Source organism: Mycobacterium gastri, from assembly GCF_002102175.1.
GTDB classification, from domain to species: Bacteria; Actinomycetota; Actinomycetes; order Mycobacteriales; family Mycobacteriaceae; genus Mycobacterium; species Mycobacterium gastri.
The window spans coordinates 57672-151764 of the sequence record NZ_LQOX01000116.1; the positions used below are offsets into that span (position 1 = coordinate 57672).

The following is a 94093-nucleotide window of genomic DNA, read 5'->3' on the forward strand; positions in this document are numbered from 1 at the left end:
TCTTGTCGCGCAGGTCGACGTACTGGTCGTTGGGGGCCACGGGGAAGTACCCGCCCTTGGGGCGGACCTTGTAGCCGCGGTTGGGGCTGCCGTCAGCCTCGGTCGCGTTGCCCGTGTTCCACCAGCCCGAGATCGCGTCCACCTCGTAGAACGCGCCGTTGACGCGGGAGTCGAAGCTGACGGAGTCGAAGATGTAGAACTCGGCCTCGGCGCCGAAGTATGCGGTGTCGGCGATGCCGGTGCTGGCCAGGTAGCTCTCGGCCTTGCGGGCGATGTTGCGCGGGTCGCGCGAGTACGGCTCAAGGGTGAACGGGTCGTGCACGAAGAAGTTGAGGTTGAGCGTCTTGGCCTCGCGGAATGGGTCGATGCGCGCGGTGTCCGGATCGGGCAGCAGGAGCATGTCGGACTCGTGGATGGCCTGGAAGCCGCGAATCGACGAGCCGTCAAAGGCCACGCCGTTCTCGAACAGGCTCTCGTCGAATGCCGAAGCCGGAATCGTGAAATGCTGCATTACTCCGGGGAGGTCGCAGAACCGGACGTCGACGTATTCGACCTTCTCGTCCTTGACAAGTTTGAAGACGTCGTCGGGCGTCTTATCCGTCACAGAGTGCTCCTTTACTAGGTGATTCGCGGCCGACGGTATGGAGGTGTTGTTGCCCGCCAGTCAACCCCGTGTTGCGCAGACGTTACGTGACCATACGCCCGCCAACAGCCCGCGGTTGGTGGCCGGGTCCTATTGTGGGGCCATGGCCCGCAAGATCGTAACCGGTCAGCCGATAGGGTTGTCCGGGCCGTCCTGCGGGCGGCCCAGCGGGATGCGGAGCCAGCCGATCGGACCGGGCCGATGACGGCGGAATCTACCGGATATCCCGGCAAGACGCTCGGTTTTCCGCGGACGGGTCCGGGTTCGCTGGCGCCGATGGGGCGCCGCCTGGCCGCGCTGTGCATCGACTGGCTGGTGGCTTACGGACTGGCACTGCTGGGCCTGGGCGTCGGCGCCTGGTCCCAGACCATGCTGTCGTCGATGGTGCTGGTCATCTGGCTGCTGCTGGGCGTCATTGCGGTGCGCCTCTTCGGGTTCACCCCGGGCCAATTGCTGCTGGGCCTGGTGGTAGTAACGGTGGATGGCCGGCTGCCCGTGGGGGTCGGCCGGTTGGTGGCGCGGGGCCTGTTGATCGCGCTGGTGATCCCACCGCTGTTCACCGACTCTGACGGGCGCGGGTTACACGACCGGCTGACCGGCACCGCGGTGGTGCGGCGCTGACACTTGATGTGCGCGGTTGTTTCTCGTGCGGCTGCGCGCCGCAGGCATCGTCGCGACGCTGAGAGCGCCCAGCTGTTTGCGGTTATTTGCGACGCACGGTGCGCTGGACGCCGCGCATCTTGCCGGCGTTGGGTAACGGTCCCTTCGGCAGGGCGCCGGCACCGGCGCGCGAACTCAGCGCGGCCAGACGCGATTCCAGGGTGTCCATCTGCTTGACGGTGATGTTGGCCGGAAGTTTGGTGAGGTGGCGTTCCAACTTGGCCAGCGGCACCTCGCCGTCGCCGTTGCCGATGACGATGTCGTAGATCGGCACGTCGCCGACCAGGCGAGCGGTGCGTTTCTTCTCTTGGGCCAGCAATGGTTTGACCCGGCCCGCCGATCCTTCGCCGACCAGGATGACACCCGGCCGGCCGATCACCCGATGCACGGCGTCGAAGTGCCCGGTGGTGGCTACGCCCGGGGTGACCCGCCACTTGCCTCGCAGGTTGTCCAGCACCCACGCCGCGGCGCCGGTTTGACCTTCGGCTTGCCGGTAGATGTTGCGCTGGGCGCGGCGGCCGAAGATGATGAACGCCACCAGAGCGCCCAGCAGCACGCCGAAGATGATCAGCGTGATCATGGTCAAGCCGCCGGCCCACACCCCGACCCCCACCGACACACCGACGATCAGCACGAACGCGCCGATCATGTACGGCAGCAGGCGCTTGTCCTCTTTGCGCTGAATGTTGAACGCCTGCCACAGCTGAGCGCGGCGCTGCCGGGCGGCGGCCTTGCGGGCAGCACCTGCCGCGGCTTTGGCGGCCTTGTTCTGCGCGGCGTTTCGGGGTTTTGCCATAGTCCTCAAGAATACGTACGCGGCGGCTAACCGGAGTCCGAGGCTGCCGAGCTGCGGGCCTGCCGGTAGAGCCGGCCCGCCCGGTAGGACGAACGCACCAACGGCCCGGCCAGTACCCCGGCGAAGCCCAGCCCCTCGGCGTAGTGCGCGTACTCGACGAATTCCTCGGGCCTGACCCACCGCTCGACCGGGTGGTGGCGCGCCGACGGTCGCAGATATTGGGTGATGGTGACGATGTCGCAGCCGGCGCCATGCAGATCGGCCAGGGCGGTACGCACCTCGTCGGGGGTTTCACCCAGACCGAGGATGAGGTTGCTCTTGGTGACCAGGCCGGCGTCGCGGGCCGCGGTGAGCACATCCAGACTGCGCCGATAGGTGAACGCGGGCCGGATCCGTTTGAAGATGCGGGGCACCGTTTCGACGTTGTGCGCCAACACCTCCGGGCGGGACGCGAACACCTCCGCAAGCCGGCCGGGTTCGCCGTTGAAGTCGGGGATCAACAGTTCGACGCCGGTGTGCGGATTGAGCTCCTTGATGGCCCGCACGGTTTGCGCATACAGCCAGGCGCCGCCGTCGGGCAGGTCGTCGCGGGCCACTCCGGTGACGGTGGCGTAGCGCAATCCCATGGTGTGCACGCTCTCGGCGACCCGTCGCGGCTCGTCACGATCCAGGGTGGCGGGCTTACCGGTGTCGATCTGGCAGAAGTCGCAGCGGCGGGTGCACTGGTCGCCGCCGATCAGGAAAGTCGCTTCCCGGTCCTCCCAGCATTCGAATATGTTCGGGCAGCCGGCCTCCTCGCAGACGGTGTGCAGGCCCTCGCGCCGGACCAGGCTTTTCAGTTCGGTGTATTCCGGGCCCATGCGGGCCCGGATGCGGATCCACGGCGGTTTGCGCTCGATCGGGGTTTGCGCGTTGCGCACCTCCAGGCGCAGTAGGCGCCGGCCCTCGGGTGCGACAGTCACATCGCTGATGCTACGCGTGCGACGGGATGTTCACGGACGGGCAGGACACCGTCCAGAGCGTCGCACACGGCCTCGGCGACGGCCGATCGGACATCGTCAACGGTTACCGGGCGTCCGAGCTCGGCGGACAGCGACGTCACGCCGGCGTCGGTGATGCCGCACGGCACGATGGCGGTGAACGCCCCTAAATCGCAGTCACAGTTGAGCGCGAACCCGTGCAGGGTCGTCGCACGCGAAACCCGTACTCCGATGGCGGCGACCTTTCGCGCCGGGCGCCCGGCGTCGGCCGCCAGCCACGCCCCCGACCGGCCGTCGACCCGGCCGGCCTCAAGACCCAGGTCGGCGCACACCTTGATCAGCGATTCCTCAAGTCGCCGAACGTAATTGACCACATCGAGCGGTTCGGCCAGCCCGATGATCGGGTAGCCGACCAGCTGTCCGGGGCCGTGCCAGGTGATCTTGCCGCCGCGGTCGGTGTCGACAACGGGGGTGCCGTCCACCGGCCGTTCGCGCGGTTCGGTGCGCCGTCCGGCGGTGTAGACGGCCGGGTGTTCCAGCAGCAGCAGCGTGTCCGGTCCGCCTGCGACCCGGGCAGCAGCAAGGTCTCGCTGCAGCTGCCAGGCGTCGTGGTAGCCGACGATGGCCAGCTGGCGTACTTCGATGTCGGCCCTGCTCGACCGAATGGAACCAGCCACGATGACGAGGCTACTCGTGACCGCCACAGCGGGGTTCGTGGTCGCGCTGAGGCGACGCGCGCGGAACCGCCGTTTTGATGCCGGGAAAAAGCGCTGTGCCGAGATAGTGTGCCTGCAATGAGCTTCATCGAAACCGTTGTCCGCGTGGGCATGGCGATCGACGGCCTGGGCGTCGCGGTGATCATCATCGGCGCTGTGGGCGCCATCGTGCTGTTCCTGTGCCGAGCGCCGCGCAACGCCGCCCAGGCATACCGAGAGTTTCGCGTACAGCTGGGGCGCTCCATCCTGGTCGGCTTGGAGCTTCTGGTGGCCGGTGACATCATCAAGACGATTGCCCTGAAACCCAACGCACAAAGTGTCGCCGCCCTGGCCGGCATCGTTGCGATTCGGACCTTCTTGAGCTTCTCGCTCACTGTGGAGATGACCGGACGGTGGCCCTGGCAGCAGAAAAGCACGACGGACTCCGCGACGCCGGGCGAACTCGCTGCAAAAGCCTAGTTGAGTAGTTCCCAGCCTTGGTTAGTGGTCGTGGGCGATCAGTGGCCTCTTGACTGGGTTGTTGATCGTCCCGTTGTGTCAGATCGCAGCGGCAAGTGCGAGCCGGTGTTGGGCGACGCGGAGGTGGCCGCCGTGCAGTGTGGGCCCGCTATGTCGTTCGAGATTGTGCTGATGCTTGTAGGTGTCGTAGACGGCTTGGGTCTGTGGGCGCATGCCGGCGAGGTTGCTGTAGCGGCGTTGTTTTTCGTCTTTGCGGTCGGGGTGCACCAGCGGCACGCTCAGCTGGTCGGCGCAGTGGCGTTGCAACTTGGTGCTGGGTAGGCCCTTGTCGGTCAGCGCAATCATCTTCTCGCGCAGCGCGTCGAGGTCTCGGGTGTGCGCGAAAGGCTTTGCGGCGACTTCTCGTTCGCTGTTTTTGGGGTCGGCCAGACACCACGCGACGGGCATCGCTTCGGCGGTGGTGATCAGATACAGCTTCACCCCTAGAATCAGCGGCAGTGCGCGGCGCAGTTCCCGTAGTTGGCGAAACCGGCCAGTTCGAAGCGTTTCGCGGTTTCCCGCGGCGCATCGCACACGGCACTGGGGTGCCGTCGATCAGGCGTAGGTCGTCGGCCCAGGACGGGCATTGGGTGGCTAGCTAGGCCAGGTTCAGCGTGGCCTTGCCATCAGCGGTGTCGCCGCCTTGACCCGCTTGTGGTAGCTGGGCTGTTTCGGCAGGTAGGGAAGTAGGTGCCCGAGTCGGCCGTAACACATTTGCAGCCCATGGTGTTCGCTGCGGGCGCCGAGCAACGCCTGGGCCACCGCCAAGCACCACCAGCTCGGCGTCGGTCGATTGCTTCGGCCGTCGCGCGCGCCGGTCGGGGTGCACCACGTGGTCATCGATCGTCACATGCAGGTCGCTCAGGAGGGCATCGAGGTCTGTCTTCACAAGCCGGCACGCCGAGAGTGCAACCACGGCGGCACCGCCCGGCGTGTCGCCGCCGCCAGTGCACGCTCGGCGCAGCCGGTGCACACTCGATGAGCAGTTGGGAATTACTCATCCAGCTAGGCGGTCCAACGGCACAAAAACCTCCGTTACCGCACGACCACGCATTCCTTCGCGTGATTATGAAGCGATGAAGGTCGGATTGCTGGTAGCGCCGATGCACCCGTTCGAGTCGTACCGGGCGATGATCGGCCTCGCCGAGGACGCCAACGCCGACTCCGCGTGGATTCCCGACCATTTGCTCGGTTGCGCGCATCCTGCCCTGTGGCCCGACATGGCGCTGGCGTCGCTGTCGCCTGATGCCGACGCCTGGTATGACCCGTTCGCCTGTATCGCGGTGATCGGCCGGGAATCGAATCTGTCGATGGGGGTGTGTGTCACCGACCCGATCCGCCGCCGGGCAGCCGATGTCGCACGCACAACGCTGACCTTACATCAGTTGTGCCGCAATGGATTCAGCTTAGGCGTGGGTGCCGGAGAGGCCGAGAACCTGGTTCCGTTCGGCTACGACTTCTCGGCCCCGGTGACAGAACTGGAAGCGTTTTTGAAAGAGCTACGAGCGTTGCTCGATTACGGCATGACGGCGGCCGGGTCATGCGGCCGGATCGGTCTGCCGTTGCGGCGCGACGGCCTGGGTCCACCGAAGGTGTGGGTGGCCGGGCATGGTCCACGCATGTTGCGGCTGACCGGCGAGTACGGCGACGGATGGGTTCCGGCGTGGCCGATGAGCCCGTCGAGCTATGGCGACAGACGCGACGTCGTCGCCAAATACGCCGCTCGGGCCGGACGTGCGATGCCGGAGTGTGCGTTGCACGTCGCGGTGATCGTCGGTGAATCCCGCGACCATGTCGCCGAACTCATGGAACGCGATCCCCTGGGCAAACTCGGTGCATTGATGTGCTCCGCTGAGCTGTGGAGCAAGCATGGACTGAGCCATCCGGCCGGTGACCGATGCCGCGGCCTGGTGGACCTGATCTATCACGACCTCGATCCGGAACTGCTTCGTGAGATTGCGCCGACCATCCCGTTCGAGCTCGTCGAGGAGTTCATGTTCGTCGGGAATGCCGCCGAGATCGCCGGCAGGATCAGTGGCTACGTGGACAACGGCCTGGAACATGTCATCGTGGGCAATGCCACCGGGACCGTCGGCGGGATCGAAGAGATCAACGCCAACTCCGGACAATTGCTGACCTTGGTGGCCGCTCTTCGTGAGCTGTAGCCACCCGGCCCGGCGCCGCGGCTACTGCCCGCCGGACAGCACCTTATGGCAGTCGACCGAGCGCATCTCCATCACCAGCGCCAAGTTCTGGTGTGGGTCGACCGGCGCGTCGATGATGTGCACTCCGCCGGCCGCTACGGCCTCGTCGAGTATCGCGCGGAACTTGGCGGGGTCGTCGAGCCGATGGCCGGTGGCTCCGTAGCTGCGGGCGTACGTGACGAAATCCGGGTTGGCGAAATCCACGCCGAACCTCTGGTAACCGTCGACCATCTGTTTCATCGCGATCATGGCCAGGCTGCTGTCGTTGAACACCACGACAATCAGATCGAGCCCGAGGCGGACGGCCGTTTCCAGATCCTGGCCGTTCATGGCGAAACCGCCGTCGCCGGTGAGCACCACCACCTTGCGCTCGGGATGAACGAGTTTGGCGGCAATCGCGGCCGGCAGGCTGATCCCCATCGATCCCAGCGCGTGATCGATCAGCATAGTGTTGGGTTGGCGGGCGTTGAAGTTCCGCGTGGCCCACAGCATGTGGATGCCGTTGTCGAGCGAGAGGATGTCCTCATCGGCCATGAACTCGCGCAGGGTGGCGATCAGGTATCCCTGTTTGGCGGGGAACGAGGTGTCGCCGGCGGAGCGGTTGATGCTGTCCTGCATGGCTTTTCCGAGACTGCGGAAGCCGTCGTGATCCCACTCCGGATTCCGGTCGAGCTGCGCGGTCAGCCGCCGCAGCGCATCGGCCATGTCGCCGACCACCTGTGTTTGCGGGAAATACGAGTTGTCGCCTTGGGCGGCAAAGGGGTTGAGGTGGATAACGGTGCGCCCGTCATCGGGTGCCATGAACATGGTCGGCTTCTCCATCACGTCATGACCGATGTTGAGCACTACGTCGGCGGACTGGATGGCGCAGTTCGGATAGTCGCCGGGCATGATCGAACAACCCAGGTAGTTCGGGTCGTCCTCGTTGGCGACGCCCTTGCCCATCATCGTTGCCACGAACGGGATCTGGGTCTTGGCAATCAGTTCCCGTACCGCCGCCGCCACGGCGGGCCGGTTGGCGCGGGTGCCGCCGCCCACCATGATCAGCGGCCGGCTCGCGTCCTGGATCAGCGCGGCCGCGGCCGCGATGCTGTCCTCGGTGGCCACCGGAATGTCGCCGTGCCGGCACGGGACCAGTGGGCCCAGCTCGGTCTCCCGGGCCACATCGTCGGGCAGTTCCAGGTGCGCGGGCCCCTGACGCCCGCCCAACGCCGACATCATCGCCTGCCGCAGCAGGGAGCCGGCCATGTGCCCGGATGGGATCTTGGCTGCGAACTTGGTGATGGGACGCATCACGTTGACCACGTCGACAAGCTGGTATTGCCCCATGCGGTTGTCCCGCTCCGCCTTTTGGCCGGTGATGACCAGCATCGGCATGGCCGCCAGATAGGCGTGGGCGACCGGGGTGGTCAGGTTCATCGCCCCGGCGCCCAGCGTCGACATGGCAACGGCGAGCCTGCCGGTCAGGCGGCCGTAGGCCGCGGCCGCGAAACCCGCGGCCTGTTCGTGGCGGAACAGGACGAACTTGATCCGCCCATCCTTGTGCAGCGCCTCCATGAAATGCAGGTTCTCATCGCCGGGAATACCGAACACGTACTCGACGCCTTCGGCCGCGAGTGCCTCGACGATCTGCTCGCTGGTATTCGACGGCATCAGAGCTCACCGCTGCCGTGGCTGAGCACCGCCTGCGGATCTTCGGATTTCAGGCCCGCTTTCATCTGGTCCATCTTCTGCATCACCTGGCGCGCCTTGGTCAGGATCGCTTCGGCCTCGGCGCCGGGGATGACTACGGCCGTCGACCCCTTGGCGAAGACCACATCGCCGGGCACCACCGTGACTCCTCCGACCGCCACCGGAACATCGGCCAGATAGGGCTGAATCTCATTGCCGCCGGCGCGCACCGTTTCGCCGCGGCAGTACGTCGCGAAGTTGTAGGTGCGCAGTTCCTCGAAGTCGCGCAGCATGCCGTCGGCGAGAATGCCTGCCATGCCCAGGTTTTCAACGCGGCTGAGCTTAGTGCCGCCGCCGAGCGAGGTCTGCTGGTATCCGTTCGACGCCATCACCAGGACGGCACCCTTGGCCTCATGCGCGGCGGCGGCGCGGTAGATGGCCGGTCCGAGGCTGTGCTTCTGCGGGTCCATCAGGTCCTTGCGCACCGGCAGAAAGGAGATGGTCACCGCCGGGCCGACAAGGACGCGATCGGGATCGGGGCTGCGCAGTTCGATGATGTGCGCACGGTGTTGATGCGTCATCATCATCGCGTCGACGACGTCGGCGACGCCGAGACCAGCGACCAGTTCCTTGAGTTGCATGACCACAATCCCTTCTGTTAGCGCTCATTGTCGGTCTCACGAGGCAGCAAGCGAAGTAACAGGCTCACCATCGGGATCATCCGTGCCATCGCGTTCGGCACCAGGCTTTCCAGTGAAACCCTGATGGGCGTGGCGGTTTCGGCGTCCGGCAGGCCGGTGTTCCCCAGCGCGCCGCTGACTGCATGCTCGCGACGTCTGCCGTCGGCGATCACCGCATCGATCGCGGCCAGCAGCGAGCCGTTGTCGTGCAGCGGTTGCAGGGTCGGTGTAGTAGAGCACCAACATGCCCGGCCAATGAGCAAGGTTTCGGGGCAGGCTGACCTGCAGGTCTCGCGCCCGGCTGCGGGCTCCGATCAGATTCACGATGCGCACCATTTCGGCGACGTGCGGCGGCATCTCGTCCAGGTTCATCAACAGCGCACATGCGGCCGGCGGTGGCCGGTGGGGTGGCTGCTGAATCCACGGGCACGCTGGCGGCGTCAGGCCGTGCAGCCGGGCCCGGACGGCGCAGAACCCCACCAGGTTGAGTGGATTGCCGGTGTCATGCCCGGAAAGTGTTGTGCGGATGCCATTTTGGTTATCGGCTCCGAGTCCGACCGAGCGCAGCGCGGCAACGCTGAGTTGCGGTACCGGCGGCAACTCTTGTCCCTGACGCAGCGCGTCGGCTTCCCGGTACACCGCGCCGTTGGCGTAGCGGGGTTTCATCGTCTCCCAGGTCCAGCGCAACGCATCGGGGATGGGGGCGAGATTATGCCAGATCAAGTTGACGAAAGTCATTCCGAGCGTTTGCCGTATGTCGGCATAGAGGTCCGCGATTTCCCCGGTGGCCGCGGCCTGGCTGATACTGGGAACCGGATCTCCGGACGACCGCATGACGCTGGCTTTCAGGCTGAATCCGCTGCCGGTTCAGTCTGGCATGTTCTCGCGCATATGCTTGATCGCGAGTTTCATGGCCGCTTCCTTGACTTTGTTGCGTGCCATCATCTTTGCGTTGCGTTCGGCGATGTTGACGGTGTAGGGGTTCTCCCGCAACAGCTTTGCCGCAAAGAGCAGGTTGAGCGCGGTCAGCTCGGCGTTGCGGCGCACGTACGGGGACAACTCGCCGCCGGCTTCGATGTAGCTGGCCCCGGGTCCGGCGTCACCGACCCAGTACACGTCGGTATTGGGTGGGACCGTCGCGCCGAAGTGCAAGAGGTTGGCGAAGGTGTTGGCCACACAGTCATGGCTGCCGTCCTCGTTGCCGGTGACCACGATGCCCGCCACCGACCCGTAGAGCGGGAACTGTCCGGTCCGTTCGCACATCACCGTCTTGGTGGTGCCGTCGAGCCGTTCGATCACCCGCTGCATCACCGACGACCGCACTCCCATCCAGATCGGCATTGCGGGCACGATGATGTTGCAGCGCTTGACCTTTTCCAGGATCGCCGGCCACTCATCCCCGTCGCCCTCATCGTTCATCACCCCGGGCTTGACGTTGTAGTCGACGACCCGGACGATCTCGGTTTCGATGTCGGGTTCGTGAGCCCGTAGACGCTCGATCAGCAGATTGCACAGCGCCTCGGTATTCGATACTTCCGGCGCATTTTTCAAGGTGCAGTTCAGAAAGAGCGCGTAAAGCGGCCCTTCCTTTTTCAGGTCGTGGAATACCGACGTCGCCACGCGCTTCTCCATTTGTTAGCCGCTGGTGGAATTTGGATGAGACCGCAAGCGAAGATTACACGAATGGGCGCGTATCGGAAGTGGATACGCCGGACAAAATGCAGCTGACTGCTAAGCGTGGTCGCGCCGCGCGGTGGCGTAGCGCAGCGCTTCGCCAATGGTGTTGTGGTGGAACTGAAAACCGGTTTGTTCCAGCGCAGCCGGGATGGCGCGCTGACCGCTGAGCAGGACTTCGTCGGCGAACTCGCCGAGCGCGGCGCGTAGTGCGAACCCGGGCAGCATCAACGGGGTCGGGCGGTTCAGCGCCCGGCCGAGCGCGGTGGTGAACTCGGCGTTGGTCACCGGCGCCGGCCCGGTCATGTTCACCGGCCCGGACAAGTCGGGGTTGGAGATGGCGAACTGCAGCGCCCGCACCTCGTCCTCGAGGCTGATCCACGACATGTACTGACGGCCGCTGCCCAGCCGCGCCCCCAGGCCCACCGAGAATGCCGGCCGCATCGGGCGCAGCGCGCCCCCGGCCGGAGCCAGCACCAGCCCGGTGCGGGCCAGCACCACACGGGTGCCGGCGTACTGGGCCGGCAGCGTGGCGGCTTCCCAATCCACACACAGCTGGGCCAGGAAACCCATTCCGGATGAGTCATTTTCGTCGACGACGCGGTCCCGGGTGTCTCCGTAGTAACCCACCGCGCTGGCGTTGACCAGGGTGCCGACACCGGCGTCGGCGACGGCGGCGGACAGCACCTCGGTGGGCGTGATCCGGCTGTCGCGCAGGCTCTGTTTGAAGGCCCCAGACCAGCGGCGCCGGCCGATGTTGACGCCGCACAGGTTGACCACGGCGTCGACGCCGGTGAGTACATCGGGATCGAACTCGCCGCTGTCGGGATTCCAGTGCAACTCTTCGGAACTCGCCGGTGTCCGGCGCACGATGCGAAGCACCGTATGGTCGGCGGCGCGAAGCGCGGCGGCCAAAGCCGAGCCGATCAGGCCGGACGAACCCGCTATCGCAACAACCGTCTCGGGCACTGTTTCATCTAGCCTTTCTCGGCCTTTCGTGACAGCCCATCAAAGACCCAGGTCTGCTTCGAACGCTCCCTCTTCGAGGCGGTGCTTGATGGTGCTGAGGAAACGTCCCGCATCCGCGCCGTCGATGAGGCGATGGTCGTAGGTCAGCGGCAGATAGCACACGGAGCGCACGCCGATCGATTCGTTGCCGAAGGAGTCGACGATCACCCTGGGCCGTTTGACGATCGCTCCGGTACCCAACATGGCTGCCTGCGGCGGCACCAATATCGGGGTGTCGAACAAGGCGCCCTGGCTGCCGATGTTGGTGATGGTGAATGTGCCGCCGGACAACTCGTCGGGCTTCAAGTTGCCCGACCGCGCGCGGGTGGCGATGTCGGCAATCGCGCGGGCCAGCCCAGCCAGTGACAAGTCGCCGGCGTTGTGGATGACGGGGGAGAGCAAGCCCTGCTCGGTGTCGACGGCGAACCCGATGTGCTCGGCGTCGTAGTAGGTGATCTCCTTTGTCTGCTCGTTGTAGCTGGCGTTGATGTTGGGATGGATCTTGAGGGCGTCGATGACCGCTCGGGCGAAGAACGGCAGGAAGGTCAGATTCACCCCCTCCCGTTCGGCGAACGCCGCCTTGGCCCTAGCCCGCAGCGCCACGATCTTTGTCATGTCGACTTCGTGGGTCTGGGTGAGCTGCGCAGTTGCCTGCAAGGACTCGCGGGTCTTGTTGGCGGTGAGCTGGCGGATCCGGCTGGCCTTCTGCGTGGTGCCCCGCAGATGCGCCAATGCGGGGGCCGGGGCGGACGGGGCGGCGGCTGTGGCAGCCGGCGCAGGGGCTGCAGCCGGCGGCTGCCCGGCTGGTTTCTTCTGTTCTGCCGCGGCCAGTACGTCCTGCTTGCGGATCCGGCCGCCGACGCCGGTGCCGGTCACCTCGGCGAGGTCGATGTTGTGCTGTGAGGCCAGCTTTCGCACCAGCGGCGTGACGTACGGGGTGCCTTCGGCTGCGCCTTGGGCCGCGGGCTGAGATGGTGGTGCTTCGGCCTTCGGCGCGGGCGCGGTGGCGGGTTCGGGCTTGGGTTCGGGAGCCGGCTTGGCGGCGGGCTCGGGTTTGGGTTCGGGCTTGGCTTCCGGCTTGGGTGCCGCCTCCGCCTCGGGTGCGGGTGCCGGCTTGGGAGCGGTCGGCGCGCCGGCCTGGGAGCCGGTGCCGATCCGCGCCAACTCACCGCCGACGGCCACGACGTCGTCCTCGTCGGCGGTGATGCTGACCAGGACGCCGGCCACCGGTGACGGGATCTCGGTGTCGACCTTGTCGGTGGAGACCTCCACCAGCGGGTCGTCGACTCCGACCGAATCCCCGACCTTCTTCAGCCAGCGAGTCACGGTGCCCTCGGTGACCGATTCGCCGAGTTCGGGCATCAGCACCGGTGTGGTGTCGCCGCCGGAAGCCGACGGCTCCGCCGGTTCGGATTTCGGTTCGGATGCCGCCTGGGGTTGCGGCGCGGGCTCCGGTTCGGGTTGGGCCTGGGGGGCCGGCGCGCCTTTATCGGGACCCGCGGCTTCGGGTTCTGGTTGGGAGGGCTTCTGGTCGCCGCCGGTTTCCGACGCATCGCCGATGATGGCCAATTCGCCGCCGACCTCGACCGTGTCGTCCTCCTGGGCGATGATCCTGGTCAGCACGCCCGCGGCCGGCGAAGGGATTTCGGTGTCGACCTTGTCGGTCGACACCTCGACGAGGGGCTCGTCGATCTCGACCGTGTCGCCTTCCTGCTTGAGCCAACGGGTGACGGTTCCCTCGGTGACGCTCTCACCGAGTGCCGGCATCTGGACTGAGAAGGCCATCTCTGTTGACTCCTCGTTCGGTCGTCGGTCGGCGCGAACCGACCTCTGGCTTACCACACAGTCGTGCACCGGGTGCGGAACCCAAGTAGATGTCGAAACCTATCCTGTCACTGCCGCCCGGCCGGCACGCATTCAGGGCGCGGCGCTTCGAGGCGGGACCTGTCCGGCACCCTTGCTACGGTGTGGCCACTGGTAGGCGAAGCAAGTCGCAGGTGAGGTGGAGGTCCGATGCCGGCAGCACAACAGGCACCCCAGCGGTTCGTCGACAGCGCGGGCGGCGTTCGTATCGCGGTCTACGAAGAAGGCAACCCCGACGGCCCGGCGGTGGTGCTGGTGCACGGCTTCCCCGACTCGCACGTGTTGTGGGACGGCGTGGTTCCGCGGCTGGCGCAGCGTTTCCGGGTGATCCGCTACGACAACCGCGGGGTCGGCCTGTCGTCGGCGCCGAAACCCGTCTCGGCCTACACCATGGCTTGCTTCGCCGACGACTTCGCCGCCGTCATCGACGAGCTGAGCCCGGGCCGGCCGGTCCACGTCATGGGCCACGACTGGGGCTCGGTGGGCGTCTGGGAGTACCTGACCCGCCCCGGCGCCGGTGACCGAGTCGCCTCGTTCACCTCGGTGTCCGGCCCGAGTCAGGAACAGTTGGTCAACTACGTATGGGGCGGGCTGCGCCGGCCGTGGCGGCCGCGACGGTTTCTCCGGTCGCTGGCCCAGGCGCTGCGGTTGAGCTACATGGCGCTGTTCTCGGTGCCGGTGTTGGCGCCACTGTTGCTGCGGATGGCGCTTTCGCTCGCGACGGTTCGCCGCAACATGGTCGACAACATCCCGGCCGACCAGATCCACCACTCCGACAACCTGCCCAGCGATGCCGCTCGCTCGGTGAAGACCTATCCCGCCAACTACTTTCGGTCCTTCTCTCGGCAGCGGCGCAGTCGCGGCATCACCGTCATCGGCGTCCCGGTGCAGCTCATTGTCAACACCCAGGACCCGTACGTGCGGCCCTACGGCTACGACGAGACCGCGCGCTGGGTGCCGCGACTGTGGCGACGCGACATCAAAGCCGGCCACTTTTCCCCGATGTCGCACCCGCAGGTGATGGCGGCCGCGGTGCACGACATCGCCGACCTCGTCGAAGGCAACCCGCCCAGCCGCGCGCTGCTGCGGGCACAGATCGGCCGGCCGCGCAAGCACTTCGGTGACATGCTGGTTGCCGTCACCGGGGCGGGCAGCGGAATCGGCCGCGAAACCGCACTCGCGTTCGCCCGCGAGGGCGCCGAGGTGGTGATCAGTGACATCGACGAGGCCACCGTCAAAGATACGGCCGCGGAGATCGCGGCACGCGGTGGCGTCGCCCATCCGTACGTGCTCGACGTGTCCGACGCCGAAGCGGTTGAGGTGTTCGCCGAGCAGGTCAGTACCCAACACGGCGTCCCCGACATCGTCGTCAACAACGCCGGCATCGGCCAGGCGGGCCGATTCCTGGACACCCCGCCCGAGCAGTTCGACCGGGTGCTGGCTGTCAATCTCGGCGGCGTGGTCAACGGGTGCCGCTCCTTTGCCCGGCGGCTGGTCGAGCGCGGCACCGGGGGACACATCGTCAACGTGTCGTCGATGGCCGCCTACGCGCCGCTGCAATCGCTGAGCGCTTACTGCACCTCCAAGGCGGCGACGTACATGTTCTCCGACTGTCTGCGGGCCGAACTCGACGCCGCCGGCATCGGTCTGACCACCGTCTGTCCCGGCGTCATCGACACCAACATCATTGCGGCCACCCGCTTCGACACGCCGGTCGGAAAGGGCGAAGACCAGATCGAAGGCCGGCGCGGCCAGCTGGACAAGATGTTTGCGCGGCGCCACTACGGGCCCGACAAGGTTGCCCACGCGATCGTGTCGGCGGTCAAGAAAAACAAGCCCATCCGCCCGGTAGCGCCCGAGGCCTACGCGCTGTACAGCCTTTCCCGGGTGCTGCCCCAGGCGCTGCGCAGTACCGCGCGCATGCGGGTTATCTGACGTCTCCGACGCCGGTACCAGCGGTCGCCGGGCGGTGATCTCGCTGCTGACCAGGTAGCCGGCCGGCGGCAATCTAGCCGTTTTCGCAGATGTCCTCGAGCACCGCGACCATGGTCCGGGTCGGCACACCGGTGGCCCCCTTGGGCGTGTAGCCCCATGCGCTGCCGGTGTTATAGGCGGGGCCGGCCACGTCGATGTGCGCCCAGTCCACCGAGTCGGCGACGAATTCCCGCAGGAACACCCCGGCCACCAGCATGCCCGCGAAACGCTGACCACTGACGTTGGCCAGGTCGGCCACCGTGGATTTCAGGTCTTCTTTGAGCTCCTCCGGCAGCGGCATGGGCCAGCCGTTTTCGCCGACCCGCTGCGAGATCGCGGCGACGCGGTCGCGGAACTCGTCGCTGCCCATCACGCCGGGGATGCGGGAGCCCAGTGCCACCGTCTGCGCACCGGTCAGTGTCGACGTCTCGATCAGATAGTCCGGGTTGTCCTCACAAGCCCGGACGATCGCGTCAGCCAGGATGAGCCGGCCCTCGGCGTCGGTGTTGAGCACTTCCACCGTCGTTCCGCCGTATTGGGTCAGCACGTCGCCGGGGCGCTGCGCCGTCGCCGAGGGCATGTTCTCGGCGATCGGCACCGTGGCGATCACGTCGATCGGCAGCCGCAGCCGCGCGGCCAGCGTGACGGTGGCGATCACCGCGGCCGCCCCGCCCATGTCCGAGGTCATGTGGTGCATCGACGCGGCCGGCTTGATCGAGATCCCGCCGGTGTCGAAGGTGATTCCCTTACCGACCAACGCGACCTTCTTGACCCGCTTGGGATTGCGAGCCAGCCGCGACCCCCGATGGACCAGCCGCACCATTCGCGGCGGCCGCGACGAGCCCTGACCGACACCGATCACACCGCCGTAACCTGCCTTCTGCAGCGCCTTCTCGTCGAGCACCTCGACCTCGAGTCCGGCTGCCTCACCCAAAACCTTTGCCCGCCTGGCCAACTCGGCAGGATACAGGTGACTCGGCGGCGTGTTCACCAAATCGCGCGCGGTGGTGACGGCGGTCGCCACGGCCGCGGCGTGCGCGCTGTCCTTCTTGGCGTCCTTGGCCGCGCTCAGCACCGTGATCCTGCGCAGCCCTTCGTCTTTCGGTGCGGTCTTGGCGCTGCGGAAAGCGGTGAACCGATAACTGCCCAGGATCAGCCCTTCGACGGTGGCCGAGCAGACACCTTCGCCGGGCAACTCGGCCAGCGTGGTGATCACCGCCTGCGCGATGCCCACTGATCGCGCGGCCACCCCGGCGGCGCGGCGAATCGTGTCCGACGGCCACTCCGAGCGCGGCTTGCCCAGGCCGACCGTCAACACGCTGCCCACCGGCAGCGACGGCACGACCAGCCGGTGCACCTGTTCACTGGCCCCGGTCGCCTGCAGCGCACGCAGTCCGGCCTCGATCTCGGCGACCGCGTCGGTGCTCAGGAACGGCTCGGCGGCGGCGACGAGCGCACCCGGCGTCTCGTCGTCACCGGCCGAGACGATCGGCACGATCAGTACTGCCGAACCCGCACCGCGCTTCGGCAGTGACGTGGCAACGTTGACGGCGGGGCTGTGGTAACCCGGTTCGGTGGTCACGCGCAATTACCCTACGGGACTTGGCCCGTCGGCGTCGCGGGCACGCAGCTCGAAGGCCGTCACCGGGGCGTCAAAACCCTTCAGCGTTAACGGGCCGCGCGCGGTCGCGGGCCAGTCCGGCAATTTGTCATGGAGTTCGCTCGCGGCCAGGATTTGTCCCGGTGCCGCGACGGCCACGAGTCGCGCGGCCAGGTTCACCGGGCTGCCGAAGTAGTCGCCGTTGATGGCTAAGACGGTGCCGTAAGCAAGTCCGGCACGCACCTGCAGGTCGGTCTCGCGCGCCCGCGGGTGGTCGACCAGATCAACCGCCGCCTGCACCAGCCGCCCGGGTGTCGGGCTCACCCACATGACCGCGTCGCCGATGAACTTCACCAGCCGGCCACCGTCGGCATGCACCACGTCGGCGACGGTGGCGCCGAACTCGGTGAGCAAATCCTGCAGCTGCGCGGGTGTGAGCATCTGGGTCAGCGCGGTGAAGCTGGACAGGTCCGCAAAACCGATGCCACAGGTGACGCTCGCCGATGTGTCCTGAACGACACCTTCGAAATACGTGCGGGCACTGGTCAGATGGTGCCGGTGAACGACGTCGATCAAGTTCCCGATCCGGGGGACGAACTCGGCGATGGCCCGGTACGCCTGCGCGGTGGCGAGCTCGTCATGGGTGTGGGTCATCTGGATGTCCGGCATGGCGGCTCGGATCATCGTCGACTCGGCTTCGGCGAGCCGGGCCATCGCGGTGCCGATCACTCGCAACAGCCCGTAGGCGCCGTCCTGGCCCACCACCGCTTTCAGCCCGACCCAGGTCGCCAGCGCGTCGACGTCGGCCTGGCTCAGCGCCGGAACATCGGGGCCGGCGACGGTAAGGCCGAGCAGAGCCCAGGCGCGGGCGACCTCCTCGGCCGACAACCCGAGTTCTTGCGCCGCCGACCGCACGGTATGGATGGGCGGCCCCGACCATTGCAAGACATCACCGGCAAGACCGAACAGCCGGCCGCGGCGCTCGGCTTCGGCCATCTCGGCGACGGTGAAGCCCAGTCCGTCCAAGTACTTGATCAGGTCGGCCCGCCCCAGTGGATCAGCGATTCCGGCAGCTTCCAGCGCTTCGAAGTCAAGGGAGTCGGGGAAGTCGGGGGAGTCGGACACCTACCCAAGTGTGCCAGCAGCCGACGCGGATTAGGGTGTGTCGTCGTGACTGATGAGCTGCAGCATGGACCCTTGGAAGACCGGCACCGCGCGCTGGGCGCCAGTTTCGCCGAATTCGGCGGCTGGCTGATGCCGGTGTCGTATGCCGGGACCGTCAGCGAGCACAATGCGACCCGCACCGCCGTCGGGCTGTTCGACGTCAGCCATCTCGGCAAAGCACTGGTCAGCGGACCTGGCGCGGCGGAGTTCGTCAATTCCGCGCTGACCAACGACCTGCACCGCATCGGCCCCGGTAAGGCGCAATACACGTTGTGCTGCAACGAATCCGGCGGCGTCATCGACGACTTGATCGCCTACTACGTCGACGACGACGAGATCTTCCTGGTGCCCAACGCCGCCAACACCGCCGCCGTGGTCAGCGCATTGCAGGCGGCCGCCCCGGGCGATCTGACGATCACCAACCTGCATCGCTCCTACGCCGTGTTGGCGGTGCAGGGCCCGCGCGCCGCCGACGTGCTCACCGCATTGGGCCTGCCGACCGACATGGATTACATGGGTTATGCCGATTCGGCGTATTCCGGAGTCCCGGTGCGGGTGTGTCGCACCGGCTACACCGGCGAGCACGGCTACGAACTACTGCCGCCTTGGGAGGCTGCCGGCGTGGTGTTCGACGCCCTGGTGGACGCGGTGTCCGACGCGGGCGGCCAGCCCGCCGGTCTGGGAGCTCGCGACACGCTGCGCACCGAGATGGGTTATCCGCTGCACGGGCACGAGCTATCACCTGACATTTCGCCGTTGCAGGCTCGCTGCGGCTGGGCGATCGGCTGGAAAAAGGATGCGTTCTTCGGCCGCGACGCGCTGCTGGCGGAGAAGGCGGCGGGGCCGCGGCGGCTGTTGCGGGGACTGCGGATGGTCGGCCGCGGCGTGTTGCGTCCGGGCCTGACGGTGCTGGTCGGGGATACCGCGGTCGGGGTCACCACGTCGGGAACGTTTTCGCCCACATTGCAGGCCGGTATCGCGCTGGCGCTGATCGATACCGATGCGGGAGTGCCGGACGGTGAGCACGTCACCGTCGACGTTCGCGGGCGCGCGGTCGACTGCGCCGTGGTGCCCCCGCCGTTCGTCGAGGCGAAAACGCGTTAGCGACCCACTCGCGTGCGGAAAACCCTTCGTACACCGATAGAATCGGCGCCATGACCAGCGGGTCCCTGCAGTTCACGGTTACGCGCGCGGCGAATCCGGCAAGCGATGCCCAACGCGTAGCGATCCTGCAGGACCCGGGTTTCGGCAAATATCACACCGATCACATGGTCTCGATCGACTACACCGAGGGCACGGGCTGGCACAATGCGCGGGTCATCGGCTATGGCCCGATCGAACTGGACCCCTCGGCGATCGTGCTGCACTACGCGCAGGAGGTGTTCGAAGGCCTCAAGGCGTACCGCTGGACAGACGGCTCGATCGTGTCGTTTCGGGCCGAGGCCAATGCCGCGCGATTGCGTTCCTCGGCCCGGCGGCTGGCGATCCCGGAATTGCCCGACGAGCTGTTCATCGAATCGCTGTGCCAGCTGATCGCCGTCGACAACGCCTGGGTTCCGCAGGCCGGCGGCGAGGAGGCGTTGTATCTACGGCCGTTCATCATCGCCACCGAGCCCGGCTTGGGCGTGCGGCCGGCCAAGGAATACCGCTACCTGCTGATCGCCTCGCCGGCGGGCGCCTACTTCAAGGGCGGCGTCAATCCCGTCAGCGTCTGGGTGTCAACGGAATACGTGCGAGCCAGCCCCGGCGGTACCGGCGCGGCCAAGTGCGGCGGCAACTACGCCGCTTCGCTGCTGGCTCAGGCCGAAGCCGTCGACAACGGGTGCGACCAAGTGGTGTGGCTGGACGCGGTCGAACGCCGCTATGTCGAAGAGATGGGCGGGATGAACATTTTCTTCGTGTTCGGCAGCGGCGGATCGGCCAGGTTGGTCACCCCGGAGCTGTCCGGCTCGCTGCTGCCCGGCATCACCCGGGATTCGTTGCTGCACTTGGCGACCGATGCCGGCGTGACGGTCGAGGAGCGCAAGATCGATATCGCCGAGTGGCAGAAGAAGGCCGCGGTCGGCGAGATCACCGAGGTGTTCGCTTGCGGTACCGCCGCAGTGATCACCCCGGTCTCGCGGGTGAAGTACGGCGACGTCGAGTTCACCATCGCCGATGGCCAGCCCGGTGAGCTGACCATGGCATTGCGTGACACGTTGACCGGGATTCAGCGGGGCACCTTCGCCGATACCCGCGGGTGGATGTCGCGGTTGGGTTAGCTCGCCGCGGCTGCGGCGGCGGCGGCCGGCCGAACCGGCTCGGGTTGCCAGCTGCCCGGGGCCCGTCGGGTCTGCCGGCGGCGGACGGAGCCGCCGCAGTCTCCGAGAAGGACCAGCCTTGGTAGGCCGGCCTGCGGTCGCAACGATCGATCGTGCGCCCGGTCATCCATTGGCCCGGGTGCACGGACGGCTGCGAAAGCGGCAACCACGGACAGCGCCAGCACAACGACGACCGGCCAGACGGTGGCGTGTTTCTGGGCGATCATGCCGAGGACACCGCCCAGCAGGGTGAACGTGATCGCCAGCAACGTCGCCCCGAAGCCGATCAGCGTCGCGCGGTGCTGCTCGGCGGCGAACACGCTGATCCAGGAAACCGACGCGGCGGATACGGGTTGGGCGGCCAGCGTCGCCAGCAGGAAAACCGTGCCGTAGGCCCACAGGTGGTACCACTGGCCGGACAACTCCGCCACGATGCACACCAGGGCGGCGGTCGTGCTGCACAGTGCGCTGCCCAGCAGCATGCCGCGCACACCGAATCGCCGGTAGATCTTGCGCCAGAACGCCGAACCGACGACCAGTCCGACGCTGGACAGGACCACCAGCACATGCAAACTGCCCATCTTCTTTGCGGCGCGCAGGCTGTAGAAGGTGGTTCCCAGACAGATCGGGGCGAACAACAGATACGTCATCGCGTACTGGCGAAACCACGGTTGGGCTTGGGCGACCGCGAAACCCTGTCGATAGATTTCCCGAAGCGGCGGGCGGGTGGTGGTGGACGCGGACCGCATGGGACCCACGAGCAGCGCAGCGACGCCGGAAGCAATCAGCGCCAGGGCGCCCAGCCACAGTAGATCGCGGTAGTGGGCTATTTGATCACCGCTGGCCAGCATGGGCACGATCAGCAGCATGACGCCGGTGGCCAGCGTCGATCCCGCGGCGCCTTGAGTCAGGAACAGTTCGCCGCGGCGTCGTGCGGGTAACTTGCCGGAGACCATGTCGGTATAGGCGACAGTGGCCACCGCGATGACAACTCCGGCGGCGGCTGTGGTCAGCAGAAACACCGCCGCGGCGTAGACGCCGGTCCACGGGATCACCGCATCCCAGATAAGCAGCGCAGCCACCATCGCCGAGGCCGCCGCCAGCAGCACGTGGCGCATCCGGCCGGTTCGCTGAAGGATCGCCGGCGACGCCGAATTTCCCATGATCAAGCCGATGCTGTACGCCGGAAACAGCAGCCCGGCCGCCCAGGTGATGCCCTGATGTGCGCAGATGAAGGGCAGCACCACGGCGCTGTTGCTGAGCTGCATTCCGGTGGTGTAGAAAGTGCCCTGGGTCACCAATCGCCCGAACGGATTCGTCCGCGCCGCAGCGGCAGCGACCGGCCTGGTCGACGGTGATAACGGCATGCCTGAAGACGTTAAGGGCGCTGAGCGGCCAAAACAATCCTCCGATCGGCCACAATCAGGGGAACCGCTTGTCCACCGATTGGGGGAACGGTGATGTCGCGAAGGACTAAAGGACTAGAAGCGGGACAGTGCCGCCAGCAGTAGCGCACTGACCGTCGTCGTCAGTTCGATCGCCGCGCCGATCACGTCACCGGTGACACCACCGAAGCGGCGCACGCAGTGCGAGACCAGGACGGCCCCGCACAACACCGCCACCAGTACCGCAACCGGGCCGTGCCATGGCCGTGGACCCGCCGGCAGCGAAGCCGCGACCAGCACAGCGAGCCACGCGGCGACCACTGCCGCCGGCTGGGTATCGGCGACGCGCGTACCCAGGACGCTGCCCGCGGCGGCCGGCACCGACCGGCGACAGGCCAGCACCGCGGTGATCCGGCCGGCGAAGACTGCCACGATGACACCGGCGGCCCCCAGCGCCGGGAAGGCCAGCCCCTGCAGCGTGATCACCAGTACGACGGCCGCCACCCCGAACGGCCCGGAAGACCCGTCGCGCATCACGGCAAGGGCGCGCTGCGGCGGGCCGTAGCAACCCAGGCCGTCGGCCGTATCGGCAACGCCGTCGATGTGCAGGCCGCGGGTTGCGGCCAGCAACACCGTCACCGCCAGCAACCCGGACAACGGGCTGGACGGCCCGAACACCACTGCGCCGGCCCAGGTGACAGCGGCGGCCAGGCCGCCCAGCGCCGCGCCGACCACCGGTAACGCCGTCATCGCGCCGCGTCCCATCGGAGCGGCCCGGAAGCTCGGCATGTGCATCACCGTGCCGAAGGCGAAAGCTGTTGCCAGGGAACGGATCACGGCCAGGTCGGGCCGATACCGGAGGTGCGGGGACCGGACACACCGGCCTCGGTGAAGGTAGCCATCGACGACAGCGCGGCCACCGCGGCGCGCAGCACCGACAGCGCAAGCGTGGCGCCGGTGCCCTCGCCCAACCGCATCCGCAGGTCCAGGATCGGATCCAGCTGCAGCGCCGTCAGGGCTAGCTGGTGACCCGGTTCGGTGGACCGGTGACCGGCCTGCCACCACTGCCGGGCGCCGGGCGCCAGGCGTTCGGCGACCAGAGCCGCGGCCGTCACCGCCATGCCGTCGAGCAACAGCGGAGTCCGCCGGACCGCGGCCTGCGCGCAAAAACCCGCCATCGCCGCCAGATCGGCGCCACCGCAGCAGCGCAGCAGCCCCACCGGGTCGGGCAGCACCGGCCGCGCCCGGAACAGCGCATCGCGCACCGCGGCCGTCTTGCGGGCCCAGCCGGCGTCGTCGATCCCGGTCCCGAACCCGACCACCGCGACCGGTTCGGTGTCGGTCAGCGCCGCCACCAGCACTGCCGCCGCGGTGGTGTTCCCGATTCCCATGTCGCCGGCGATGAGCAGATCGGCGCCGGCGTCGACCTCCTCGTCGGCGATCTGTTGGCCGGAGGCGATGGCGCGGGCCGTCTCGTCGGCGGTCAACGCGTCTTCGGTGCTGATATCGCCGCTGCCGCGGCGCACCTTGTAGGCGCCGATCCGCTCCGACCCCGCATCGGAATCCACCGCCAGGTCCGCCACCCGCACCGTCGCACCGGCTACCTCGGCCAACGCGTTGATCGCCGCCCCGCCGGCGTCGATATTGGCGACCATCTGGTTGGTGACTTCCGGCGGGTACGCCGACACCCCCGACCGGGCGACGCCGTGGTCACCGGCGAAAACGACCACCCGGGCGCGCTGGAACTGCCGCGGCGGACAGTGGCCCTGGCAGGCGGCCACCCACACCGACAGGTCCTCGAGGCGGCCCAGCGCTCCCCGCGGCTTGGTCAGAACGTCCTGTCGGGCCCGCGCGGCGGCTTCGGCATCGGGGTCGGGCGGCGATATCGGTGCGAATCCGATCATGTGCGTGCCGGCTTGATCGGGACGGCCTGCCCGGCCCCCACCAGCACCACCTGATCGCAGACCGCTGCAATTCGCTGGTTGAGGCTGCCCAGCTCGTCGACGAGCGTCGCCGTGTCCGGTGACCGCCGCAACTGGGTGTCAGTTTCGACGGTCGACCAGTGGCCAGGCCGGCGTTCGTGATGCTTGGCGACCCGTTGCGCCCACTCCTGCGCCCAGGCTGGGTCGGACTCGGCGACCAGCGCGGGAACTCGGTAGCGGACCGGCTGGCCTGGTGTCAGTGAATCCGCGATGGTGTGCTCCGCCCACCGGGACTTGCCCGACCTGATCCCGCCGAGAACCAGTGTGCCCATGAGTGGTCAGCCAGCTTTCCGGCGCTAACCGACGCTGGCTCCGCGCTCCACCTGGGGGCGCGGCGCCCGCATCCGGCGCATCTGCGACGCCCGGCCGGCAGCGTAAAGTCCGAGTTTCCAACGACTTTCGGTGTTGTTCGGGAACTTCGCGTCGACCAGTCTGCTCACCTTGCGACCCAACACGATCCCGTCGACGGTCATCAGGGCCATCAGCACCAGCATCGTGGGCGACATGTAGAGCTGTAGCTGCGGGACGGCGAACATCACGAACAGCAAGGCCAGCGCTGACGGCATGAACAGGCCGAGCAGGTTGCGCCGGGAATCGACCACATCGCGGACGTAACGGCGGATCGGGCCCTGGTCGCGCGGCAGCAGATAGGCCTCCTCGCCGGCCATCATCCGTTCGCGGCGTTCGGTCATCCGGGCCCGGCTGGCGGTGCGTTCGGCCCGGCGTTCCGCGCGGCTCAGTTTCGGGCCGGAGAGCGACTTGCGCCGGGCCCGCGCCTCGGCAGCCGTCATCGGCGCCGGGACGACGGGGCCTTTCTTTGCGCTGCGCCGTGCCTCGCTGCGCTTGGGCGTCGGCCGGCCCTTGGGTCCGGTTGCCCGCGACGCGCGGGAAGTTGCGGGCCCGGCCGGGGAACGGGTCTGCGCCCCCTGGCTGTCCTCAGCCTTCGCCGAAACCTCGGCACCTTCTTCGTGGCCCTTCTTGCGGCCCAGCAGCTTCACAGTCGACAGGTTACTGTGCGCGCGGGCAGCGCCGGGGACCAGCGACGGGGAAATGTGCTGCTGTTACCCAGCGCCAGCATCGGTGTTAGCCCTACTCTTGCTTGTGATGGACGGCTCGTCTGCTTCGGATGCTGCTGCCGATGCCCTCGGGCCCGGCCGGATCCAGCTGCCCGCGATGCGGGTGCTGGTGGCCCCGGACTGTTACGGAGACAGCCTGTCCGCGGTGGATGCCGCCGCGGTGATCGCCACTGGCTGGACCCGCTCGCGGCCGAACGACACCTTCATCGTGGCTCCGCAGTCCGACGGCGGGCCCGGGTTTATCGAGGTGCTGCAAAGCCGCTTCGGGGAGTCGCGGCTGCTGCGGGTGTCGGGGCCGCTGGACACCGCCGTGGACGCCGCATGGATGTTCGATCAGGCTTCGGCAACCGCTTACCTGGAGTGTGCGCAGGCCTGCGGTCTGTCCCTGCTCGGTGGTCCGCCAACGACCGAGACCGCGTTGACCGCACACAGCAGGGGAGTCGGGCAGCTCATTGCTGCCGCAGTCGCGGCCAGGGCGCGGCGCATTGTGGTCGGGCTGGGCGGCAGCGCGTGTACGGACGGCGGGTACGGCATGATCACCGAACTCGGCGGCCTGGACAACGCCCGCCGACGACTCGCCGGAGTCGAGCTGATCGCCGCCTCCGACGTGGAATACCCGCTGGTGGGACCATGGGGCGCGGCCAGGGTGTTCGCGCCGCAGAAGGGCGCGGACGCGGCCACCGTCGCCGCACTGGAGGCCCGTCTCGAGGCGTGGGCGGTGGAACTGGACGCGGCCGCCGGGCGGGCAGTGAGCGCCGAGCCTGGTGCGGGCGCCGCCGGCGGCATCGGCGCGGGTCTGCTCGCGCTCGGTGGCCGATGCGAGTCCGGTGCCGCGATCATCGCCGAACACACCCACTTGGCCGACGACCTCGCCGAAGCGCAGCTGATCATCACCGGTGAGGGCAAGTTCGACGAGCAGTCGTTGCACGGCAAGGTCGTCGGCGAGATCGCGGCCGCGGCCCGCCCGCTGGGCATTCCGGTGATAGTGCTGGCCGGGCAAGTGGTCCTGGATAAATCGACGATCCGATCGTCTGGCATCATGTCGGCCTTGTCCATCGCCGACTATGCGGGTTCGGTGCGGTTGGCACTTGCCGATGCGGCTAATCAGCTGATGGGTTTGGCGTCGGAAGTCGCCGCGCGACTCGGGAATCCCCGGCCTGCGCGGTACCGTTAGTAGCAGTGGGTTTTCCCGACGGGGCCCGGGCTGACACGACAGCCGGTGAGCCCACCTAACGATGAGGCATGTAGGAGAAGCAATGACGGTGCAGAACGAGCCGACCGCCAAGACCCATGGCGTGATCCTGACCGAGGCCGCTGCCGCCAAGGCGAAGTCCCTGCTCGACCAGGAGGGACGTGACGACTTGTCGCTACGGATAGCGGTGCAACCCGGAGGGTGCGCCGGCCTGCGTTACAACCTGTTCTTCGACGACCGGACGCTGGACGGCGACCTGACAGCGGAGTTCGACGGCGTGACGTTGACGGTCGACCGGATGAGCGCGCCGTACGTGGAAGGCGCGTCGATCGATTTCGTGGACACCATCGAGAAGCAGGGCTTCACGATCGACAATCCCAACGCGACCGGGTCTTGCGCGTGTGGGGATTCCTTCAACTGACTTGACCTGACCGACGCGGGTCTGCCGGGTCCGGGACCATCCCGGCCCGGTCAATACTGCCCGGCCGTGCGCAACACGTACGAGCACACCAGTATCTGCCCGCGCTGGAAGAGCAGCTGCGCGATTCCCTGCACCTGCCCCTTCGGCGGGCCGCCGATGGCAGGCGTCACCTGCATGGTGAACAGCACCTGGGCCTGGTATTGCGACCAGTACACGATTTTGTCGATCGACGTCACGTCGGCCTTGGAGAACTGCTTGCGGAAGGCGTCACTGCTCAACTTGGCCAGGGCCTGATCCGACCGCCGGTCCTTCACCCCGTCGTAGATCCCGCACAGCGCGTTGCGAACGATGACGTCGACATCGCGGTGCTGGAGTGCGTTGAGGTAGCCCTGAATCGCCGTTTTCGCCGATGCTTCCGTGAAGGTGCCCCCGGTGTTGGCCCCGTTGGTGCGAACCCCGTACACGATTGCCGCGGTCAGCGCGCCGACCAAGGCGAGGGCCAGCAGGGCGCCGATCAGCAGCCGCTTGGGCCGTCGCCTCGGATAGGAGCTCGGCATGCCGGGATAACCCGCCGCCGGGGCGGGGGGAAAGGGATGTTGCCGGTCGGCGGCTTCATGGGGGTATTCAACAGGCTCATCGGGCCCGGTCTGCGGGTACGGTCGCACCTCTCCGGCTCCTTCGGCGCCGACGGCAGGGTCCGGCGGGTGCTGACCGGCCATCGTGGTTCTCCTACGGTGGTGGACGAAACGACATGTGGGCTTGCCGCCCGGCAGCGGATTCCGGCAATGAGGTGAGTTCCCTAGGGCAGGCTAGCGCAACACCTGCCGTCGGCTGTCGACGCGACGGGGCGGGCCGCGGCACCGATAATTGTGAGAGGCTAGACGACCTTACGGACCAAGGACGGAGATTTTGTGACGATTGCGGTAACCGGTTCGATTGCAACCGACCATCTGATGCGGTTTCCCGGCCGCTTTTCCGAGCAACTGCTGCCCGAACACTTACACAAGGTGTCGCTGAGCTTCTTAGTCGACGACCTGGTGGTGCACCGCGGCGGCGTGGCCGGGAATATGGCCTTTGCCATCGGCGTGCTGGGCGGTGACGTGGCGCTGGTCGGCGCGGCCGGCGCCGACTTCTCCGAATACCGCGACTGGCTCAAAGCCCACGGTGTCAACTGTGATCACGTTCTGATCTCCGAGGCCGCGCACACGGCGCGGTTCACCTGTACCACCGACGTGGACATGGCCCAGATCGCGTCGTTCTATCCGGGGGCAATGTCAGAGGCCCGAACCATCAAGATCGCCGACGTGGTGTCGGCGATCGGTACTCCGGAGCTGGTCATCATCGGCGCCAACGACCCCGAGGCGATGTTCTTGCACACCGAGGAATGCCGCCAGCTGGGGCTGGCCTTCGCCGCTGATCCCTCCCAGCAGCTGGCGAGGCTGTCCGGCGAGGAAATCCGTCAGCTCATCGGCGGTGCCAGCTACTTGTTCACCAACGACTACGAATGGGACCTGCTGCTGTCGAAGACCGGGTGGTCGGAGGCCGAGGTGATGGCCCAGATCGACCTGCGGATAACCACTCTAGGTCCCAAGGGGGTGGATGTGGTGGACCCGGACGGCACCACCATCCACGTCGGCGTGGTCCCCGAAACCAGCCAGACCGACCCCACCGGGGTCGGCGACGCGTTCCGAGCCGGATTCCTGACCGGGCGCAGCGCCGGGTTGAGCTTGGAGCGGTCCGCGCAGCTGGGTTCACTGGTCGCGGTGTTGGTGCTGGAATCGACCGGCACCCAAGAGTGGCAGTGGGATCACCAGGCCGCAGCGTCCCGACTGGCCGGTGCATACGGCGACGAGGCGGCCGCCGAGATCACGGCGGTGCTGGCCTAGCCCAGGCCTAGCCCCGCGGGCAGACGCAGAGTCGCACGCGGAAAACCTTCCGCGTGCGACTCTGCGTCTGCTGGCCGTCATAACTGGACCGGATACTGCGGCTCGCCGATCTGCGGCACCACACTGTGCTCGACGAAGATCGCGTGCCACAGCATGAAGATCAGCACCGTCCACAGCCGGCGGCTGTGATCGCCGGCGCCGGTTCGGTGCTCGTCGAGCATCCGGCTGACCGCGCCCAGGTTGATCAGGTGACCGGCCTCCGACGAGGCCACCATCTCATACGCCCACTCCAGCAGCTCGCCGGCGCGTAGCCAGTGCCGGATCGGCACCGGGAAGCCCAGCTTGGGCCGGTGCAGCACATGCGCCGGAACAATGGGCTCCAGCGCGCGCCGCAGCGCGTATTTGGTGGTGGTGCGGGTGATCTTGGCCTGCAGCGGTAGCCGCGAGGCCACCGCGAACACCTCCGGGTCCAGGAACGGCACCCGCAGCTCGAGCGAATTGGCCATCGTCATCTTGTCGGCCTTGACCAGGATGTCGCCGCGCAGCCAGGTGAACAGGTCGATGTGCTGCATGCGGGCCACCGGATCCCAACCGGCCGACTGCGCGTACACCGGCGCCGTGACGTCGGTGTGGGTCCAGTCCTCGCGGAAGCCGGGCAGCACGTCGCGCAGCTGTGCGTCGGAAAAGCTGCGGGCATTGCCGTAGTAGCGCTCTTCGAGCGTCAACGAGCCGCGGTGCAGTAGGCTCTTGCCGCGCATGCCCTCCGGCAGCGGCTTGGAGGCTTTCCCCATCGACCGCCGCAGCCGCCGCGGCAGGTAGTCGAACGGTTTGAGCGACAGCGGTTCGCGGTAGATCGTGTAGCCGCCGAACAGTTCGTCGGCGCCTTCCCCGGACAACACGACCTTGACGTACTTGCGGGCCTCCCGGGCGACGAAGAACAGCGGCACCAGCGCCGGATCGGCCACCGGTTCGTCGAGATACCAGACGATTTCGGGCAGGGCGGCCACAAACTCCTCGGCGCTGACCACCTTGGCGACGTGGCGCGCGCCGATCGCCTCGGCCGAGGCCACCGCGACATCGAGCTCGGAGAAGCCCTCCCGCTCGAAACCGGTGGTGAAGGTGATCAGCCGCGGATTGTGCCGGATGGCCAGGGCGGCGATGGCCGTGGAGTCGATGCCCCCGGACAGAAACGAGCCGACGGTGACGTCGGCCCGCATGTGCTTGGCCACCGAGTCCTCAAGCACCGCCGTGATCTCGTCGTAGCGCGCCTGCTCGGTGTCGGGCGTGATCGGGGTGGCGGCAAAACGCGGCATGAAGTAACGGGTGATCTCCGGCTCTCGCCCGGGCCGAATCCAGGCGTAACACCCTGATTCGAGCCGGCGGACCCCGCGGTGCAACGTCTCGGGCTCCGGCACGTACTGCAGCACGATGTAGTGCTGCAGTGCCCGGGGGTCGATTCGGGTGTCGAATCCCAGCAAGTCGACGAGGTCGAGCAGGCATTTCTTCTCGCTGGCTACCGCGGTGCCGCCGGCGCCGGTCGCCAGGAACAGCGGCTTGATGCCGAACGGGTCGCGGGCGCAGAACAATTCACGGGTGATGGTGTCCCACAGCGCGAAAGCGAACATGCCGCGTAGCCGCTTGAGCACGTCGGTGCCCCAGTGGTGGTAGCCGGCGACGATCGTCTCGCCGTCGCCGTCGGTCGCGAACACGGCGCCGTGCCGGGTGCTGAGGTCGTCGCGCAGCTCCAGGTAGTTGTAGATCTCGCCGTTGAACACCAGCACGTACCGATCCGGCGCCTCCGGCGGGCCCCACCGCAGCGGCTGATGGGAATGGGCGATGTCGATAATTGACAGCCGGTTAAACCCGAAGATCACCGATCCGTCGGCGTCCGGATCGACCCAGGTGCCTGGCTCGTCGGGGCCACGGTGGCGCATCAGGTGGCACGCGCGGGCGATCGCGCCGTCGGCCTCCGTGGCGCTGCGGGCAGCAGCGTCGAGGCCCTGGGTCTCGGCAGCGCCGGCCGGGGCCGCGACGAAGGCCAGCAGTCCGCACACGGCGCCCCAGTATGCCGCACGAGGCGCTGCTGCCCGGGCGCGGCCGGCGGGTAATGGTGATCGAGACCGGGTCTCGCGCTCGTCGGTTCACGATTTGGGGTTCCAAAAGGGCCGTATCGCGCCGCCTGGTAGCCACTGCGAGGCATGTCAAGCGATCCGGATGTGCCCGCACCGCGGGCCAGGGTACCGGCATCGCCGGCCGTTTTGGCACGCATCGTCGCCTGCGCGGGCGGCGTGGTCTACGCTGCGTAGTATTCGAATCCGAGTTAGCCGACGATTCCCGCCGGAAGCGGCGCCTAGCCCGAGTCGGCCCAGCTTGTGCTACAGGAGGCGCAACGTGACACTTCGCGAGCCAGGTCGTTCGCAATGCTTGTCGCAGGGCAATTCTGAGATCCGTTCCGGCGGTCGGCGGCGCGGAGCGGGCGGGCTCGCCCCACGCCTTAGGCTGGCGGCACTGACCGGGGCCCTCGGCGCGCTGGCCGTCACTCTGAGCGGTTGCAGCTGGTCCGAAGCGCTGGGCCTAGGCTGGCCCGAGGGCGTCACCCCGGAAGCCCACGTCAACCGGGAGTTGTGGGTCGGTGCGGTGATCGCCTCCCTGGTGGTCGGGGTCATCGTGTGGGGTCTGATCTTCTGGACGGCAGTCTTTCACCGAAAGAAGCGAAGCGACGCCGACTTTCCCCGACAGTTCGGCTACAACATGCCCCTTGAGCTGGTACTGACCGTCACGCCGTTTCTCATCATTTCGGTGCTGTTCTACTTCACCGTCGTCGTGCAGGAGAAGATGCTGCACACCACCAAAGACCCAGAGGTCGTGATCGACGTCACGGCGTTCCAATGGAACTGGAAGTTCGGCTATCAGCGGGTCGACTTCCATGACCGCACCTTGACCTACGACGGCGCCGACGAGGCTCGCAAGCACGCCGTCGAATCCAAGCCGGAAGGCAAGGACGCCCACGGTGAAGAGCTCGTCGGGCCGGTTGCCGGGCGTAACACCGAGGACCGCAGCTATCTCAACTTCGACAAGATCGAGACGCTGGGCACCACGAACGAAATTCCGGTCCTGGTGTTGCCGGCCGGCAAGCGCATCGAATTCCAGCTGAACTCGGCCGACGTGGTCCATTCCTTCTGGGTGCCCGAGTTCTTGTTCAAGCGTGACGTGATGCCCAATCCGGCCGCGAATAACTCGGTCAACATTTTCCAGATCGAGCAGATCACCAAGACCGGAGCGTTCGTCGGCCATTGCGCCGAAATGTGCGGCACCTACCACGCCATGATGAACTTCGAAGTCCGCGTGGTGGCCCCCAACGACTTCAAGGCCTACTTGCAGCAACGTATCGACGGTAAGACCAACGCCGAAGCCTTGCAGGCGATCAACCAGCCGCCCCTCGCCGTGACAACCCATCCGTTCGACGCCCGCCGCGGTCAATTGGCCCCGAGCCAAGGTTAGGACACTGCAGAATGCATATCGAAGCCAGGCTTTTCGAGTTCGTCGCCGCGTTCTTCGTGTTGTGTGCGGTGCTCTACGGTGTGCTGACTTCGATGTTCGCCACCGGTGGGGTCGAGTGGGCCGGCACAACTGCGCTGGCGCTGACGGGCGGCATGGCGTTGATCGTGGCCACGTTCTTCCGATTTGTGGCCCGCCGGCTGGACACCCGGCCCGAGGACTACGAGGGTGCCGAAATCAGCGACGGCGCAGGGGAATTGGGTTTCTTCAGCCCACACAGCTGGTGGCCGATCCTGGTTGCGTTGTCCGGCTCGGTGGCGGCGACCGGCGTCGCGCTATGGCTGCCGTGGCTCATCGTTGCCGGCGTGGTATTCGTCCTGGCCTCGGCGGCCGGACTGGTCTTCGAATACTACGTCGGACCCGAGAAGCACTGATCAGAGCCGGAAAGGTCACAATCAGGGCATCAGTTGATCGGTGGCCAGTTAGCCTCGACTTCTGTGCCCTGCCCGGTTGGGTAGGGTTTGCGATACACAGTGAGAATCCACCGAGCGCACGCGCGCAACTGCAGCCGCGGAGCCCAGCGCTCTGGTGAGGCAGTTTGGACAGGGTAGGCAAACATGAGCGGGCCGAATCCGCCGGGACGGGAACCTGAGGAACCCGATTCCGCCGGCGATTCCAGCGCCGAACTGGAAGCCTTGAGCGACACCGGTGATGAGCTGGCAGGTGCCGAGGGCGGAGCACTGAAACCGCTTGACGATAGTGGCCGCATCGACGCGGCATATCCCACCGGGGAGACCGAAGCCTACTCGCGTGCGTACTCGGCTCCAGAGTCCGAGCAATTCATCAGCGGGCCGTATCTGCCGGCCGATCCCAGTCTGTACGAATACGACAACTACGACGACACATCGGACGCCGACGACGAACATGGCGCTCCGCGCTGGCCATGGGTGGTCGGCGTGGCAGCCATACTGGCCGCCATCGCCCTGGTGGTTTCGGTGTCGCTGCTCGTCACCCGCACCGAATCCCACAGACTGGCCAACCCTGCAACGACCTCCTCGTCGGCGCCGGCGATACAGGATGAGATAACGACTACCAAGCCGCCGCCACCGCCGCCGCCGCCACCACCGCCCACGACCGAGATCCCGACAGCGACGGAGACGCAGACCGTGACCGTGACGCCTCCGCCCCCGCCGCCGGCGACGACCCCGACGGCACCGCCTCCGGCGACGACGACGGCGGCGGCACCACCGCCCACCACCACCACGACCCTGGCTGGTCCGCGACAAGTCACTTATTCGGTTACCGGCACCAAGGCGCCCGGTGACATCATCTCGGTGACCTACGTCGACGCTTCGGGGCGCCGACGGACCCAGCACAACGTTTACATTCCATGGTCAATGACCGTCACACCGATCTCACAATCTGATGTGGGCTCGGTGGAAGCGTCCAGTCTCTTCCGGGTCAGCAAACTCAACTGCTCAATCACCACGAGCGACGGGACGGTGCTGTCATCGAACAACAACGACGCACCGCAAACGAGCTGCTGATGCTCGGCAGATACTCCGCATACCGGCGCGGGCCGGACGGCATCGTGGCTCCAGCTGTCGTCGACCGCATCCTGATCGGCGCATGTGCGGCGGTCTGGCTGGTGCTGGTCGGCGTCAGCGTCGCGGCAGCGGTCGCGCTGGCCGACCTCGGACGGGGCTTTCACAAGGTGGCGAGGGACTCGCGCACCACTTGGGTGTTGTACGCCGTCATCATCATCTCCGCGTTGATCATTGCGGGGGCGATTCCGGTGCTGTTGCGGGCTCGCCGCATGTCGGGGGCCGAGTCGGCGGCGAGGCCGGCGCTGCCACGTGCGCTTGGCAGGCCGCCGGCCGGGCCGGGGAAACCCGCGGTGCGCACGGTGGGCGGCTCGACCCGGCGAGACCAGGTCCGGGCGTTCGAGGCAGCCGCCGAGCGGTCCCGTGAAGCGGTGGATCGGATCTGGTTGCGTGGAACTGTCGCGCTGACCGGTGCCATCGGCACCGCCTTGATCGGTGTGGCCTTGGCAACGTATCTGATGGCCGTCGGTCACGACGGCCCATCATGGGTCAGCTATGGGGCGGCAGCGGTTATCACCGCAGGAATGCCGGCGATCGAGTGGTACCACGTCCGGCAGTTGCGCCGGGTAGCCGCCGAGCGATAACCCGAGCCCGGCAACCGGCAATCGCCTGGTCCTCTCTTGACCTTGACCCCCGACGTGTCGCGCCGACAGCCACCGGGTAGCCGGTGCGGCGTTGCCCAGTTAGCCGACAGTTAGCCGGGTCTCGTGGATCCGCGACCCGGGCGCACCCGCCGCTGGTCGCTCCAGGGTCCGGGCTGGTCGACGGCCCGAGCCTGAACGTATCGGCGCAGGGGTGCTGCTTTCACGTCTCTAGTGCTGGCCGTGCTCGTCGTTGGGCGAGCCGGCGATGCTGTCCTGGTATTCGCGTAGCGCGGTCAGCGCACGTTGCTCGGCGGCATGACCGGCCTCCCGCAGCGCCGCGTCCTCTGATGCCGGATCGGCGGACAAGAAGCTGCCACTACCCGGCGCGCCGGCCGAGCCCAGCTTGTTCATTCGCTTGGGAACAGCAGCGCCCTGGTACTCCAGCGGTAGCGGATGTCCGTGGTCGTCGACCGGGCCGAGCGGCTGGTGCAGCTCGATGTAGGCCCCATGGGGCAGCCGTTTGATGATGCCGGTTTCGACGCCGTGTTCGAGCACCGCCCGGTCACTGCGCTGCAGTCCGATGGACCACCGGTAGCTGAGGAAGTACACGAACGGCGGCAGCACCACCATGCCGATGCGGCCAATCCAGGTCGTCGCGTTGAGCGAGATGTGGAACTTGAACGCGATGATGTCGTTCATGGCGGCCAGGGTGAGCACCATGTAGAAGGCGATCGCCATCGCGCCGACCGCGGTCCGCACCGGGGCGTCCCGTGGCCGTTGCAGCAGGTTGTGATGCGCATAGTCGCCGGTGAACCGCTTCTCCAGGAATGGGTAGACGATCAGCAGCACAAAGATCACGCCCATGATCAGCGCCACCCCTACCGCCCCGGGAATGGTGTGGTGCCAGAAGTAGAACTCCCACGGCGGCCAGATACGAGCCAGCCCTTCAGTCCACATCATGTAGAAGTCCGGCTGCGAGCCGGCCGACACCTGTGACGGCTTGTAGGGACCCAGGTTCCAGATCGGGTTGATCTGCAGCAGGCCACCCATCAGGCCCAGCACGCCGACGATCGCGGCGAAAAATGCGCCGGACTTGAACGCGAACACCGGCATGACCCGCACGCCGATGACGTTGTGCTCGGTCCGGCCGGGGCCGGGGAACTGGGTGTGCTTCTGGAACCACACCAGTGCCAGGTGCAAACCGATCAGCGCCAGGATGATTCCGGGCAGCAGCAGAATATGCAGCGCATAGAGCCTGGGAATCAGGATGGTGCCTGGGAAATCGCCGCCGAACAGCGCCCAGTGCATCCATGTGCCGATCACCGGCAGACTCAGCGTGATGGAGGACAGCGCCGCCCGCAGACCCAGCCCCGACAGTAGGTCGTCGGGCAGCGAGTAGCCAAAATAGCCCTCGAACATCGCCAGGATCAGCAGCAGCGACCCGATAACCCAGTTGGCCTCGCGCGGCCGCCGGAAGGCCCCGGTAAAGAAAATCCGCGCCAGGTGCACCATGATTGCCGCGGCGAACATCAACGCGGCCCAGTGGTGGATCTGGCGGACAAACAACCCGCCCCGGACCTCGAAGGAGATGTCCAGTGCCGTTTCATAGGCGCGCGACATCTCGACGCCGCGCAATGGTTGATAGACGCCGTTGTAGGTGACCTCGGTCATCGACGGGTCGAAGAACAGCGTCAGATACACGCCGGTGATCAGCAGGACGATGAAGCTGTACAGCGCGATCTCGCCGAGCAGGAACGACCAGTGGGTCGGGAAGACCTTGTTCAGCTGTCGGCGCAGCGCGGCCGACGGGTGATACCGGGTGTCGACGTCCTCGGCTTGACGGGCCAGCACATCACCGATTTTCGGAGGACGGAGATTTGGACTCATGATGTTGTGCGCTCCCAGAATGCCGGTCCGACGGGCTCGACGAAATCGCCGTTGGCGACGAAATATCCGTTGGAGTCGATAGTGATGGGCAGCTGCGCCAACGCGCGGGCCGCCGGGCCGAATATCGGCTTGGCGAAGTGCAGCGCGTCGAACTGCGACTGGTGACACGGGCACAGGATTCGGTAGCTCTGCTGTTCGTACAGTGATGCCGGGCAGCCCAAGTGCGAGCAGACCTTGGTGTAGGCGAAGAACTCGCCGAAGTTGAAGCTCTCCTGGCCCTGACGTTTGACCATCTTGCCCAAATCGCTTGGCTTGATGCGGATGAGCATCACCGGATTGCGAATTCCCCCCGCGATGGCCTGCAACTTCTCGTGGGATTCCACGGTGGTGCCGTCACCATCGGATTCCCGCCACGGGAAGACCGTCTCCATGCCGCCGGCGTCCATATCCTCGGGGCGCATTTTGATAAACGGTGGCCCGTCGTGCAAACCGGTGGCCCGCGCCAAATAGATCGTCTCTCCCTTGTAGCGCGGGGTCCAGCCGGACGTCCACAGCTCGGCCTTCATTCCCTCGGCGGTGGGGACGACCGGCTTCCAGGGGTTCTTGATGAGGCCACCGGCGAACGCAACCAGGGTGCCGAGCCCGAACGCGCCCAATCCCATACCCAAGGACAGCCCGACGAGCTTGCGGCGCCGGATCGTCGAGCTCTCGAAGGCGTCGGTCAGATTGGCCACCACCGTCTTGCGGTCGATCTCGCGAGACGCGCCGTCGTGCCGGTCCTGGACCGTAATCTCTTCCGGGATAAAGCGTTTCTGGAATAGCACGGCCCCGATTGCGATCGCCAGGATGGATAGCCCGAAGGTCAGTCCGTACAGCGGGGTGGCAAGGGAGTACAGAAAGCTGCCCGACTCTCCCTTGGTTTTGTACTGCCACGGCCAGAAGAGGAAAATTAGCAGCAGGGCGAGACCGAATGCACCGCCCAGCAAAAGCCAGAATGCCACTCCGCGCTCGGCGCGTTTCTCGGCCTTGGTGCCCTCGACCGGCCAGCGGGGTTCCTTGTAGGCGATCCGGACACCGTCGAGCTTGCTGCCCAGGTCGAGCAGTTCCTGCTGCGACATCGCGGCCAGCGCAGCCTCGTCCGGCTCATGGGCCGCGCCCGGGGCTTTTCCCATATCAGAGTCGGTGTCCGAGCCGAGGTCGGTTTTCGCGTCGCCGGTCACGGGAGAGCCGTCGCTCATGATCGCGCCCCAATCCACAGTGCCAGCCCGATGGCGGCGACCATGCCGATGATCCACATCGCCATGCCCTCGGGCGCGGGTCCGAATCCGCCAAGTCCGTAGCCACCCGGTGACCGCTCCTCGGCGACGGTCCGCACGTAGGCGATGATGTCCTTCTTCGCTTCGAAGGACAGCTGGCGATCGCTGAACTTCGGCATGTTCTGCGGCCCGGTCAGCATCGCCGTGAGAATTTGCTGCTCATTGGCGGGTCCCAGGGTGGGCGCGTATTTGCCCGACGACAGCGCGCCGCCCTTGCCGGTGAAGTTGTGGCAGGAGGCGCAGTTGAGGCGGAACAGGTCGCCGCCGCGCCCAAGGTCATCTCCCCGCAGGGATTTCGTGGCGATGCTGCCGTCGGGGTTGCGGACCACGGTGGGGCCGCCCCCGTTTGCTTGCACGTAGGCGCCGAGTGCGTCGATCTGTGTCTCGTCGAAGATCGGCTCCTTGCGCTGCGCCTGAGCCTCACCTCGCATGGCGGGCATCCGACCCGTGGAGACCTGGAAGTAGACGGCCGCCTCGCCGACGCCGATCAGGCTGGGCCCGTGGTCGGGCACGCCCTGCAGGTTGGCCCCGTGGCACGACACGCACGACGTGTCGAACAGCTGCTTGCCGGTGCGCAGTAGCGCTGAGGACGACTCGTCGGCTACCGCCACCTGCGGGGTAGGTGTCAGGACGGCAGCCAACCCGCCCGCGACGGTGAGCGCTATCAGCAGCAGCAATCCGCCCGACAACCGCCGGTGGAGGCGTCGCCGCGAGCGACTGTTCTGCTGCTCACTGCCGCCGGATCGGGTGAATCCCAGTCTTTTCAACTGAGCACTCCTATTCATGCCTGTTCGGGGGGGCCGGCTCATCGGATGAAATAGATCACGGTGAACAGCGCGATCCACACGATGTCGACGAAATGCCAGTAGTAGGAGACGACGATGCTGGCGGTTGCCTGGGCGGGGGTGAACTTGCTCATCCCGGTCCGGATCAGCAGGAAGATGAAGGCGATCAAGCCGCCGGTCACGTGTAGCCCGTGGAAGCCGGTCGCCAGGTAGAACACGCTGCCATAGGCGCTGCCCGGGATGGTCGTCCCGTGCGTCGTCAGGTGGTAGTACTCGTAGGCCTGCCCAAGGATGAAGAACAGGCCCATCAGGAATGTGATCACATACCAACGGCGCAGCCCGAACACGTCGCCGCGCTCGGCGGCGAACACTCCCATCTGGCAGGTGAACGACGACGCGATCAACACCAGCGTCACCGGCACCGCCTGATAGAGATTGAGCTCGGTCGGCGGCGGCGGCCACTTCCCGCCGGACTGAGCGCGCGCAGTGAAGTACATAGCGAACAGACCAGCAAAGAACATCAACTCACTGGAAAGCCACACTATGGTGCCGACACTGACCATGTTCGGTCTGTTCAGCGAATGCACGCGCGACGTGATGGCAGTACCCGAGGTCCCTACAGCACTCGTCACATCCGCAAGTATGACGCTTTGTAGTTGTCGAACTCTACCCGGGGCACAAATTCGTTTTCCGCGCGTCGTTTCCCAGCCGCGTGCCGCCCCGTGCGCGGGGTTGCCGGCCGCGCGTTGGGCGGTGGCCGGCCGGCATGCGACCATCGGCGAGTGGCTCGGTCAGGTGAGGGGTCCCCCGGTGGTCGGACCCCGGCGGCGTCGGCTTCCGTGCCCTCTTGGCCAGGGGTTCTGGGTCGCTTGACGGCCGGGAGCAACTTGGCGCGGGGCCAGGCGGCTTGGGCCATGGATCAGATCATGACCGGAGCCGCACGGCCGGCCCAGATCGCCGCGTTCGCGGTGGCGATGACGATGAAGGTGCCCACCGCGGACGAAGTCGCCGAATTGGCCGGCGTGATGCTCGACCACGCGCGCCCGATGCCTGCCCACGCCGTTCCAGATGACGCCGTCGATGTCGTGGGTACCGGTGGCGACGGGATCAACACGGTCAACCTGTCCACGATGGCGGCCATCGTGGTGGCCGCCGCCGGTGTGCCGGTGGTCAAACACGGCAACCGGGCGGCGTCGTCGTTGTCCGGGGGGGCCGACACCCTCGAAGCGCTCGGGGTACGCATCGACCTAGACGCCGATCAGGTGGTACGCAGCCTTGAGGAAGTCGGGATCGGCTTTTGCTTCGCGCCGCAGTTCCATCCGTCGTACCGGCACGCCTCGGTGGTGCGCCGCGAGATCGGCGTGCCTACGGTGTTCAATCTGCTTGGGCCGCTGACGAATCCGGCACGGCCGCGGGCCGGGTTGATCGGCTGCGCGTTCGCTGACCTCGCCGAGGTGATGGCTGGGGTGTTTGCCACACGCCGGTCCAGCGTGCTGGTGGTGCACGGCGACGACGGGCTCGACGAGTTGACCACGACGACCACCAGCACGATCTGGCGGGTGCAGGCGGGCACCGTCGACAAACTGACTTTCGATCCCGCGGGATTCGGCTTCGCGCGTGCCGAACTCGACGAACTGCTGGGCGGCGACGCGCAGGCCAACGCGGCCGAAGCCCGCGCGGTGCTCGGCGGAGCCCAGGGCCCGATCCGAGACGCGGTGGTGCTCAACGCCGCCGGCGCGATTGTCGCCCATGCCGGGCTATCCAGCCGGGCTGAATGGCTGCCCGCGTGGGAGGACGGCTTGCAGCGGGCCAGCGAGGCGATCGACAGCGGCGCGGCCGAACAGTTGCTCGCGCGATGGGTGCGGTTCAGCCGGCAGCTCTGAGCTGCCGGCCTGGCGGTACGGCGCCGGGTCGTGGTCAGGGGAGAGTCGCCCCATCGGGCCGGGTGCCTGCTCGGCGGCCAGCCGCGCCGAACGCGCCGATGCCGCCCAGGCCGCCCATGCGCCGGCGCAGCGCAGCGGTGTCGCCCAGCCAGCGGTTTCGGCGGAGCCCCGGGCGTCCGGAATACCGGTGACCCGCACGATGCGCACGCCCGGCGCCGCGAGCCAGCGGGCGATGAGCGCGGTCTCCTCGACCAGCGCGCCGCCGAGCGGCGCCTCGGCCGGCAAAATCGCCTGGGCACCGGCCTGCAGGGCGTCGACCACCGGCATCGGTGACACCCCGCGCCGGGCGGTACCGGCGGCAGCCAGTTGGCCGTGGCGGATGACAGCAAACTGATAGCCACCACCGCCGTCCGGCGCCGCGGCGATCAGCTCGGGCAGCGCGGCCAGCGCGCGCAACCGCTGACCACGCCACAGCGTCTCGATCGCGGTGGCGATATGGTCGCGCAGCCGCGCCGCGCTCTCGTAACGATGTCGCTCGGCCAGGGCGGTGACCTGGTGGATCGCGGCGGCCAGCGCGGTGTTGTCCCGTCCGTCGATCAAATCCGCCGCGCGCTGCACAGCTTCGGCGTATTGCGCGGCGGTCAGGTTCCGGGCGGCGGGGCAGGGCGATACCTCCACTTCGGGGCAGGCCGGGCCGTGCAAAGCCGACCGCGCCAGCCGCTTGGTGCACGTTCGGATCCCGGTAAAGCGCGCCAACAGGGTGGCCGTCTCGGCGGCGTCGGCCCGGGACCGAAACGGGCCGATAACCCGTCCGTGCCGGGGAGCGCGAACGGCGGCCACGCGCGGAAACGCTTCCTCGGTAAGGGCCACCCACCACCAACGGTGGGGAAATCTTGATCGGCGGTTGTACGGGGGCGCATGTGCGGCCAGCATCCGAAGCTCACGCACACCGGCTTCCAGTGGGTGCGCGCACTCGACATGGTCGACCGCGACGGCCAGGGTGACCATTTCTTTGATCCGGCCGCGCGGGTCGGCGCCGTTGAAGTATTGGCTTACCCGGCGGCGCAGGTCGACCGCGGTGCCGACATAGAGCACCTCCCCCGAAGGTCCGCGGAATAGATAGATTCCCGGCCGGTGCGGCAGCCCGTCGGCCAGTACCCGTTTGCGGCGCTGCGCCGGGCTCACGTTGGGAAGATACGAACGCAGGTCGGCGAAGGTGTGCACGCCCTGGTTGCCCACCCGCTCGATCAGGGCATGCAGGACGTCGACGGTGGCCCGGGCATCGTCGAGGGCGCGGTGGGTGGGTTGGGTGGCAACCGAAAACAGCCGCGCCAGTTCGGCCAACCGCACACTGGGCGCTTCCTCTCGGCTCAGTACCCGCCGTGCCAGGCGGACCGTGCACAGGACCTTCGGCCGCGGCCAGGTGATGTCACACCGCGAAGCGGCAGCCCGCAGGAAGCCGATATCGAACCCGGCGTTGTGGGCGACCAGAATCGAGTCGCCGGCGAATTCGAGGAATATCGGCAGGACGGCGCCGATCGTGGGGGCGTCACGGACCATGGCCGTGGTGATCCCGGTCAGTTGCACGATCTGGGGCGGGATGCTGCGCTGCGGGTCTACCAGCGTGGTGAACTCGCCGAGCACGGTCCCACCGCGCACCTTGATCGCCCCGATCTCGGTGATGGCATCTGGCGGCGCAGCTTCGGTGCCCGTGGTGCGGCCGCCGGTTGTCTCGAGGTCGACCACGACGAAGGTGGTCTCCCGCAGCGGCAATAGCTCGTCGGAGGGCGGGCCCGGCGTGTCCGCCGGGTCGATGCCGGGAAATGCGAGCGGGTCGAGTCCGGCGAGACTCAATTGAGTCCCGCCGCTAGCGCCCATGGCGGTGACGTTAGGCAGCCGCACCGACAGCCAACGGTTCCCACGCCGGGCAAGGGTCGGCGGCGCCCGATCCTCAGCAGCGCCGGAGATGTCGGTGCCGGCGGTTAGCCTTCGGCGCAGCCCCAATGGCGATCGAACGTCTTACCGAAAGGACCGGGATTGATGGCATGGAACGCAGGGAACGGCGGTAGCGAATACAGCGGCGGCGAGGCCGAAACGGGGGAGGTGGTCATCGACTGTGACGAGTGCGCGGTGCGGGGACGCGCCTGCCGCGATTGTGTGGTGAGTGTGTTGCTCGGGGTGCCGGACACGTTGTCGCGCGACGAGCAAGCGGCCCTGGAGGCACTCGCCGATGCTGGGTTAGCTCCGAGATTGCGTCTCGTCCCGATCCGGCGCGGTCGAGGGTCGGGTCCTGCGTCGGGTGTCGCCTGATCGAGCCTGTATGGTGGTGGAGCGCAAAGACGCGCTTTTTCACATGAAAATGACAGAAATCTTGCCATTTTCTTAACTCCTCTGTTTGGACAAAAGCCGAGACCATTTCGTAACCTGTTTGAGACCTAAACCAGCTCGACGGCGCTAGGCCGATGGCAGTTTAAGGAAGCAAATCTTGAGGCTCGACTGTAGGCATTCGATCGCGCGCGTCATCAAGCGGTCCGCAGTCGGTTCGTTGGCGAGCTTCATCGTGTTGTCCGGCATCCTGGCCGTGACTGCGATGGCCGACCCCGCCGACGACGCGCTGGCGAAACTCAACGAGCTGTCGCGGCAGGCCGAACAGACCACCGAGGCGATGCACAGCGCAGAACTCGACCTGAACGCGAAGCTTGTGGCGCAGCAGTCCGCGGAAAAGAAGCTGGCCGACGACCAGGCCGCGCTGGCCGCCGCGAAAGCGCGCCTAGCCACCTTCCAGATCGCGGTCAACAAGGTCGCGGCCGCCACCTACATGGGTGGCCGCACCAACGGCTTGGATGCGATCTTGACGGCGGAATCGCCGCAGCTGCTGATCGACGGTCTTTCGGTGCAGCGGGTGATGGCGCGTCAAATGGCCACGCAGATGGCCGGTTTCCGGGCCGCCGGAGAACAGGCGATCAAGGCTGAGCAGGCTTCTGCCAAGTCGGCTGCCGATGCCAAGTCCGCCGCCGAACAAGCCGCGGCGGTGCGGGCCAGTTTGCAGCACAAGCAGAGCCAGCTGCAGGTGCAGATCGCCGTCGTGAAGTCGCAATACCAGGCCCTGACGCCGGAGCAGCGCACCGCGCTCGCAGACCCGGGACCGATCCCGGCGCGCGTGCCGGACGCTCCCGGGCCGGCGCCCGAAGGGCTGCCGCCCGGTGCTCCGCCCGAGGGCGTGCCGGCACCCGGCGAGGCGCCGCCTCCCGGCGGAGTGTCCGACATACCGTTCCTGGCTCCTGGCGGCGGCGGTGGCGGCGACCGGGCGACTGTGGTGCAGGCAGCCTTGACCCAGATCGGCACTCCGTACGCATGGGGTGGCGCCGGGCCCGGCGGTTTCGACTGCTCCGGACTGGTCATGTGGGCGTTCCAGCAAGCCGGGATCGCACTGCCGCACTCCAGCCAGGCGCTGGCCCATGGTGGTCAGCCAGTGGCGCTGTCGGACCTGCAGCCGGGTGACGTGCTGACCTTTTATTCCGACGCCTCACATACCGGCATCTACATCGGCGACGGCCTGATGGTCCACTCGTCCACCTTCGGCCAACCCGTGCGGGTCGTGCCGATGACCTCCTCGGGTCCGATCTACGACGCCCGTCGCTACTGACGACCTCGTGGCGTGGCTTCGCCGCCGGCCCCGGTGGCTGCCGATAACCCTGGCCTTCGTCTTCGTGGCCGAGCTGGTCGCGGCAGCCGCTCTGCCGGCCCATCCGATACGCGACGGCTCGGCACCACCGTCGGCGGTGCGAGTCGACGGCACCGGCCTCACCCCGGTGGTCGTCGGTGGCCGTACTGTCCGGCTGATCGGCCTCGGCGGCGCGGACAGTGAGCGCCTGCTATCCCGTGTCGCGGCGAACCTCGGCCCTGCGATCGACGCGGTCTCGGCCTTTTGGGGCACCGGCTGGCCGCACGAGATCTCGGTGGTGGCGGCCGGTTCCGACGAACAGTTCCGTACTGCCGCCGGCGGCGGGCCGGCGTCGCAATGGGTCGATATCGCGGCGGTTACCGTCGCCGAGCACGTTGATACCGCCCATCGGACCGCTGCCGGCCAACGGATCGTGTTCGCCCCGGGCGCAGCCGCCATGAGCCAATCTGCGCTGCGAATTGTGTTGACACATGAACTTTTTCACTACGCGGCGCGTGTCGACACCGCACTCGACGCACCGCGCTGGCTGACCGAGGGGGTGGCCGATTTCGTCGCCAGACCGGCGACCGCGCCTCCCGCCGAACCGCTGCCCCGGGCCCTGCCGTCCGATGCCGACCTGGACACCGCCGGACCGCAGCGCTCGCTGGCATATGACCGGGCGTGGTGGTTTGCCCGCTTCGTCGCGGAGGCCTACGGGACGACCGCGTTGCGCGGGCTCTACCTGATCGCGTGTGGTGCCGGACACCCCGACTTCGCGACCGCCGCGCGCACCGTACTCGACACCGACGCTGCCGGGCTGCTCGCCCGCTGGCAGGGGTGGCTGGCCGATTAGTCTGACGCAGGTGAGCCGGGTTCTGGTGGTAACCAACGACTTTCCGCCCAGACGCGGCGGCATTCAGTCCTACCTGGGGGAGTTCGTCGGTCGGCTGGTCGAATCGGGATCGCATTCGGTGACGGTGTACGCACCGCGGTGGAAGGGGGCGCAGGCGTACGACGACGCGGCTTGTGCAGTCGGCTATCGGGTGGTGCGTCATCCCGGCACGCTGATGCTGCCCGTCCCGGCCGTCGACAGCCGCATGCGCCGCCTGATCGCCGAGTACGGCATCAATACCGTCTGGTTCGGGGCGGCCGCCCCGCTGGCGCTGCTGGCGCCGCGTGCGCGCCGGGCCGGTGCCACCCGGATAGTGGCCAGCACGCACGGCCATGAAGTGGGCTGGTCGATGCTGCCGGTCGCGCGGTCGGTGTTGCGCCGAATCGGGGACAGCGCTGACGTAGTGACCTTCGTCAGTCGCTACACCCAAGCCCGGTTCGCGCCCGCTTTCGGACCCGATGCCGCGCTGGAATACCTGCCGCCCGGGGTGGACAGCGACCGGTTCCGGCCGGACCCGGCCGCGCGCGCCGAACTGCGTAAGCGGTACCGGCTGGACGAGCGGCCCGTGGTGGTATGCGTGTCCCGGCTGGTGCCACGCAAAGGCCAGGACATGCTGGTCAAGGCGCTACCGGCGATCCGCCGGCGCGTCGACGGGGCCGCGCTGGTGATCGTCGGGGGCGGCCCTTACCTGCAGGCGCTGCGCAAGCTGGCGAAGGACTGCGGGGTGGCCCACCATGTGACGTTCACCGGCGGCGTGCCGGGCGACGAACTACCGGCGCATCACGCGTTCGCCGACGTGTTCGCGATGCCGTGCCGCACCCGCGGTGCCGGATTGGACGTCGAGGGCCTGGGGATCGTGTTTCTCGAGGCGTCGGCAAGCGGCGTGCCGGTAATCGCCGGCGAATCCGGCGGAGCGCCGGAAACGGTGCAGCACAACAAAACTGGGTTGGTGGTCGACGGAACATCGGTGGACAAGGTGGCCGATGCCGTTACCGACTTGCTGACCGATCGCGACCGCGCCGCCGCCATGGGCGCAGCCGGCCGGGAATGGGTGACGGCCCAGTGGCGCTGGGACACGCTGGCCACCCGGCTGGCCGGCCTGCTCAGCAGCTAAGAGGTATAGATCGCCTCGATCTCGTCGGCGAACTTCTCGGCCACCACTTTGCGCTTGACCTTCATCGTCGGTGTCAATTCGCCGGTGTCCTCGGTGAAGTCGACACCGAGAATGCGGAACTTGCGGATCGACTCGGCATGCGACACCGCCTGGTTGGCTTGTTTGACGGCCGCATCGATTTCGGTCACCAGGTCGGGATCGTTGGCCAAGTCGCCCACCGACGCGTCGGCGGGCTTGCTGTTGCGCTGCTTCCAGCCGGCGAACGCCTCCGGGTCGATGGTGATCAGCGCGCCGATGAACGGCTTGGCATCTCCGACCACCATTGCCTGACTGATCAGCGGGTATGCCCGCAGCTGGTCCTCCAACACGGCGGGGGCGACATTCTTACCGCCCGCGGTGACGATGAGCTCCTTCTTGCGGCCGGTGATGCTCAAGAAGCCGTCCTCGTCGATCGCGCCCAGATCACCGGTGCGGAACCACCCGTCGGTGAAGGCCTCCCCGGTGGCCTGCTCGTTGCGCCAATAGCCGCTGAACACCACACCACCGCGGACCAACAGCTCCTGGTCGGCGGCGATGCGTAAGCTGTTGCCGGGCACCAGCTTTCCGACCGTGCCAATCTTGAGGGCACCAACCTGGTTGACCGTGATCGCCGCGCTGGTCTCGGTCAGGCCATAGCCCTCGTAGATGGTCAAGCCCACGCCGCGGTAGAAGTGGCCCAGCCGCGCGCCCAGCGGCGCCCCGCCGGAGACCGCCGCATGACAGTCACCCCCGAGCGCTGCGCGGAGCTTGTGATAGACCAGCCGGTCGAATAGAGCGTGCGTGGCGCGCAGCAGCAGACCCGGGCGTCCGCTGTCGAAGGCGCTGCTCCAATCCACCGCGGTCTGCGCGGCGCGTTTGAAGATCGCTCCCTTGCCGTCGTTGACGGCATTCTGCTCGGCGGTGTTGTACACCTTCTCGAAAACCCGCGGCACCGAGACCACCACCGTGGGTTTGAACACCGCGAACTGCGGCAGCAGGTTCTTGATGTCGCTGGTGAACCCCACAGTCACTTTGCTGGCGAACGCCGAGAGCGTCAGCGACCGGGCCAGCACGTGGGCGAGCGGCAAAAATACCAGGAGCCGCTGTCCCGGGCACAACAGCGTGGGCAGGCATTCCCGGGTGCCCCGGACCTCATGGAGCAGGTTGGAATGCGTGAGCTGACAGCCTTTGGGCCGTCCGGTCGTCCCGGAGGTGTAGATCAGCGTGGCCGCGTCGTCGGCCCGCAGCGCCTCGAGGCGGGCGGTCAGTTCCGCCGGGTCAACCGACGCGCCCTCCTCGACGAGCTGGTCGAGCGCCTTGCGGCCGGAACCGTCGATATGCAGCACCCGGCGCAATGCGGGCAGGTCACCGGTGAGCTCGGCGACCATCGCGGCATGCGCGTCGGTTTCGGCGAACGCCACGACGGCTTCCGAGTTCTGCAGCACCCAACGCACCTGCTCGGCCGACGACGTCTCGTAGATCGGCACCGTGACCGCGCCCACCGCCAGGATGGCCAGGTCCAGGATCGCCCACTCGTAGCGGGTGGCCGAAAAGATTGACACCCGATCACCGGCCTGTACCCCGAGCGCGATCAAACCCAATGCCGCACCACGGATCTCATGCGCCGCCTCGGCGCAGGTCACGTCGGTCCAGACGCCGTCGACAAGGCGTTGGTAGATGACGTACCCGGGATCGTCGCGCTCGTGCTGGAAGACCATGGCCGCGACGTTGTCGCGCTCGCCGACGGAAAAGCGGGCAGGGACACTGTACTGACGCACCTTGCTGACCTCGCTCCAACTGATGTTTTTGCGGGTAGATCCCCTCGTCCCAGCCTAACCGGGCATTAGGGGAAGCCAGGTGATTGCTGGTCTGGGTGGCTTTTCCGGACCGAGCCGAGCGCCGTTGGCCGTCGATACGCGGGTGTGTGAAGCTGTGGCGATGAACAGCATCCAGATCGCGGACCAGACGTATGTCGCCGCGGATGGCGCACGGGTGGGAGCTGCGATCGCCGACCCGTCGAAGTGGCGCCGGTGGTGGCCTGATCTGAGGCTGGAGGTCACCGAGGACCGCGCCGACAAGGGCATGAGGTGGACGGTCACCGGCGCCCTGACCGGCGCCATGGAAATCTGGCTGGAACCATCGATGGACGGGGTGGTGCTGCACTACTTCCTGCACGCCGAACCGACCGCGGCAGCGGCCTGGCAACTGGCCCGGATGAATCTGGCGAAAATAACGCACCGCCGTCGGGTGGCAGCGAAGAAAATGGCGTTCGAGGTGAAAACCACAGTGGAACAAGCACGCCCCGTCGGGGTTTCTCCGGTAGTTTAACCGGGTCGAGTGGGGCTCGAGCTGGGCATCGGGAGTAGCGTTTCTGCCGAATGGCGGGTATTCCCGAGTAATCGGCGCGCGCTGCGAGGTAACGGGAAAGGGATTAGCCAGGTGGCGGACAAGACGAGGCAGACGATCTACATCGACGCGACCCCAGGCGAGGTGATGAAGGCGATCGCCGATATCGAGGCTTACCCGGAATGGATTTCGGAGTACAAGGAAGTCGAGGTCCTGGAGGCTGACGACGAGGGATACCCGCAACGGGCCCGGATGTTGATGGACGCAACCATCTTCAGGGACACCTTGATCATGGCCTACCAGTGGCCGGCGGACCGCCAGTCGCTGAGCTGGACTCTGGAATCCAGCTCTCTGCTGAAGTCTCTCGAAGGTTCATATATCTTGGAGCCCAACGGTTCTGGAACTGACGTGACCTATGAGCTCTCCGTCGACCTCGCCGTTCCGATGATCGGGATGCTCAAGCGCAAGGCCGAACGCAGGTTGATCGACGGCGCGTTGAAGGATCTGAAGAAACGAGTCGAGGCTGAGTGAGTCCAGTGAATTCCGGGCGCCAGCCCCGGCCCGGATCAGTCTCTTCGTCGGTAAAGGCGGGGTAGGAAAATCCACACTGGCGGCCGCCACCGCGGTGTGCGATGCCAGTGCTGGTCAGCGAGTGCTGCTGGTATCGACCGACCAGGCGCACTCGCTGGGCGACGTGCTGGGCATCTCGGTGCCGCCGACCGGCCGGGGCGAACCGGTCCGCGTTCTCGCCGATCTCGAAACCGGGCGATCGGGGTCCGCCGGCGGCTTCCTGGACGCCCTGGCGCTGGACACCCTGGCGCTGCTCGAGGTCCGCTGGCGAGACGTCGTCGACGCTCTGGACCGGCGATTCCCCGGCTCCGAGCTGAGCAGCGTTGCACCAGAAGAACTCTCGGCATTGCCCGGGATTCAGGAGGTGCTCGGGCTGCACGCCGTCGGCGAGCTTGCCACCAGCGGACGTTGGGATCGCGTCGTCGTCGACTGCGCGTCCACCGCGGATGCGCTGCGAATGTTGACGCTGCCCGCGACCTTCGGACTCTACGTGGAGCGGGCGTGGCCGCGGCATCGCAGGCTCGCCATCGACGACAACCGATCCGCTGCACTGGTGGAGTTGCTGGAGCGCACCAGCGCCAGCGTGGACCGGCTCAGCGCCTTGCTGACCGATGGTGACCTGGTCGGCGCCCATCTGGTGCTGACCCCGGAGCGGGTGGTAGCGGTCGAGGCGGCCCGCACGCTGGGTTCGTTGGCGCTGATGGGCATACGCGTCGAAGAGCTGCTGGTCAATCAGGTCCTGGTCCGGGACGAGACCTACGAGTACCGCAGCCTTCCCGACCACCCGGCCTTCTACTGGTATGCCGAACGCATCGCCGAGCAACGCGCCGTCCTGGAAGAACTCGACGCCACCATCGGTGACCAGGCGCTGGTGCTGGTTCCGCACCTGTCCGGCGAGCCGATCGGCCCCAAGGCGCTGGGCGGTCTGCTCGACGGTGCCCGCCGCCGCCGAGGGTCCGCGCCGCCGGGTCCGCTGCGGCCTATTGTGGACCTGGAATCCGGGTCGGGGCTTGAGTCGGTATATCGTCTGCGGCTAGCGTTGCCCCAGCTCGATCCCGGTTCGCTGGCGCTGGGCCGCGCAGACGACGACCTGATCATCAGTGCCGGCGGGGTGCGGCGCAGAGTTCGGTTGGCGTCCGTACTGCGCAGATGCACAGTGCTGGACGCGCAACTGCGGGGCAGCGAGCTGACCGTTCGATTTCGACCCAATCCGGAGGTGTGGCCGACGTGACCGGGGTTCATACCGAGGTTGGTCCCGAACTGCGCAGGCTTGCGCAGGCAATCCTGGATGCGATCGACCCCGCGATGCGCGCCGCGGCCGCGATGGCGTCCGGGTCGGCCGGCGGTAAAGCAGCCGCCAAGTGCCAACAGGTGTGGTGTCCGGTATGTGCGCTGGCGGCGGTGGTCGGTGGCGAACAGCACCCGTTGCTGACGGTCATCGCCAACCACAGTGTCGCTTTGCTCAACGTGATTCGCGCCATGGTCGACGACATTGATCGATCGGCGAAACCGCCGCCGGAGGATCCGCCTGGCGGCGGCCTCACCAGCGAGACACCGCCGGAGAACGGGTCCGCGGGCCCCGGCGCGAAAACGCGCTACCAGCCCATCCCGGTGAGTTTGCAGGAGTGAGCCGCCGCCCGGCGAAGGTGGTCGCAGCCACGGCAGATGGGTACAGTTGGCCCAGACATTGTTCCGGTGCGGGCGAGAGGGAGGGCCATGTGGTACTACCTTTTCAAGTACGTTTTCATGGGCCCGCTGTTTATATTGCTCGGCCGGCCGAAAATTGAAGGTGCGGAAAACATTCCGAGTTCCGGGCCGGCGATTCTGGCCAGTAACCACCTCGCTGTGGCGGACAGCTTCTACCTTCCGTTGGCCGTGCGCCGCCGGATCACATTCCTGGCAAAAGCCGAATACTTCACCGGCACCGGATTCAAGGGCTGGATTAACCGCTGGTTTTACAGCGTCTCCGGGCAGGTGCCCATCGACCGCACCAACGCCGACTCCGCACAAGCCGCGCTGGAAACCGCAGAGCGGCTCTTGCGTCGGGGCAAGTTGCTCGGCATGTACCCCGAGGGCACTCGGTCGCCGGACGGTCGCCTCTACAAGGGAAAGACCGGCCTGGCGCGGCTAGCGCTGCACACCGGGGTTCCGGTGATTCCGGTAGCCATGATCGGCACTAACGTCGTCAACCCGCCGGGCAAGAAGATGTTGCGGTTCGGGCGGGTGACGGTTCGTTTCGGCAAACCAATGGACTTCACCCGGTTCGAGGGACTGGCCGGCAACCACTTCATCGAGCGGGCCGTCACCGACGAGGTGATGTACGAGCTGATGGGGCTTTCCGGTCAGGAGTACGTCGATATCTACGCAGCCAGCGTCAAAGACGACAGCAAGGGCGCCGGTGCTCATTCCGGTCCGAAGGACGCCGCCCGGATCCCCGAGACCGCTGCCGGCTGATCAGGCCGCGGCCGTCGACACCGGGATCCGCCCCGGCTCGGGCGAGCGCTCCGTCGTCAGCCGGGTGGTCACGGTGAGGCCGGCAACGACGATGATCGCCAGCGCCCACCACACGTAGGACATCCCGGCAAGTTGACGCCACCACTCCGCGGTGGCCTCCCGGTGCTTGGGCAGCAGCTCGATCGGCGTCCATCTCATCAGCGCCACCCCGGCGGCGGTGACCACGGCCAGCGCCGCATTTCGCCGCCGCCAGGCCAGCACCGCGGTCACCAAAACCGCCGGCAGCATCCACACCCAGTGGTGGGACCACGAAACCGGTGAAACCACCAACCCGAACAACGCCACGCAAATCACGGCCAGGGCCGGCTCATCGGCCCGCAGCACTCGGCGCATCGCCCATACCGTCGCAACCAGCGCCACCAGCGACAGGACCACCCACAGCAGGAAGCTTTCGTGCTCGCCGATCGGCAGCCGGGCCAGCGCACCCGCAATGTTCTGGTCGGTGTTCAACGAAGCCGAACCGATGCGGTCGGTGTGGTGCAGGGTATGGGTCCAGTACTCGCGGGAATCACGCCACGCCAGCGCGAAGCCGGCCAGCGTCGCAGCCGCGAAGGACGCCAGGGCTGTCAGTGCCGCCCGGCCGTCCCGGCGCAGCAGGAAGTAGAGCAGAAACACCGCCGGAGTCAGTTTCAGTGCTATACCCAAGCCGAGCAGCAGGCCCCGCGGCCACGGCGTGCGGCGCGGGAAACAATCGAGGATCACCAAGGTCATCAGCACGGCGTTGATCTGGCCGAAGGCGAAGTTGGAGCTCAGCGGCTCCAGCCAGATCGACGCCGGAGCCACGATGATCACCGCCAACCACAGTCGGCGCACCCAGGCCGGACCGGGCAGCAGCGTCGAGGTGGGCCAAACGTTCAGACCGGTCAGCACCACCACCGTCGACACGATCAGTACCACCAGCGTCAGCAGGGTGATCGCGACGCTGGCGGCCGGCATCTTCAACCAGGCGAACGGGCTGAACACCACCGCGGCCAGCGGAGGGTAGGTGAACGGGAGGTCCAGCCCGATGGGTGTGTGGAACTTCACGTCGCCGCTGTACAGCGGACGGCCGTCCAACCAGGCTTGGCCGCCCATCTGATAGATGTCGATGTCGATGCGGTAGGGGATGTGTCCGAGCAACCGCCAGGCCACGTAGCCCAGTGCCCCGGCGGCCACCAGCCCAAGCAGGCACCATAACGAGACCCGTCCGAGTCGACTGCCCAGCTCGGGCGACCGCCATGTACTCATGTCAAAGACAGCCTAATCGTTACCGAGGCGGTCGCTTGCCGCCACAGCGCGGCTCAGGCCGCTTAGGCCTCGCCTGCGTCGGCCGGCGTAGTTTTTGTGGAGTGCTCCAATGGCTGCAGCATGACTGCCCCTGCTGTGCTTCGGTGGACGCGGTTTTCGCCGCCGTAGCCGTGGCGGGGCTGTTGGCCCTGGGATTCCATCCGCTGATGTTTGTCCTGGCGAACCTCGACATCGATCCCGCGCCACCGCCGAAGGCTGCCGAACGCCTGCTGACCGCGCGATAGCCTGCCCGGATAAACTGCGATGTGCGGTACTTCTATGACACCGAATTCATCGAAGACGGCCGCACCATCGATTTGATCTCCATCGGGGTGGTCGCCGAGGACGGCCGCGAGTACTACGCCGTCTCCACGGAGTTCGACCCCCAGCGTGCCGGCAGCTGGGTTCGCTCCCATGTCCTGCCGAAGCTGCCGTCGCCGGGTTCGCAGCTGTGGCGCTCACGCCGGCAGATCCGTGCCGACCTGGAGGAGTTCCTCGGTGTGTGCGGCGACGACCCGATCGAGCTATGGGCCTGGGTGGGCGCCTACGACCACGTCGCGCTGTGTCAGTTGTGGGGTCCGATGCCGGAGCTGCCAACGGCGATACCTCGCTTCACCCGGGAACTGCGGCAACTATGGGAGGACCGCGGATGCCCGCGCCTGCCGGCTCGGTCGCGTGATGCTCACGACGCGCTGGTCGACGCGCGCGACCAGTTGCGACGATTTCGGATCATCACCTCGGTCGGAAATGCCGGCGCCCGTCCGGCCCGGGGTGGGGGCACACCCCGCGGCTCCCGCGTGCGGGCGGCGAGCGGGCTAGACCGACGACCAGACCCGGCAGACTGACCGTATTGACGGCGACGTTCGCCCTGATCAGCGCAAGCCTCAACCCGGTTACCATGTACCGATGAACTGGACCGTCGACATTCCGATCGACCAGCTGCCGCCGTTGCCGCCGCTGCCTGCCGACTTGCGCACCCGGCTGGACGCCGCGCTGGCCAAGCCCGCCGCCCAGCAACCCAGCTGGCCCGCGGACCAGGCGTTGGCGATGCGCACGGTGCTCGAAAGCGTTCCGCCGGTGACGGTGCCGTCCGAGATCGTCCGCCTGCAGGAACAGCTGGCACAGGTCGCCAAGGGCGAGGCATTCCTCTTGCAGGGCGGTGACTGCGCGGAGACGTTCGTCGACAACACCGAACCCCACATCCGCGGCAACATCCGCGCGCTGCTGCAGATGGCCGTGGTGCTGACCTACGGCGCCAGCATGCCGGTGGTGAAGGTGGCCCGCATCGCGGGTCAGTACGCCAAACCGCGGTCGGCCGATATCGATGCGCTGGGCTTGAAGTCTTATCGCGGCGACATGATCAACGGCTTCGCCCCGGACGCGGCGGTGCGCGAGCACGATCCGTCGCGGCTGGTGCGGGCCTACGCCAACGCCAGTGCGGCAATGAACCTGGTGCGAGCATTGACGTCGTCGGGCCTGGCGTCGCTGCACCTGGTCCACGACTGGAACCGGGAATTCGTCCGGACCTCGCCGGCCGGCGCCCGCTATGAGGCGCTGGCCACCGAAATCGATCGGGGACTACGGTTCATGAGCGCCTGCGGGGTGGCCGACCGCAATCTGCAGACCGCCGAGATCTATGCCAGCCATGAGGCATTGGTTCTTGACTACGAGCGGGCCATGCTGCGGCTGTCCGAAGCGGAGAACGGGGAACCGCAACTGTATGACCTGTCGGCGCACACCGTGTGGATCGGCGAGCGGACCAGGCAACTCGACGGCGCACACATCGCGTTCGCCGAGGTGATCGCCAACCCGATCGGGGTCAAGATCGGCTCGACGATGACACCCGAGCTGGCGGTGGAGTACGTCGAGCGGCTCGATCCGCACAACAAGCCGGGCCGGTTGACGCTGGTCAGCAGGCTGGGGAACAACAAGGTCCGTGATCTGCTGCCGCGGATCATCGAGAAAGTACAGGCCACCGGTCACCAGGTGATCTGGCAGTGTGACCCGATGCACGGCAACACCCATGAATCCTCGACGGGGTACAAAACCCGTCACTTCGATCGCATCGTCGATGAGGTACAGGGCTTTTTCGAGGTGCATCGCGCCCTGGGCACCCACCCCGGCGGCATCCACGTCGAGATCACCGGTGAAGACGTCACCGAGTGTCTGGGTGGCGCACAAGACATTTCGGAGACCGATCTGGCCGGACGGTACGAGACCGCCTGTGATCCGCGGCTCAACACCCAGCAATCGCTGGAACTGGCCTTCCTGGTCGCCGAGATGCTGCGCGACTAAGGTGGTGAGCAGACGCAAAATCCCCTAAAACACGGGGTTTTCGGCGATTTCGCGGTTGTCACCGCAGGTACCCCAGCTCGAGGTCGGTTACAACAGTCCGCTCAGGTTACTGCCGATCGTCCAGGCCGCGGTCGCGACCAGCCCGGTGATCGCCAGCACCACCGCCACCCAGATCAGCACCATGCGGCGGGCGTGCTGTCGCGCCCAGACGAATTCGTCCATCGAGATGCCGGCGAATTGCCCTGACACCGGCCGGTATTCGTATTCTTCCGGTTGGGCATCCGGGCGGGCCGCCGATACCGGCTCGGCCCAGCTCCCCGGTTCTCGGGTCAGTTCGCGGGTTGGGTGCCGAACCGGTGGGCGCGGCCGCTGGGCGATCCGGCTGCGATGCAGTATGGCCGACCGGTGCTGGGCCGAGTTGTGCGGCGCGGGCACCCGGAAGTCCGGGAGTGCCAGCTCCTCCGCGATCGACTCGAGATCGGCGCCCATCTCGATGGCGTCGGCGTACCTGTCGGCAGGGTCACGGGCGGTAGCGCAGGCCACAAATTCGTCGAATTGCTTTGGCACACCATCGATTACAGAGCTAGGTGGCGGCACGTCGCGGTCCAGCCGCTGATAGGCGATCGACAATGCCGAGTCGCCGCTGAACGGCGTGTGTCCGGTCAGCAACTCGTAGGTGAGAATTCCGGCCGAGTAGACATCGCTGCGGGGACCGGCCTGGCCGTCGCGGACCTGCTCGGGAGACAAGTACGCCGCGGTGCCCAAAATGACGCTGGCCGAAGTGATTCCGGCGGCAGCGACGGCCCGGACCAATCCGAAATCGGCGATCTTGACCTCGCCGTCGTCGGAGATCAACACATTTTCGGGCTTGACGTCGCGGTGCACCAGGCCGGCCCGATGCGCTGCGGCCAGCCCGCCCAGCACCGGGCGCAGCACGGCCACCACGGCATGTGGGGGCATCGGTCCGCGTTCGGCCAGCAGTTCGCGCAGCGTGCCGCCTTCGACGAGTTCCATCACCAGAAACGGGTGCCGGGAATCCAGCCCCTGGTCGTAGACCGCAACCAGGCCGGAGTTCTTCAACCGGGCGACCGTGCGGGCCTCGAGTTGGAAACGGGTGAGAAACTGTTCGTCGCCCGCATAGCGGGAGTCCATCACCTTCAGGGCGACGGGGCGGTCCAGCCGGACGTCGAGACCGCGGTAGACCGTCGAGGTCCCGCCGCTGGCGATCTTGGCCTGAACCAGGTAGCGGCCGTCCAGCAGCGTGCTGTCCAACGGATCCGAAGTCCCGGCTTCAGCTCGGTGACGATGCGGGCCGGCGCGGCCCGAGATGGAGCCGGGCACATCAGCTTCAGCCACGGGGCCATCGTAGGTGGCGGCGCGAATCGGATGAGACAACGTGCACCAAGCTCTACACTTGCGCCGTGGGCAGCATTCCGGCCGGCGATGATGTTCTGGACCCCAACGAGCCAACCTACGACCTGCCCCGGGTCGCCGAACTTCTCGGTGTGCCGATCAGCAAGGTGCACCAGCAGCTGCGCGAAGGTCACCTGGTCGCGGTACGGCGTGCCGGCGGCGTAGTGGTGCCACAAGTGTTCTTCACCAAATCCGGCCAGGTGGTCAAGAGCCTGCCCGGACTGTTGACGATCCTGCACGACGGCGGCTATCGCGACACCGAGATCGTGCGCTGGCTGTTCACCCCCGACCCGTCGCTGACCGTTACCCGCGACGGCTCACGCGATGTCGTGAGCAATGCTCGTCCGGTCGATGCGCTCCACGCCCACCAGGCCCGCGAAGTCGTGCGTCGGGCCCAAGCTATGGCGTATTGAGGTCCTTATCGAGCGGGTTCCGGTGCGTCCCTTGGGGCAGCCGGCTCCGGCACCCGGTACAGCGAATACCAGGCCAGCAGTGCGAACGCGGTCGCCAGCCCGAAGTGCAGCCAGGAATACATGCCGTGTGATCCGTCGGGTTTGAAGATCACCATGACCCAGGTCGAGAATCCGGCGATGGCCGCAATTGCCGGCCGTGACTGGGCCAGTGGGGCCACTACCGCCAGCGGCCAGGAGTAGTACCACGGCAGGGCGGCGGGGACGAACAACACCACGATCAGCATCGACCACGCGATGCCGGCCAGCACCGCCCGGTCATCGCGGCGAAACCGCCACCACAGCAGCGGCAGCGACACCGCGATGATCAGAATTCCGATGAACCTGGTGATCCGCAGCAAGGTGTAAAAGTCGAGGGTGAAGAAATTCCTGCCCAGAGCGTGGATCAGGTTCGCCGCTCCCGTCGGCAGCGTCAACCAGTTGATGATCTTCACCGAGCCGGCCAGCGCCGTGAGCCACCCCAGTCCGACGCCGGCCACCGCGGACAGCACCGCGAACACCGCCACGAATATCAGCAGCGACGCTGCGGCGGCAGCCAGGAACGCCTGGACCGGCCGGTATCCCCGGTCATCGCGCAGATGTCGCATCCAGACCCAGAACAGGAACGGCAGCGCCAGCCCGGCGGTGGCTTTGACCGCGATCGCCACCGTGATCAGCGTGATGCCCGCGACATGGCGACGCTGCATGGTGAGCGCGATGCCGGCGGCCATCAGGCCGACCATCAGCATCTCGTTGTGCACTCCACCCATCAGATGGATGAGCACCAGTGGGTTGAGCACGCAGGTCCACAGCGCGGTGGCGCCGTCGGCACCGAGGTGACGTGCCAGGCGGGGGGTCGCCCAAATCAACAGCGCCAGCCCGGGCAGCATGCACAAGCGCAGCAGCATGGTCCCGGCGACCACGTTGTTGCCGACGATGATCGTGACGAGCTTGGCCACCAGGATGAACGCCGGACCGTAGGGGGCGGTAGTGATCGTCCAAATCGGGCTCACGTCGTCCAGCAACGCATTCGGGTTACCCACCGGCCCCACCGCATAGGGATCCAGGCCGTCGCGCAACAGTGCGCCCTGGGCCAGGTAGGAGTAGGTGTCCCGGCTGAAGACCGGCACCGACAGCAGCAGCGGCGCCAGCCAGAATGCGGTGGTGGCCCGCATGGTGAACTCGGTCGCTTCGCCGGCGAGGACTCGTCGGCCCAGCCACAGCCACGCGATCAGCATCAGGCCCACGCCCAACCACAACACGATCGACGACAGCACCAGCCCGTGGCCGAAGCGCAGCCACGACATGTGGATCGTCTCCAGCAGCGGGTCGTGCTGGCGGGTGCTGCCGGCCCCCAACCCTCCCGCGGTGATCAGCACGGCCCCCAGAAAACCCAGCCAGGCGGGTTTGGCCCGCGGGCTGCCGGCGAATGCGCGAAATCGTGAAATATGTTGGCCCACTGATAGTTTCGTCGCCGAGTCAGTTTCGGGCGGGGGCGTCGCTCTGGTCATCGGTTCAGGCCGACCGGTCCGTGGCCGTCCGGGCCAACTGTGACAATCCGGCCTTGGCTCGCGCGTTAATGGGTGCGGACGCGAGTGTCGCCAGCGCCCGTTGGGTGAGCTCGGTGATCCGATTCTCGGCCGCTGCCAAAGCTCCGACCCCCGCGATGACCTCGCGCAGCTCGCGCACCTGCACGTCGGTCAGCTCGGTGCCGATCGAGCTACGCAACAGGCTGGCCGCCCGGGGGTCCGACTTCTCCGCGAGCTCGGCTGCTTCGGCTATCAGCACCGTGCGCTTTCCCGACCTCAGGTCATCGCCGGACGGCTTGCCGGTCACCGCTGGGTCTCCGAACACCCCGAGCACGTCGTCGCGCAGCTGAAACGCCACCCCGAGGTCCGTGCCGAACTGATGAAAAGCGGCGGCGACGTCGGGTCTGTCGGCAGCTGCGGCCACCCCCAGTTGCAACGGCCGAGACACCGTGTAGCAGGCGGTTTTGAAAGTGGCGACCGTCATCGCCGAGGCGATCGAGTTCGCGGCGCTGGCCTCGGCGACGATGTCGAGGTATTGCCCGCCCAGCACCTCGGTGCGGATGCCGGACCATACCCGCTGCACCCGGCGCGCAGCGTCGGGCGCCAGGCAGGTCTGGCCCACCTCGGAGACGATGTCGTCGGCCCAGGCCTGTGCCACGTCGCCGAGCAGTATCGCCGCCGAGATGCCGAACTGGTGCGCCGGGCCGAGCCAGTTGCGCTCCCGGTGCAGTGCGGCGAAATGCACATGGGCCGTCGGCCGGCCGCGACGGGTCGAGGAGGCGTCGATCACGTCGTCGTGTATCAATGCCCAGGCGTGCAACAGTTCCAGGGCGGAAAACAATTGCAGTATCTCGGGGCGGGGCTCCTCGGTTGCCACGGCGTGCCAGCCCCAGTATGCGAAGACCGGCCGTAGCCGTTTGCCCCCGCGCAGCGCAAAGTCTTCCAGCCAGGCCGTCAAGGCGCCGTAGTCGCTGCCGATATACGCCGCCTCGCTGCGACGGTCGTGCAGATACCGTCGTAGTTGGTCGGTGATGGCGCCGCCCAAGTCGGTTGCCGATGCTTCGACGCTCAGCGCGGCGCCCCTTTCTGCTCGGCACGTCCCTGGCCCGACAGTGTATTCCGCCCCGGCGTCGTGGGCTGGCATTGCCTTACTCGGGGCCTTACTCGGGGCCTCACTCGGGCGGCTATATGCGTTCGGATGCATTCGGGCCGGACGCAGTTGCTTCGACTGACTCGCCCTGACGCCCCTATGCTGTCGTGATGGCCCTCTGATGAGGCCGGCTGGGGGTATGCGCGGCGTAGCGCGGTTTGAGCAGTAGTCGTCTGAGGAATCTGAGGAATCTGAGAAAGAGGGTGCCGTGTGACGCTCAATACCATCGCGCTCGAGCTGGTTCCTCCGAACGTGGATGGGGGCCGCGAGCGGGCACTGGAAGACGCGGATAAATTGCTGCGGTACTCAGCCGAGTCGGGCCTCGACAGCCGAATCCGGCACGTGATGATCCCGGGGATGATCGCCGAGGACGACGATCGGCCGGTCCCGATGCAGCCCAAGCTCGACGTCCTGGACTTCTGGTCGATCATCAGACCGGAATTGCCGTCGATCAGCGGCCTGTGCACGCAGGTCACCGCCTTTATGGACGAGTCATCGCTGCGTGGGAGGCTCGCCGAGCTGTGCGCCGCCGGGATGGAGGGTGTCGTGTTCGTCGGGGTGCCGCGCACGATGAACGATGGCGAAGGCTCCGGCGTCGCACCGACCGACGCATTGTCGATCTATCGGGAGCTGGTGGCCAACCGCGGTGTGATCGTGATTCCCACCCGAGACGGCGAGCAGGGTCGGCTCAATTTCAAATGCAATCAGGGCGCGACCTATGGCATGACGCAGTTGTTGTATTCCGACGCGATCGTGGGGTTCCTGACCGAGTTCGCCGAGGCCACCGACCACCGACCCGAGATCCTGCTGTCGTTCGGCTTCGTCCCCAAGGTCGAGGCTCGCGTCGGCTTGATCAACTGGTTGATCCAGGATCCCGGCAACGCGGCCGTGGCCGAGGAGCAGAAGTTCGTCCAGAAGTTGGCCGGCAGCGAACCCGCCCAGAAGCGCCGGTTGATGGTGGACCTCTACCAACGCGTGCTAGACGGTGTCGTGGACCTCGGCTTTCCGCTGAGCATCCATTTCGAGGCAACGTACGGCCTGTCCGCGCCGGCTTTCGAGACCTTCGCCGAGATGCTGGATTACTGGGCGCCCGACAAGCAGGGCTGACCGGGACCAACCGAGCCCCGTGAGCGACCCGGTCCGTTACTTCGGCGGCTGGTCGCCCGCGGCCGTGAGCCGGGGGGAGCGGTCCCGGCTGATCCAGGCCAGCAGTGCCACCACGCCCGCGGCCAGCAACGACCCGATGCCCAGCCAGATGCCGGCCGCGGTGAATGACCGGGTGTTGGGGTCGGTATAGCGGGCCTGAGCGTTCATGGTGCTCACCACGCCCGGTTTGAGCTTCCACTGCACCACTTCGGGCTCGATGCGGTCACCGTTGGTAGAGGTCACGGTGCCGGGAAAGGCGACGGTCAGCTCGACGTCGGCGTCGGCGTCGGTGAGGGAGGTCAGATCTGCCCGGCCCTCCAGAATCACCAGGTTGCCGTTGCGCCGCAACGACAGATTCACCCCGGCCGCGTCGGAGTTCATGTTGGCCAGCTGCGGCAACTCGGCGAACGTCAAATCGGAAAACACCGCCTGCGATCCCACGTAGCCGTCGCTGTCGTAGTTAGAGACAGCCACTTTCTGGCTGAATGCCAGGTTGTTGCTGTCGAGTTGAGGGCCGGCGTCCTTGTTGTTCTTCGGCTTTGCCGCGGCGATGATCTCTCCGGACACCAGGTCGTCGGGTGAGATGGTGATCGACGCTCGCACGCGCAGGCATCCGGTGGCCAGGGGCACCAGCATCAACAGCATCGCGATGGCCAGCATGCGGCGCCGTCGGGTCCCAGTTACCCGAGATTTGCGGGCTGAGAGCGAGGGAGAGCTGGCGCGCACCAGGTCATCGTGCCAGACCCGGTGTGCCGCTTGGGCAAGCCGTCCGGAGTCGGGCCTACAGCGGCAGAGCGCGACCGAGGATCGCAAACGCCCGGGGGTCGCCGGCGAAGTAGTAGCCGCGAATGATGTCGGTGAAGCCCAGCCGCCGGTACAACCGCCACGCCCGGTTGGCCTCCCCATTGGTCTCCGGAGTGGACAGTAGGACGTGGTCCTCCTGCCGACCGGCGAGTAGCCGGCGGACCAGTGCCTCGCCGAGGCCATGGCCCTGGGCGCGCGGCTGGATATGTAATTCCGTCAACTCGAAATAGCTACTCATCACCCGGGAGATCGCCTGCGGCGGAAAACCACTGCGCTGCAGTCCCAAAACCACTTGCTGCTGCCACCACTGACCCGGGGCGCCGGGGTAGCCGTAGGCCACGCCGACCATCGGTGCGTTGCTCAGATCGACAGCCGGCAACGCCCGGCTGTCGGGGTCGGCTCCCGCGATCGCGGACGGATCGGCCCCGGCTGGGTCCGCGACTTCGACGGCGGCGACGGCCTTCCAGCCCCGCCGGCGGATGTGCTCCAGCCACATTGCGGCGCGCTGATTCTCGGTGCCTCTGGGGTAGCGCATCGCGTCGACATAGACGGTGAGGGCCTCCCTGAGGCGGCGCTCCATCTCGCTCGGGGCCAGATCGATGAGGAATATCGCCAACTGCCCTCCTCACGGTGATCGGGTGCGGTGCTTCAGCACCAGTATCGGACCATTGCCGTCGCGGTTGCCCGAGCGGTCGACATGTGCACCGATAACCGGTTGCACCGCATGGGGTGTCGGGCGCATTCGTGCGCCAGGGTGCGGCCGGGATAGAATCGCCGGCGAATCAGTGGTACGGCTGGGATTGACCTCGTATCATCTGAGTTAGTTGCCCCTACAACGGGCATCCGCGTTGCTACCGGTAGTTACGTGACAGTCTGTCGGCAAGGAGGGACGAATGCCACTCTCCGATCATGAGCAGCGGATGCTTGAGCAGATCGAGAGCGCGCTCTACGCCGAAGACCCTAAGTTCGCCTCGAGTGTCCGTGGTGGGGGCTTCCGCGCACCCACGGCACGGCGGCGCTTGCAGGGTGCGGCGTTGTTCGTCATCGGCCTGGCCATGCTGGTTTCCGGGGTGGCTTTCAAGGCCACGATGATTGGAAGCTTCCCGATCCTCAGTGTCTTCGGTTTTGTCGTGATGTTCGGCGGCGTGGTGTATGCCATCACCGCGCCGCGGTTGCCGGGGCGGCTGGATCACTCTCGGCCGGCGTCCGGGGGGTCGCGCCAGCGGCGTGGTAAAGGGGCCGGAGGCTCATTCACGAGCCGGATGGAGGACCGGTTCCGGCGCCGCTTCGACGAGTAGGCGAACGAACGTAGACCTTACGGGGCAGCCGCGTGGCTGCCCCGTTTTTCGTGCGCACCCGGTGTTCCGGGCCGGAGGTGCCGTTTGCGGGTCACGTGGGGGAGTCCACACCGAAACCCAGTTGTGAGCTATTGACCTTGCGCGTGCCCCACCCCGCCCCACTTTGGCGACTCTTTGCCATTCGCAGGGCTCTGAAATGCGGCTTTAGCACGGTCAGTGAGCTGGATGGCGGGCGCGGGGTGATCCGAACGTGGACCTGACGCCGCTGACTCTTGGGGAAATGCCACGACGACACCCCATCAATGGGGCGAAGTGGGGGATTGTGGGGTATGGTGGCTGAAGTGTTTGGGTGAGCGAGCGGCTCTAGGTGGGAGGTGGCCTAGTGTTTCTCGGCACCTACACGCCCAAACTCGACGACAAGGGGCGGCTGACGCTGCCGGCCAAGTTTCGCGACGCGTTGTCAGGGGGGTTGATGGTCACCAAAAGCCAAGATCACAGCCTCGCCGTCTACCCGAGAGCGGAGTTCGAGCAGCTGGCGCGCCGGGCGAGCAAGGCGCCGCGAAGCAATCCCGAAGCACGGGCGTTCCTGCGCAACCTTGCCGCCGGCACCGACGAGCAGCACCCCGACGGCCAAGGCCGGATCACGTTGTCGGCCGACCATCGCCGCTACGCGGGTCTTTCGAAGGACTGCGTGGTGATCGGCGCGGTCGACTACCTCGAGATCTGGGACGCCCAGGCATGGCACGACTACCAGCAACTCCATGAAGAGAACTTCTCCGCGGCCAGCGATGAAGCACTCGGCGACATCTTCTGAGGTGCGCATCCGTGCACCGTGGTCTCTGCCCGAACCGGCCCTGGCGTACTTCCCCGACGCCAGGTTCGCGACTTCGGACAGGGACCTCGGTGCAGGGACGCCACCGTGGCCAGACTGGTGGCCAGGCCGGTATTGCCCCACCCGGGGAGGTGTCACGGTGGCTGATGGCCCAAAGGATTTCGGTCATGTGCCCGTGCTGGCGCGGCGCTGTGTCGAGCTGCTCGCTCCGGCGCTGACCTGGCACCATCCAGACGGCTCGGGGGCGATTCTGGTCGATGCGACCCTCGGTGCGGGCGGGCACGCGGAACGGTTTCTACGCGAATTTCCGGGGCTGCGGCTGATCGGGCTGGATCGCGACCCGAGCGCCCTCGATATTGCCCGGGATCGGTTGGCGCCCTTCGCCGAGCGGATCACGCTGGTACGCACCCGTTACGACGGCCTTGCGCCGGCACTGGCCGAGTTAGGTTATGGCGCAGTCGAATCGGTCGACGGGGTGCTGTTGGATCTGGGCGTCTCGTCGATGCAACTCGACCGTGCCGAGCGCGGCTTCGCGTACGCCAAGGACGCTCCGCTGGACATGCGGATGGACCCGGACCAACCGCTTACCGCGGCCGACATCGTCAACACCTACGACGAGGCCGCGCTGGCCGATATTCTGCAGCGTTACGGCGAGGAGCGCTTTGCCCGCCGCATCGCCGGACGTATCGTCCGGCAGCGCGCCCACGCGCCGTTCACGTCGACCTCCGAGCTGGTTGCCGTTGTCTACCAGGCAATTCCGGCTGCAGCCCGGCGCACCGGCGGGCATCCGGCCAAACGCACCTTCCAGGCGCTGCGCATCGCGGTCAACGACGAGCTGGACTCGCTGCGCGGCGCCCTTCCCGCTGCGATGGCCGCACTCCGCGTCGGCGGACGCATCGTGGTGATGGCCTACCAGTCGCTGGAGGACCGGATCGTCAAGCGGGTGTTCGCCGACGCGGTCGCCTCCAGAACACCGATCGGGCTTCCGGTCGAGCTTCCCGGCCACGGACCGCGGTTCCGGTCGCTGACCCACGGCGCCGAACGCGCGGACGCGGCCGAAATGCAACGCAACCCACGCAGCGCCGCGGTGCGCATGCGGGCGTTGCAACGGATTGAGCATGAGGCGGAACCGCAGCACGCGATCGGGAAGGGCGATTCATGATGACGAAGCGCGAAGCCCGGGTGCCGGGGAACCGCCGCGGTGGCGATCGTCGCGGCGGAGGTGATCGTCGCGTTGCCACCAACCGGCACACGGCAGCCGACTCGGCGTCGCGTCGCTCCCGGGCGGGCAAGGCCACGGCGGCGCGCCGCGAGGCCCGGATGCCGAAGTCGGGACCGCAGACCAGTCCGATGCCTCGGCCCGTCGACCGTCCGGCCCGGCCCAAGAACACCAGTCAGGCTAAAGCTCGGGCCAAGGCCCGAAAAGCCAAGGCGCCCAAGGTAGTACGACCCAAATTGAGCGAGCGGTTGGCCGTCCGGCTGGCATCGGTCGACCTGCGCCCCCGCACCTTGCTGAGCAAGGTCCCGTTTGTGGTCTTGGTGATCGGGTCGCTCGGTGTCGGGCTGGCACTCACATTGTGGCTGTCCACCGATGCCGCCGAGCGTTCGTATCAGCTGAGCCACGCTCGGGAGCGCACGCGGATATTGCAGCAGCAAAAGGAGGCGCTGGAGCGCGATGTTCGTGAGGCCGGGTCTGCGCCGGCCCTGGCCGAGGCGGCCCGCAAGCAGGGCATGATTCCGACCAGGGACACCGCTCACTTGGTTCAGGCGCCCGACGGGAATTGGGTGGTGGTGGGAACCCCCAAGCCTGCTGACGGTGTTCCGCCGCCCCCGCTGAACACGAAGCTGCCGGAAGAAGGTCCGCCGCCGCCTCCGAAACCGCCGCTGGTCCCCCCGGAGGTTCCGGTCCGGGTCCTGCCGGGCCCCGGTGACCCGGCACCGCCTGCCCGGTCGGGCCCGCAGCTGCTGCCCCGCACGCCCGACGGCGCATCGACGCTGGGCGCCGACGGCAGCCACCTGCCGGGCCAGCTGCCGGGAGTGCCGGGGGTTCCGGGACAGGCCCCGTCGCAGCTTCAGCCGCCGGCACCCGTCGGCTCGGCGCCCGGCGCCCCGCTACAGCTGCCCGGTCAAGTGCCGGCCCTGATACCCGCCCCGGTACCAGCCCCGGTACCAGCCGAGGTACCGATACCACTCCAGTCGGGGACCGCGCCGCCGGTGCTCGGCGCACCGCCGGCTCCTGCGGCCCCCATGACACCGGTAGCTCCGGCAGCGCCCGCGCCCCCGGTCAGCGTGCATGCACCGCAGCTGATTCCACCACCGGCGCCGTCCTACGGCGAACAGTTCGCCCCGGTGACTCCGACGGTGCCGGCGGCGCTCGGGGGTCCGCGGTGAGCCGCGGCGGGCGCAGTCGCCCGGCGCCATCGACGGGTGGTCCGCGCAAACTGCGGCAATCCCAGGACGCGCGGCAGCCGAAGCGGTCCAAGAAGCCGACCAAGAAGCTCAGTGACCACCGGGCCAACGAGGCCCCGGTGCCCAGGCGGCTCCGGAAAGCCAAGGAAGCCAATAAAACCCGCGTCGCGGTGCGCGCCGAAACCGCCCCACCCGGCCGGCCGGCGGCCCAACGGCGGACCCGTCAGGCAGTGGAAGTGGCGACCCGCGGTGCGTCCTTCGTCTTCCGGCATCGGGCCGGCAACGCGGTGATTTTCGCGTTGATGATGGTCGCTGCGACACAGCTGTTCTACTTGCAGGTGTCCAATGCCGCGGACTTGCGCGCCCAGGCGGCCGGCCAGCTCAAGGTCACCGATGTCGAACCGGCGGTTCGCGGCGCCATCGTCGATCGGCGCAACGACCGGCTCGCGTTCACCATCCAGGCGCGTGCGTTGACCTTTCAGCCTAAAAGGGTCCGCCAGCAGCTGGAGGAGGCCAAGAAGAAATCCCCCGCCGCCCCGGATCCACAGCAGCGGCTCAAGGATATCGCCAGGGAGATCGCGGGCAAGTTGAACAACAAGCCCGACGCCGCGACGCTGCTGAAGAAGCTGCAGAGCAACGATGCGTTCGTGTATCTGGCACGTGCCGTCGATCCCGCGATCGCCAGCGCCATCTCCGAGAAGTATCCCGAGGTGGGCTCCGAGCGACAGGATCTGCGCCAGTACCCCGGCGGATCGCTGGCCGCCAACATCGTCGGCGGGATCGATTGGGATGGCCACGGTCTGCTGGGTCTGGAGGACTCCATGGACGCCATGCTGGCCGGAACCGACGGCTCGGTCACCTACGACCGCGGGTCAGACGGCGTGGTCATCCCCGGCAGCTACCGCAACCGGCACAAGGCGGTGCACGGTTCCACCGTCCAACTGACCCTCGACAACGACATCCAGTTCTACGTGCAGCAGCAGGTGCAGCAGGCCAGGAACCTGTCCGGGGCCCACAACGTCTCGGCCGTGGTACTGGATGCCAAGACCGGCGAAGTGCTCGCCATGGCCAACGACAACACCTTCGACCCGTCCCAGGACATCGGGCGCCAGGGCGACAAGCAGTTGGGCAACCCGGCGGTGTCGTCGCCCTTCGAACCGGGATCGGTGAACAAGGTGATCACCGCGTCGTCGGTGATCGAGTACGGGCTGTCCAACCCCGACGAGGTGCTGCAGGTACCGGGCACGATCGAGATGGGCGGGGTCAGCGTGCACGACGCCTGGGAGCACGGCGTGATGCCCTACACCACGACCGGCGTATTCGGTAAGTCGTCGAATGTCGGCACGCTGATGCTGGCGCAGCGAGTGGGCCCGGAGCGCTTCTACGAGATGGTCCGCAAGTTCGGGCTGGGTCAGCGCACCGCTGTCGGGCTGCCCGGTGAGAGCGCCGGGCTAGTGCCGCCGATCGACCAGTGGTCGGGCAGCACCTTCTCGAATCTGCCAATCGGCCAAGGTCTTTCGATGACTCTGTTGCAGATGGCCGGCATGTATCAGGCCATCGCCAACGACGGGGTGCGGATACCTCCCCGGATCATTCAGGCGACCATCGCGGCCGACGGCACCCGCACCGAGGAACCGCGTCCCGAGGGCGTCCGGGTGGTGTCGGCGCAGACGGCCCAGACCGTGCGCCAGATGTTGCGCGCCGTCGTACAAAACGACCCGATGGGGTACCAGCAGGGCACCGGCCCGGCGGCGGCGGTACCCGGTTACCAGATGGCCGGCAAGACCGGGACCGCGCAGCAGATCAATCCCGCCTGTGGCTGCTACTTCGACAACGTCTACTGGATCACCTTCGCCGGGATGGCCACCGTCGACAATCCCCGTTATGTGATCGGGCTGATGATGGACAACCCGGAGCGCAACGCCGACGGCAGCCTGGGCCATTCGGCGGCCCCGTTGTTCCACAACATCGCCGGCTGGCTGATGCAACGCGAAAACGTGCCGCTATCACCCGACCCGGGTCCGCCGCTGGTCTTGCAGGCCGTTTAGTTAGCGTTAGCGTCAGCGGCGGGCCATGCCGGCTTGCACCGGTGAGCCAATCCGAAGCCCAATGACCGCTGGCATTGCAAGGCAAAGCAAGGTGCTTGCCGCGGCGGCGAAGCCCAAGTGGTAGCCGGCCAAAGTCAAGCCGCCACCGCCGGCTGGTGCAATGCCTTGGGCAATCCCTGCCAGGACCGTGGGTCCGATTGCGCCACCGGCCTGCAGCGCTGTGACCGTGATGGCCGATGCCATGCCGTGGGCGTCAGCCGGCACGTCCTGCAGACCGACCGCCGTGAGGGCCGGAAATGCCAGGCCCTGCCCGATTCCGGTGACGAGCAGGCCGGCGAGGATAGCGCCCGCGTAGGGGCTGTCTGCCCCGACGGTGCACCACAGGAATACGCCCGCAGATGTGAGCGGAAGGCCCAACATCAGTGACAGGCGCGGCCCGCGGGTTTTCATTAACCGGCCGGACAGCAGCGCCGCGGTGGTCACGGCCAGGCTGACCGGCAGAATCGCCAGACCCGATGCGGCGGGCGACACGCCATGCACTTGTTGCAGGTACAGCGGCAGTAAGAACAACGAGCCGGTGCCACAAAAGAAGAAAATGCTGGCCACCACGGCCGCTCGGCGGACCGAATGCATGCGCAGCAGCGTCCGATCCAGCAACAGCACCTCATTGTTGCGTATTCGGCTACGCCGCCACCACAACGAGCTCGTGGCCGCAGCGCCGGTGAGCATGGCGCCGGCCAGCAGGAGGCCGTCGTGTCGGGATGCCACATCTGCCGCCAGGATCATTAAGGTGATCGCCGTCACCAGCGCGCCGGCCCCGGCCAGGTCTAGGGGCTGACGGCGTGGCGGCATGCCAGCCGGCAGCCACCGGACGGCCGCTGCGGCCGTGAACGCGGCCACCACGACGTGTAGAGCAAACACCCAGCGCCAACCGAGGGTGCTGGTGATCACTCCGCCGAGCACGAGGCCGGCCGCGAAGCAGCTGGCCTGAGCTGCGGAGAACACGCCCAAAGCGCGTGAGCGCATCGGATCGCGGTGATAAACCGACGTCAGCAGTGCCGTGGTCGCGGGCATGGTTATCGCCGCGCCCACGCCCTGCACCACCCGCCCCGCTACGACGAGCCAAAACGTGGGCGCCACCATCGCCAGCACACCACCGAGACCGACCATCGCCAAGCCCCAGACCAGCACCCGCCGGCGGCGTAGCCGATCGGTCATCGCACCACCGCACAACACCAGACCGGCGAACGCGAGCGCATACCCGGTGATCGCCCATGACAGGTCTTGCGTCGACGTGCCGAACTCGGTGCCCATCGGCGGCAAAGCGCTGTTGAGCATCGACACCCCACTGGCATCTAGCCCAGCCGCCGCACTCAACACGACCAGAGGAAGTGTCTTCGCATCACAAAGCAGGTCCGGCGGGCACGAAGTCGGCGTGAGCTTCACCGTCGGCGATGCAGGCCTACCACAGCACCGGTAGGCGTTCGGGGATGCGTCGTGCGAATCGGGTGCGCCAGACCAATTGTTCGATCGGGACGGCCAGGTCGAAGGTCGGCATCTTTTGCAGCAGTGTTTCGATAGCGATCTGGGCGTGGCGGCGGCCGAGGGCTGATCCGGGACAGGTGTGTTGGCCGCGGCCGAACGCCAGGTGTGCGGTGGGGTTGGGCCGGTCGAGTTCGATGTTCTGCGGGTTGGCGAACCGCTCTGGGTCGAAGTTGGCGCCCTCGAGTAGCACCAGCACCAGCTCGCCCTTGCGCACCAGCACGTCGCCGACCTGAATGTCGGCGGTGGCCAGGCGGGGTAACCCGTCGGCGAAGGAGAGATTGATCCGCAACAGCTCCTCCACACCGGCCGGGATCAGTTCGGGCCTTTCGATCAGCAAGGTCCGCAGGTGCGGGTGGTGCATCAGCGATATCAGGGCCGTGGTGAGGAAGCAGCTGGTCGAGATCACACCGGCGCCGAAGAAGGTGACGCCGACCGTGGCGAACAGCTCGTCGGAGACATGCGAGTAGCTGGGATCTTTTCGGAGCCTAGACAGTTCGCCCATGAGTCCGGTCGTGACGTTCGGGTTGTCCAAAAGACCCGCCATGTATTCGATGTCACGATCCCAGTTGATCTTCGCGGCGGGGATCGGATCGGCCGAGCTCATGAAAGCGAAACTTAGGCTGCGCAACAGCTTCGGGCCGTCTTGTTGCGGGATACCCAGTACCCGGCAATGCAGCGCCACCGCGAGCGGGTCGGCGAAGTCGTTGCGCAGATCGGCTGGCGCGCCCTCGGCAATGAGGTTGTCCAGCAGCGAGTTCGCCGTGTCGCGGAGGAATTGCTCCAACCCGGGGGCCTTCGGTGTGATTGCCCTCATCACCGCCTTGCGCAAACCCGCGTCGGCGATGTTCCCCATGTTGTTGACCACTTCGGGTGGAACCGTCAGCGCGTTCAGGCGGGGAGCGCCGGGAGCGGCGGTTGCCGGCAACGAGAAGCGCCGATCCTCGAGCACCTGCGTGCACAGTGCGTACGAGGAGACGAGCCAGGCTTCATCGCCGGTGATGGTGCGCACCTTGCGGATGGACGCACGGGAGCGCAATTCCGCGACTTCGCCGGCAATCCGGTCCCCACGGGCAGAGAATGGGACATCGAGCAGAGCGTTCGCGGTCATTCGGCGGCGCTCCCGCCGGGGGTAACAATGGCGTGGCCCTGATTGCGCGACGCCCGCAGTCCCGATCCCCGGGCGTAGAGCATCTCGGCCAACGGCAGCGATTGGTGGTAGCAGTTCAACGACGACGGCACCCCGAGAATCGCGGGCGTGTCGAGGAACAATGGGGCCTCGGCACAGATGTAGTCCATGCACACCCGCTCCTGAGCGGCCGTCGGCTCCTGCCGCGGAGCCACCTTCGTGGACAGGAAACGCCGCACCAGGTCCTGGCACACAACGCGGAACTCCTCGTCGGCGTCCATGAGCGCGACCATGTCCGCATGGAGCTGCCGGTATGCCTTGTTGGACTGGAATTCCGACATCGGACGGGCGGACAGCCTCCTTCCGGTCGGATCGAGCTCGTTGACCGTGGCGGTGATCTTGGCGCGGACCCCGCGTATGTTTTTGACCGCTTTGCGCCGGGCTTCGATCGGGGAATCGCCTAGTGCTTCAAAACTCTCGGCGACGTGGACGTCTGTGTAGACGAAGTCCACACGATCAAAATTCGCGAGCCCCCACAGGGCAAGATCGCGTATGCGCTGACGAGAGAAGTAACTGTTCCCTGGAGATACCCCGATGACAGCGTGGTCCCCCTCGGCGTGGATGACCTGACATTGTTGGGTGAAGGGCTGGACCACAAACCCCGCCTGGACGACGGCTTCCGGAATGCGCCGGCCCAGCTCAAACCGGGGACCGGACCCACGCGTCGCGCCGCTTAGTTCTTCTTCGGACATGGGGCCGGCTAACCGGGGGATCTGCGAGTCGCCCGCCGCCGAGATCAGGGCTTCCGGTTCGGCAGTCACGCAAGTCATGGTTGTTCTCCTGAGGCATAGGGAGTTGGGTCGATGGTCGAGTTGCAGCCGCAACTACGTTGACGCGGCGATATGACGGTGTCTTTGGCTCGTTGCGCCACCGCTTGGGATGGATCTTGGCCATGCCCCCTGCTTTGGCTGCAGCTTTGCACAACGTGACCCGTCGACGGGTTTCACAGTGAGGCATACCTTTTCCACACAAGCGCTGGATTCAACTGTGCGAGTTGGAGCGGCCAAACCCATCGGTTATGGCGCGTATATGTGTGCGGCAGGGGTCGTAGGTTAATCGCAGGGGGCGTCGCGGTTATACGCGGTTGCGCTGACGCCCACCGCTGAGCTGCTGCGGGCCGGGTGTAGCCACTGCAGGTCATCCCGAAGCCCGGGGCCGACCCATATTCCGGCCCCCTTCAGCGGCGCGCCGGACAAGACCGCCACTACGTACCTGGTGGAGGACGGTCTACCGGCAGCCGCGCGGGTCGTAGGACTGATCGACACCGGATCGGCATTCGGTGCCACGGTCGCCGGATGCTCGTTAGCATGGGTGCGACTGAGTGGAGCGATGTGGGCGTGAGGGACTTGCTGCCACAGGGCACGGTGACAGTGCTGTTAGCCGAGGTTGAGCGTTCGACGTGGTTGTGGGAGGCCCATCCCGAGCATATGGATGCTGCGGTGGCGCGCCTCGCCAAAGCCGTGTCCGATGTGGTCACCGTCCATGACGGCGTGCAGCTGGTCGAGCCGGGCGCGGGAGACAGCTTTGTCGTCGTGTTCGCCCGCGCTTCTGATGCGGTAGCCGCCGCGTTGGACTTGCAGCGAGCGCCGCTTGCCCCGATCCGGTTGCGCATCGGCGTGCACGCGGGGGAGGTGCGGATGCGCGACGACGGGAATTACGCCGGTCCGACCATCAACCGGGCCGCACGACTGCGCGATCTGGCGCATGGGGGCCAGACCGTGTTGTCCGGTGCTGCCGAGCGCCTTGTCATCGATCAGCTCCCCGATGGGGCGTGGCTCACGGAGCTTGGCACGTACCCGCTGCGTGATTTGCCGCGCCCGGAGCTCGTGGTACAGCTATGCCATCCCGACCTGCGAGTCGAGTTCCCACCGCTGCGGGTCGCCGACAACGTTGTTGTCCACGGTATTCCAGTACACCTGACGAAGTTCGTGGGGCGGGGCGCGCAGATCAGCGAGGTGCACCAGCTGCTGGCCGAAAACCGGGTGGTGACTCTTATCGGTCCCGGCGGAGTGGGCAAGACACGGCTGGCCGCGCAGGTCGCGGTCCAGGTCGCAGGCGAGTTTGGTGGCGCGTGGTTCGTGGATCTGGCGCCGATCAGCGACCCGGATCTGGTACCGAGCGCGGTGGCCCGCATGCTGGGTCTGCACGACCAGCCCGGTCACTCCAATTTAGACACCGTGCTGCGATTCCTCGGCGCTCGTCGCGCCTTGGTGGTGCTGGATAACTGTGAGCATCTGATCGATGCGATCGCGGCCTTCGTGGTGGCCCTGGTGGAAGCGTGTCCCGACGTGACGTTGCTAGCCACCAGTCGTGAGCCGATCCGTGTTGCGGGTGAGGTCAGCTACCAGGTGCCGCCGCTGTCACTGAGCGACGAAGCTATCCAGATGTTTGGTTTCCGGGCCCGGCGGGTTCGTCCTGGATTCCGCCTTACCGACGACAACCGCGGCGTGGTCACCGAGATCTGCCGCCGCCTGGATTGCTTGCCGCTGGCGATCGAGCTGGCGGCGGCGCGAGTGCGGACAATGTCGCTGGCGGAGATCGTCGATGGTTTGGGCAGCCGATTCCAGCTGTTGACCGGGGGTGCGCGTACCGCGGCGCTCCGCCAGCAGACACTGTGGGCCTCGGTGGATTGGTCGTACGCGCTGTTGACCGAACCCGAACGGGTCTTGTTCCGCCGGCTGGCGGTGTTTGCGGGCTGCTTTTTCCTCGATGATGTGCGCGCAATCGCAGGCGGTGATGATATGCCGCGCCATCAGGTGCTCGACGAGCTCACGCTGCTTGTCGAGAAGTCGCTGGTGGTGGCCAACGACCGCGGCGATCGAAGCAGCTACCAGCTATTGGAGACGATGCACCGGTACGCGCTGGAAAAGCTTGAGGAGGCCGGCGAAGCTGAGGCCCTGCGGGCGCGCCACCTTGACCACTACGCGGCGCTAGCTGCCCGGCTCGACCACCCCGGCCGCACGGATTATGCGCAGTGCCTCCACCAGGCCGAAGCCGAAATCGACAACCTCCGTGCCGCCTTCGAGTGGAGCCGTGAAAATTCCGATATTGAACTCGCCTTGGCGCTGGCTTGCTCCCTGCTACCCGTATGGATGACGCGCGGTCGCATTCGGGAAGGGCGGGCGTGGTTTGACAGCATTCTCGGCGCCGAGGCAGCGCACGATCTCGAGGTGGCGGCCGGGGTGCGCGCGCGGGCGCTCGCCGACAAGGGCCTGCTCGACATCTTTGTCGACGCCTCGGCGGGCATGGATCAGGCCCAACAGGCATTAGCTATTGCTCGCGAGGTCGGCGACCCGGCCCTGCTGTCCCGGGCGCTCACGGCCTGCGGTCTGATCGCTGTAGCTGTAGCCCGCGCCGAGGTCGCCGCGCCGTACTTCGCCGAGGCGATCGAACTCGCCCGCGCCGTAGACGATCGGTGGAGACTGGCCCAGATCCTTACCTACCAGGCGATCGATGCGGTTGTGGCGGGTTACCCGATAGCAGCGCGCACGGCGGCCGAAGAGGGATGCGAGCTGGCGAATGCAATTGGTGACCAGTCCGACGCGCTCTGGTGCCGATGGTGCCTCGGTTACGCCCACCTGATGCGCGGTGATCTCGTCGAAGCCGCTGCACAATTCGGCGAAGTGGTGGAGGAGGCCGAGGCGGCTCAGGAAGTGCTGCACAAGGGGAATAGCCTGCAGGGCCTTGCCTTCGCCCTCGCATTCCGGGGTGAGGTGAGCGCGGCTCGCGCGGCCGCCGACGCGGCTCTGGAGGCCGCCGAACAGGGAGAGTACTTCGCCGGGATGGGCCACTCGGCGTTGGCCACGGCTGCCCTGGCCGCAGGCGACATTGAAACGGCGCAGGATGCGGGTGAGGCGGCTTGGCAGAATTTGAGTTCGGCCCTGCCCCAGTCGGCGGTGCCACAGCGGGTATTTAATGCCCAGGCTGCGCTGGCGAGCGGCGATCTCATCGCAGCCCGCGACTGGTGCGACGATGCCGTGCGGTCACTGACCGGCCGCCACCTAGTTTTCGCGCTAGCTACGCGCGCTCGGATCTCGATCGCTGGCGGCAAGCGAGAAGAGGCTGAACGCGACGCGAACGACGCGCTCGCCTGCGCGGCCGACAGTGGGGCCTATGTGGATGTCCCAGATGTGCTCGAGTGCCTCGCTGTCTTGGCCAGCGACGCCGGCAATCACCAGGAAGCTGCGAGACACTTCGGCGCGGCAGAGGCTATGCGACAACGTATCGGCGTGGTTCGCTTCGTGATTCACCAGGCGGGATACGAGGCGTCGGTGGCGGCCCTGCGAGATGCGATGGGTGAGGTCGACTTCGGCGCCGCCCGGGACGAGGGTGCGGCGTTATCGATCGAGGAGGCGATCGCTTATGCGCGGCGTGGCCATGGCTGGCGCAAACGGCCGGCCACTGGTTGGGAGTCGCTCACTCCGACCGAGATCGACGTCGTACGACTGGTCAGCGAGGGGCTGTCCAACAAGGACATCGCGACGCGGCTTTTCGTCTCGCACCGGACCGTGCAAACCCATCTGACCCACGTGTACACCAAGTTGGGCTTCACCTCCCGCGTGCAACTCGCTCAAGCGGCAGCCAACCGGGCCTGAGCCCGCCGCCTCTCAACGACGAACCGGGGCCGACCACCCGGCGCTCCGATACCTGCCTCACGCGCTGAGTGCCGGACTGCTGTACGGCAACGGCGGGGCCGGTGGGATCGGCGGGGGAGGCGGCGTTGCCGGTCGCGGCGGGGCTACCCGCCAAAGCGGCACAATTGTCCGGTCCTCAGCGTGAGGCCCAAACACCGTGGATGCGCGGGATCACGCGCTGGCATCTAGATAAGGTGTCAGGGCTGGTCATGGCAGATCATGACATTCAGGCAGCCTTGGATGTCGGACTTGGATGTCGGATAAGGGTGATGAGCGAGGTGGTGTCGGTGCTCACTGGGTTGCACCCCAACGCCGGGGCTGGCGTGCGGCTGCCTGCGTTGGCGGCTCAGGTCGCCGCGGTGCCGGCGGGCGGCCCGAATCGTCCCGCCAAAATCCCGGACATCAAGGTCACCGGTGTGACATTGCGCGCCCAGGACGTAGCGCCGGGCGACCTGTTCGCCGCCCTGCCGGGTTCGGCTACGCATGGCGCTCGGTATGCCGGCGACGCGATCGCACGCGGTGCCGTCGCGGTGCTCACCGACGCCGACGGGGTGGCCGAGTTGGGTGCTCACGGGGCGACCGTGCCCGTGCTGGTGCACCCCGCACCCCGCACTGTGCTCGGCGGTCTCGCCGCGACGGTGTACGGACATCCCTCCGAGCGGGTGACCGTCATCGGGATCACCGGAACGTCGGGCAAGACCACCACGACCTATCTGGTGGAGGCCGGTCTGCGGGCCGGCGGTCGGGTCGCCGGGCTGATCGGCACCATCGGCATCCGCATCGACGGGGTCGACATCCCGAGTGCGCTGACTACGCCGGAGGCGCCCGCCTTACAGGCCATGCTCGCGGAAATGTCCGAACGCGGCGTGGACACCGTGGTCATGGAGGTGTCCAGCCACGCGCTGACCCTGGGCCGGGTGGACGGCACCCGCTTCGCCGTCGGCGGCTTCACCAACTTGTCGCGTGACCATCTGGACTTTCACCCCACCATGGAGGATTACTTCGAGGCCAAGGCGCCGCTGTTCGACCCGGCCTCCGCGCTGCGCGCCGGCACCGCCGTGGTGTGCGTGGATGACGAGGCCGGGCGCGCGATGGCCGAGCGGGCCGGGAACGCGATCACCGTGAGTGCCCGCGATCGGGCCGCGCACTGGTGCGCCGTCGACGTGGTGCCGATGGGCGCCGCCGGACAGGAATTCACCGCCGTTGACCCGGCCGGCGTCCAGCACCGGGTGCGCATCGGCTTGCCGGGCAGCTATAACATCGCCAATTGCCTTCTCGCACTGGCGATTTTGGACAGTGTCGGGGTCTCCCCGGAGCAGGCTGCGCCGGGACTGCGGCAGGCGCGAGTCCCCGGGCGCCTGGAACAGGTGGACCGCGGTCAGGATTTTCTGGCTCTGGTCGACTACGCGCACAAGCCGGGCGCCTTACGGGCGGTGTTGACCACGCTGGCGCGCCCGGACCGTCGGCTGGCGGTGGTGTTCGGCGCCGGTGGCGAGCGTGACCCGGGAAAGCGCGCCCCGATGGGTGCCGTGGCCGCGGAGCTGGCCGACCTGGTCGTCGTTACCGACGACAACCCGCGCGGTGAGGATCCCGCGGCGATCCGCAGGGAGATTCTGGCCGGGGCGACCGCGCCAGGCGGCACCGTGGAAGTGGTCGAGGTCGCCGACCGAAGGGACGCGATCCGGCACGCGGTCGCCTGGGCGCGCCCCGGGGACGTGGTCCTGGTTGCCGGCAAGGGCCATGAAACCGGCCAGCGTGGCGGCGGGGAGGTCCGCCCGTTCGACGACCGGGTGGAACTGGCCGAGGCGTTGGCCGCGCGCGAGGCCGGCGGGCTTCCCGGACCCGGGCAGGCACGTCCATGATCGACCTGACCGTGGCCCAGATCGCCGACATCGTCGGCGGCACGCTGGCCGATATCTCGCCGCAGGACGCCGCGCAACGCCGCGTGACCGGGACCGTCGAGTTCGACTCGCGCGCTGTCGGCCCCGGCGGATTGTTTCTGGCGCTGCCGGGCGCGCGTGCTGACGGGCACGACTATGCGGCGGCGGCGGTGGCGGCGGGGGCGGTCGCGGTGCTGGCCGCTCGGCCGGTCGGCGTGCCGGCCGTCGTGGTGGCGCCTGAGCCGTCCCGGGTCGACAGCGCCGCCGGGGTGCTTGAGCACGACGCCGACGGCTCGGGTGCGGCGGTCTTGGCCGCGCTGGCCAAGTTGGCCAAGGCGGTGGCCGCCGAGCTGGTCGCTGGTGGGCTGACCATCGTCGGGATCACCGGTTCGTCGGGCAAGACGTCGACCAAGGATCTGGTGGCCGCGGTGCTGGAGCCGTTGGGTGAGGTCGTTGCCCCGCCCGGATCCTTCAACAACGAGCTGGGTCATCCCTGGACGGTGCTGCGCGCCACTCGCGATACCGACTACCTGATCTTGGAGATGTCGGCGCGCCATCCCGGCAACATCGCCGCGCTGGCCGAGATCGCGACCCCGGCTGTCGGGGTGGTGCTCAACGTCGGCACCGCGCACCTGGGCGAGTTCGGCTCTCGGGAGGCTATTGTGCGGACGAAATCAGAACTGCCGCAAGCTGTTCCGCGATCCGGGGTGGTCATCCTCAATGCCGACGACCCGGCCGTGGCGGCGATGGCCGAGGTGAGCGCGGCGCGGGTGGTTCGGGTCAGTCGCGGCAGCACTGGCGACGTTTGGGCTGGGCCGGTGTCGCTGGACGAGCTGGCCAGGCCGCAGTTCACCATGTACTCAGGCGACGCCGCCGTACAGGTGCAGCTGGGGGTCTACGGCGATCACCAAGTCACCAATGCGCTGTGCGCGGCTGCCGTCGCGCTGGAATGCGGCGCCACCCTCGATCAGGTGGCAACCGCGCTCGGTGGTGCGGGTCCGGTGTCGCGGCATCGCATGCAGGTGACCACCCGCGCGGACGGGGTGACGGTGATCGACGACGCCTACAACGCCAACCCGGACTCGATGCGGGCCGGTCTGCAGGCGCTGGCCTGGATCGCCCACGGTGGCTCCGGCGGCGGGGCCGACCGCCCCGCCAAGAGGCGCAGTTGGGCGGTTTTGGGTGAGATGGCAGAGCTCGGTGCCGACGCCATAGCCGAGCATGACCGCATCGGCCGGCTCGCAGTGCGATTAGATGTGTCTCGACTCGTTGTGGTCGGAACCGGGAGGTCGATGAGCGCCATGCACCACGGAGCGGTCCTGGAAGGGGCGTGGGGCTCCTGGGGGGCTGGGGCCGATAGAGGGGTGGTCAGCGTCGCGCACTCCGATGCCGCCCTGGCACTGTTGCGTGCAGAAATCCGACCCGGGGATGTGGTCCTGATCAAGGCGTCCAACTCGGCTGGTCTGGGCATGCTGGCCGACGCGCTGGTTGCCGAGCGTACCGATGACCGCGGGATCCCGCGCCCATGAGACAGATCCTGCTCGCCGTCGCCATCGCGCTGGCGGTTTCCATCCTGCTCACCCCGGCGCTGATCCGGCTGTTCACCAAACAAGGCTTCGGTCACCACACCCGCGACGACGGCCCACCCAGCCACCACAGCAAGCGCGGTACGCCGTCGATGGGCGGTGTGGCGATTCTGGCCGGCATCTGGGCGGGCTACTTCGGCACCCACCTCGCCGGTCTGGCGTTCGACGGCGAGGGCGTCTCCGCATCGGGTTTGCTGGTGTTGGGCCTGGCCACTGCGCTGGGCGGCGTCGGATTCCTCGACGACATGATCAAAATCCGCAGGTCACGCAACCTCGGGCTGAACAAGAGCGCCAAGACCGTCGGGCAAATCACCTCGGCCGTGCTGTTCGCGGTGCTGGTGCTGCAGTTCCGCAATCCGGCCGGCATCACGCCGGGCAGCGCGCAGCTGTCCTACGTGCGTGAGATCGCCACGGTCACGCTGGCTCCGGCACTGTTCGTGCTGTTCTGCGTGGTCGTGGTCAGCGCCTGGTCAAATGCGGTCAACTTCACTGATGGCCTGGATGGGCTGGCTGCCGGCTGCATGGCGATGGTTACCGGCGCCTACGTGCTGATCACCTTCTGGCAATACCGCAACGCGTGCGTCACCGCGCCCGGGTTGGGCTGCTACAACGTGCGTGACCCGCTGGACCTGGCGCTGATCGCCGCCGCGACCGCCGGCGCCTGCATCGGCTTCCTGTGGTGGAACGCCGCGCCGGCGAAGATCTTCATGGGCGACACCGGCTCCCTGGCGTTGGGTGGTGTGATCGCCGGGCTGTCGGTGACCAGCCGCACCGAGCTGCTGGCGGTGGTGCTGGGCTCGCTGTTCGTCGCCGAGATCACGTCGGTGGTACTGCAGATTCTGACGTTCCGCACGACGGGGCGCCGGGTGTTCCGGATGGCGCCCTTCCACCACCACTTCGAGCTGGTCGGCTGGGCCGAAACCACGGTGATCATCCGTTTCTGGCTGCTCACCGCCATCAGCTGCGGTTTGGGTGTGGCCTTGTTCTACGGTGAATTTCTGGCTGCGATCGGTGCCTGACGTGCTTGAGCCCCTGGTGCCGGGCGCGCCGGTGCTGATCGCCGGTGGCCGGGTGACCGGCCGCGCCGTGCTGGCGGCGCTGACCCGGTTCGGTGCGACGCCTACGGTGTGCGACGACGATCCGGTGATGCTAAAGCCTTATGCCGACGACGGTGTGGCGACCGTGGAGCCGTCGGCGGCGGTATCGCAGATCGCCGAGTATTCCTTGGTGGTCACCAGCCCCGGGTTCCAGCCGACGACGCCGGTGCTGGCCGCGGCCGCCGCCGTGGGCGTGCCGATCTGGGGTGATGTCGAGCTGGCCTGGCGGCTGGATGCGGCGGGCCGCTACGGGCCGCCGCGCCGCTGGCTGGTGGTGACCGGCACCAACGGCAAGACCACTACGACCTCGATGCTGCAGCGCATGCTGACCGCGGCCGGCCGGCGCAGCGTACTGTGCGGAAACATCGGCAGCCCGGTGCTGGAGGTGCTCGACCAGCCAGCCGATGTGCTGGCCGTCGAGTTGTCGAGTTTCCAGCTGTACTGGGCGCCGTCGCTGCGGCCCGAGGCCGGCGTGGTGCTCAACATCGCCGAGGATCACCTGGACTGGCATGGCGCCATGGCCGCCTACACCGAGGCCAAGGCGCGGGTGCTGACCGGCCGGGTGGCGGTGGTCGGCCTGGACGATCCCCGCGCGGCGGCCCTGCTGGATACCGCGCCGGCGCAGGTGCGAGCCGGCTTCCGGCTCGGTGAGCCCGCAGCGGGGGAGCTGGGCGTGCGCGACGGCTACCTGGTTGACCGCGCCTTCGCCGCCGACCTGCCGCTGCTGCCGGTCGCTTCCATCCCGGTCCCAGGCCCGGTCGGGGTGCTCGACGCGCTGGCCGCGGCCGCGCTGGCCCGCTCCGTCGGGGTGTCCGCCGAGGCGATCGCGGACGCGGTCGCGTCGTTCCAGGTCGGCCGGCACCGTTCGGAAGTGGTGGCGGTCGTCGACGGCGTCACCTACGTCGACGACTCCAAGGCCACCAACCCGCACGCCGCGCAGGCATCGGTGCTGGCCTACCCGCGGGTAATCTGGCTGGCCGGCGGGCTGCTCAAGGGCGCATCCGTGGATGCCGAGGTGGCGCGCATGGCATCGAGGCTGGTCGGTGCGGTGCTCATCGGTCGCGACCGGGCAGCGGTTGCCGAGGCGTTATCACGACACGCGCCGGATGTCCCCGTCGTCCAGGTTGTGACAGGCGAGGATGCTGATATGGCTGTGGCTTGTGATGCTGATGTGACAAAAGTTGATGATTCCGTCGAACCGCTCGGCGCGCGCGTGATGACCGCCGCGGTGGCCGCGGCCAAAGAGATGGCCAAGCCCGGCGACACGGTGCTGCTGGCGCCGGCCGGCGCATCGTTCGACCAGTTCGACGGCTACGCGGACCGAGGTGACGCGTTCGCGGCCGCGGTACGCGCCGCGGTCCGGTAGCCGGGCATGCGCAGCGCATTCACCCGGCTGATGCGCCGGGGCAAGGCTGGCGACGACGCCGCCGCCCACGGGCCGGTCGAGCCGGAAGGGACGGCCCAGGCTGACGAGCAGGTCGACGCTGCGGCTTCCCCGGACGAGCAGACCGGCGAGCAGACCGGCGAGAAGTCGGCCGAGAAATCCCGTGCCAAGCCCGAGGAGGCCGGTCCGCGCACCCGGTTCGGCGTCTGGCTGGGCCGGCCCATGACCTCGTTTCACCTGATCATCGCCGTCGCCGCGCTGCTCACCACGCTCGGCCTGATCATGGTGCTCTCGGCCTCCGGAGTGCGGTCCTATGACGACGACGGGTCGGCCTGGGTGATCTTCGGCAAGCAGGTGTTGTGGACCGTCGTCGGTCTCATCGGCTGCTACGTCGGGCTACGCATGTCGGTGCAGTTCCTCCGCCGCATCGCCTTCTCCGCCTTCGCGTTCACCATTGTGTTGTTGGTGCTGGTGCTGATTCCGGGAATCGGCAAGGAAGCCAACGGTTCCCGCGGCTGGTTCGTGGTGGCGGGCTTTTCGATGCAGCCGTCGGAGCTGACCAAGATGGCGTTCGCGGTCTGGGGTGCGCATCTGCTGGCGGCCCGGCGGATGGAGCGCGCGTCGCTGCGGGAAATGCTGATTCCGCTGGTGCCGGCCGCGGTCGTGGCGCTGGCGTTGATCGTGGCCCAGCCCGACCTGGGACAGACGGTGTCGATGGGCATCATCCTGCTCGGGCTGCTGTGGTACGCGGGGTTGCCGCTGCGCGTTTTCGCCAGCTCACTGGCAGCGGTCGTCATCTCCGCGGCGATCCTGGCGATGACCGCGGGTTACCGGTCCGACCGGGTGCGGTCTTGGCTCGATCCCGACAACGACCCGATGGACTCGGGCTACCAGGCCCGGCAGGCCAAGTTCGCGCTGGCTCACGGCGGCATCTTCGGCGACGGGCTGGGCCAGGGTGTGGCCAAGTGGAACTACCTGCCCAACGCCCACAACGACTTCATCTTCGCAATCATCGGCGAGGAGCTCGGCTTCATCGGCGCCCTGGGGTTGCTGGGACTGTTCGGGCTGTTCGCCTATACCGGCATGCGGATCGCTCGCCGGTCGGCCGACCCGTTTCTGCGGCTGTTGACCGCCACCGTCACGTTGTGGGTGCTGGGACAGGCGTTCATCAATGTCGGTTACGTGATCGGGCTGCTGCCGGTCACCGGACTGCAGCTGCCGCTGATCTCGGCCGGCGGCACTTCGACGGCCACCACCTTGTCGATGATCGGTGTCATCGCCAACGCCGCGCGGCATGAACCCGAGGCGGTGGCCGCGCTGCGCGCGGGCCGCGACGATACAGTGAACCGACTGCTGCGGCTGCCGCTACCCAAGCCTTACGAGCCGACCCGCCTCGAGGCGTTTCGCGACCGCAAGCGCCCTCACCCGCAACCGGCCAAGCAGCCGGCCGCCCGGAAGGCGCCCAAGGCGGTTCGCAAACCCGGGGAGCCGGCGCGACCGGCGTTGCCGCGCCGGGCCGATCGGCCGGTTCGCAGGTCCGTGGGTACCGCTCACGCGCCGGGGCGGGGGCACCACCCGCCCGCGGGGGAGCATCATGGAGCGGGTCAGCGGTACGCCGGCCAGCGTCAGGCAGGTCGGGTTCGGGCATTGGAAGGTCAGCGTTACGGGTGAACGACTCGGTCAGGGAGCCGGCCGGTGGGCAGCGGGTGACCGACTACGGTCCTTCGCTGTCGATCGTGCTCGCCGGCGGCGGCACCGCCGGCCATGTGGAGCCCGCGATGGCCGTCGCCGACGCGCTCAGCGCCCTGGAGCCGAATGTCCGGATCACCGCGCTGGGCACCCCCCGCGGGCTGGAGACGACGTTGGTACCCGCCCGCGGCTATCACCTGGAGCTGATCACCCCGGTGCCGTTGCCGCGCAAACCCAGTGGCGACCTGGCCCGGCTGCCGTCGCGGGTGTGGCGTGCCGTCGCGGAGACCCGGGCGGTGCTCGACGCGGTCGACGCCGACGTCGTGGTCGGTTTCGGTGGCTATGTCGCGCTGCCCGCCTACCTGGCCGCGCGGGGCATCCCCGGCATGCGCAGGCGCCGCCGCGGCATCCCGGTGGTGATCCACGAGGCCAACGCCAGGGCCGGGCTGGCCAACCGGGTGGGTGCCCGCAGGGCCGACCGGGTGCTGTCGGCGGTGCCGGATTGCGGGCTGCGGGGCGCCGAGGTGGTCGGGATTCCGGTCAGGCAGGCCATCACCGGTTTGGACCGCGCGGCGCTGCGCGCCGAGGCCCGGGCCCACTTCGGCTTCGCCGACGACGCCCGGGTGCTGCTGGTGTTCGGCGGTTCGCAGGGCGCGGTCTCGCTCAACCGGGCGGTCTCGGCGGCCGCGGCCGAGCTGGCCGCCGCGGGTGTTTCCGTCTTGCATGCCCACGGGCCCAAGAACGTCTTGGAGCTGCGCACCCCCGACGCCGGTGACCCGCCCTACGTCGCGGTGCCTTATCTGGACCGAATGGATCTGGCCTACGCCGCCGCCGACCTGGTGATCTGCCGATCCGGGGCGATGACGGTCGCCGAGGTGTCGGCGGTAGGGCTGCCGGCCATCTACGTGCCGCTGCCGATCGGCAACGGCGAGCAGCGGCTCAATGCGCTGCCGGTGGTCAACGCCGGCGGCGGCATGGTGGTTGCCGACGCCGACCTCACGCCGGCCCTGGTGGCTCGCGAAGTCGCCGGGCTGCTCACCGATCCGCCTCGGCTGGCGGCGATGACGGCCGCCGCCGCGCAGGTGGGACACCGTGATGCGGCCCGGCAGGTGGCCCGGGCGGCGCTGGACACCGCGCGGTGGGCTCGTGCCAGGAGAGCCTCCAGGAGAGCCAAGTGAACACCGGGCAGTTGCCGCCCGAACTGCAGCGGGTCCACCTGGTCGGCATCGGCGGAGCCGGCATGTCGGGCATTGCCCGCATCCTGCTGGACCGCGGCGGCCTGGTGTCGGGCTCGGACGCCAAGGAGTCACGCGGCCTGCACGCGTTGCGGGCGCGCGGCGCGCTAATCCGGATCGGGCACGACGCGGCGTCACTGGACCTGCTGCCTGGCGGCGTCACCGCCGTCATCACCACCCGTGCCGCCATCCCCAAGACCAATCCCGAACTGGTCGAAGCCCGGCGCCGCGGCATCCCGGTACTGCTGCGACCGGTCGTGCTGGCCAAGCTGATGGCCGGCCGCACCACGCTGATGGTCACCGGAACGCACGGCAAGACCACCACCACGTCGATGCTGATCGTCGCGCTGCAGCACTGCGGGCGCGACCCCTCCTTCGCGGTGGGCGGTGAACTGGGCGAGGCCGGCACCAATGCCCATCACGGCAGTGGGGACTGCTTTGTCGCCGAAGCCGACGAAAGCGACGGTTCGCTGTTGGAGTACACCCCCGACGTCGCCGTGATCACCAACATCGAGTCCGACCACCTGGACTTCTACGGCAGCACCGAGGCTTACGTCGGGGTGTTCGACTCCTTCGTGGAGCGGCTGGCGCCCGGGGGCGCGCTGGTGGTGTGCACCGACGACCCTGGCGCGGCCGCACTGGCCCGACGCTCCGCCGAGCTGGGGATCCGGGTGTTGCGCTACGGGTCGGCCGAAACCGCCGGTGCGCCGTTGGCCGCGACATTGCTGTCCTGGGAACAGCAGGGCACCGAAGCTGTGGCGCACCTCCGGTTGGCCGGTGAGCGGCACCCGCGGGTGATGCGGCTCGCGGTGCCCGGACGGCACATGGCACTCAATGCGCTGGGTGCGTTGCTGGCGGCGATCGAGGTGGACGCCGCGATCGACGAGGTGCTCGACGGCCTGGCCGGTTTCGAGGGAGTGCGTCGTCGATTCGAGCTGGTCGGCACGGTGGGATCGATACGGGTGTTCGACGATTATGCCCACCACCCAACCGAGGTCGGCGCGACGCTGGCGGCGGTGCGCTCGGTCGTCCAGCAGGGCGGCAACGGTCGGCTGCTGGTCGTTTTCCAGCCGCATTTGTACTCGCGCACCAAGGCTTTCGCTGCTGAGTTCGGTCGCGCCCTCAGCGCCGCCGACGCGGTGTTCGTGCTCGACGTCTACGGCGCCCGCGAACAACCGCTCGCCGGCGTCAGCGGAGCCAGCGTCGCCGAGCACGTGCGCGTGCCGGTGCGCTACCTTCCCGATTTCTCGGCGGTGGCCGGCGAGGTTGCGGCCGCCGCGGGGCCGGGCGACGTCATCGTCACCATGGGCGCCGGAGACGTCACCCTGTTGGGGCCGGAGATAGTGTCCGCACTGCGGGCGCAGGCCAACCGCGGCACGCCCGGCCGGCCCGGAGTTCTGCAGTGAGCCAGCCCGACGAAGGCAGCCCGATCGACGTGGTCGCCGACGATTCCGCAGACGTCGGTGCCGACGCGGTCACCGAGCCGCTCAGCACCGAGGCGTCCGAGGCGTCGGACGCGCAGCAGTCGGCAGCCGACGGCGAATTCGATGGGCCGCGCCGGCGGGCCCGGCGCGAACGTGCCGAGCGCCGTGCCGCCCAGGCTCGCGCTGTCGCCATCGAGCAAGCCCGGCGCGAGGCCAAACGACGGGCCCGAGGCCAAGTCGTCAAAGAGCCCAAACCCGTTGCGCGCGGCGTTGTTCAGGGATTGAAGATGCTGCTGGCCACCGTGGTGTTACTCGTCGTCGGGGTGGGGCTGGCGCTGATCCTGTACTTCACGCCCGCGATGTCGGCGCGCGACATCGTCGTCGTCGGGGTCGGCGCGGTGACCCGCGAGGAGGTTCTCGACGCCGCCCAGGTGCGCCCCGGAACGCCGTTGCTGCAAATCAACACCAGTCAGGTCGCCGACCGGGTGGCGGCGATCCGGCGCGTGGCCAGCGCCCGGGTACAGCGTCAGTACCCGTCGGCGCTGCGGATCACCATCGTGGAACGGGTCCCGGTGGTGGTCAAGGACTTCCCCGACGGGCCGCACCTGTTCGACCGCGACGGCGTGGATTTCGCGACCGGTCCGCCGCCACCGGCGCTGCCGTATATCGATGTGGACAATCCGGGCCCGACGGATCCGGCCACCTTGGCCGCCTTGCAGGTGTTGACCGCGCTGCGTCCCGAGGTAGCGGGCCAGGTGGGCCGGATCGCGGCGCCCTCGGTGTCCTCGATCACCCTCACGCTGGCCGACGGGCGAATGGTGATTTGGGGGACCACCGACCGCGCCGAGGAGAAGGCCGAGAAGCTGGCGGCGTTGTTGACCCAGCCGGGGCGGACCTACGACGTGTCCAGCCCGGACCTGCCGACCGTGAAATGACGCGGGCTCAGCGAACCGGCCCGCAAAAAATTTGCCGGTGACGCGTCGGCGCGCCTGCACGGTTAGCACCCGTCGTACCCATACGGTTCTGGTTACGCGGAAGTACTTGACATAACTCTAAATCTATGGTTGAGGTTGAGGGTTTCGCAAGCAGACACACCGCACGGGACAGGACCGAGTTCCCTTCAGGGAGGAAGACGAATGATGACCCCCCCGCATAACTACCTGGCCGTCATCAAAGTCGTGGGCATCGGCGGCGGCGGCGTCAACGCCGTCAACCGGATGATCGAGCAGGGACTCAAGGGCGTGGAGTTCATCGCGATCAACACCGACGCGCAGGCTTTGTTGATGAGCGATGCCGACGTCAAGCTCGACGTGGGCCGCGATTCGACCCGAGGGCTGGGCGCCGGCGCCGACCCGGAGGTGGGACGCAAGGCCGCCGAGGACGCCAAGGACGAGATCGAGGAGCTGCTCCGCGGAGCCGACATGGTGTTCGTCACCGCCGGTGAGGGCGGCGGCACCGGAACCGGCGGGGCGCCCGTCGTCGCCAGCATTGCCCGCAAACTGGGGGCGTTGACCGTCGGCGTCGTCACCCGGCCGTTCTCCTTTGAGGGCAAGCGGCGAAGCAACCAGGCCGAAAACGGCATCTCGGCCCTGCGGGAGAGCTGCGACACCCTCATCGTGATTCCCAACGACCGGCTGTTGCAGATGGGTGATGCCGCGGTGTCGCTGATGGACGCCTTCCGCAGCGCCGACGAGGTGCTGCTCAACGGTGTGCAGGGCATCACCGACCTGATCACCACGCCGGGTCTGATCAACGTCGACTTCGCCGACGTCAAGGGCATCATGTCCGGCGCCGGCACCGCGCTGATGGGCATCGGCTCGGCCCGCGGTGACGGCCGGTCGCTCAAGGCCGCCGAGATAGCCATCAACTCGCCGCTGCTGGAAGCCTCGATGGAGGGCGCACAGGGCGTGCTGATGTCGATCGCGGGCGGCAGCGACCTGGGCCTGTTCGAGATCAACGAGGCGGCCTCGCTGGTGCAGGACGCCGCTCATCCCGACGCCAACATCATCTTCGGCACCGTCATCGACGACTCACTCGGCGACGAGGTACGGGTAACGGTGATCGCGGCGGGCTTCGAGGCCGGCGGTGCCAGCCGCAAGCCTCCCGGGGTGGCCGAGACGGGCGGCGCGCACCGCATCGAGTCGGCCAGGGCCGGCAAGCTCACCTCCACGCTGTTCGAGCCGGTCGACGCCGTCAGCGTGCCACTGCACACCAACGGGGCCACCCTGAGCATTGGCGGCGATGACGACGACGTCGATGTGCCGCCCTTCATGCGCCGCTGAGGGTCTCGATTTGCTTGCCAGTGCGCGACAAACCGGCCGCGGCGCGACATTGGTGCAACCTGGCGGGCATCGGGCTTCGGATACTGAGAAGGTGAGCGTTCGCATCCGCCGGGTGATCACCACCCGGGCGGGCGGTGTGTCCAGGCCGCCGTTCGACACCTTCAACCTCGGCGACCACGTCGGTGACGACCCAGCCGCCGTGGCGGCCAACCGGGCCCGGCTGGCCGCCGCCATCGGGCTGCCCGCCGAACGGGTGGTGTGGATGAACCAGGTCCACGGTGACCGGATCGCGGTGGTCGACGAGCCGCAGAGCGCCGCCGTCGGCGGCAGGGTGGGCGCCGACGGATTGGTGACCGGCACCCGCGGATTGGCGCTGGCGGTGCTGACGGCCGATTGCGTGCCGGTATTGCTGGCGGATGCGCGTGCCGGTGTCATCGCGGCGGTTCATGCCGGCCGGGTCGGTGCACAACACGGGGTGGTGGCCCGCGCGGTCGAGGCGATGCTGGATCGGGGCGCGCGGGCTGGCGACATCTCGGCGCTGCTGGGCCCGGCGGCCAGTGGCCGCAATTACGAAGTGCCCGCCGGCATGGCCGAGGAGGTCGAGGCGGCGTTGCCGGGCAGCCGCACCACCACGTCGGCCGGAACGCCCGCACTCGATCTTCGCGCCGGAATCGCTTGCCAGCTACGAGGTTTGGGCATTACCTCTATCGATGTCGACCCCCGGTGCACGGTCGCAGACCCGACGTTGTTCAGCCATCGGCGCGGCGCCCCCACCGGGCGGCTGGCGTCTTTGGTGTGGATGGAATGACCGCGATGGTGGTAGATCTTTCGGCGCAGTCAGACCGTCAATCGGAATTGACGCACGCGTTGGCCGCGGTGCGGTCCCGGCTCGCGGCCGCGGCCGAGGCGGCCGGTCGTAATGTCGGCGAAATTGAACTCCTGCCCATTACCAAACTCTTTCCAGCAACCGATGTTGTGATTTTGTGCCGATTGGGTTGCCGCGCCGTTGGCGAATCCCGCGAACAGGAAGCTTCGGCCAAGGCGGCCGAAGTGGCTCGGCTGTTGGCGGCGCCGTCAAAGGCCGGGCATGGCGGCATCAACTGGCACATGGTGGGACGAATCCAGCGCAACAAAGTGCGTTCGCTGGCGCGGTGGGCGCACACAGCTCATTCGGTCGACAGCCCGCGGTTGGTGACGGCGCTGGATCGGGCGGTCACCGCGGCGCTGGCCGAACGCCGTCGCGAGCATCCGTTGCGGGTTTACGTCCAGGTCAGCCTCGACGGCGACGTGTCACGCGGGGGTGTGGACATCACCGAGCCCGGAGCGGTGGATCTTATCTGCGCGCAAGTGGACGAGTCGCCGAGCCTGGAACTGGTCGGTTTGATGGGCATCCCGCCCCTGGACTGGGATCCGGACAAGGCGTTTGACCGGCTGCAATCCGAGCACAGCAGGGTGCGCGAGTCGTTCCCCCGGGCGGTTGGGCTGTCCGCCGGCATGTCCAGTGATTTAGAAACCGCCGTCAAACATGGTTCGACCTGTGTGCGTGTCGGTACCGCGCTATTGGGTCCGCGGCGGTTACGGTCACCGTGAATAGTCACTGTAGTCACACCTTCATCACAGACAACAGGTAACCCAGGGCTAGAAGGGGTCAATCGATGAGCACACTGCACAAGGTCAAGGCCTACTTCGGTATGGCTCCGATGGAGGAATACGACGACGAGTATTACGACGACCGCGCGCCTTCACGCGGTTATTCGCGGCCCCGATTCGACGACGATTACGGCCGTTATGAAGGACGCGACTATGACGATCCCCGGGATCCCCGCCGCGATCCGCGCGCCGATCTGCGTGGCGACTTGCGCGGCGAGCCGGCCGACTATCCGCCGCCCAGTAGCTATCGCGGCGGGTATCCCGACGAACCGCGATTCCCGCCCCGCGAGTTCGACCGCCCCGACATGGCACGGCCGCGCTTCGGCTCATGGTTGCGCAACTCCACTCGCGGCGCGCTGGCGATGGATCCGCGCCGGATGGCGATGATGTTCGAGGAAGGTCACCCGCTGTCCAAGATCACCACGCTGCGGCCCAAGGACTACGGCGAGGCGCGCACTATCGGCGAGCGGTTCCGCGACGGCACGCCCGTCATCATGGACCTGGTGTCGATGGACAACGCCGACGCCAAACGGCTCGTCGACTTCGCGGCGGGTTTGGCCTTCGCGTTGCGCGGCTCGTTCGACAAGGTCGCCACCAAGGTGTTCCTGCTGTCGCCTGCGGACGTCGACGTGACCCCGGAGGAGCGTCGCCGGATCGCCGAAACCGGTTTCTACGCTTACCAATAGCCACATCTGGTGATGCACAGCCCGGTGGGTGGCAGCTGAGCCCGCCGGGCTGGTTGCGGGCCCGGCCCGGCCGCCGGCGATCGCACCACATGTGTGTCCGTCGGCCGAGTCGGTAGGCTTGCGCTTGCCGGCCTCACGGACGGCACATTCACATCCTCGTCGGTAAGGTCGGGCTCTCGTTGGTGCTGTTTTTTCAGATCCTTGGGTTTGCGCTGTTCATCTTCTGGCTGCTGCTGATCGCGCGGGTCGTCGTCGAGTTCATCCGCTCGTTCAGCCGCGACTGGCGCCCGACCGGGCTGACGGTGGTGATCCTCGAGATCATCATGTCGATCACGGATCCACCGGTGAAGCTGCTGCGCCGACTGATCCCGCAACTCACCATCGGCGCGGTGCGCTTCGACCTGTCCATCATGGTGCTGCTGCTGGTGGCGTTCATCGGGATGCAGCTGGCGTTCGGCGCCGCGGCCTGAGCCGTGCAGGCATTGCCGGGACATAGTTGGGCGACGGTTCGGCCACGATTCAGCGACAAGTTTGGGCGCGGGATTTTCAAATCTAAGAAATGTGATTTATTTGCCTCAGAGATTGAAATTGGCCCTTATTTATTAGTCCAATCGGCAACCGCCGAGTCTGGTGTGACAGGATGGACGGTAGTTGCACGACGGCTACCGCTCCGTTCTACACTTTCCAGATCGTTTGACCGTCCAGGAACTCGAGGGGACAAACAATGCCGCTTACACCTGCCGACGTCCACAATGTGGCGTTCAGTAAGCCGCCTATCGGCAAGCGCGGGTACAACGAAGATGAGGTTGACGCCTTCCTTGACCTGGTGGAAAACGAACTGACCCGGCTCATCGAAGAGAATTCCGACCTGCGCCAGCGCATCGCCGAGCTGGACGCGGAGCTGGCCGCCGGCGGCGCCGGCGCCGGCGTGACCGCTGCGCCCACCCAGGCGATGCCGGTCTACGAGCCCGAACCCGAGCCGGTCAGGCCGGCTCCGGTGGGAACCAACGAGGAGCAGGCCCTCAAAGCGGCCCGGGTGCTGAGCCTGGCCCAGGACACCGCCGACCGCCTCACCGCCACCGCCAAGGCCGAGTCGGACAAGATGCTGGCCGATGCCCGCGCCAACGCCGAGCAGATCGTCAGCGAGGCCCGCCATACCGCCGAGACCACCGTCTCCGACGCCCGGCAGCGCGCCGACGCGATGCTTGCCGATGCCCAGGCCCGATCCGAGGCCCAGCTGCGGCAGGCCCAGGAGAAGGCCGATGCCCTGCAGGCCGACGCTGAGCGCAAGCATTCCGAGATCATGGGGACGATCAATCAGCAGCGCACCGTGCTGGAAGGCCGCCTCGAGCAGCTGCGCACGTTCGAGCGCGAGTACCGCACCCGTCTCAAGACGTACTTGGAATCCCAGCTCGAGGAACTCGGTCAGCGCGGCTCGGCGGCACCGGTCGATTCCAGCGCCGACGCCGGCGGTTTCGACCAGTTCAACCGGGGTAACAACTAGCTCGACACGGGCCGCACACTCGCCGGGCTGCAAGGCCGGTGCTGCGAGCTTGGTACGTTTAGTTGCTGCTCGCCGGCTGAAGGATGACCCATGCTGATCATTGCTCTGGTCTTGGCCCTGATTGGGCTCGTTGCGCTGGTGTTCGCCGTGGTCACCAGCAACGTGCTGGTGGCGTGGGTGTGTATCGGCGCCAGCGTGCTGGGCGTGATACTGCTGATCGTCGACGCCATCAGGGAACGTCAGCATCGGGACGCGGGCGGCCAGCACCAGGATGAAGCCGACGAAGAGCCCGCAGCACACCCCGAAGACGAGCAGGCCGTCGACTACCCGGATGACGAGTCCAGCGTCAACGAGTCGTTCGACGACGCCGAATCCGAGGCAACGGAGGAATCGGCGGTGTCCGCCGACGGCGGTGGTGACGAAAGCACCCGCTAAGCGCGGCCTGCGGGCGGCCCCGTCGCTCAGCTACCCTCTCGTTCCGGTCGTGCGGGTCAAGCTGGGGGTGTCATCCATAGTGCGCTTACGGGTAGGGCGAGCAATTTTGGTCCAAACGGCAGCGCCTGCGCACCGGCGTTTAGGACGATGCCAGCGCGGAAGTTGTCGCCGACGCGCTGGGCGAGGTGCCGTAGTCCGCGGAAGTCGCCGGGTCCGACGGTGGAAGCTGCCTTGACCTCGATTCCCACGACATCGCCACGTCGATTCTCGAGCAGGGCGTCAACCTCGACTTGATCTCTGGTCCGGTAATGGAAGAGCGCGACCTCCTCTTCGGACCAGGTCAGCTGGCGTGCCAGTTCCATCAGGACGAATCCCTCGAGGAGCGGTCCGAACTGACCAGTTGGCCGTCGATCGAATGCGTACATGGACGACAGCTCTGCCGGCTCAAGCCGGCCAACGGTTAGTAGATCAAACTAAGTGTGCGAGGGGGACTTGGCCACCTACGACCCGGGTCCTGACCTGGCGAATCGGTATCTGATCGTCGTCCGTGCTGGGGTTGACCCACTCGAATGTTGAGCGGTCGGATTAGGGGTCGAGTTGGGCGGGGGCGACTCGGCACCCGGCGGCTTGGGCTCCGGTGTGCAGGCGTCGGTCCCAGACGGCGACGATTAGGCCGGGCTCACCGACAGCCAACGCGCTGGCCAGATGAACAGCGTCGGCTCCGCGCAAGGCATGGGCTCGGGCGAGGTGGCCGGCGTGCTGTTCAACCGTAGCGGTGAGTTCGACTGGGCGGGTGGCGGCCCAGAAGTCCTCCCAGTCACGCTCGGCATCGGCGAGCTCGGATTCGGCTAGGTCGTGATTGCGGGCCGCTGCAGCGAGTGCGGCGCGGACTTCGGGGTAGGCCAGACGGCTGGACAATGCGGCGTCGCAGCCGTCCCATAGCGCGGACGCCAGCGAGCTCCCTGTCTCGGTGGTGAGAAGTTTGACGAAGGCGCTGGCGTCGAAGTAGACGAGCGGCATCGGTCAGCGCCGCTGGTCGCTGACGCGGTCAGACACCGGCCGCCGCGGTCGGGGTCCGGACCGTCCCGCAGCGACGGGCCGCTGCGCGGTGGCCTTGCCAATCACGCCTTCGGCCGTGAGACGCTCCAAGGTGCCTGCGCTGTCCAGCGCAGTGAGTCGCGCGACCGGAATCCCGCGGTCGGTGATGACGACCTCAGCACCAGCCCGAGCTCGATCGAGCCAATCGCTGAGGTGCGCACGCAACTCGGTCACGGATACATCCACAACCCTGAACTGTACACTCACTGAACCATGATTTGTACGTATCACTACTGGGTGCGGCAACGACGGCCGCGCAGATCAGCGAATTGGTCGAAGAGTTGGGCGGGTTGTCAGCCATGCTTGGCGAGGCAACGGCGGCGGAACGCGCCGAAGTGTACGCAAGCCTTGGCCTGCGTCTTGACTGCGATCCCTACCTGCGACAAGTCAAGGCGACGGCCGACTTGAGTCGTGTCGCCGGATGTGTCCGAGGGGGGACTTGGCCATCTGCGACACGCGTTGTGGTCCTGCGAGTGGGGCGCTGAAAGCGTCGCACGCAGACGCCGGATAGTAGCCCAAGCCTCTTGCGATACCAGCTGGACGAGAATGTAGTCAATCCGAGTTGCGCTTTGATTTTGAGGGCAGCGGCCAGTCATGGGCCGCAGACGATGAACGGCTCCTCCTGGTGTCGGCAGGACTATGTCCGCTGCCGGTCAGGCCACTCCTGATCCGTCGGGCTTCGGCCATGCAATTGGCCCAACGTAGTCTTCGGCGCGTTCGACCTTCGCGGCTACCCGCGCGGACTCATAATTGGTGTGCCTAGGAGGGCTCTGAACAACGGGGCGTGATGGGGCGGGAAGAACGCCGACAAGGCCGTTTCTTCGGCAGTAGGTCAGACCCTGGTTGGTCGACAACGTGGTCGTTCTTCCCGCCGATATCAGTGTGCTGGGCGGGTATCGAGATGGGCAAGTCTGGGCCGTGGCCGTCAGGCCAGGGCCCACCCGCCGTCGGTGCGGGTCAAGCCGCTGTTCACCAGTGTGCGCAGATTGATTGCGGCACAACGGCGTCGCAGCCAGGCGTGATTCTTCTCCACGCCGAGGTAGCGCAGTTTGATCCGCCGTCCGCGGTTGGTGGCGGTCCAGGCCACGATC

80 protein-coding genes and 7 pseudogenes (1 of these 87 running past the window's edge) are annotated in these 94093 nt (G+C 67.3%); 49 read left to right on the plus strand and 38 right to left on the minus strand.

All coding sequences use genetic code 11. The annotated features are described in order from the left end of the window. Positions 1 to 604, minus strand: the start of a protein-coding gene (glnA, locus tag AWC07_RS15760; protein WP_075512445.1) for a type I glutamate--ammonia ligase. It extends 833 nt beyond the left edge of the window; the window shows 604 of its 1437 coding nt (coding positions 1-604); the start codon lies at positions 602 to 604; its stop codon lies beyond the left edge, outside the window. A 240-nt stretch (positions 605 to 844) separates the two neighbouring features. On the opposite strand from glnA, the gene AWC07_RS15765 reads away from it, so the two are divergent. Then, complete coding sequence (locus AWC07_RS15765) at positions 845 to 1264, plus strand: RDD family protein (protein ID WP_036410287.1); 420 nt, start codon at positions 845 to 847, stop codon at positions 1262 to 1264. Between the two features lie 82 nt (positions 1265 to 1346). Here the strand turns inward: AWC07_RS15765 and AWC07_RS15770 are convergent, their stop codons facing one another. From AWC07_RS15770 to lipB, 3 genes and pseudogenes are all read right to left on the minus strand, one after another. Then, the gene (locus tag AWC07_RS15770) at positions 1347 to 2099 is read right to left on the minus strand and encodes a DUF4191 domain-containing protein (RefSeq protein WP_036410289.1); all 753 of its coding nucleotides are present in this window, start codon (positions 2097 to 2099) and stop codon (positions 1347 to 1349) included. A gap of 26 nt (positions 2100 to 2125) precedes the next feature. Further along, a complete protein-coding gene (gene lipA / locus AWC07_RS15775) occupies positions 2126 to 3061 on the minus strand; it encodes a lipoyl synthase (RefSeq protein WP_036410291.1) in 936 nt (311 codons plus the stop codon). Between the two features lie 10 nt (positions 3062 to 3071). After that, positions 3072 to 3756: pseudogene (gene lipB, locus AWC07_RS15780) on the minus strand (lipoyl(octanoyl) transferase LipB). A 117-nt stretch (positions 3757 to 3873) separates the two neighbouring features. Here lipB and AWC07_RS15785 point away from each other — a divergent pair. Beyond that, positions 3874 to 4254, plus strand: a complete 381-nt coding sequence (locus tag AWC07_RS15785; RefSeq protein ID WP_036410294.1) for a DUF1622 domain-containing protein — start codon at positions 3874 to 3876, stop codon at positions 4252 to 4254. A gap of 78 nt (positions 4255 to 4332) precedes the next feature. Here the strand turns inward: AWC07_RS15785 and AWC07_RS29840 are convergent. After that, positions 4333 to 5182 (minus strand): annotated as a pseudogene (locus AWC07_RS29840) (IS982 family transposase). Positions 5183 to 5369: 187 nt separating this feature from the next. On the opposite strand from AWC07_RS29840, the gene AWC07_RS15795 reads away from it, so the two are divergent. Further along, a complete protein-coding gene (locus AWC07_RS15795; RefSeq protein ID WP_036410296.1) occupies positions 5370 to 6458 on the plus strand; it encodes an LLM class flavin-dependent oxidoreductase in 1089 nt (362 codons plus the stop codon). Between the two features lie 21 nt (positions 6459 to 6479). Here the strand turns inward: AWC07_RS15795 and AWC07_RS15800 are convergent, their stop codons facing one another. The 6 genes from AWC07_RS15800 to sucB form a co-directional block, all read right to left on the minus strand. Next, positions 6480 to 8150 (minus strand): acetolactate synthase large subunit, encoded by a 1671-nt coding sequence (locus AWC07_RS15800; RefSeq protein ID WP_036410298.1) that lies wholly within the window; start codon positions 8148 to 8150, stop codon positions 6480 to 6482. Further along, positions 8150 to 8809 carry an RraA family protein gene (locus tag AWC07_RS15805; RefSeq protein WP_036410304.1) on the minus strand — a complete coding sequence of 220 codons (660 nt, stop codon included), beginning with the start codon at positions 8807 to 8809 and terminating at the stop codon, positions 8150 to 8152. Before AWC07_RS15805 ends, AWC07_RS15800 begins: the two co-directional genes overlap by 1 nt. 36 nt (positions 8810 to 8845) lie before the next feature. Continuing rightward, a complete protein-coding gene (locus AWC07_RS15810) occupies positions 8846 to 9682 on the minus strand; it encodes a hypothetical protein (RefSeq protein ID WP_244187605.1) in 837 nt (278 codons plus the stop codon). Positions 9683 to 9715: 33 nt separating this feature from the next. After that, on the minus strand, positions 9716 to 10468 hold the full coding sequence (locus AWC07_RS15815) for a flavodoxin family protein (RefSeq protein ID WP_085105141.1): 753 nt from the start codon (positions 10466 to 10468) through the stop codon (positions 9716 to 9718). A gap of 111 nt (positions 10469 to 10579) precedes the next feature. Beyond that, a complete protein-coding gene (locus tag AWC07_RS15820; protein WP_036409628.1) occupies positions 10580 to 11491 on the minus strand; it encodes a TIGR01777 family oxidoreductase in 912 nt (303 codons plus the stop codon). A 39-nt stretch (positions 11492 to 11530) separates the two neighbouring features. Next, a complete protein-coding gene (gene sucB / locus AWC07_RS15825) occupies positions 11531 to 13315 on the minus strand; it encodes a 2-oxoglutarate dehydrogenase, E2 component, dihydrolipoamide succinyltransferase (protein ID WP_036409633.1) in 1785 nt (594 codons plus the stop codon). Positions 13316 to 13543: 228 nt separating this feature from the next. Here sucB and AWC07_RS15830 point away from each other — a divergent pair, with 228 nt between their 5' ends. Beyond that, entirely contained in the window at positions 13544 to 15328 is a 1785-nt protein-coding gene (locus AWC07_RS15830) for an SDR family oxidoreductase (RefSeq protein WP_036409635.1), read from the plus strand. Between the two features lie 73 nt (positions 15329 to 15401). On the opposite strand, the gene AWC07_RS15835 is transcribed toward AWC07_RS15830, so the two are convergent. Next, the gene (locus AWC07_RS15835; RefSeq protein WP_036409637.1) at positions 15402 to 16949 is read right to left on the minus strand and encodes a leucyl aminopeptidase; all 1548 of its coding nucleotides are present in this window, start codon (positions 16947 to 16949) and stop codon (positions 15402 to 15404) included. Between the two features lie 6 nt (positions 16950 to 16955). Continuing rightward, positions 16956 to 18092 (minus strand): adenylate/guanylate cyclase domain-containing protein, encoded by a 1137-nt coding sequence (locus tag AWC07_RS15840; protein WP_036409640.1) that lies wholly within the window; start codon positions 18090 to 18092, stop codon positions 16956 to 16958. Positions 18093 to 18137: 45 nt separating this feature from the next. On the opposite strand from AWC07_RS15840, the gene gcvT reads away from it, so the two are divergent. Together gcvT and AWC07_RS15850 are read left to right on the plus strand one after the other, a co-directional pair. Further along, positions 18138 to 19235 carry a glycine cleavage system aminomethyltransferase GcvT gene (gene gcvT, locus AWC07_RS15845; protein WP_036409647.1) on the plus strand — a complete coding sequence of 366 codons (1098 nt, stop codon included), beginning with the start codon at positions 18138 to 18140 and terminating at the stop codon, positions 19233 to 19235. A 50-nt stretch (positions 19236 to 19285) separates the two neighbouring features. Beyond that, positions 19286 to 20392, plus strand: coding sequence for a branched-chain amino acid aminotransferase (locus AWC07_RS15850; protein ID WP_036409649.1), 1107 nt, complete (start codon positions 19286 to 19288; stop codon positions 20390 to 20392). On the opposite strand, the gene AWC07_RS15855 is transcribed toward AWC07_RS15850, so the two are convergent. The 5 genes from AWC07_RS15855 to AWC07_RS15875 form a co-directional block, all read right to left on the minus strand. Beyond that, complete coding sequence (locus AWC07_RS15855; RefSeq protein ID WP_084293321.1) at positions 20389 to 21798, minus strand: hypothetical protein; 1410 nt, start codon at positions 21796 to 21798, stop codon at positions 20389 to 20391. The genes AWC07_RS15850 and AWC07_RS15855 overlap by 4 nt on opposite strands. Before the next feature lie 114 nt (positions 21799 to 21912). Beyond that, the gene (locus tag AWC07_RS15860; RefSeq protein WP_036409651.1) at positions 21913 to 22653 is read right to left on the minus strand and encodes an adenosylcobinamide-GDP ribazoletransferase; all 741 of its coding nucleotides are present in this window, start codon (positions 22651 to 22653) and stop codon (positions 21913 to 21915) included. Then, complete coding sequence (cobT, locus tag AWC07_RS15865; RefSeq protein WP_036409654.1) at positions 22650 to 23720, minus strand: nicotinate-nucleotide--dimethylbenzimidazole phosphoribosyltransferase; 1071 nt, start codon at positions 23718 to 23720, stop codon at positions 22650 to 22652. Before cobT ends, AWC07_RS15860 begins: the two co-directional genes overlap by 4 nt. Beyond that, the gene (locus tag AWC07_RS15870; RefSeq protein WP_036409656.1) at positions 23717 to 24070 is read right to left on the minus strand and encodes a bifunctional adenosylcobinamide kinase/adenosylcobinamide-phosphate guanylyltransferase; all 354 of its coding nucleotides are present in this window, start codon (positions 24068 to 24070) and stop codon (positions 23717 to 23719) included. Before AWC07_RS15870 ends, cobT begins: the two co-directional genes overlap by 4 nt. Positions 24071 to 24094: 24 nt before the next feature. Next, the gene (locus tag AWC07_RS15875; RefSeq protein WP_036409658.1) at positions 24095 to 24796 is read right to left on the minus strand and encodes a DUF3043 domain-containing protein; all 702 of its coding nucleotides are present in this window, start codon (positions 24794 to 24796) and stop codon (positions 24095 to 24097) included. Positions 24797 to 24971: 175 nt separating this feature from the next. Here AWC07_RS15875 and AWC07_RS15880 point away from each other — a divergent pair, with 175 nt between their 5' ends. Both AWC07_RS15880 and AWC07_RS15885 read left to right on the plus strand, forming a co-directional pair. Next, a complete protein-coding gene (locus AWC07_RS15880) occupies positions 24972 to 26048 on the plus strand; it encodes a glycerate kinase family protein (RefSeq protein WP_139829726.1) in 1077 nt (358 codons plus the stop codon). A gap of 82 nt (positions 26049 to 26130) precedes the next feature. Beyond that, positions 26131 to 26487 (plus strand): iron-sulfur cluster assembly accessory protein, encoded by a 357-nt coding sequence (locus AWC07_RS15885; protein WP_036409660.1) that lies wholly within the window; start codon positions 26131 to 26133, stop codon positions 26485 to 26487. A gap of 50 nt (positions 26488 to 26537) precedes the next feature. Here AWC07_RS15885 and AWC07_RS15890 read toward each other — a convergent pair whose 3' ends face one another. Beyond that, positions 26538 to 27206 (minus strand): Rv0361 family membrane protein, encoded by a 669-nt coding sequence (locus AWC07_RS15890; protein WP_036409662.1) that lies wholly within the window; start codon positions 27204 to 27206, stop codon positions 26538 to 26540. A 192-nt stretch (positions 27207 to 27398) separates the two neighbouring features. On the opposite strand from AWC07_RS15890, the gene AWC07_RS15895 reads away from it, so the two are divergent. Continuing rightward, positions 27399 to 28373 carry a carbohydrate kinase family protein gene (locus AWC07_RS15895; RefSeq protein WP_036409663.1) on the plus strand — a complete coding sequence of 325 codons (975 nt, stop codon included), beginning with the start codon at positions 27399 to 27401 and terminating at the stop codon, positions 28371 to 28373. A 77-nt stretch (positions 28374 to 28450) separates the two neighbouring features. On the opposite strand, the gene asnB is transcribed toward AWC07_RS15895, so the two are convergent. After that, positions 28451 to 30427 carry an asparagine synthase (glutamine-hydrolyzing) gene (gene asnB, locus AWC07_RS15900; protein WP_085105137.1) on the minus strand — a complete coding sequence of 659 codons (1977 nt, stop codon included), beginning with the start codon at positions 30425 to 30427 and terminating at the stop codon, positions 28451 to 28453. 337 nt (positions 30428 to 30764) lie between these two features. Here asnB and ctaC point away from each other — a divergent pair, with 337 nt between their 5' ends. The 4 genes from ctaC to AWC07_RS15920 all read left to right on the plus strand — a co-directional run bounded on the left by ctaC (position 30765) and on the right by AWC07_RS15920 (position 34059). Continuing rightward, entirely contained in the window at positions 30765 to 31874 is a 1110-nt protein-coding gene (ctaC, locus tag AWC07_RS15905) for an aa3-type cytochrome oxidase subunit II (protein ID WP_036417012.1), read from the plus strand. A gap of 11 nt (positions 31875 to 31885) precedes the next feature. Next, positions 31886 to 32305 (plus strand): cytochrome c oxidase subunit 4, encoded by a 420-nt coding sequence (locus tag AWC07_RS15910; protein ID WP_023364906.1) that lies wholly within the window; start codon positions 31886 to 31888, stop codon positions 32303 to 32305. Between the two features lie 183 nt (positions 32306 to 32488). Beyond that, positions 32489 to 33418, plus strand: a complete 930-nt coding sequence (locus AWC07_RS15915) for an MmpS family transport accessory protein (protein WP_036417009.1) — start codon at positions 32489 to 32491, stop codon at positions 33416 to 33418. Continuing rightward, entirely contained in the window at positions 33418 to 34059 is a 642-nt protein-coding gene (locus AWC07_RS15920; RefSeq protein WP_036417007.1) for a DUF2561 family protein, read from the plus strand. The genes AWC07_RS15915 and AWC07_RS15920 overlap by 1 nt, the downstream gene beginning before the upstream one ends. A 228-nt stretch (positions 34060 to 34287) precedes the next feature. Here AWC07_RS15920 and qcrB read toward each other — a convergent pair whose 3' ends face one another. The 4 genes from qcrB to ctaE form a co-directional block, all read right to left on the minus strand. Beyond that, complete coding sequence (gene qcrB / locus AWC07_RS15925) at positions 34288 to 35946, minus strand: cytochrome bc1 complex cytochrome b subunit (protein WP_036417004.1); 1659 nt, start codon at positions 35944 to 35946, stop codon at positions 34288 to 34290. After that, positions 35943 to 37118 (minus strand): cytochrome bc1 complex Rieske iron-sulfur subunit, encoded by a 1176-nt coding sequence (qcrA, locus tag AWC07_RS15930; protein ID WP_244187609.1) that lies wholly within the window; start codon positions 37116 to 37118, stop codon positions 35943 to 35945. Before qcrA ends, qcrB begins: the two co-directional genes overlap by 4 nt. A gap of 62 nt (positions 37119 to 37180) precedes the next feature. Next, positions 37181 to 38029, minus strand: a complete 849-nt coding sequence (qcrC, locus tag AWC07_RS15935) for a cytochrome bc1 complex diheme cytochrome c subunit (protein ID WP_085105138.1) — start codon at positions 38027 to 38029, stop codon at positions 37181 to 37183. Positions 38030 to 38067: 38 nt separating this feature from the next. Further along, positions 38068 to 38679 (minus strand): aa3-type cytochrome oxidase subunit III, encoded by a 612-nt coding sequence (gene ctaE, locus AWC07_RS15940; RefSeq protein WP_036414905.1) that lies wholly within the window; start codon positions 38677 to 38679, stop codon positions 38068 to 38070. A gap of 150 nt (positions 38680 to 38829) precedes the next feature. Here ctaE and trpD point away from each other — a divergent pair, with 150 nt between their 5' ends. Continuing rightward, positions 38830 to 39930: an anthranilate phosphoribosyltransferase gene (gene trpD / locus AWC07_RS28805; RefSeq protein ID WP_244187606.1), complete on the plus strand. Its 1101-nt coding sequence runs from the start codon at positions 38830 to 38832 to the stop codon at positions 39928 to 39930. On the opposite strand, the pseudogene AWC07_RS15950 reads toward trpD, so the two are convergent. Further along, positions 39868 to 41808, minus strand: a pseudogene (locus AWC07_RS15950) (DEDD exonuclease domain-containing protein); the annotation flags it as partial. The gene trpD and the pseudogene AWC07_RS15950 sit on opposite strands and share 63 nt — an antisense overlap. 162 nt (positions 41809 to 41970) lie before the next feature. Between AWC07_RS15950 and AWC07_RS15955 the strand changes: the two are divergent. The 4 genes from AWC07_RS15955 (at position 41971) to pimB (ending at position 45600) form a co-directional block, all read left to right on the plus strand. Further along, positions 41971 to 42240 carry a hypothetical protein gene (locus AWC07_RS15955; protein WP_036414907.1) on the plus strand — a complete coding sequence of 90 codons (270 nt, stop codon included), beginning with the start codon at positions 41971 to 41973 and terminating at the stop codon, positions 42238 to 42240. Positions 42241 to 42415: 175 nt separating this feature from the next. Further along, entirely contained in the window at positions 42416 to 43576 is a 1161-nt protein-coding gene (gene ripC, locus AWC07_RS15960; RefSeq protein ID WP_036414910.1) for a peptidoglycan hydrolase RipC, read from the plus strand. 106 nt (positions 43577 to 43682) lie between these two features. Next, positions 43683 to 44447 carry a hypothetical protein gene (locus tag AWC07_RS15965; protein WP_425271253.1) on the plus strand — a complete coding sequence of 255 codons (765 nt, stop codon included), beginning with the start codon at positions 43683 to 43685 and terminating at the stop codon, positions 44445 to 44447. A gap of 10 nt (positions 44448 to 44457) precedes the next feature. After that, complete coding sequence (gene pimB / locus AWC07_RS15970) at positions 44458 to 45600, plus strand: GDP-mannose-dependent alpha-(1-6)-phosphatidylinositol monomannoside mannosyltransferase (RefSeq protein WP_036414913.1); 1143 nt, start codon at positions 44458 to 44460, stop codon at positions 45598 to 45600. On the opposite strand, the gene AWC07_RS15975 is transcribed toward pimB, so the two are convergent. After that, positions 45597 to 47396, minus strand: a complete 1800-nt coding sequence (locus AWC07_RS15975; protein WP_036414916.1) for an AMP-dependent synthetase/ligase — start codon at positions 47394 to 47396, stop codon at positions 45597 to 45599. The genes pimB and AWC07_RS15975 overlap by 4 nt on opposite strands. Before the next feature lie 160 nt (positions 47397 to 47556). On the opposite strand from AWC07_RS15975, the gene AWC07_RS15980 reads away from it, so the two are divergent. The 5 genes from AWC07_RS15980 (at position 47557) to AWC07_RS16000 (ending at position 50988) form a co-directional block, all read left to right on the plus strand. Further along, positions 47557 to 47946, plus strand: a complete 390-nt coding sequence (locus tag AWC07_RS15980; protein WP_036414919.1) for a hypothetical protein — start codon at positions 47557 to 47559, stop codon at positions 47944 to 47946. A 111-nt stretch (positions 47947 to 48057) separates the two neighbouring features. Continuing rightward, entirely contained in the window at positions 48058 to 48495 is a 438-nt protein-coding gene (locus AWC07_RS15985; protein WP_036414922.1) for an SRPBCC family protein, read from the plus strand. Then, positions 48488 to 49765, plus strand: coding sequence for an ArsA family ATPase (locus tag AWC07_RS15990; protein ID WP_084293580.1), 1278 nt, complete (start codon positions 48488 to 48490; stop codon positions 49763 to 49765). The genes AWC07_RS15985 and AWC07_RS15990 overlap by 8 nt, the downstream gene beginning before the upstream one ends. Further along, complete coding sequence (locus AWC07_RS15995) at positions 49762 to 50163, plus strand: hypothetical protein (protein ID WP_036415008.1); 402 nt, start codon at positions 49762 to 49764, stop codon at positions 50161 to 50163. The genes AWC07_RS15990 and AWC07_RS15995 overlap by 4 nt, the downstream gene beginning before the upstream one ends. Before the next feature lie 87 nt (positions 50164 to 50250). After that, on the plus strand, positions 50251 to 50988 hold the full coding sequence (locus AWC07_RS16000) for a lysophospholipid acyltransferase family protein (RefSeq protein WP_036414929.1): 738 nt from the start codon (positions 50251 to 50253) through the stop codon (positions 50986 to 50988). On the opposite strand, the gene AWC07_RS16005 is transcribed toward AWC07_RS16000, so the two are convergent. Next, positions 50989 to 52275: a glycosyltransferase 87 family protein gene (locus tag AWC07_RS16005; RefSeq protein ID WP_036414931.1), complete on the minus strand. Its 1287-nt coding sequence runs from the start codon at positions 52273 to 52275 to the stop codon at positions 50989 to 50991. 140 nt (positions 52276 to 52415) lie between these two features. Between AWC07_RS16005 and AWC07_RS28810 the strand changes: the two are divergent. From AWC07_RS28810 to AWC07_RS16020, 3 genes and pseudogenes are all read left to right on the plus strand, one after another. Beyond that, positions 52416 to 52493, plus strand: a pseudogene (locus tag AWC07_RS28810) (hypothetical protein); the annotation flags it as partial. A gap of 87 nt (positions 52494 to 52580) precedes the next feature. Then, positions 52581 to 53084: pseudogene (locus tag AWC07_RS16015) on the plus strand (polyadenylate-specific 3'-exoribonuclease AS); the annotation flags it as partial. Between the two features lie 136 nt (positions 53085 to 53220). Then, on the plus strand, positions 53221 to 54609 hold the full coding sequence (locus tag AWC07_RS16020) for a class II 3-deoxy-7-phosphoheptulonate synthase (RefSeq protein ID WP_036414936.1): 1389 nt from the start codon (positions 53221 to 53223) through the stop codon (positions 54607 to 54609). 87 nt (positions 54610 to 54696) lie between these two features. On the opposite strand, the gene AWC07_RS16025 is transcribed toward AWC07_RS16020, so the two are convergent. Then, complete coding sequence (locus AWC07_RS16025; RefSeq protein WP_051508059.1) at positions 54697 to 55938, minus strand: protein kinase domain-containing protein; 1242 nt, start codon at positions 55936 to 55938, stop codon at positions 54697 to 54699. A 92-nt stretch (positions 55939 to 56030) separates the two neighbouring features. On the opposite strand from AWC07_RS16025, the gene AWC07_RS16030 reads away from it, so the two are divergent. Beyond that, positions 56031 to 56435 (plus strand): Rv2175c family DNA-binding protein, encoded by a 405-nt coding sequence (locus AWC07_RS16030; RefSeq protein WP_036414938.1) that lies wholly within the window; start codon positions 56031 to 56033, stop codon positions 56433 to 56435. A 5-nt stretch (positions 56436 to 56440) separates the two neighbouring features. On the opposite strand, the gene AWC07_RS16035 is transcribed toward AWC07_RS16030, so the two are convergent. Together AWC07_RS16035 and idsA2 are read right to left on the minus strand one after the other, a co-directional pair. Continuing rightward, entirely contained in the window at positions 56441 to 57982 is a 1542-nt protein-coding gene (locus AWC07_RS16035; RefSeq protein WP_036414941.1) for an alpha-(1->6)-mannopyranosyltransferase A, read from the minus strand. A 4-nt stretch (positions 57983 to 57986) separates the two neighbouring features. Further along, positions 57987 to 59045 (minus strand): bifunctional (2E,6E)-farnesyl/geranyl diphosphate synthase, encoded by a 1059-nt coding sequence (gene idsA2 / locus AWC07_RS16040; protein WP_036414943.1) that lies wholly within the window; start codon positions 59043 to 59045, stop codon positions 57987 to 57989. 315 nt (positions 59046 to 59360) lie between these two features. On the opposite strand from idsA2, the gene AWC07_RS16045 reads away from it, so the two are divergent. After that, entirely contained in the window at positions 59361 to 60257 is an 897-nt protein-coding gene (locus AWC07_RS16045; RefSeq protein ID WP_036414946.1) for a mycobacterial-type methylenetetrahydrofolate reductase, read from the plus strand. Positions 60258 to 60293: 36 nt separating this feature from the next. Here AWC07_RS16045 and lppM read toward each other — a convergent pair whose 3' ends face one another. Together lppM and AWC07_RS16055 are read right to left on the minus strand one after the other, a co-directional pair. Beyond that, positions 60294 to 60956 (minus strand): lipoprotein LppM, encoded by a 663-nt coding sequence (gene lppM, locus AWC07_RS16050; RefSeq protein WP_208622429.1) that lies wholly within the window; start codon positions 60954 to 60956, stop codon positions 60294 to 60296. A 121-nt stretch (positions 60957 to 61077) separates the two neighbouring features. Then, positions 61078 to 61716: a GNAT family N-acetyltransferase gene (locus AWC07_RS16055; protein WP_036414949.1), complete on the minus strand. Its 639-nt coding sequence runs from the start codon at positions 61714 to 61716 to the stop codon at positions 61078 to 61080. A 277-nt stretch (positions 61717 to 61993) separates the two neighbouring features. Between AWC07_RS16055 and AWC07_RS16060 the strand changes: the two genes are divergently transcribed. The 5 genes from AWC07_RS16060 (at position 61994) to AWC07_RS16080 (ending at position 67687) form a co-directional block, all read left to right on the plus strand. Continuing rightward, on the plus strand, positions 61994 to 62398 hold the full coding sequence (locus AWC07_RS16060; RefSeq protein WP_036414952.1) for a DUF3040 domain-containing protein: 405 nt from the start codon (positions 61994 to 61996) through the stop codon (positions 62396 to 62398). A 382-nt stretch (positions 62399 to 62780) separates the two neighbouring features. Then, entirely contained in the window at positions 62781 to 63212 is a 432-nt protein-coding gene (gene mraZ / locus AWC07_RS16065; protein WP_036414955.1) for a division/cell wall cluster transcriptional repressor MraZ, read from the plus strand. Position 63213: 1 nt separating this feature from the next. Further along, entirely contained in the window at positions 63214 to 64392 is a 1179-nt protein-coding gene (gene rsmH, locus AWC07_RS16070) for a 16S rRNA (cytosine(1402)-N(4))-methyltransferase RsmH (RefSeq protein WP_139829728.1), read from the plus strand. Beyond that, the gene (gene ftsL, locus AWC07_RS16075; RefSeq protein ID WP_036414959.1) at positions 64389 to 65621 is read left to right on the plus strand and encodes a cell division protein FtsL; all 1233 of its coding nucleotides are present in this window, start codon (positions 64389 to 64391) and stop codon (positions 65619 to 65621) included. The genes rsmH and ftsL overlap by 4 nt, the downstream gene beginning before the upstream one ends. 137 nt (positions 65622 to 65758) lie before the next feature. After that, positions 65759 to 67687 (plus strand): peptidoglycan D,D-transpeptidase FtsI family protein, encoded by a 1929-nt coding sequence (locus AWC07_RS16080; protein ID WP_244187607.1) that lies wholly within the window; start codon positions 65759 to 65761, stop codon positions 67685 to 67687. 12 nt (positions 67688 to 67699) lie between these two features. Here AWC07_RS16080 and AWC07_RS16085 read toward each other — a convergent pair whose 3' ends face one another. The 3 genes and pseudogenes from AWC07_RS16085 to AWC07_RS16095 all read right to left on the minus strand — a co-directional run. After that, entirely contained in the window at positions 67700 to 69064 is a 1365-nt protein-coding gene (locus tag AWC07_RS16085; protein WP_139829723.1) for an MFS transporter, read from the minus strand. Between the two features lie 85 nt (positions 69065 to 69149). After that, positions 69150 to 70340, minus strand: coding sequence for a cytochrome P450 (locus AWC07_RS16090; RefSeq protein ID WP_036414963.1), 1191 nt, complete (start codon positions 70338 to 70340; stop codon positions 69150 to 69152). Next, a pseudogene (locus AWC07_RS16095) lies at positions 70337 to 71065 on the minus strand (cyclodityrosine synthase); the annotation flags it as partial. The pseudogene AWC07_RS16095 and the gene AWC07_RS16090, both read right to left, overlap by 4 nt. A gap of 690 nt (positions 71066 to 71755) precedes the next feature. Here AWC07_RS16095 and AWC07_RS16100 point away from each other — a divergent pair. The 16 genes from AWC07_RS16100 to AWC07_RS16175 all read left to right on the plus strand — a co-directional run bounded on the left by AWC07_RS16100 (position 71756) and on the right by AWC07_RS16175 (position 91904). After that, positions 71756 to 75013 (plus strand): LuxR C-terminal-related transcriptional regulator, encoded by a 3258-nt coding sequence (locus AWC07_RS16100; RefSeq protein ID WP_036415020.1) that lies wholly within the window; start codon positions 71756 to 71758, stop codon positions 75011 to 75013. A gap of 308 nt (positions 75014 to 75321) precedes the next feature. Continuing rightward, positions 75322 to 76914, plus strand: a complete 1593-nt coding sequence (locus AWC07_RS16105; protein WP_036414966.1) for a UDP-N-acetylmuramoyl-L-alanyl-D-glutamate--2,6-diaminopimelate ligase — start codon at positions 75322 to 75324, stop codon at positions 76912 to 76914. Beyond that, a complete protein-coding gene (locus tag AWC07_RS16110; RefSeq protein ID WP_036414968.1) occupies positions 76911 to 78461 on the plus strand; it encodes a UDP-N-acetylmuramoyl-tripeptide--D-alanyl-D-alanine ligase in 1551 nt (516 codons plus the stop codon). The genes AWC07_RS16105 and AWC07_RS16110 overlap by 4 nt, the downstream gene beginning before the upstream one ends. Continuing rightward, positions 78458 to 79537: a phospho-N-acetylmuramoyl-pentapeptide-transferase gene (gene mraY / locus AWC07_RS16115; protein ID WP_036414970.1), complete on the plus strand. Its 1080-nt coding sequence runs from the start codon at positions 78458 to 78460 to the stop codon at positions 79535 to 79537. The genes AWC07_RS16110 and mraY overlap by 4 nt, the downstream gene beginning before the upstream one ends. A gap of 1 nt (position 79538) precedes the next feature. Further along, positions 79539 to 80981, plus strand: coding sequence for a UDP-N-acetylmuramoyl-L-alanine--D-glutamate ligase (gene murD, locus AWC07_RS16120; protein ID WP_036414973.1), 1443 nt, complete (start codon positions 79539 to 79541; stop codon positions 80979 to 80981). Positions 80982 to 81011: 30 nt separating this feature from the next. Further along, entirely contained in the window at positions 81012 to 82670 is a 1659-nt protein-coding gene (gene ftsW / locus AWC07_RS16125; protein WP_425271254.1) for a putative lipid II flippase FtsW, read from the plus strand. Continuing rightward, the gene (gene murG / locus AWC07_RS16130; RefSeq protein WP_036414977.1) at positions 82667 to 83866 is read left to right on the plus strand and encodes an undecaprenyldiphospho-muramoylpentapeptide beta-N-acetylglucosaminyltransferase; all 1200 of its coding nucleotides are present in this window, start codon (positions 82667 to 82669) and stop codon (positions 83864 to 83866) included. The genes ftsW and murG overlap by 4 nt, the downstream gene beginning before the upstream one ends. Further along, positions 83863 to 85329 (plus strand): UDP-N-acetylmuramate--L-alanine ligase, encoded by a 1467-nt coding sequence (gene murC / locus AWC07_RS16135; RefSeq protein WP_036414978.1) that lies wholly within the window; start codon positions 83863 to 83865, stop codon positions 85327 to 85329. Before murG ends, murC begins: the two co-directional genes overlap by 4 nt. Further along, a complete protein-coding gene (locus AWC07_RS16140) occupies positions 85326 to 86282 on the plus strand; it encodes a cell division protein FtsQ/DivIB (protein WP_036414981.1) in 957 nt (318 codons plus the stop codon). The genes murC and AWC07_RS16140 overlap by 4 nt, the downstream gene beginning before the upstream one ends. Positions 86283 to 86486: 204 nt before the next feature. Then, complete coding sequence (ftsZ, locus tag AWC07_RS16145) at positions 86487 to 87629, plus strand: cell division protein FtsZ (RefSeq protein ID WP_036415022.1); 1143 nt, start codon at positions 86487 to 86489, stop codon at positions 87627 to 87629. A 91-nt stretch (positions 87630 to 87720) separates the two neighbouring features. Further along, a complete protein-coding gene (pgeF, locus tag AWC07_RS16150; protein ID WP_208622430.1) occupies positions 87721 to 88437 on the plus strand; it encodes a peptidoglycan editing factor PgeF in 717 nt (238 codons plus the stop codon). Between the two features lie 5 nt (positions 88438 to 88442). Further along, complete coding sequence (locus AWC07_RS16155) at positions 88443 to 89219, plus strand: YggS family pyridoxal phosphate-dependent enzyme (RefSeq protein ID WP_036415024.1); 777 nt, start codon at positions 88443 to 88445, stop codon at positions 89217 to 89219. A 65-nt stretch (positions 89220 to 89284) separates the two neighbouring features. Then, positions 89285 to 89965, plus strand: a complete 681-nt coding sequence (locus tag AWC07_RS16160) for a cell division protein SepF (protein ID WP_036414987.1) — start codon at positions 89285 to 89287, stop codon at positions 89963 to 89965. A 179-nt stretch (positions 89966 to 90144) separates the two neighbouring features. Next, positions 90145 to 90435, plus strand: a complete 291-nt coding sequence (locus AWC07_RS16165) for a YggT family protein (protein WP_023364806.1) — start codon at positions 90145 to 90147, stop codon at positions 90433 to 90435. A gap of 254 nt (positions 90436 to 90689) precedes the next feature. Then, positions 90690 to 91469: a DivIVA-like cell division protein Wag31 gene (wag31, locus tag AWC07_RS16170; protein WP_036414989.1), complete on the plus strand. Its 780-nt coding sequence runs from the start codon at positions 90690 to 90692 to the stop codon at positions 91467 to 91469. 90 nt (positions 91470 to 91559) lie between these two features. After that, positions 91560 to 91904 carry a DUF308 domain-containing protein gene (locus tag AWC07_RS16175; protein ID WP_036414992.1) on the plus strand — a complete coding sequence of 115 codons (345 nt, stop codon included), beginning with the start codon at positions 91560 to 91562 and terminating at the stop codon, positions 91902 to 91904. Positions 91905 to 91960: 56 nt separating this feature from the next. Here AWC07_RS16175 and AWC07_RS16180 read toward each other — a convergent pair whose 3' ends face one another. The 3 genes and pseudogenes from AWC07_RS16180 to AWC07_RS16190 all read right to left on the minus strand — a co-directional run. Beyond that, a complete protein-coding gene (locus tag AWC07_RS16180) occupies positions 91961 to 92329 on the minus strand; it encodes a DUF4143 domain-containing protein (protein ID WP_036414994.1) in 369 nt (122 codons plus the stop codon). A gap of 160 nt (positions 92330 to 92489) precedes the next feature. Further along, complete coding sequence (locus AWC07_RS16185; RefSeq protein ID WP_036414996.1) at positions 92490 to 92924, minus strand: type II toxin-antitoxin system VapC family toxin; 435 nt, start codon at positions 92922 to 92924, stop codon at positions 92490 to 92492. Positions 92925 to 92927: 3 nt separating this feature from the next. Beyond that, positions 92928 to 93265, minus strand: a pseudogene (locus tag AWC07_RS16190) (type II toxin-antitoxin system Phd/YefM family antitoxin); the annotation flags it as partial. Between the last annotated feature and the right edge of the window lie 828 nt (positions 93266 to 94093).

Coding starts and splice junctions, on each gene's coding strand:
- ftsL (WP_036414959.1), top strand. CDS start 64,389: ATGATGACGAAGCGCGAAGCCCGGGTGCCGGGGAACCGCCGCGGTGGC.
- AWC07_RS15885 (WP_036409660.1), top strand. CDS start 26,131: ATGACGGTGCAGAACGAGCCGACCGCCAAGACCCATGGCGTGATCCTG.
- mraY (WP_036414970.1), top strand. CDS start 78,458: ATGAGACAGATCCTGCTCGCCGTCGCCATCGCGCTGGCGGTTTCCATC.
- AWC07_RS15765 (WP_036410287.1), top strand. CDS start 845: ATGACGGCGGAATCTACCGGATATCCCGGCAAGACGCTCGGTTTTCCG.
- AWC07_RS16175 (WP_036414992.1), top strand. CDS start 91,560: ATGCTGATCATTGCTCTGGTCTTGGCCCTGATTGGGCTCGTTGCGCTG.
- AWC07_RS16110 (WP_036414968.1), top strand. CDS start 76,911: ATGATCGACCTGACCGTGGCCCAGATCGCCGACATCGTCGGCGGCACG.
- AWC07_RS15910 (WP_023364906.1), top strand. CDS start 31,886: ATGCATATCGAAGCCAGGCTTTTCGAGTTCGTCGCCGCGTTCTTCGTG.
- AWC07_RS15795 (WP_036410296.1), top strand. CDS start 5,370: ATGAAGGTCGGATTGCTGGTAGCGCCGATGCACCCGTTCGAGTCGTAC.
- qcrB (WP_036417004.1), bottom strand. CDS start 35,946: ATGAGTCCAAATCTCCGTCCTCCGAAAATCGGTGATGTGCTGGCCCGT.
- wag31 (WP_036414989.1), top strand. CDS start 90,690: ATGCCGCTTACACCTGCCGACGTCCACAATGTGGCGTTCAGTAAGCCG.
- lppM (WP_208622429.1), bottom strand. CDS start 60,956: ATGCTGGCCATCGCGATGCTGTTGATGCTGGTGCCCCTGGCCACCGGA.
- AWC07_RS16000 (WP_036414929.1), top strand. CDS start 50,251: ATGTGGTACTACCTTTTCAAGTACGTTTTCATGGGCCCGCTGTTTATA.
- AWC07_RS15890 (WP_036409662.1), bottom strand. CDS start 27,206: ATGGCCGGTCAGCACCCGCCGGACCCTGCCGTCGGCGCCGAAGGAGCC.
- AWC07_RS15770 (WP_036410289.1), bottom strand. CDS start 2,099: ATGGCAAAACCCCGAAACGCCGCGCAGAACAAGGCCGCCAAAGCCGCG.
- AWC07_RS15805 (WP_036410304.1), bottom strand. CDS start 8,809: ATGCAACTCAAGGAACTGGTCGCTGGTCTCGGCGTCGCCGACGTCGTC.
- AWC07_RS16155 (WP_036415024.1), top strand. CDS start 88,443: ATGGTGGTAGATCTTTCGGCGCAGTCAGACCGTCAATCGGAATTGACG.
- ftsW (WP_425271254.1), top strand. CDS start 81,012: ATGCGCCGGGGCAAGGCTGGCGACGACGCCGCCGCCCACGGGCCGGTC.
- AWC07_RS16035 (WP_036414941.1), bottom strand. CDS start 57,982: ATGACCAGAGCGACGCCCCCGCCCGAAACTGACTCGGCGACGAAACTA.
- AWC07_RS16090 (WP_036414963.1), bottom strand. CDS start 70,340: ATGACCGCGAACGCTCTGCTCGATGTCCCATTCTCTGCCCGTGGGGAC.
- cobT (WP_036409654.1), bottom strand. CDS start 23,720: ATGATCGGATTCGCACCGATATCGCCGCCCGACCCCGATGCCGAAGCC.
- AWC07_RS16185 (WP_036414996.1), bottom strand. CDS start 92,924: ATGCCGCTCGTCTACTTCGACGCCAGCGCCTTCGTCAAACTTCTCACC.
- AWC07_RS15880 (WP_139829726.1), top strand. CDS start 24,972: ATGCGGGTGCTGGTGGCCCCGGACTGTTACGGAGACAGCCTGTCCGCG.
- AWC07_RS15850 (WP_036409649.1), top strand. CDS start 19,286: ATGACCAGCGGGTCCCTGCAGTTCACGGTTACGCGCGCGGCGAATCCG.
- AWC07_RS16105 (WP_036414966.1), top strand. CDS start 75,322: ATGAGCGAGGTGGTGTCGGTGCTCACTGGGTTGCACCCCAACGCCGGG.
- AWC07_RS15785 (WP_036410294.1), top strand. CDS start 3,874: ATGAGCTTCATCGAAACCGTTGTCCGCGTGGGCATGGCGATCGACGGC.
- AWC07_RS15955 (WP_036414907.1), top strand. CDS start 41,971: ATGGCATGGAACGCAGGGAACGGCGGTAGCGAATACAGCGGCGGCGAG.
- AWC07_RS15870 (WP_036409656.1), bottom strand. CDS start 24,070: ATGGGCACACTGGTTCTCGGCGGGATCAGGTCGGGCAAGTCCCGGTGG.
- AWC07_RS16005 (WP_036414931.1), bottom strand. CDS start 52,275: ATGAGTACATGGCGGTCGCCCGAGCTGGGCAGTCGACTCGGACGGGTC.
- ftsZ (WP_036415022.1), top strand. CDS start 86,487: ATGACCCCCCCGCATAACTACCTGGCCGTCATCAAAGTCGTGGGCATC.
- AWC07_RS15810 (WP_244187605.1), bottom strand. CDS start 9,682: ATGCGGTCGTCCGGAGATCCGGTTCCCAGTATCAGCCAGGCCGCGGCC.
- AWC07_RS15800 (WP_036410298.1), bottom strand. CDS start 8,150: ATGCCGTCGAATACCAGCGAGCAGATCGTCGAGGCACTCGCGGCCGAA.
- AWC07_RS15980 (WP_036414919.1), top strand. CDS start 47,557: ATGAACAGCATCCAGATCGCGGACCAGACGTATGTCGCCGCGGATGGC.
- AWC07_RS15915 (WP_036417009.1), top strand. CDS start 32,489: ATGAGCGGGCCGAATCCGCCGGGACGGGAACCTGAGGAACCCGATTCC.
- AWC07_RS16060 (WP_036414952.1), top strand. CDS start 61,994: ATGCCACTCTCCGATCATGAGCAGCGGATGCTTGAGCAGATCGAGAGC.
- AWC07_RS15855 (WP_084293321.1), bottom strand. CDS start 21,798: ATGCCGTTATCACCGTCGACCAGGCCGGTCGCTGCCGCTGCGGCGCGG.
- AWC07_RS16160 (WP_036414987.1), top strand. CDS start 89,285: ATGAGCACACTGCACAAGGTCAAGGCCTACTTCGGTATGGCTCCGATG.
- AWC07_RS15830 (WP_036409635.1), top strand. CDS start 13,544: ATGCCGGCAGCACAACAGGCACCCCAGCGGTTCGTCGACAGCGCGGGC.
- AWC07_RS16020 (WP_036414936.1), top strand. CDS start 53,221: ATGAACTGGACCGTCGACATTCCGATCGACCAGCTGCCGCCGTTGCCG.
- AWC07_RS16180 (WP_036414994.1), bottom strand. CDS start 92,329: ATGTACGCATTCGATCGACGGCCAACTGGTCAGTTCGGACCGCTCCTC.
- AWC07_RS15920 (WP_036417007.1), top strand. CDS start 33,418: ATGCTCGGCAGATACTCCGCATACCGGCGCGGGCCGGACGGCATCGTG.
- qcrA (WP_244187609.1), bottom strand. CDS start 37,118: ATGGGAAAAGCCCCGGGCGCGGCCCATGAGCCGGACGAGGCTGCGCTG.
- sucB (WP_036409633.1), bottom strand. CDS start 13,315: ATGGCCTTCTCAGTCCAGATGCCGGCACTCGGTGAGAGCGTCACCGAG.